The 115,343-nt window shown below is 38.5% G+C and carries 116 protein-coding genes (2 of these 116 cut by a window edge); 90 read left to right on the forward strand and 26 right to left on the reverse strand.

Annotated features, from left to right (window positions below; translation table 11 throughout):
• Window positions 1–53 carry the 5' end (the start) of a LysR family transcriptional regulator gene (locus MKY88_RS06875; RefSeq protein ID WP_328202524.1) on the reverse strand. 859 nt of this gene lie to the left of the window's left edge, so the window shows 53 of its 912 coding nt (coding positions 1–53); its start codon is at window positions 51–53; its stop codon lies beyond the left edge, outside the window.
• Between the two features lie 138 nt (window positions 54–191).
• On the opposite strand from MKY88_RS06875, the gene MKY88_RS06880 reads away from it, so the two are divergent.
• The 9 genes from MKY88_RS06880 (at window position 192) to MKY88_RS06920 (ending at window position 9,374) form a co-directional block, all read left to right on the forward strand.
• On the forward strand, window positions 192–1,151 hold the full coding sequence (locus MKY88_RS06880; protein ID WP_328202521.1) for an ABC transporter ATP-binding protein: 960 nt from the start codon (window positions 192–194) through the stop codon (window positions 1,149–1,151).
• 2 nt (window positions 1,152–1,153) lie between these two features.
• Complete coding sequence (locus tag MKY88_RS06885; protein ID WP_328202518.1) at window positions 1,154–2,179, forward strand: ABC transporter substrate-binding protein; 1,026 nt, start codon at window positions 1,154–1,156, stop codon at window positions 2,177–2,179.
• A 57-nt stretch (window positions 2,180–2,236) separates the two neighbouring features.
• Window positions 2,237–3,898 (forward strand): ABC transporter permease, encoded by a 1,662-nt coding sequence (locus tag MKY88_RS06890; protein ID WP_328202515.1) that lies wholly within the window; start codon window positions 2,237–2,239, stop codon window positions 3,896–3,898.
• Window positions 3,891–4,961 carry an MBL fold metallo-hydrolase gene (locus MKY88_RS06895; protein WP_340813237.1) on the forward strand — a complete coding sequence of 357 codons (1,071 nt, stop codon included), beginning with the start codon at window positions 3,891–3,893 and terminating at the stop codon, window positions 4,959–4,961. The genes MKY88_RS06890 and MKY88_RS06895 overlap by 8 nt, the downstream gene beginning before the upstream one ends.
• The gene (locus tag MKY88_RS06900) at window positions 4,954–5,760 is read left to right on the forward strand and encodes a hypothetical protein (RefSeq protein WP_340813238.1); all 807 of its coding nucleotides are present in this window, start codon (window positions 4,954–4,956) and stop codon (window positions 5,758–5,760) included. The genes MKY88_RS06895 and MKY88_RS06900 overlap by 8 nt, the downstream gene beginning before the upstream one ends.
• 192 nt (window positions 5,761–5,952) lie before the next feature.
• Window positions 5,953–7,251 carry a M48 family metallopeptidase gene (locus MKY88_RS06905; protein ID WP_340814804.1) on the forward strand — a complete coding sequence of 433 codons (1,299 nt, stop codon included), beginning with the start codon at window positions 5,953–5,955 and terminating at the stop codon, window positions 7,249–7,251.
• A gap of 83 nt (window positions 7,252–7,334) precedes the next feature.
• The gene (locus MKY88_RS06910; protein WP_008174345.1) at window positions 7,335–8,153 is read left to right on the forward strand and encodes a YitT family protein; all 819 of its coding nucleotides are present in this window, start codon (window positions 7,335–7,337) and stop codon (window positions 8,151–8,153) included.
• A gap of 97 nt (window positions 8,154–8,250) precedes the next feature.
• Window positions 8,251–8,607, forward strand: coding sequence for an MmcQ/YjbR family DNA-binding protein (locus MKY88_RS06915; RefSeq protein WP_340813239.1), 357 nt, complete (start codon window positions 8,251–8,253; stop codon window positions 8,605–8,607).
• 221 nt (window positions 8,608–8,828) lie between these two features.
• Window positions 8,829–9,374: a hypothetical protein gene (locus tag MKY88_RS06920; protein ID WP_328202504.1), complete on the forward strand. Its 546-nt coding sequence runs from the start codon at window positions 8,829–8,831 to the stop codon at window positions 9,372–9,374.
• A gap of 65 nt (window positions 9,375–9,439) precedes the next feature.
• Here the strand turns inward: MKY88_RS06920 and MKY88_RS06925 are convergent, their stop codons facing one another.
• The 6 genes from MKY88_RS06925 to MKY88_RS06950 all read right to left on the reverse strand — a co-directional run bounded on the left by MKY88_RS06925 (window position 9,440) and on the right by MKY88_RS06950 (window position 13,348).
• On the reverse strand, window positions 9,440–9,784 hold the full coding sequence (locus tag MKY88_RS06925) for a GIY-YIG nuclease family protein (protein ID WP_069480631.1): 345 nt from the start codon (window positions 9,782–9,784) through the stop codon (window positions 9,440–9,442).
• Window positions 9,785–9,801: 17 nt separating this feature from the next.
• Window positions 9,802–10,557: a DUF2087 domain-containing protein gene (locus MKY88_RS06930; protein ID WP_328202501.1), complete on the reverse strand. Its 756-nt coding sequence runs from the start codon at window positions 10,555–10,557 to the stop codon at window positions 9,802–9,804.
• A gap of 134 nt (window positions 10,558–10,691) precedes the next feature.
• Window positions 10,692–11,567, reverse strand: coding sequence for an ABC transporter permease (locus MKY88_RS06935; protein ID WP_069480633.1), 876 nt, complete (start codon window positions 11,565–11,567; stop codon window positions 10,692–10,694).
• Window positions 11,567–12,487, reverse strand: coding sequence for an ABC transporter ATP-binding protein (locus MKY88_RS06940; RefSeq protein WP_328202497.1), 921 nt, complete (start codon window positions 12,485–12,487; stop codon window positions 11,567–11,569). The genes MKY88_RS06935 and MKY88_RS06940 overlap by 1 nt, the downstream gene beginning before the upstream one ends.
• A gap of 5 nt (window positions 12,488–12,492) precedes the next feature.
• Window positions 12,493–12,897, reverse strand: coding sequence for a DUF3021 domain-containing protein (locus MKY88_RS06945; RefSeq protein ID WP_193831344.1), 405 nt, complete (start codon window positions 12,895–12,897; stop codon window positions 12,493–12,495).
• Between the two features lies 1 nt (window position 12,898).
• On the reverse strand, window positions 12,899–13,348 hold the full coding sequence (locus MKY88_RS06950) for a LytTR family DNA-binding domain-containing protein (RefSeq protein WP_069480636.1): 450 nt from the start codon (window positions 13,346–13,348) through the stop codon (window positions 12,899–12,901).
• Window positions 13,349–13,572: 224 nt separating this feature from the next.
• On the opposite strand from MKY88_RS06950, the gene MKY88_RS06955 reads away from it, so the two are divergent.
• Window positions 13,573–14,601, forward strand: a complete 1,029-nt coding sequence (locus MKY88_RS06955; RefSeq protein WP_328202491.1) for an AbrB family transcriptional regulator — start codon at window positions 13,573–13,575, stop codon at window positions 14,599–14,601.
• Between the two features lie 33 nt (window positions 14,602–14,634).
• Here the strand turns inward: MKY88_RS06955 and MKY88_RS06960 are convergent, their stop codons facing one another.
• Complete coding sequence (locus tag MKY88_RS06960) at window positions 14,635–16,329, reverse strand: methyl-accepting chemotaxis protein (RefSeq protein ID WP_328202488.1); 1,695 nt, start codon at window positions 16,327–16,329, stop codon at window positions 14,635–14,637.
• Window positions 16,330–16,537: 208 nt separating this feature from the next.
• Here MKY88_RS06960 and MKY88_RS06965 point away from each other — a divergent pair, with 208 nt between their 5' ends.
• The 3 genes from MKY88_RS06965 to MKY88_RS06975 all read left to right on the forward strand — a co-directional run bounded on the left by MKY88_RS06965 (window position 16,538) and on the right by MKY88_RS06975 (window position 19,372).
• Window positions 16,538–16,678, forward strand: coding sequence for an RAxF-45 family protein (locus MKY88_RS06965; protein WP_175423000.1), 141 nt, complete (start codon window positions 16,538–16,540; stop codon window positions 16,676–16,678).
• Window positions 16,679–16,782: 104 nt separating this feature from the next.
• Entirely contained in the window at window positions 16,783–18,588 is a 1,806-nt protein-coding gene (gene abc-f, locus MKY88_RS06970; protein WP_340813241.1) for a ribosomal protection-like ABC-F family protein, read from the forward strand.
• Window positions 18,581–19,372 carry a GNAT family N-acetyltransferase gene (locus MKY88_RS06975; RefSeq protein ID WP_340813242.1) on the forward strand — a complete coding sequence of 264 codons (792 nt, stop codon included), beginning with the start codon at window positions 18,581–18,583 and terminating at the stop codon, window positions 19,370–19,372. The genes abc-f and MKY88_RS06975 overlap by 8 nt, the downstream gene beginning before the upstream one ends.
• Window positions 19,373–19,428: 56 nt before the next feature.
• On the opposite strand, the gene MKY88_RS06980 is transcribed toward MKY88_RS06975, so the two are convergent.
• Window positions 19,429–20,991, reverse strand: coding sequence for a bifunctional metallophosphatase/5'-nucleotidase (locus MKY88_RS06980; protein ID WP_340813243.1), 1,563 nt, complete (start codon window positions 20,989–20,991; stop codon window positions 19,429–19,431).
• A gap of 181 nt (window positions 20,992–21,172) precedes the next feature.
• Here MKY88_RS06980 and MKY88_RS06985 point away from each other — a divergent pair, with 181 nt between their 5' ends.
• From MKY88_RS06985 to MKY88_RS07005, 5 genes are all read left to right on the forward strand, one after another.
• Complete coding sequence (locus MKY88_RS06985) at window positions 21,173–22,246, forward strand: PhnD/SsuA/transferrin family substrate-binding protein (protein WP_291757987.1); 1,074 nt, start codon at window positions 21,173–21,175, stop codon at window positions 22,244–22,246.
• 83 nt (window positions 22,247–22,329) lie between these two features.
• On the forward strand, window positions 22,330–23,133 hold the full coding sequence (gene phnC / locus MKY88_RS06990) for a phosphonate ABC transporter ATP-binding protein (protein ID WP_340813244.1): 804 nt from the start codon (window positions 22,330–22,332) through the stop codon (window positions 23,131–23,133).
• Window positions 23,090–23,905 carry a phosphonate ABC transporter, permease protein PhnE gene (phnE, locus tag MKY88_RS06995; protein WP_340813245.1) on the forward strand — a complete coding sequence of 272 codons (816 nt, stop codon included), beginning with the start codon at window positions 23,090–23,092 and terminating at the stop codon, window positions 23,903–23,905. Before phnC ends, phnE (MKY88_RS06995) begins: the two co-directional genes overlap by 44 nt.
• A 10-nt stretch (window positions 23,906–23,915) precedes the next feature.
• Window positions 23,916–24,722, forward strand: a complete 807-nt coding sequence (gene phnE, locus MKY88_RS07000; RefSeq protein ID WP_340813246.1) for a phosphonate ABC transporter, permease protein PhnE — start codon at window positions 23,916–23,918, stop codon at window positions 24,720–24,722.
• Window positions 24,723–24,897: 175 nt separating this feature from the next.
• The gene (locus tag MKY88_RS07005) at window positions 24,898–25,632 is read left to right on the forward strand and encodes a hypothetical protein (RefSeq protein ID WP_069480645.1); all 735 of its coding nucleotides are present in this window, start codon (window positions 24,898–24,900) and stop codon (window positions 25,630–25,632) included.
• A gap of 74 nt (window positions 25,633–25,706) precedes the next feature.
• Here the strand turns inward: MKY88_RS07005 and MKY88_RS07010 are convergent, their stop codons facing one another.
• Window positions 25,707–26,078, reverse strand: a complete 372-nt coding sequence (locus MKY88_RS07010) for a hypothetical protein (protein WP_008174304.1) — start codon at window positions 26,076–26,078, stop codon at window positions 25,707–25,709.
• Between the two features lie 364 nt (window positions 26,079–26,442).
• On the opposite strand from MKY88_RS07010, the gene MKY88_RS07015 reads away from it, so the two are divergent.
• Window positions 26,443–26,973: a hypothetical protein gene (locus MKY88_RS07015; protein ID WP_340813247.1), complete on the forward strand. Its 531-nt coding sequence runs from the start codon at window positions 26,443–26,445 to the stop codon at window positions 26,971–26,973.
• A 15-nt stretch (window positions 26,974–26,988) separates the two neighbouring features.
• Window positions 26,989–28,542 carry a flotillin family protein gene (locus MKY88_RS07020; RefSeq protein ID WP_193831352.1) on the forward strand — a complete coding sequence of 518 codons (1,554 nt, stop codon included), beginning with the start codon at window positions 26,989–26,991 and terminating at the stop codon, window positions 28,540–28,542.
• Window positions 28,543–28,581: 39 nt separating this feature from the next.
• On the opposite strand, the gene MKY88_RS07025 is transcribed toward MKY88_RS07020, so the two are convergent.
• Together MKY88_RS07025 and MKY88_RS07030 are read right to left on the reverse strand one after the other, a co-directional pair.
• Entirely contained in the window at window positions 28,582–29,127 is a 546-nt protein-coding gene (locus tag MKY88_RS07025; protein ID WP_193831353.1) for a GNAT family N-acetyltransferase, read from the reverse strand.
• Between the two features lie 15 nt (window positions 29,128–29,142).
• Complete coding sequence (locus MKY88_RS07030; protein WP_193831354.1) at window positions 29,143–29,967, reverse strand: methyl-accepting chemotaxis protein; 825 nt, start codon at window positions 29,965–29,967, stop codon at window positions 29,143–29,145.
• A gap of 293 nt (window positions 29,968–30,260) precedes the next feature.
• On the opposite strand from MKY88_RS07030, the gene MKY88_RS07035 reads away from it, so the two are divergent.
• Window positions 30,261–31,463 carry an MFS transporter gene (locus MKY88_RS07035; RefSeq protein ID WP_340813249.1) on the forward strand — a complete coding sequence of 401 codons (1,203 nt, stop codon included), beginning with the start codon at window positions 30,261–30,263 and terminating at the stop codon, window positions 31,461–31,463.
• A gap of 20 nt (window positions 31,464–31,483) precedes the next feature.
• Window positions 31,484–32,209, forward strand: a complete 726-nt coding sequence (locus MKY88_RS07040) for a sulfite exporter TauE/SafE family protein (RefSeq protein ID WP_340814805.1) — start codon at window positions 31,484–31,486, stop codon at window positions 32,207–32,209.
• A gap of 272 nt (window positions 32,210–32,481) precedes the next feature.
• Here MKY88_RS07040 and MKY88_RS07045 read toward each other — a convergent pair whose 3' ends face one another.
• From MKY88_RS07045 to MKY88_RS07055, 3 genes are all read right to left on the reverse strand, one after another.
• Window positions 32,482–33,264 carry an enoyl-ACP reductase FabI gene (locus MKY88_RS07045; protein WP_083244627.1) on the reverse strand — a complete coding sequence of 261 codons (783 nt, stop codon included), beginning with the start codon at window positions 33,262–33,264 and terminating at the stop codon, window positions 32,482–32,484.
• A 148-nt stretch (window positions 33,265–33,412) separates the two neighbouring features.
• Window positions 33,413–34,012 (reverse strand): hypothetical protein, encoded by a 600-nt coding sequence (locus MKY88_RS07050; RefSeq protein ID WP_340813250.1) that lies wholly within the window; start codon window positions 34,010–34,012, stop codon window positions 33,413–33,415.
• 135 nt (window positions 34,013–34,147) lie between these two features.
• Window positions 34,148–34,396, reverse strand: a complete 249-nt coding sequence (locus MKY88_RS07055) for a ferredoxin (protein ID WP_004232564.1) — start codon at window positions 34,394–34,396, stop codon at window positions 34,148–34,150.
• Between the two features lie 106 nt (window positions 34,397–34,502).
• On the opposite strand from MKY88_RS07055, the gene MKY88_RS07060 reads away from it, so the two are divergent.
• The 7 genes from MKY88_RS07060 (at window position 34,503) to MKY88_RS07090 (ending at window position 41,928) form a co-directional block, all read left to right on the forward strand.
• Window positions 34,503–35,531, forward strand: coding sequence for a helix-turn-helix domain-containing protein (locus tag MKY88_RS07060; protein ID WP_340813251.1), 1,029 nt, complete (start codon window positions 34,503–34,505; stop codon window positions 35,529–35,531).
• Window positions 35,532–36,974: a RecQ family ATP-dependent DNA helicase gene (locus MKY88_RS07065; protein ID WP_340813252.1), complete on the forward strand. Its 1,443-nt coding sequence runs from the start codon at window positions 35,532–35,534 to the stop codon at window positions 36,972–36,974.
• A gap of 86 nt (window positions 36,975–37,060) precedes the next feature.
• On the forward strand, window positions 37,061–37,783 hold the full coding sequence (locus MKY88_RS07070; RefSeq protein ID WP_340813253.1) for a LysM peptidoglycan-binding domain-containing protein: 723 nt from the start codon (window positions 37,061–37,063) through the stop codon (window positions 37,781–37,783).
• A 146-nt stretch (window positions 37,784–37,929) separates the two neighbouring features.
• On the forward strand, window positions 37,930–38,685 hold the full coding sequence (locus tag MKY88_RS07075; protein WP_193831360.1) for a metallophosphoesterase: 756 nt from the start codon (window positions 37,930–37,932) through the stop codon (window positions 38,683–38,685).
• A 113-nt stretch (window positions 38,686–38,798) separates the two neighbouring features.
• Complete coding sequence (locus tag MKY88_RS07080) at window positions 38,799–39,764, forward strand: YpdA family putative bacillithiol disulfide reductase (RefSeq protein ID WP_069480654.1); 966 nt, start codon at window positions 38,799–38,801, stop codon at window positions 39,762–39,764.
• A 57-nt stretch (window positions 39,765–39,821) separates the two neighbouring features.
• On the forward strand, window positions 39,822–40,382 hold the full coding sequence (locus MKY88_RS07085; protein ID WP_083244628.1) for a glycerol-3-phosphate acyltransferase: 561 nt from the start codon (window positions 39,822–39,824) through the stop codon (window positions 40,380–40,382).
• A 4-nt stretch (window positions 40,383–40,386) separates the two neighbouring features.
• Entirely contained in the window at window positions 40,387–41,928 is a 1,542-nt protein-coding gene (locus tag MKY88_RS07090) for an aminotransferase class V-fold PLP-dependent enzyme (protein ID WP_328202455.1), read from the forward strand.
• 28 nt (window positions 41,929–41,956) lie between these two features.
• Here MKY88_RS07090 and MKY88_RS07095 read toward each other — a convergent pair whose 3' ends face one another.
• The gene (locus MKY88_RS07095; RefSeq protein WP_069480656.1) at window positions 41,957–42,925 is read right to left on the reverse strand and encodes an asparaginase; all 969 of its coding nucleotides are present in this window, start codon (window positions 42,923–42,925) and stop codon (window positions 41,957–41,959) included.
• Window positions 42,926–43,009: 84 nt separating this feature from the next.
• Here MKY88_RS07095 and prsW point away from each other — a divergent pair, with 84 nt between their 5' ends.
• The 37 genes from prsW to MKY88_RS07280 all read left to right on the forward strand — a co-directional run bounded on the left by prsW (window position 43,010) and on the right by MKY88_RS07280 (window position 76,939).
• A complete protein-coding gene (prsW, locus tag MKY88_RS07100) occupies window positions 43,010–43,690 on the forward strand; it encodes a glutamic-type intramembrane protease PrsW (RefSeq protein WP_069480657.1) in 681 nt (226 codons plus the stop codon).
• 89 nt (window positions 43,691–43,779) lie between these two features.
• Window positions 43,780–44,616: a spore cortex-lytic enzyme gene (gene sleB / locus MKY88_RS07105; RefSeq protein WP_193831363.1), complete on the forward strand. Its 837-nt coding sequence runs from the start codon at window positions 43,780–43,782 to the stop codon at window positions 44,614–44,616.
• Window positions 44,617–44,631: 15 nt separating this feature from the next.
• The gene (locus tag MKY88_RS07110; RefSeq protein WP_069480659.1) at window positions 44,632–45,915 is read left to right on the forward strand and encodes a PepSY1/2 domain-containing protein; all 1,284 of its coding nucleotides are present in this window, start codon (window positions 44,632–44,634) and stop codon (window positions 45,913–45,915) included.
• An 86-nt stretch (window positions 45,916–46,001) separates the two neighbouring features.
• Complete coding sequence (locus MKY88_RS07115) at window positions 46,002–46,661, forward strand: flagellar brake protein (RefSeq protein WP_069480660.1); 660 nt, start codon at window positions 46,002–46,004, stop codon at window positions 46,659–46,661.
• Between the two features lie 96 nt (window positions 46,662–46,757).
• Entirely contained in the window at window positions 46,758–47,432 is a 675-nt protein-coding gene (cmk, locus tag MKY88_RS07120; protein WP_328202452.1) for a (d)CMP kinase, read from the forward strand.
• 102 nt (window positions 47,433–47,534) lie between these two features.
• Window positions 47,535–48,671, forward strand: coding sequence for a 30S ribosomal protein S1 (gene rpsA / locus MKY88_RS07125; protein ID WP_193831365.1), 1,137 nt, complete (start codon window positions 47,535–47,537; stop codon window positions 48,669–48,671).
• 370 nt (window positions 48,672–49,041) lie between these two features.
• Entirely contained in the window at window positions 49,042–50,352 is a 1,311-nt protein-coding gene (gene der / locus MKY88_RS07130) for a ribosome biogenesis GTPase Der (protein WP_025114723.1), read from the forward strand.
• Window positions 50,353–50,461: 109 nt separating this feature from the next.
• Window positions 50,462–51,478: an NAD(P)H-dependent glycerol-3-phosphate dehydrogenase gene (locus tag MKY88_RS07135; RefSeq protein ID WP_036124568.1), complete on the forward strand. Its 1,017-nt coding sequence runs from the start codon at window positions 50,462–50,464 to the stop codon at window positions 51,476–51,478.
• Between the two features lie 223 nt (window positions 51,479–51,701).
• Window positions 51,702–51,914, forward strand: coding sequence for a DUF2768 domain-containing protein (locus tag MKY88_RS07140; RefSeq protein WP_008180416.1), 213 nt, complete (start codon window positions 51,702–51,704; stop codon window positions 51,912–51,914).
• 22 nt (window positions 51,915–51,936) lie between these two features.
• Window positions 51,937–52,719 carry a hypothetical protein gene (locus tag MKY88_RS07145; RefSeq protein ID WP_069480663.1) on the forward strand — a complete coding sequence of 261 codons (783 nt, stop codon included), beginning with the start codon at window positions 51,937–51,939 and terminating at the stop codon, window positions 52,717–52,719.
• Between the two features lie 92 nt (window positions 52,720–52,811).
• Complete coding sequence (gene spoIVA / locus MKY88_RS07150) at window positions 52,812–54,290, forward strand: stage IV sporulation protein A (protein WP_193831366.1); 1,479 nt, start codon at window positions 52,812–52,814, stop codon at window positions 54,288–54,290.
• A gap of 198 nt (window positions 54,291–54,488) precedes the next feature.
• Window positions 54,489–54,761: an HU family DNA-binding protein gene (locus tag MKY88_RS07155; protein WP_004232618.1), complete on the forward strand. Its 273-nt coding sequence runs from the start codon at window positions 54,489–54,491 to the stop codon at window positions 54,759–54,761.
• Between the two features lie 220 nt (window positions 54,762–54,981).
• Window positions 54,982–55,551: a GTP cyclohydrolase I FolE gene (gene folE / locus MKY88_RS07160; protein ID WP_069480665.1), complete on the forward strand. Its 570-nt coding sequence runs from the start codon at window positions 54,982–54,984 to the stop codon at window positions 55,549–55,551.
• 62 nt (window positions 55,552–55,613) lie between these two features.
• Window positions 55,614–55,832, forward strand: coding sequence for a trp RNA-binding attenuation protein MtrB (gene mtrB / locus MKY88_RS07165; protein WP_008180408.1), 219 nt, complete (start codon window positions 55,614–55,616; stop codon window positions 55,830–55,832).
• A 253-nt stretch (window positions 55,833–56,085) separates the two neighbouring features.
• Window positions 56,086–56,853, forward strand: coding sequence for a heptaprenyl diphosphate synthase component 1 (locus MKY88_RS07170; RefSeq protein ID WP_193831367.1), 768 nt, complete (start codon window positions 56,086–56,088; stop codon window positions 56,851–56,853).
• A gap of 15 nt (window positions 56,854–56,868) precedes the next feature.
• Complete coding sequence (locus MKY88_RS07175) at window positions 56,869–57,573, forward strand: demethylmenaquinone methyltransferase (protein ID WP_069480667.1); 705 nt, start codon at window positions 56,869–56,871, stop codon at window positions 57,571–57,573.
• Between the two features lie 19 nt (window positions 57,574–57,592).
• Complete coding sequence (gene hepT, locus MKY88_RS07180; protein ID WP_069480668.1) at window positions 57,593–58,567, forward strand: heptaprenyl diphosphate synthase component II; 975 nt, start codon at window positions 57,593–57,595, stop codon at window positions 58,565–58,567.
• Window positions 58,568–58,653: 86 nt separating this feature from the next.
• Entirely contained in the window at window positions 58,654–59,070 is a 417-nt protein-coding gene (ndk, locus tag MKY88_RS07185) for a nucleoside-diphosphate kinase (protein WP_008180402.1), read from the forward strand.
• Between the two features lie 260 nt (window positions 59,071–59,330).
• On the forward strand, window positions 59,331–60,479 hold the full coding sequence (locus tag MKY88_RS07190) for a thiolase family protein (protein ID WP_340813262.1): 1,149 nt from the start codon (window positions 59,331–59,333) through the stop codon (window positions 60,477–60,479).
• A gap of 15 nt (window positions 60,480–60,494) precedes the next feature.
• Complete coding sequence (locus tag MKY88_RS07195) at window positions 60,495–61,262, forward strand: 3-hydroxyacyl-CoA dehydrogenase (protein WP_193831369.1); 768 nt, start codon at window positions 60,495–60,497, stop codon at window positions 61,260–61,262.
• A 68-nt stretch (window positions 61,263–61,330) separates the two neighbouring features.
• The gene (locus tag MKY88_RS07200; RefSeq protein WP_340813263.1) at window positions 61,331–62,956 is read left to right on the forward strand and encodes a long-chain fatty acid--CoA ligase; all 1,626 of its coding nucleotides are present in this window, start codon (window positions 61,331–61,333) and stop codon (window positions 62,954–62,956) included.
• A 125-nt stretch (window positions 62,957–63,081) separates the two neighbouring features.
• Window positions 63,082–63,312, forward strand: coding sequence for a hypothetical protein (locus MKY88_RS07205; RefSeq protein ID WP_008180398.1), 231 nt, complete (start codon window positions 63,082–63,084; stop codon window positions 63,310–63,312).
• Between the two features lie 84 nt (window positions 63,313–63,396).
• Window positions 63,397–64,170: a CheR family methyltransferase gene (locus MKY88_RS07210; RefSeq protein WP_193831370.1), complete on the forward strand. Its 774-nt coding sequence runs from the start codon at window positions 63,397–63,399 to the stop codon at window positions 64,168–64,170.
• Between the two features lie 302 nt (window positions 64,171–64,472).
• A complete protein-coding gene (aroC, locus tag MKY88_RS07215) occupies window positions 64,473–65,654 on the forward strand; it encodes a chorismate synthase (RefSeq protein WP_193831371.1) in 1,182 nt (393 codons plus the stop codon).
• 3 nt (window positions 65,655–65,657) lie between these two features.
• Window positions 65,658–66,749 carry a 3-dehydroquinate synthase gene (gene aroB, locus MKY88_RS07220; RefSeq protein WP_340813265.1) on the forward strand — a complete coding sequence of 364 codons (1,092 nt, stop codon included), beginning with the start codon at window positions 65,658–65,660 and terminating at the stop codon, window positions 66,747–66,749.
• Window positions 66,746–67,114: a chorismate mutase gene (gene aroH / locus MKY88_RS07225; RefSeq protein ID WP_193831373.1), complete on the forward strand. Its 369-nt coding sequence runs from the start codon at window positions 66,746–66,748 to the stop codon at window positions 67,112–67,114. The genes aroB and aroH overlap by 4 nt, the downstream gene beginning before the upstream one ends.
• 18 nt (window positions 67,115–67,132) lie before the next feature.
• Window positions 67,133–68,233 carry a histidinol-phosphate transaminase gene (gene hisC / locus MKY88_RS07230; protein WP_193831374.1) on the forward strand — a complete coding sequence of 367 codons (1,101 nt, stop codon included), beginning with the start codon at window positions 67,133–67,135 and terminating at the stop codon, window positions 68,231–68,233.
• Window positions 68,230–69,327, forward strand: coding sequence for a prephenate dehydrogenase (locus MKY88_RS07235; protein ID WP_328202429.1), 1,098 nt, complete (start codon window positions 68,230–68,232; stop codon window positions 69,325–69,327). Before hisC ends, MKY88_RS07235 begins: the two co-directional genes overlap by 4 nt.
• A 58-nt stretch (window positions 69,328–69,385) precedes the next feature.
• Entirely contained in the window at window positions 69,386–70,672 is a 1,287-nt protein-coding gene (aroA, locus tag MKY88_RS07240; RefSeq protein WP_193831375.1) for a 3-phosphoshikimate 1-carboxyvinyltransferase, read from the forward strand.
• 96 nt (window positions 70,673–70,768) lie between these two features.
• Window positions 70,769–72,037 (forward strand): tetratricopeptide repeat protein, encoded by a 1,269-nt coding sequence (locus tag MKY88_RS07245; protein WP_083244629.1) that lies wholly within the window; start codon window positions 70,769–70,771, stop codon window positions 72,035–72,037.
• A 14-nt stretch (window positions 72,038–72,051) separates the two neighbouring features.
• On the forward strand, window positions 72,052–72,609 hold the full coding sequence (locus MKY88_RS07250; protein ID WP_008181956.1) for a ReoY family proteolytic degradation factor: 558 nt from the start codon (window positions 72,052–72,054) through the stop codon (window positions 72,607–72,609).
• A gap of 142 nt (window positions 72,610–72,751) precedes the next feature.
• On the forward strand, window positions 72,752–73,201 hold the full coding sequence (locus MKY88_RS07255) for a DUF2487 family protein (RefSeq protein WP_031417986.1): 450 nt from the start codon (window positions 72,752–72,754) through the stop codon (window positions 73,199–73,201).
• Between the two features lie 154 nt (window positions 73,202–73,355).
• Window positions 73,356–73,862 carry a QcrA and Rieske domain-containing protein gene (locus MKY88_RS07260; protein ID WP_069480680.1) on the forward strand — a complete coding sequence of 169 codons (507 nt, stop codon included), beginning with the start codon at window positions 73,356–73,358 and terminating at the stop codon, window positions 73,860–73,862.
• A 19-nt stretch (window positions 73,863–73,881) separates the two neighbouring features.
• Entirely contained in the window at window positions 73,882–74,556 is a 675-nt protein-coding gene (gene qcrB, locus MKY88_RS07265; RefSeq protein WP_054609847.1) for a menaquinol-cytochrome c reductase cytochrome b subunit, read from the forward strand.
• Window positions 74,557–74,597: 41 nt separating this feature from the next.
• The gene (locus MKY88_RS07270; RefSeq protein WP_004232669.1) at window positions 74,598–75,365 is read left to right on the forward strand and encodes a menaquinol-cytochrome c reductase cytochrome b/c subunit; all 768 of its coding nucleotides are present in this window, start codon (window positions 74,598–74,600) and stop codon (window positions 75,363–75,365) included.
• A 242-nt stretch (window positions 75,366–75,607) separates the two neighbouring features.
• Window positions 75,608–76,204, forward strand: a complete 597-nt coding sequence (locus MKY88_RS07275) for a DUF1405 domain-containing protein (protein ID WP_340813268.1) — start codon at window positions 75,608–75,610, stop codon at window positions 76,202–76,204.
• Between the two features lie 60 nt (window positions 76,205–76,264).
• Complete coding sequence (locus MKY88_RS07280) at window positions 76,265–76,939, forward strand: zinc metallopeptidase (RefSeq protein WP_008181566.1); 675 nt, start codon at window positions 76,265–76,267, stop codon at window positions 76,937–76,939.
• A gap of 56 nt (window positions 76,940–76,995) precedes the next feature.
• Here MKY88_RS07280 and MKY88_RS07285 read toward each other — a convergent pair whose 3' ends face one another.
• On the reverse strand, window positions 76,996–77,865 hold the full coding sequence (locus MKY88_RS07285) for a YitT family protein (protein WP_008181565.1): 870 nt from the start codon (window positions 77,863–77,865) through the stop codon (window positions 76,996–76,998).
• A gap of 115 nt (window positions 77,866–77,980) precedes the next feature.
• On the opposite strand from MKY88_RS07285, the gene MKY88_RS07290 reads away from it, so the two are divergent.
• From MKY88_RS07290 to MKY88_RS07315, 6 genes are all read left to right on the forward strand, one after another.
• Entirely contained in the window at window positions 77,981–78,316 is a 336-nt protein-coding gene (locus tag MKY88_RS07290) for a nucleotide pyrophosphohydrolase (RefSeq protein WP_008181563.1), read from the forward strand.
• Entirely contained in the window at window positions 78,316–79,113 is a 798-nt protein-coding gene (dapB, locus tag MKY88_RS07295; protein WP_193831378.1) for a 4-hydroxy-tetrahydrodipicolinate reductase, read from the forward strand. The genes MKY88_RS07290 and dapB overlap by 1 nt, the downstream gene beginning before the upstream one ends.
• Before the next feature lie 19 nt (window positions 79,114–79,132).
• Window positions 79,133–79,537, forward strand: a complete 405-nt coding sequence (gene mgsA, locus MKY88_RS07300) for a methylglyoxal synthase (protein WP_008181558.1) — start codon at window positions 79,133–79,135, stop codon at window positions 79,535–79,537.
• Window positions 79,538–79,570: 33 nt separating this feature from the next.
• Window positions 79,571–80,716, forward strand: coding sequence for an N-acetyl-alpha-D-glucosaminyl L-malate synthase BshA (gene bshA / locus MKY88_RS07305; RefSeq protein ID WP_340813269.1), 1,146 nt, complete (start codon window positions 79,571–79,573; stop codon window positions 80,714–80,716).
• Complete coding sequence (locus tag MKY88_RS07310; protein WP_340813270.1) at window positions 80,703–81,881, forward strand: CCA tRNA nucleotidyltransferase; 1,179 nt, start codon at window positions 80,703–80,705, stop codon at window positions 81,879–81,881. The genes bshA and MKY88_RS07310 overlap by 14 nt, the downstream gene beginning before the upstream one ends.
• A gap of 143 nt (window positions 81,882–82,024) precedes the next feature.
• Window positions 82,025–83,008 carry a biotin--[acetyl-CoA-carboxylase] ligase gene (locus MKY88_RS07315; protein WP_069480685.1) on the forward strand — a complete coding sequence of 328 codons (984 nt, stop codon included), beginning with the start codon at window positions 82,025–82,027 and terminating at the stop codon, window positions 83,006–83,008.
• Between the two features lie 55 nt (window positions 83,009–83,063).
• Here the strand turns inward: MKY88_RS07315 and MKY88_RS07320 are convergent, their stop codons facing one another.
• From MKY88_RS07320 to MKY88_RS07330, 3 genes are read right to left on the reverse strand one after another with little or no spacing between them, the layout of a single operon-like run.
• Window positions 83,064–83,900: a DUF4097 family beta strand repeat-containing protein gene (locus tag MKY88_RS07320; protein ID WP_328202413.1), complete on the reverse strand. Its 837-nt coding sequence runs from the start codon at window positions 83,898–83,900 to the stop codon at window positions 83,064–83,066.
• Window positions 83,901–84,503: a DUF1700 domain-containing protein gene (locus MKY88_RS07325; RefSeq protein ID WP_193831381.1), complete on the reverse strand. Its 603-nt coding sequence runs from the start codon at window positions 84,501–84,503 to the stop codon at window positions 83,901–83,903.
• Window positions 84,496–84,816, reverse strand: coding sequence for a PadR family transcriptional regulator (locus tag MKY88_RS07330; protein WP_008181900.1), 321 nt, complete (start codon window positions 84,814–84,816; stop codon window positions 84,496–84,498). The genes MKY88_RS07325 and MKY88_RS07330 overlap by 8 nt, the downstream gene beginning before the upstream one ends.
• A 418-nt stretch (window positions 84,817–85,234) precedes the next feature.
• Here MKY88_RS07330 and panB point away from each other — a divergent pair, with 418 nt between their 5' ends.
• The 5 genes from panB (at window position 85,235) to dinG (ending at window position 92,729) form a co-directional block, all read left to right on the forward strand.
• Entirely contained in the window at window positions 85,235–86,074 is an 840-nt protein-coding gene (gene panB, locus MKY88_RS07335; protein WP_340813273.1) for a 3-methyl-2-oxobutanoate hydroxymethyltransferase, read from the forward strand.
• A complete protein-coding gene (gene panC, locus MKY88_RS07340) occupies window positions 86,071–86,925 on the forward strand; it encodes a pantoate--beta-alanine ligase (protein ID WP_193831382.1) in 855 nt (284 codons plus the stop codon). Before panB ends, panC begins: the two co-directional genes overlap by 4 nt.
• Before the next feature lie 2 nt (window positions 86,926–86,927).
• On the forward strand, window positions 86,928–87,311 hold the full coding sequence (gene panD, locus MKY88_RS07345; RefSeq protein WP_069480690.1) for an aspartate 1-decarboxylase: 384 nt from the start codon (window positions 86,928–86,930) through the stop codon (window positions 87,309–87,311).
• 273 nt (window positions 87,312–87,584) lie between these two features.
• Window positions 87,585–89,741: a 5'-nucleotidase C-terminal domain-containing protein gene (locus MKY88_RS07350; RefSeq protein WP_340813274.1), complete on the forward strand. Its 2,157-nt coding sequence runs from the start codon at window positions 87,585–87,587 to the stop codon at window positions 89,739–89,741.
• A 216-nt stretch (window positions 89,742–89,957) separates the two neighbouring features.
• On the forward strand, window positions 89,958–92,729 hold the full coding sequence (gene dinG / locus MKY88_RS07355) for an ATP-dependent DNA helicase DinG (RefSeq protein ID WP_340813275.1): 2,772 nt from the start codon (window positions 89,958–89,960) through the stop codon (window positions 92,727–92,729).
• A gap of 67 nt (window positions 92,730–92,796) precedes the next feature.
• Here the strand turns inward: dinG and MKY88_RS07360 are convergent, their stop codons facing one another.
• A complete protein-coding gene (locus MKY88_RS07360) occupies window positions 92,797–93,510 on the reverse strand; it encodes a TetR/AcrR family transcriptional regulator (protein ID WP_193831385.1) in 714 nt (237 codons plus the stop codon).
• Between the two features lie 255 nt (window positions 93,511–93,765).
• Between MKY88_RS07360 and MKY88_RS07365 the strand changes: the two genes are divergently transcribed.
• Window positions 93,766–95,799, forward strand: coding sequence for a CocE/NonD family hydrolase (locus MKY88_RS07365; protein ID WP_340813278.1), 2,034 nt, complete (start codon window positions 93,766–93,768; stop codon window positions 95,797–95,799).
• Window positions 95,800–95,821: 22 nt separating this feature from the next.
• Window positions 95,822–97,120: an MFS transporter gene (locus MKY88_RS07370; RefSeq protein WP_258268174.1), complete on the forward strand. Its 1,299-nt coding sequence runs from the start codon at window positions 95,822–95,824 to the stop codon at window positions 97,118–97,120.
• 92 nt (window positions 97,121–97,212) lie between these two features.
• On the opposite strand, the gene MKY88_RS07375 is transcribed toward MKY88_RS07370, so the two are convergent.
• On the reverse strand, window positions 97,213–99,036 hold the full coding sequence (locus tag MKY88_RS07375; RefSeq protein WP_340814806.1) for a sensor domain-containing diguanylate cyclase: 1,824 nt from the start codon (window positions 99,034–99,036) through the stop codon (window positions 97,213–97,215).
• Window positions 99,037–99,221: 185 nt separating this feature from the next.
• Here MKY88_RS07375 and MKY88_RS07380 point away from each other — a divergent pair, with 185 nt between their 5' ends.
• The 5 genes from MKY88_RS07380 (at window position 99,222) to MKY88_RS07400 (ending at window position 102,490) form a co-directional block, all read left to right on the forward strand.
• The gene (locus MKY88_RS07380; RefSeq protein ID WP_069480696.1) at window positions 99,222–99,989 is read left to right on the forward strand and encodes an isocitrate lyase/PEP mutase family protein; all 768 of its coding nucleotides are present in this window, start codon (window positions 99,222–99,224) and stop codon (window positions 99,987–99,989) included.
• Between the two features lie 25 nt (window positions 99,990–100,014).
• The gene (locus tag MKY88_RS07385; RefSeq protein WP_340813280.1) at window positions 100,015–100,572 is read left to right on the forward strand and encodes a bifunctional transcriptional activator/DNA repair enzyme AdaA; all 558 of its coding nucleotides are present in this window, start codon (window positions 100,015–100,017) and stop codon (window positions 100,570–100,572) included.
• Between the two features lie 13 nt (window positions 100,573–100,585).
• Complete coding sequence (locus tag MKY88_RS07390; protein WP_340813281.1) at window positions 100,586–101,500, forward strand: DNA-3-methyladenine glycosylase family protein; 915 nt, start codon at window positions 100,586–100,588, stop codon at window positions 101,498–101,500.
• Window positions 101,487–101,984 carry a methylated-DNA--[protein]-cysteine S-methyltransferase gene (locus tag MKY88_RS07395; protein WP_036226961.1) on the forward strand — a complete coding sequence of 166 codons (498 nt, stop codon included), beginning with the start codon at window positions 101,487–101,489 and terminating at the stop codon, window positions 101,982–101,984. Before MKY88_RS07390 ends, MKY88_RS07395 begins: the two co-directional genes overlap by 14 nt.
• Window positions 101,985–102,157: 173 nt before the next feature.
• A complete protein-coding gene (locus MKY88_RS07400) occupies window positions 102,158–102,490 on the forward strand; it encodes a DUF378 domain-containing protein (protein WP_036124637.1) in 333 nt (110 codons plus the stop codon).
• A 96-nt stretch (window positions 102,491–102,586) separates the two neighbouring features.
• On the opposite strand, the gene MKY88_RS07405 is transcribed toward MKY88_RS07400, so the two are convergent.
• From MKY88_RS07405 to MKY88_RS07415, 3 genes are all read right to left on the reverse strand, one after another.
• On the reverse strand, window positions 102,587–104,107 hold the full coding sequence (locus MKY88_RS07405; RefSeq protein ID WP_340813284.1) for a CoA-acylating methylmalonate-semialdehyde dehydrogenase: 1,521 nt from the start codon (window positions 104,105–104,107) through the stop codon (window positions 102,587–102,589).
• A 12-nt stretch (window positions 104,108–104,119) separates the two neighbouring features.
• A complete protein-coding gene (locus MKY88_RS07410; RefSeq protein ID WP_340813285.1) occupies window positions 104,120–105,481 on the reverse strand; it encodes an aspartate aminotransferase family protein in 1,362 nt (453 codons plus the stop codon).
• 167 nt (window positions 105,482–105,648) lie between these two features.
• Window positions 105,649–106,818, reverse strand: coding sequence for a PucR family transcriptional regulator (locus MKY88_RS07415; protein ID WP_069480702.1), 1,170 nt, complete (start codon window positions 106,816–106,818; stop codon window positions 105,649–105,651).
• Between the two features lie 140 nt (window positions 106,819–106,958).
• Between MKY88_RS07415 and MKY88_RS07420 the strand changes: the two genes are divergently transcribed.
• The 6 genes from MKY88_RS07420 (at window position 106,959) to MKY88_RS07445 (ending at window position 114,351) form a co-directional block, all read left to right on the forward strand.
• Window positions 106,959–108,203 (forward strand): Zn-dependent hydrolase, encoded by a 1,245-nt coding sequence (locus MKY88_RS07420; RefSeq protein ID WP_340813286.1) that lies wholly within the window; start codon window positions 106,959–106,961, stop codon window positions 108,201–108,203.
• 44 nt (window positions 108,204–108,247) lie between these two features.
• Window positions 108,248–109,651 (forward strand): dihydropyrimidinase, encoded by a 1,404-nt coding sequence (gene hydA, locus MKY88_RS07425; RefSeq protein WP_340813287.1) that lies wholly within the window; start codon window positions 108,248–108,250, stop codon window positions 109,649–109,651.
• A gap of 97 nt (window positions 109,652–109,748) precedes the next feature.
• A complete protein-coding gene (locus MKY88_RS07430; protein WP_340813288.1) occupies window positions 109,749–111,116 on the forward strand; it encodes an NAD(P)-dependent oxidoreductase in 1,368 nt (455 codons plus the stop codon).
• 13 nt (window positions 111,117–111,129) lie between these two features.
• On the forward strand, window positions 111,130–112,392 hold the full coding sequence (gene preA, locus MKY88_RS07435; RefSeq protein ID WP_340813289.1) for an NAD-dependent dihydropyrimidine dehydrogenase subunit PreA: 1,263 nt from the start codon (window positions 111,130–111,132) through the stop codon (window positions 112,390–112,392).
• A 183-nt stretch (window positions 112,393–112,575) separates the two neighbouring features.
• A complete protein-coding gene (locus tag MKY88_RS07440) occupies window positions 112,576–114,099 on the forward strand; it encodes an NCS1 family transporter (RefSeq protein WP_340813290.1) in 1,524 nt (507 codons plus the stop codon).
• Window positions 114,100–114,144: 45 nt separating this feature from the next.
• Window positions 114,145–114,351 carry a hypothetical protein gene (locus MKY88_RS07445; RefSeq protein WP_036147683.1) on the forward strand — a complete coding sequence of 69 codons (207 nt, stop codon included), beginning with the start codon at window positions 114,145–114,147 and terminating at the stop codon, window positions 114,349–114,351.
• Window positions 114,352–114,503: 152 nt separating this feature from the next.
• Here MKY88_RS07445 and MKY88_RS07450 read toward each other — a convergent pair whose 3' ends face one another.
• Window positions 114,504–115,343, reverse strand: partial view of an APC family permease gene (locus MKY88_RS07450; RefSeq protein WP_340814807.1) — the 3' portion only. It continues 543 nt past the right edge of the window; 840 of the gene's 1,383 nt are visible here — the last part of the coding sequence; its start codon lies beyond the right edge, outside the window — the gene reads right to left on this strand; the stop codon is at window positions 114,504–114,506.

Here is a 115,343-nt window from a genome sequence, read left to right on the forward strand (position 1 = left end):
AATTTTTTTAATTGAACGAGTAAGCAAAATGCCTGTAATTTTAAATTATTCATTTTATCCTCCTAAAGTAAATTAGAAAAAATCTTGCATTAACTTAAGTTTATTAGATTTTTTTTAACGAGTTATTAATAGTAGATTAATATTTTCTAAATATGCGGAATTTATAGTAGTTAGTAACGAGGAGGATACTTATGAAAATCTCATTATCTAATATCGAGAAAAAATATGGGCAATCTCAAGCATTATGGCCTATTAATGTGGAGTTGGATCAACAATTCATTACGATTCTCGGGCAATCAGGCTGTGGTAAAACAACTTTATTAAAATTGCTTGCAGGTCTTGAACAGCCAACGAAAGGGGAAATTCGATTTGATGAAACTGTCATTTATTCTTCGGAATCTCGTAAAAATGTCAAACCGAATAAACGCAATATCGCCATGGTTTTTCAAGATTTTGCCCTATGGCCCCATATGACCATTTTTCAAAATATTGTCTTTGGTTTAAAGGGGATTATTCCAAAGTCAGACATTCCAGCACGTGTAGAGCATGTGATGCAATTAGTAAAAATGCAAGGGTTTGAGAAACGGAAGCCAGGGGAGTTATCAGGCGGTCAGCAGCAACGCGTGGCACTGGCAAGGGCTTTAGCTACAAGCCCTCAATTGATTTTATTTGATGAGCCATTATCTGCCTTAGATGCAGTGCTTCGAGAGCAAATGCAGGATGAAATTATGCAACTTATCCATGACCTAGATTGCCAAGCCATTTTTGTTACTCACGATCAAACAGAAGCAATGACCATGTCTGATCAAATTATCATTATGGAAGCGGGAAGAATTGCACAAATCGGCTCCCCTGAAGAGATTTATCGTGCTCCAGCAACACCATATGTAGCAGATTTTATTGGTAAAGTAAATTGGTTTCATAATGGACAATCCATTGTGCGCCCTGAAGGTGTTTCTAGAATACATCGCCCAGGCACGATTGCTAAGCAAGCGAAGATTGTGAAAAGTACGTTTGTTGGAGACCGTTACTTAGTACAGGCTCAAGTAGAAGGAAAAGCATGGAGCTTTTACGAGAATCAGCCCCTAGAACATGGAAAACGACTACAAGTATTTATTGATGAAAATCAAATCTATCAAATGGAGGGTTAACATTGAAAAAGCGACGTTTTAAATTATGGGCAACTGCGGGGATTTTACTGACACTAGCATTAGCTGGTTGTGGTAATAAGCAGGTAGAGAATGGTGATCAAGCTAGTGCAAAAACACAAGAGGATAAAGTATTAACGGTGTATTCTGCTGGCCCTGATGGCTTAGCGGCAAATATCCAGCAAGCTTTTGAAGAAAAAACAGGTATTAAAGTTGAAATGTTTCAAGGAACTACAGGTAAAATTCTTTCTCGTTTAGAAGCAGAGAAAAATAATCCTGTAGCCGATATTGTTGTACTTGCCTCCGTAGCCTCTATGGATGGTCTAAAGGCAACAGAACAGCTACAAAGCTATAAAGATGCTGAAAATAAAGACAAAATCAATAGTGCTTGGTCTGATGGAGAAGGGTATTACTACGGCTACAGTGCCTCCGCATTAGGTATTGCTTATAATACAAAAAATACAACAAAGGCACCGACTGATTGGGCAGATTTAGCAAAAGCTGAGTGGCAAAACAAAATCAATATACCTGATCCGAGTTTATCAGGTTCTGCTGTCGATTTCTTATTTGGCTATACGGAGGCAGAGAAAACTGCATGGGCAACAGTGGATACGTGGAAGAAAAATGGCTTACAAGTAAATGGTGCGAATAAAGAAGCGTTAGATGCAGTCATTACGGGTGAGAAAAATGCTACGATTGCAGGCGTAGATTATATGGCTTACAAAGCAAAAGCAGACGGAGAGCCAGTGGAGATCATCTATCCGAAAAGTGGTACTGTAGTTAGTCCTCGTGCTGTCGGTATTTTGAAGGAAGCAAAACATGTAGAAGCAGCAAAAGCATATGTTGATTTTTTATTATCAGATGAAGGACAAAAGCTTGTAGCAGATGCTTACTTATTACCAGGAAATAAAGATATTGCTGTAAAAAATCGTGCGGCATTAGATGAAATTCCTCAGTTAAATGTTGAGTGGGGTGGCGCTGAAGCCAAGCAACTTGAAGTACTAACAAAATTTAACGATTTATTTCGTTAAGCAATAGGGAGGTACAAACACCTCCTTTGAGTTTTTAAATAGAAGGGTTGAAGTGTCATGATCATGGAAGGAAGACGAGCTTTTGGAGTTTTATTGACGATTGTCGTCGTATTTGCTATCGCTCCTTTGATCGCAATTTTGATTTATACCTTTACAAAAGAGGGGCAATTTGATTTTTCACAGTTTAGCCGAATGTTTGCACATGAAAGATTATGGCAGACACTTGGAAATTCAATAGGTTTAGGGATTTTCGTTATCCTAGGTACAACGATTATTGCCTTTCCTATGGCATTTATACGAACGAAAACAAGCTTATATAAACATGAATGGCTCGATATTATATTAACCATTCCATTTATGACACCCCCTTATATTGGTTCTATGGGTTGGATATTGTTTATGCAGCATAATGGTTTTCTTCAACAATTAGTTCCGGGCGCTGCTTGGTTAACGGATTCATTCTTTTCCTTATTTGGAATGGTTATGATTATGAGCTTACACCTATTTCCCTTTTTGTATTTAATGTTAAGAAATACATTGCTACGAATTAACGGATCCTTTTTGGATGCAGCATTGATTTTTGGACGAAATCCTTGGAGAAATTGGATAAAAGTCGTTTTGCCACTTATCCTTTCAAGCTATGTCTTAGGAAGTTTACTGATTTTCATCAAAACCCTTGCGGAATTTGGAACGCCAGCTACATTTGGTAGTCGGATTGGATTTCAAGTATTTACAACAGAAATTCATTCGTATTTATCAAGATGGCCAGTCGATATTAGTATGGCTACTTCTCTGTCTTTATTTCTACTATCAGTCTGTCTAGTGATCTGGTATTTCCAAAATCTAATTGGACGTAAATTTACTTATGGCGTGCTTTCAGGGAAAAGCCCTGCAAAACGTAAGGTAACAGATAAATGGTATGTAAGAGTCGCTTCATGGACTTTTGTGGGGATTGTTCTCTTGTTGTCCATTGGTATTCCTTATTTCTCCATTATCGTGACCTCTTTGCAAAAGGTGAGAGGAGATGGTTTACACGCAGGGAATTTTAGTCTTGCCTCCTATCAGGAAGTATTCACAGGTGGTAGTGCAGGATTAACAGCATTTTTAAATAGTATCGTTTTTTCCATCATTACGGCTATTATAACTGCAATTGTTGGTTTATTGATTGCCCTCTATATTAAAAAAGGAGAAACGAAGAAACAGCAAGTATTAGATTTCTTTAGTTTAATGCCTAACATTATTCCTGGTATTGTCTTTGTTGTGGGATTGATTATGTTTTGGAATGCCCCTTGGCTTCCAGCAACTATCTATAACACAAAGGCGATGGTTGTCGTCACGTATTGTGTTCTTTTCTTGCCTTATTCTGTGCAATATATCAAATCTTCGTTTTCCCAATTAGATGCTTCCATTTTTCAATCAGCGGCTATTTTTGGTCGTAGCAATTGGGATATTTATCGCCGAATTATTCTCCCGTTATTAATGCAGGGCATACTTACGGGCATGATGATGACCTTCATTATTTCAATGCGAGAGCTAGTAGCAGGTCTCTTAATTTTGCCACCTTCTGTTGAAACAGGTGCAACGTTTATTTACAGCCAATTTGAGCAAGGAAATGTAGGGGTTGGGATGGCCGTGGCGGTCATTACTGTCTTTATGACTGTGATCTTCATGTTTCTTTTAGATTGGCTGCAAAGACGGGGAGGACAAGCCAATGCTTAATATTGAAATTTTAGGTGGGGTTGGAGAGTACGGGCGCAATTGCTTTTATATCGAAAATCATGGAAAGGCGATTTTACTGGATTGTGGCGTGATGAAAAACCCACAAAAGACCCCACCGAATTTAACACCTAAACATGTTGAAAAACTAGGGGCAGTGTTTATTTCTCATTCCCACATCGACCATGTAGGCGCATTGCCATTGCTTGAAAAAATGGGCTACAAAGGACCAGTACTGATGAGTCACAGAACTGCTCAGCAGCTTCTACAACCTATTCCACATATCCGTACTTTTCATCCAGATTCAAGAGGAACGTGGATAAGGGTTAATGCTTGTCTTGCCTTTCAATGGGGATATAGCGGACATTTGATTGGAAGTGTATGGTACAAAATTCGATTTTTTGATAAGATGCTTTTTTTCTCGGGTGATTATGTCAGCGATTCTTATTTATTAAAGGCAACCTTGCCAGAAGATGATGGAACGATTTATGATGTAGCGTTTATTGATAGTGGTCATGTTGAAAAATGTATTGATAATCATGAAGTGTTACAAAAATTGTTAAATTATATAAATGAACATCCGAACAGCCCTTTTGTTTTTCCATCATCCTTTTCTGGGAAAACAGTCGACATTGTCACCTATCTTGCTCAGCAAACTTCGCGAGCAATCTGTGTAGATACTGAATTACAGTCACTGTTTAAGCAGTATGAGGAAGAACCTGAAAATATTTGGCCGCACAGATTGGTGTTACAAGTGGGTCACAAGCAATGTTCTGACAGTAACCATGCACTCTATTTTGTAAGGGAACAGGATGAAGCTCGACTTGAGGAACTAGCGAAGGAGTATCCTACAGCCATATTCATCCCAACAGGGTATTCGCGTCAGTCATTCAAACAAGATGTTTGGAATCAACCGGCTAAGGAATTTTTTTATAAAACGCATCCAGACTATCAGGATATTATTTCGCTATCGCAAAGTATTCATGCACGACAAACTATTTATTTTCACAGTCCACATACAAATTTAGAAACAACCTTTCAAAAGGAGGAAGTAAATAATGGCTAATTTGAAGAAATGGGCATTTTATATGTGCTTAATGGGTTTGACGGTAATCAGTATGATGAGTGTCAATACAACACAGGTGAAAGCAGCAATAGAACCAGGTCATGAAATTAAATTTAATATCAAATCAGAGATCTTTACGGATTCAAAAATAGCAAATGTTTTTCAAGCAACTAAAAAAGATGATGTGAAAATTTATTTCTATGATACACCTGATAAAATGTTTCTCGGTAACGATTATATCCACCGCTTACGTGTTTACAAAGGTAGTAATAAGATGGATATTACCTATAAAAAGCGTTTTTTAAATACACCGTTGAACGACGCGATTGCTGAGACAACAAGTCATGGCTTTACAGGCTCAGAATCCAATTATAAATTTGAACTAGATATAAAAGGGGACCAGCGTACATTTACCATTAGCCGTAAAGAATCTCTGAAAACAACTTCAAATGTGTCTTATGATACTGTGGATACGAGTGCTGCTAAAAAACTCATCCTTGAAAATTCACCAAAGAAAATTCTAAATTGGGATTCAGAAGCATGGTATAAAAATCTATTATCTCAATCTGTTGTATTTGGTCCTGCCAATGCTACTACCTATAAAGGAAGCTTTTTAGGGCAAGAAGCGGATATTGAGGTGTGGCAGTACAAAGGAGAAATTATGGTTGAGCTTTCTACAAAGATAGATAATGGCGCTCAAGCAGCTATTATCGAACAGCAGTGGTATGATCATTTATTATCCGAGGGCTATTTAAGTGAGGATCAACGTGGTAAAACAACATTTGTAATGGATAAATAATAAGCACTATAATAAATTCGCAACATTTTTGAAACAATGAGCAAGATATTCTTTCCTCATTGATAGAAATGTTGCGAATTTTTTATTGGTAAAAAGAGATGATAAAAAGTAGGTCCATATTTGTTCTAACTTTGATAATTTAGCTTACACTTACTATAGGACGAACTTTGGCTGATATGAGGGGGAATTGACATAGCTAAAAAAATGGGCATTGTTGCGCTACTATTTTTCGGTGTTTACGTGCTTTGTATGTACTGGTATATATTCCATAGTGGAGGGGGCAAAATACCAAGTGCCTTACAGGGTACTGTTGCTGATCCAGTAATGTTTATGTCTGGTAAGGAACTTTTTTTAAGTGGTGAATATTCAAAAATACGGAACTTTTTATTCTTTGTAGCTACTCCTTTGGAATGGCTTGTTTACTTCATGATATTACTGCTGGGGGTCTCACGTTATTTAGAGAAAGTGAGCACATCCCAAACAAAGTGGAAGCTTTTGCAAAATGCAGGCTATTTATTTTTATTGTCATTATTAGTATATGTCGTATTATTCCCAATGGACTATTATCGTTATTATCTTAGTAAAAGCTATGGCATTAGCACCCAAGCATTTGGATCTTGGATGAAGGATGGTGTCATTGATTTTTGGGTGCACTTTGGAATGACTTTAATCATAGTGACAGTGCTCTATTGGCTCATTAAAAAGAGTGAGAAAAGATGGTGGCTCTATGCATGGTTATTAACCATTCCGTTCACAATGTTTGTGATGTTTATCCAGCCAGTTGTGATCGACCCTTTGTACAATGAATTTTATCCGTTAAAAAATAAAGAGCTAGAAACCAAAATATTATCACTTGCTACCCAGGCACATATTCCGGCAGAGCATGTTTACGAGGTGAATATGGCTGAGAAGACGAATGCCCTAAATGCTTACGTGACAGGGATAGGTAGCAATTCAAGAATTGTTCTTTGGGATACCACATTAAACAGACTGACGGATAATGAAATTTTGTTTATTATGGCGCATGAAATGGGACATTATGTTGAAAAGCATATTTATTTTGGCATTGCAGGCTATCTTTTACTCTCTTTAGTTGGTTTATGGCTAACAGCTAAAATTATGCGACGATTAGTTACACGATATGGACAGGTATTCAAAATTAATAAAATTAGTAATATTAGCTCCTACCCATTATTTTTACTAATTACCTCGATATTATTATTTGCTTCCAATCCCGTATCCAATTACGTATCCAGATACCAGGAATCAAGGGCAGATCAATATGCGATTAACTTGATGAATGATCGCGAGGCGGCTGTAACGGCATTTCAAAAGTTAACGATTTCAGGCTTAAGTGAGGTCAATCCACCAATTTTGGTGAAATGGTTCCGTTACACACATCCCCCAATGCTCGAGCGTATTAATAACGTTGCTGATAAGGGCGAATACAAACAAGAGGGTCCTTTAAAGGAAGAACAGAAGAAAAAGTAAGTAAATAGGTTTTCCCAGTAAGTAAGTTGGGTAGTCTATGGAAAAGATGTATCAAAATTTGGTCGTTTATAGGGGATATCATCATGCGTAATGTGATTATTATTACACTTTCTTCCATTTTAGTGGCCTTTGCTTATAATTTTTTGTTAATTCCCCATGAAATTTTAAGTGGGGGATTAAGCGGTATTGCCATTATGCTTGGGATTATTACTCCGTTAAATACTGGGGTGTTAAACTTACTACTGAACTTGCCTTTGCTTATTTTAGGTGTGATGAAGCTCGGGAAACGTTTTATTAGCTATACGATTTTATCGGTGGCTGTTTTATCCGTGAGTTTATATATTATTCCGATTTACAAGGCGACACAAGAACCGATTCTTGCTTCCTTATTTGGTGGAGTCATCGTAGGTGTTGCAATGGGATTGATTTTCCGAGCAGCAGGCTCCTCTGGGGGCTTTGATATTATTGCCATGCTTTTAAGCCGTAAACGTGATTTTCCGCTTGGTACTTTAATTGCTGCTATGAATGGTATCGTAGTGGCAGCTTCGGGCTTTGTCTTTAGTTGGGATGCAGCGCTATTAACGCTTGTTTCCATTTATGCAACCGGAAAAGTAGTGGACACGATTCATACAAGTCATATTAAATTAACCCTTATGATTATTACGAATAAAGGCGAAGAGGTCAAACAGCAGTTATTAGAAAAGCTTCATCGTGGGGTAACGATTATCGATGCGAAAGGAGCCTATTCTGGCGAAGGCCGTCAAGTATTAATTACGGTTATTACACGTTATCAACTGGCTGATGTGAAAAGTACAATTAAAGAAACCGATCCTAAGTCGTTTGTGAATATTTTGCAAACAACCGAGGTGATGGGGATGTTTGATCGTGGTACAAGTAAATAACGCTATTCTCGACACATGTTTTCGATTATACTTACTATAATCGAACGTGTGTTTTTTATTTTAGGGGTAACAAGTTGATCTTGGAAGGGGAATGAAAATGGAAAAGGAAACGATTCATGCAAATTGTCTTCAGCTGCAAGGAACAACGTATGACTATAAGGAAGAATGGCAAGCAGATCGCTATCATATCGGTGGGAAGATGTATGCCATGATTGGAGGAAATGCAACAGGTAGGCCGGTGTTAACGTTAAAATGTGAGCCTGCGCGAGCAGAGGAATTACGAGAAGCCTATGCCAACATTATACCTGGCTACTATATGAATAAAACGCATTGGAACTCGATTTATATGGATGCTGAAGATGTCCCGATGGATTTGGTAGAGAATCTTATTAAGCATTCGTATGAACTTGTTTTCAGTAAATTAACGAAAAAAGCACAGCAGGAATATGTATAGTGATGTATTTAAAGAAAGTAAAATATAGAACCCAAGTTATGTAAAAATTTATTGGCTTTAAAATTAATATACAAAATTGTTTTATGATAAAGGTAAAGGATGTTTTCAAATTCTTTACCTTTTGTATTGAGATACATGATATTAAAGGAAATAAAGCTATAAAACATATCCAATTTAATTAAAAAAACAGTTATTTAGCTTGTTATAGGGGGGGTGAAAATATGAAAAAAATCTTGTTACTAATTATATTTATTGTAAGTGTTTTATTATTTCTATCAGGTTATCGCCTTACGGCATTAAGCGCTGCAAAAGCAAATTTTTTTATGACACCTGAGTATAAGAATGTTGAAAAGATTCAAGAAGGACACGATATTTTTTATTTGTTTAAGAGTGATAAAAAAGAAATTTATCAAACTGTTTTGGTACAAAAAAACGCATTTCTATATAAAAGGGTTTATGCTACGAGCATCTCTTCCACGAATGATTCTTTAGAGACAATAGGAGGCATGAGCTATCGTTTGAATCATGAAGGAACTTTGTTTGTTGTATTATCTCATGATGAAAATGTTTCATATATAACAATTAACTCAAAGCAAGGAATTATCAAAAAATCCATTGAACATAGTAAACTAGTTTCGTTTTATATACCTTATGCGCAGCAAATTGATTTATTAGAAGCTGTTGCTTATGATAAGAACGATCGCCCCATCTATTATTATGGCTATGATGATGCTGATAATTTAAGATGGAATCGTGTGGATGAATAAAAAATAGCTGAGGAGACAGTTAAATTTTCATTTGCTTGTTTACTCAGCTATCTATTGGATAAATACTAAGAATTATAACCGCGCTCACCATAAGGATTTAGCGTGTCGAGCCATTTTTGCTCTAGCTTTTCAAGCTCTTTTTTGGCATCAAAATAACCCTCTTCCTTCTTCTTTAAATACTCTACAATTTTCACCTCGAAAGCATCCTGACCAAATAAATTGTAGTCCGCCTGAAGCTCCTTATTCGTATGTGTATTCGTTTTGAGCATAAATTGAAAGCCATTTAATCGTTTCAAATTATTAAAGCTACCGACAAATACTTTATCTGTTTGTGTATTCGTCATTGTAAAAACGCCCGCTTCAATTTTCATGTCCTTATACATTTCTTTTAATTCTTTTTTATGATCCATTTTAATTACCTGCCTTCTTATTTTTTAACCCAGTAAGCACTACCGTCAGCTTGGCGGTCCAGAAAACCGTATTCAATTAAGTAGCGGCGTATATGAACGTAGTCTTCATACATGGGTTTGATGATTTCATTCAATTCTTTTTCTGTATATTCTTTTTCTTTGTCAAAAAGCCTGGTAATGGCACGAAGTACTACAATTTTTTGTTTTTCACGCTTAGGAAAACGAACTAGCTCCTTACCAACACCGTGTGGAAATAATTTCGCCAATAGTTGTTGTTCTTCTAAGAGAGTGACGTTATAGCGATCGTCAACCATTGTAGCTGTTTTATGAATAGACACAAATGTATCCTCCTTTCGATCTTGTTCCTTCAGTAATTCCATCATTACTAACAACGTTTTGGCTTGGCGTTCTTTTTCCTTTAACGCAAAACGGTGATGACGAATAGTCGTGGCACTGCCTATTTCTAATTCCTCTTTTATTTCCTGATCTGATTTACCTTCATAAAATAAGCGTAAAATATGACTTTGATGCTCAGTTAAGCCGGTCATTTTTTTATTGAGACTATTTAAGAAATGAAAAACAGACTGGTGTGTAATCGTAATATGGTGTTGCATCATTTTTTCGGCTTCATACAATAAGTCGTCGTATGGGTAAATAATTCCTTTTTCTATTTTTTCCCCACATAGCAGACAAGTGAAATGTGTCTCATCGTCGATATAACCCTTTTTTAGATTATCGATAGGCGCTTGCCAAAATAGTTCATTTACATCCATTAGGAATCCTCCAGATAAAACAAACGAATTTTATTTTTGTTTGCTTATTTATTATTAAAATAACAAATTGTTTATTGTAAAGCAATAAAAAACACATCGTTTTCTAAACGATGTGTAAAAACGTTGGCAATTATTTATTTATATTTTCTTTTAAAGAAAAGCAAGGAGGCAATCGCTAGGACGAGAATTGTACCAACGATAATGAGGATGCTCGTTGAGGCACTCAGGGTATTACCATGAAGCTCGTAGACAATACCATAATTAATTTTGTAGTCATTCACATAGGAGACTGGTATACCCTCAAAGACATTGGCAATGGAGCTTTCCATAAATGTGTTTCGTAAGAGTAATGTAGTATGACTAACTGGGAAATACATAATTAAATTTTGAGCAAAGCTTGGTAGTGCACCTAGTGGGACATAGACACCGCATAAAAATCCGAGTAGTGTACCGACAATAGTTCCCAATGTTGAGAAGGCATTTTGTGTCGTCACAAACAAGGAAAGAAATAGATTCAAGACACTTGCGAGTAAGACAGATAATAAGATAATGCCAAGTACTTGAACAAAATGTGCAAGGCTTAAAAGCTTACCTCCTGTTGCTACTATAAAAATTTCACAGCCAATTAATGCGATAAAGGAAAAAATACTGCCAATTATTAATGCATTGAGTACATAGCTCATTTGTATTGTGGCACGGGAAAGAGGGGCAGTTAAAAAATCGGCCATTGCCTTTGATTCCTGATCCTTTATGGCAATACCGTATGCACCAAGTGTTGTCGAAACGGCAATCATCGAAAGTAACCCAGCTACAACCCATTCGTTCACCATGGTAATCACTGCAGGTGTTGCTTCCGTTATTCGTTCAATTGCATCTACTTGCATTTTTTGGAGGAATACGGCGTAAAGCACGATGACTATAATCACCGATAGTAGAGAGAAGAACACTTGTGTTTTATCTCGCCTAAATACTTTACTATTTCGTTGTACTAAGCTCATTAAGGCTTCCACTATGCAACACCTTCCTCTGCCATTATATGAAGAAAAACATCGTCCATCGTTCCTTTAATCACTTCAAAGGAGGCAATGAGTGGCTCCGCTTTCTTTAAAAGAGAGAGAGCTTGCAGAGTAGATTCTAAACGGATTGTATAGATCTCCTGTTTCTCGGTATAGGAAATGGCGTGTTCTTCAAGCCATTTAACACCGTCTATTGGATTATTGAAAACAACGGCCATAGAGTCGTAGGCATACTTGGTTTTCAACGCATCAGGCGTACCTTGTGCGACAATTTTTCCTGCCTTTAAAACAAGGACCTGATGGGCGACTGCCGCTTCCTCCATATAATGGGTCGTTAAAAACACAGTCATATTCGTTTCGAGTTGAAGCTGCTTGATGGCCTGCCAAACTAATTGCCGTGTTTGAGGATCTAAACCAGTTGTAGGTTCATCTAGAAATAATATAGTTGGACGATGAATAAGTGCACGTGCAATGTCTGCTCGTCTTTTTTGACCGCCAGATAATGTTCCATATTTTTGTCTTTCAATATCCTCTAAATGCAAATAGGAGGAAACAAATTGATAGTTTTCAGCAAGTTGTGTTTTTGATAATTCATAAGTTCTGCCTCGGTGTAGAATGTTTTCCTGAACAGTTAAACGATCATCTAATAAACTTTGTTGGAACACAACACCGATGGATTTACGGATATCTGCGTTATAATTGCTGACATCTAGCTTAAAGTTATTGATAGTGACATTGCCGCTGGATTTTTTTAATAAAGTACAAAGGATTTCAATTGTTGTCGATTTGCCAGCACCGTTTGCTCCTAAAAAAGCAAAGAGAGTACCTCGTTCAACTGTGAATGAAATATCATTAACCGCATGATGGTCACCATACTGTTTACATAAATTCTCAACTTTTATCGCGAAGGTCATCTAAATTATTCCTTTCTCTTTCGAATTTCTCGATTTATTTTTTCAATATCATTTAATTGAAGGATATAAAGAATACACCAAACGATGATATAAATAACGGCTTCAGATAACAGCACATATTTCACACCAGAATGCGTAAACCAGCCACCAAAATAGCCAGCAATCAAAACACAGATTGTCACAGCAATTAAATGCAAGAGTAGCTGCGCCATAAAAGGAATTGATTCAATCTCAAAAATAATAGATAGAAGTCCAATGGCAATGCCAAGAATGGCTGCAATAACAATTTGCTCCAGTAATTCTGTGCCTGACACCATCGCATTATTTGAAAGGACGCTAAATGTCACTAAGACATAAGAAGAGCTTAGGGATATGAGTAGTCCGATAATCATCATGCTTACATATTTCATGCTATAGATCCCTCCCAATACCTAAGTGTCGCTTCAATTCTTTTATATATTTACGACTAACATGAATGGTTACATCATTTTCAAGCAGTAATTGTGTTGTACCGATTTTGCCCATTTGAATAGAGGCGATTTTATGGATATTGACAAGTGTAGATTTACTTACTCGAACAAAGTCCTTTGAAAGCTGTGCCTCTAGTTCATATAATTTTCGTTTAGACTCAAACTCTTGTTCATTCGTTTGTAAAAATATTTTGGCATCCTCTGCATAGATGGAATAAATATCAGAAATTTTTAGTAGATGAATTTCTTGTTGAAAGTACCCATCTAGCATAGTAGTTTGAGAAGCTTGTAATTGCTGCATGAGTCTTTCTATTTGTTCGTTGTATTCTTTCGCATGTATATGAACCTCTGTTTCTTCAAGTTCATGGTGAATAGTTAAATGAATTTTCATAGGAGGCCTCCTTTACTTTCCCCATCAAAGGAGAAAACGCTGAATCAGGTAATAATAATGTAGCATAGAAAATTTTAGTAAAGGGAAATTGTTGGGTAAGAGGTTCAATTTCGTCAATAAAAGGTTCTTTTTTAGCGATAGCATACAATACAAAAGTCGCTTCAATAGAAAAAAAGGTTAAGAAACCTCATAATATAGTAATCTAGTCAAAAGGGGTTGCTAGTATGTTTGTTTTGAGTAAGCATATGTTAATCACATTATGCATTGGCCTCATAGGTGCTGTCGTTTTTCAACTATTACATATACCTATGCCTTGGTTACTAGGCGCGATTACAGCAGTACTTATCGTGCAATTGTCAACCAACGTACAATTGAGATGGCACTCTTCCTTCCGTAATTTTGGCTTAATCGCAGCGGGCTACTCTATTGGCTTTGCCTTTACACCAGAGGCAGTACAAGGTATTAAGCATTTCTTAGGGAGTATTGTCGTTTTAAATGTGATATTTATTTTATTATTTTTTGGTGTCAGTTTTTTAATAGCCAAACGTACAGATTTGGATTTTGCAACGGCATTGACATGCTGTGTACCTGGTGGCATGGCACAGGTTATGGCCTTTGCTGAGGAGCAAGGCGATATGGATATGGTGGTCATTACGTTCTTTCAAATCCTCCGTGTTCTTTTAATCGTCGGCTTTGTCCCGCTAATGTTGACAGATGTTGGTGGAAACAGCCCTATGAACGATGGAATATATACATGGGGTCTTGTTGGTATACTAATGGTTTGTGGCTTAGCAGGGTGGCTTGCTCAGAAGATTAAAATTCCAACAGGTTATATGCTTGGCCCCGTATTTTTATTGATGGGAATTAATATGGTGGGGATAGAAGTGCCTAGAATACCCATATCCCTTCTACATATTGCTCAATTGATGATTGGAATCCATATCGGGTTATTGTTGAAAAAAGAAGATCTACATTTATCGAAGAGGCATATTTTTTATGCATTTGTATCAGCTGGCATTTATATCGGAGCAGCGTATGGTTTATCATTTTTGATGAAAAGCCTATACAGTCTCGACTTTAAGACAGGCTTTTTAAGTATTGTACCTGGGGGACTTGATCAAATGGGGATTATTGCGGCTTCTGTACATGCCAATGTGACAATTGTCACAGCTTTCCAACTCTTCCGAATCCTTGTGATCTCAATTTTCCTTGTGCCTGTGGTCAAAATGTTTGTGAAAAAAGTGAAAACATGAGGGACAATCCCTCATGTTTTTTTGCTACTTATTTTAATATTTAAATTGATGGATCAAATCTTGCAGTGTTTCGGCATTTGCTGTAAGTTGTGACGCTGCCTGATTAATATCATCCATTGATAGAAGATTTGTTTCAGCAATTTGTGTGACGATTTTTGATTGTTCGCGAGCATCCATAGCAATTTCTGCCATAATTTGTGTTGAAGCATTAGCCTGTTCAATTCTTGCATACAGCTCTTCGGCAATGCCTGATACCTCTTGAATTTTAATTGTTACAAGTGACACCTTTGTAGTAATATCTGCAAAAGCCTTGCTTGTTGTGTAGACCACTTCAGCGCTTGTAGTGGCCTCTTGTTTACTTTGCTGCATATACACACGTGCTTCCTTAGATAGTTGTTGCATGGTATGAATCGTCTCTGTAATTTCTGCTGCGGAGGTTTTGGATTGTTCAGCAAGCTTACGAACCTCTTCTGCAACAACTGCGAAGCCCTTGCCATGTTCGCCCGCACGAGCTGCTTCTATCGATGCATTGAGGGCTAATAAATTTGTTTGATCGGCAATGGCATGAATGACCTCCACGATCTCATCTATTTTAATGGCGTGTGTATCAAGTGCTGCAATGGCCTCTGCACTTTCCTGAACGGCATTGGTCATAGCATGCATTTGAAGTTGCATATTATGGGCAGCTTCCTCACCATGCTTGGCCGTATCGAAGGCATCCGAAGCATAGGAAGATACCTCGCTATTAGTTTCTGTGACTAGTTGAATTCCACCAGCAATATCTTCCATCGCTTCGGCATTCTCATGAGCACTATGCTTTTGAGTACTTGCACCACTTGCAAGCTCCTGCATATTGGCTGTTAATTGCTCCGTTGTTGTTGTGGTAGAACCTGCCGTTGCAGATAATTCCAGTGAGGATGCAGACACTTGATTGGCTGTTCCATCTACTTGTTGCATCATACTACGTAAAGTTGCCAGCATGGCATTAAACGACTCTGCCACATGGCCGATTTCATCCTTTGAATGCACTAGTAGCTGTTGCGTTAAATCACCTTTCCCAGCAGAGATCGTTTCTAGCTGAATGTTTAATTGCTTTAAAGGTCTGACAATGCCACGAATAAAGAACATACCTGCAATGACTGCAATAAGGGCTGAGATGACAGCGATAATCCCAGTCTTTAATAACATCCTTTGTGCGACTACATCAATATCAGCGGAAGGTACCCCAGCAAAGAACATGCCAATCGTTTCGCCGTTTTTATTTTTAATGGGCTCGTATTTTGTAAAATAGGGGTTGCCTAGCACTTCGGCAGTACCAGTGTACGTTTTCCCTTGCTGTAAAACAGTGTCAGCTACTTTTGGGTCGACTGTTGTTCCAATAGCACGTTGTCCATCTACGACAATATTTGTATTAATTCGTGTTTCTCCAGCGAAAATTGTAATGGCAGCCTGTGATAATTCTCCTAAAGTATCAATAAGTGCTGTTTCATTGGCTACGTTTACATTGCCTTTGTAAAGCTCGCCATTTTTTAATTGCCATTCACCAGGTAATGTTTGGTTGAGGTTAAGTATACTTAAATCTAAAATTTGATGAAGCCTTGTATTGTACTCTTCTTGTAATGTTTTTCTCATTTCGGTTGTGTTCATAATACCTATAGCAATGAGTACAAATCCAATAATAACCACAATTAATAAGCTCATTTTCTTTTGCATACTTAGCTTTTTCATGAAATGTCCCTCCACATTCTCCGTAAAAAACCCTATTACCAATCACCTAAATATTGATATAATTTGGGAAAAAATTTCTATTTTTTATTAGTATATAACTAGTGTGCCGGTTTGTATATTTATAAAATAATTGTTCATTTATCCCCTTTTCAAATAATCTGAAAAATGGTATTATATGTTTAACTATAATGAACGGAGGTGAAAAAGAATGAATAAAAACGCTACGGACACATGTGTAAAAGTGGATACAGCTATGTATTTTGCACGTGTCATTACTTTTGATTTTGCGAACAACGGGATAGGTCTGTCCATTTTTAAGCAAAATCAAATAACTAACGTAGCGAATTAACCATTCTTTTTCACACATTTTAATGAGAAAAAGACTGCTTGTTAATGAGCAGTCTTTTTTGTGTTGTCGAGATGTTTTCGCGCGTTTCATTGGAGGAAAAAACGATGCAAATGAAAGCTGAGCAAATTCAAAAAATTATGGGTGGCAATATATTATTTGAGAATTTACAACTGGAGGTAAATAGTGGGGAGCATGTTGCTATAGTTGGCGTAAATGGTAGTGGTAAAACAACTTTATTGCAGCTTCTTTCGGGTGTAGATATACCCGATCGGGGACGTATCATAAAAAGTAAAGATGCTACGATTGGCTATTTACATCAAATACCACATTATCCAGGTCATTCAGTAAAGGAAGTGTTAGAAGAGGCGTTTGCTGATATTTATGCATTAAAGGCTAGAATGACGATACTTGAGCAAGAGATGCAGTCAAACGTAACGGATAAAACTTTATGGCAATATGGGCAAGTGCAGGAGCAATTTATGCTACAGGGGGGCTATGAGGTGGAAGCCCAATTAGCGATGATTGCAAATGGGCTAGGCATTATGGAAATGTTGGCACAGCCATTTAGTAGTTTAAGTGGTGGAGAGAAGACGAAAGTAATGCTCGGGCAAATTTTATTGAGCCAGCCAGCTATTTTATTGTTAGATGAACCAACGAACCATCTTGATATGCAGGCAATCGAATGGCTTGAAAAATATGTACGCAGCTTTGAGGGAATTATCATTGTCGTATCTCATGACCGCCATTTTATGAATCAGATTGCGCATAAAGTCATTGAAATTGAAGATGGAGAGGCCTTTACGTACACAGGTAATTACGATGCATTTATAGCACAAAAAGAGGCAAAGATTGAACAGCAATTTGCTGATTATGAAGAGCAGCAGAAGAAAATTAAGAAAATGCAAGAAACGATTAAACGATTAAAACAATGGGCTAATGAAGCAAATCCACCAAACGCTTCTATGCATAGACGTGCAAAAAGTATGGAAAAAGCTTTAGCACGTATCGAACGGGTGAAGAAGCCTATATCAAAAAAGAAAATGAATCTGGCTTTAACGATGGCTGAACGCAGCGGCAAAGAGGTAGTGCAATTACAAAACATTTACCACGGTTATGATAAGCCTTTATTGATAGACAGTAACCTAGCTGTCTACTTTGGAGAAAGACTAGCGATAGTTGGGAACAACGGTAGTGGTAAATCAACATTATTAAAAATGATGTTAGGGGAAATCGTTCCTAATCGCGGTGTTTGCCATGTAGGTAGTAATGTGAAAATTGGCTATCTATCTCAGCAATTGGAACATAAAAATCCAGCTATCCGATTGATTGATGCGTTTCGTGAAAATGTAGCGGTGTCTGAGGCCGAAGCACGCCATATTCTCGCACGATTTTTGTTCTATGGCTATGATGTCTTTAAAAAAGTGAAGAATTTAAGCGGTGGAGAAAAAATGCGCCTTCGATTAGCTCAATTAATGCATGAGGATATTAATGTGCTCATTTTGGATGAACCAACGAACCATTTAGATATTGAAGCAAGAGAGGTATTGGAGGATACGCTAGAATCCTTTGAGGGAACCATTATTGGTGTATCCCATGACCGCTATTTCTTACAAAAAATATTTAGCAAAACAGCATGGCTAAAGGAACAAACTATTCATGTTTTTGAAGGAGATTATGAGTGGGCTAGACAAAAACTTGAGGAATTCTCGAAGAAAATAGTAGTTGAAAATGAACCGGCGCCTCCTAAAATACAACCTGTCAAAAAAGAGCAATCGATTGAACAACAAATTGAAAAACTAGAGGCAAAACTAGAGGAACCTTCACTTGCTAAAGAGCAACGGCAAAAGCTCGAACAGCACATAGAGGAATTATATGAAAAATGGATGGAAGAGGGAACGGAACATGCTTAATTTAGAACGTATTATGCAGCTTGATATAGAATATGTAAAGAGTTTTAGTGAAATGGAGGCATGTAAAGAAGGAGTTTTATTCTACAATAAGGCAATTCCAACCTATTATGATGCGAATCATGCACATGTTTGGCGAAAGATTGAAAAACCTGCTCAGTTTTTAGAAGATATAAAAACGTTCTATCAATCTAAGTCGCTTATCCCAAGGCTGTATTTATATAATCTTGAGGATAATCAAGCATGTATGGAGGCATTAGAGATGCATGGCTTTCAATATGAGCAGTTTGTTAATGAAATTCAGTGCTGGAATGGTGAGTTTAGTCAACGCTCACCACATCCAGCAATCCAGATTGAACGGGTAACAGATGCAAATATGAACGATGCCTTGGCAGTGGAAATGAGCATTTCGGCTTTTGGAGATCCTGAATTAATAAAAATGGCCTTTGAGCAAGCTTATTATTCGCCAAGCTTTACGTACTATTTATTAAAGCTAGATGGGGTGCCATGCTGTTCTGCTAGTATATTTGTGTCAGGAAATCAAGGAAGGATTGAGAGTGTAGCAACAATTGAAAGCTATCGAGGTCGTGGTTTAATCGGCTATATGTTGCAGCATATCCAACAACAGTCAGTGAATCAGAAGCTTGAGAAGCTTTGGATATGGCCAATTAACGATCAAGTTGCTAAAGTCTATGATAGGGCAAATTTTAAATCTGTTGGATCCATTGCATCTATTCATGCATTTACAGAAGGAAAAAGTATTCAAGATATACGACAAAATTCTTAATCTAGTTTAAATCAAAACCCGCCAAATTCTGTAATGTTTAGAATTTGGCGGGTTTTTTAGTATTGTACTTGCCAATTATGATTACATGTCGCTTGAACCATGGGCTGTTTTAACAAATAATCGGCAATTAGCTCGGTCATATCAATCTGAATCTCTTTCACAACAGGCCGATTTCTTAAAAAGTCAAAATTTCCTGCACCAGTCGCACGATAGCTACTCATTACGACATCGAATTCTTCCTCCCTATTAATAGCTACGCCATGATACATCAGTTTGGTAACACGTTCACCAATAGGCTTTGAAATATCCAAGATATACTCAATACCTTCCCACATATCATAATTATAAGGTTGCGCTTTCGGGGAAAGGAAGGAATCTGCAACATGCAATTGACCTGCTTTTACCGTAAAATAGCTAGCTGATTGTTCAAGGGCAAGTAAAATGTCCTGTCCTGTGAGTCGAAGTACTTTTAATGTATTAGCGTAAATATAGTTTGTCACAATGTCACGCATCGTAACGGCTTGCTTTAAGCCACCTGGTTCATCATGAAAAAGAGCTGTACATGAAATAGAAGCCCCCGACACAGCCATTTGAATGCGGTTGATAAATTCAATATAGGGATGTTCCTGAATGCGTGCAAGAAATGGATCTTCAATTTGTAAATCACGTTGGATCATGCCAATTGTTTCATCTAACCATGCTTCGGTTTTTTCAAAGATAGGTGAGATGATCTGACAAACAGCTGCATGAGGTTGCGTATGCTCTGAACTATAAATAAGCGATGGGGTATGAGAAATCGATTGAATTTTATGCTGATGATCCATGTCAATTTCTAGCTCTATTTTAGCGATACAAACGCCCTTCGTACCAGGTTGAACGACTGATTTTCCCATAATGGTTGTGCTAATTTCACGATGCTGGTGGCCGGAAATAATAATGTCTACTTCTTCTATTTCAGCACACATGCGGTATCCTTGATTTTCCCCATCCTCAGCTTCAAGTAGTTCTCCTGATTCGAGATCTCTCTCGAATCCACCGTGATAACATAAAACTAGAATGTCAATTTGTTCATTAGCACGAATCCATTTTGCCCAGTAGCTAGCACTTGAAAAGGCATCTTCAAAATGAAGCCCCTCGATGTGAAGAGGTTCCTCCCACTTGGTGACAAAATGTGTTGTCACACCTAAAATGGCTATTTTAATACCATCTATTTCTTTGATAATAAACGGCTTTGTAAATGGCCTCCCATCCTTGGTCACGATATTGGCTCCTAGCCAAGGGAAATTGGATTGGTGAATCACTGATTGTAGCGTCTGAAGTCCATAATTAAATTCGTGATTACCGAATACAATGGCATCATATTGAAGCTCATTGGCCACCTGAATCAAAGGGTTCTGTTCCTGCATTTGAGATTTTTGATGATAAAAGGTCATGGGACTGCCCTGAATAAAATCACCATTATCAATTAAGGTGGTTGGCATTTCAAGCCTGTTTTCTTCAATAATTGTTGCGAGCTTGGCTAACCCGAGTGCTTTATTTCGATCATTTCGAAAGGTTGTGGGCATGATATAGCCATGAATATCACTAGTTGCAAGTATTTGAATGGTTTTGATAGACATAATAGATCCTCCGATCATTAGTATACCCATAGTATATAAAGTAATTTCGTATGAAGTTAGCTTATTTACAATATCAAAATATTATTTTACCAAGTAGAAACATTAATTTACGCGCTATTAACACTAGGAAAATATTTACTGTATATACTGAAAAAGCATTTCAAAAAGGGAGGATAACATTTTGAAGAAACTACTATTTTTCACGTTAACATGCATGCTTGCTGTGTTCCTAATGGCATGTGGAAATGAAGCTTCGGACACATCAAAAGATAATAAAACGACAGATGTGGCTGCAGAGGCAAGTGGCAATGAGTCTATAGACAAATTATCGATTGGCTTTGTACCTTCTCGTAATCCAGATGAAATTATTACGGCAACGGAACCTTTAAAAGGTTTATTAAAGGACGAGCTTAAGAAATTAGGTTTTGATGTAGGTACAATTGATATTACCGTTGGAACTAATTTTGAAGCAGTAGGGGAAGCCTTGTCCGCAGGAACTACAGATATTGGCTTAATTCCTGGAGGGACTTATGTGTTATATGACGATGGCGCAGAAGTGATTTTAACTGCTACACGTGCTGGATTAAATAATGATTCTGATAACCCAGTGGAGTGGAATAACAATAAACCAACAGCACCAACAACAACACAGGCTACATCATATAGGGCCATTTTAGTGGCAGGTCCATCAGAAAAAGGCAAAGCATTAGCAGCGAAAGTGAATAATGGTGAAAAATTAACGTTTGAAGATTTAAATAATGTAACTTGGAATGTTATGTCTTCTTCTTCACCAGCAGGCTATATTTACCCTACATTATGGTTACATGAGAATTTTGATAAAACTATTCCTGATTTAGCAAAAGTTGTTCAAGCTGATTCTTATGGTAATGCTTTTGGACGTTTAGCTGCTGGACAAACAGATGTCTTGGTCACTTATGCAGATGCACGTCGTGATTATGAGGAAAGCTGGCAAGGGGATTTCGGACGCACTGCTTCCATTTGGGATGAGACGGACTTAATCGGGGTAATGCCTGCCATTTATAACGACACAATTAGTGTAAGTAAAAATTCCAAGGTCATGACTGACGACTTGAAGAAGGCAGTTCAGCAAGCCTTCATTAATATTGGTAACACAGATAAAGGTAAGGAAGTAATTGCTATCTATAGTCATGAAGGCTATCAGGAGGCAAAAGACAGTGACTATGACAACGAGCGTAAGGCACAGGAATTAGTGCAAAACCTCGGTTCGAAATAAGGGAATGAAGAATCTGCGTGGCCTGCGGTTTACTCGCAGAAAGCAGATTCTTCTTTTATCTTTTCTAGATAGGGAGCGGTTCAATGATTGAGTTTAAAGAGGTAGAAAAACGTTATCCGAATGGCTATCTTGCCTTAAATCACATTAATCTACAAATTGAGCAGGGCGAATTCGTGGCCATCATCGGTTTGTCGGGTGCTGGAAAATCAACATTATTACGCTGTATTAATAAAATGCACGACATTACTGAAGGTACATTGCGTGTCAATGAAGTCAATGTGCAGCAATTGAAAGGTAAGGGCATACGTCATTTACGCAGAAAAATTGGCATGATTTTTCAATCTTTTAATCTTGTGACACGTGTGTCGGTCTTGAAAAATGTGCTCGTATCCTTTGTACCGAATATGCCAGCTTGGCGAAAAATTTTTGGCATATTTACGCAAGAAGAAAAGAGACAAGCATTAATGGCACTCGATCAAGTCGGTATTTTGGATAAGGCTTATGTGCGTGTCGATCAATTATCTGGGGGGCAACAACAGCGTGTAGCATTAGCTCGAACACTTGCACAAAATCCACAAATTATTTTGGCGGACGAGCCAGTAGCATCACTTGACCCTGTAACAGCTAAACAAGTTATGGACGATTTTAAACGAATTAATCAAGAGTTACACATGACTATTATTATTAATATTCACCATGTTGACTTGGCATTAGCCTATGCAACACGCGTTATTGGTGTGCGGAGCGGTGAAATTGTATTTGATGGACAGGCAAGTGAAATAACGGAGGAAACGCTTGCCTTCATTTATAACACTACGAACCAAGGGAGAGGCGAAACGGAACATGCCATGGAAGATGCTATCACCGAAAAAAATAGTTTTGCCTAACGGAAAAGTAGTGTTGGAGAAACGCTCCTTCCTGCCTGTTTTGTGGCTATTAATACTTGTACTACTTTTTCTTTCAATTCGTATTACTGGCTTTAGCATAGAGGTGCTTGTCAATCGAATTCAAGAGTTTTTTGTCATCCTACAGCAGATGATTCCACCTAATTGGGACTACTTATCAAAGCTATGGCAACCGCTATTTGATACGATTAAAATGTCCTTATTTGGCTCTGTAGCTGGTGCTGTAGTTGCGTTACCTGTTGCCATGCTTGCTGCAACTAATATTACGAATAATAAAGGAATCGCCATGGTAGCTAAATTTATGTTAAGTCTACTACGGACGTTGCCGACTTTGATTGTTGCCTTAATAGCGACGTTTATTTTTGGCCTCGGAACGATGGCTGGTACAGTGGCGATTTTTTTATTTACTATAGCGTATGTAGGGAAACTATTATACGAACAATTAGAAAATGCCAATATGGGGGCATATGAGGCAATGCATTCAATGGGCCTTACAACAATTCAAGCATTTCGCTATGCGATTATGCCGCAAATTTTACCCAATTATCTCTCCACCTCGTTATTTTGCTTTGAGGGAAATGTTCGTTATGCGTCGATTTTAGGGTATGTAGGTGCAGGAGGAATTGGGTTACTTCTGAATGAAAGTTTGGGGTGGCGAAGCTATGAGAATGTGGGGATGATCCTTCTCATGCTGGTTTGTACGGTTTTTCTAATTGAAACAACTAGCGAGTATTTCCGCAAAAAATTAATGTAGAGGTGATGTAATGAATGCTATCGACAAGCAATTACAACTACAACCAAATCGACGCATGTCATACATCATGACAATGATCATACTTAGTTTATTATTTATTTGGTCTGTAACAGCCATTCATTTCGAGAATGTTTCGGCAAGTGGTACGAAAATTGCTAAAAATATCTTCGTAGGCTTGTTGAATCCTGATTGGTCATTAATAATGAATGTGACAACTGAGGGTATACCCTATTTATTAATCGAAACAATGGCCATAGCGTTTCTAGGTACAATTGTAGGGGCATTGCTAGCGATCCCTTTAGCCTTTTTATCCGCTTCAACTATTGTGCCTAAGCCTATTGCATTTATTGTTCGCTTTCTATTAATTATTATTAGAACCATACCGGCCATCGTCTATGGACTAATGTTCATTCGTGTAACAGGCCCTGGACCATTTGCAGGTGTACTGACTATGTCATTAACGTCTATCGGAATGCTGTCAAAGCTATATGTGGATGTTATTGAGGACTTAGATAAAAGTATACTAGAGTCGATGGAGGCAATTGGTTGTACGTTAATGGAAAAAATTCGTTTTGGTATATGGCCACAGCTGACGGCGTTATTTACATCTATTGTCATTTATCGCTTTGATATGAATTTGCGAGATGCAACCATACTCGGTTTAGTGGGTGCAGGAGGCATCGGTGCACCACTTATTTTCGCTATGAATTCGTACAAATGGTCAGAGGTAGGCGCCATCTTATTAGGACTTGTTGTCCTTATTTTACTAGTGGAGTATATTTCAAATCGTGCACGTACAAAACTGGTCAAAGGATAAAATTTTTTAAAAATGCCAGCTAGTAAAAATCCTGAATAGTATCGACTATTCAGGATTTTTGATTTATTCTTATAAAAGAGGAATTTTCATTGATTATAAGTTTTTTACTTGAAAAAATACCGTATTCGATTTATTGTCTTTAGAGATACTTGTTTATGGACTTGGAGGATATGGAATGCACGGAATTTATATACGCTATAATGTCTCAAAAGAAAATTCAGCAGCAAAATGGCCCAAAAAAATGGATGCATTTGCTTATGTTCAACGAGAAAAACCACAACAAGATAATGACAACTTGCTGTCACCAGAAGAGCTAAAAAACCATGCAATTCGTTATATTAAAAGCTTAAAAGACAATGCAAGTGAACATTTAGTAGAGCAACGCAACGGCGAAATAGAGCATTTTGATCGCCGCTATATGGAATCCTTAAAATTAAAGGAAAGCATCGATTCACAGCTGATTAATCTAGAAGAAATCCGTTTATTGCTGCAACTAATGAATGTTTTAAATTTATCGCATGCCTTCGGAGAAAATGCTGGAAAGCTTCTACGTCAAATTACACCATATGCAAAAGAGGTAGAGCATCCAACATTCCAAACTACTCGTGTTGAGCGCCATTTTTATTCAGAATTAATCGAACAAATAGAAGTTATTTACACACGCATTATGCGTCAGCACAACCCATCAACAACGGAAATGCAACATTCAGAAAAGCTCTGGACAACAGTCTGTGAGCAAGCAATAGAAAAGGTAGAAACCCGAATTGAACGCTTATCTTCTATCAAATTAAAACATGAAAACAATTTATTAGAGTTTAATCATTTAAAACAACAAAATATCGAGGCAAAGGAACGCCTAGATTTAGCCGTTCATGAATTGGATGAGATTTTAAATGTACTAGAATCTTAAAAAAGCATGTCTACCGATTGGAATTTCAGTCGGTAACATGCTTTTTATGTTATAGATAATAATGAGCGCACTCTTTATTTTTTCTCAGGCTGATCGCGTTTAGATTGGCGCGAAATACGTAATAAATCCAGCCCAAGCAATACAATAATGATATAAAACAGTGGGCTAGTAAATGATAAACCAATTTGTGACTGACCACCAAGTAATGTTAATACAATCCATAATCCAACTGTATATAGAGTCAAACCAACATAGGCCTTCTTAGACATCTTTTTATATTGACCTTTATCTAAGGCTAGCTGTATGATCACTAGCACGACCAATATGAGAAGAATTATCTTTTTAGTCAAGATAGATGCAATCGTTGTGTCAGGGAAGAAATCATTTACAAATAATAATGTGAAAAATACTAGAATAAAGAAATTTAAGATCGTCGAGAGCTTCATGCTATATCTCCTTAGTTGCCATAATCCTTTCTATTGTAACATGGTTCTATTAGATGGGAATGAATTTATGTTATATTAGCGGGAAAATTATAAATTGAGTAAAAATATGAAAAGATAAGCCTCAATAATTTTTTGAGTCTGCGGTGCAAGGGCAAAATAATGCTATAAGCTAAATGAACCTTACACCTCTTTATCGTGAATAGAAGCTCCCTTGGTACACTCCTCAATCTAAACTTTTATGATTACGGCACTCATTCACTATAAACATGTAAAAATAGGAAAGTATTAAAAGTTTGAAAATTTTTGAAACTTTTCCTGGGTGGCATCCGTATAGTAGGTAATATGATGAAAAGGGGTGAGCAACTTGACGCTATTTGGCTATTCACTCGAGCAAATCTTTTTGGTGGTTTTGATTTTTGCTGGTCTTGCCACAATACTAGTTATGTTTTTTGGTGATGCAGTCGAAGGTATTGGGGAAGGACTGCCCATTTTTAATCCGAGTGTCATTCTTTCTTTCATTACGTTGATGTCTGCAGCAGGATTTATTTTAGAAAAGCTAGCCTGGTTCTCTAGCGTTTGGAACATTATTGCTGCATGTATCATCGGCGCTATTTTAAGTACTTTATTTTATTTATTTATTCTCTTTCCACTACGGTCAGCGGATGTTTCATTAGCTTATACGGAAGAATCACTAGGGGGGCAATTGGGCAAAGTCATTGTACCAATTCCTGTAGATGGGTTTGGAGAAGTTGTTATCGAAACAACAAGTGGTATGATTTCGAAACGGGCAACAGGTTACGATAATGAAGCCATTGACTATGATGAAACTGTCCTTATCGTGGACGTGAAGGAAGGTACACTTTTTGTTAGAGCATATGAGAAAAAATTTGTCTAAAGGGGAGATATGTCTATGTCAATCGATATTCTAATTGTTTTAGGAATTGTAGCATTTGTATTAATTGCACTAGTAGGTTTATATGTAACAAAATATAAAACAGCAGGTCCGGATGAAGCACTGATTGTGACGGGTAGCTATCTCGGCTCTAAAAATGTACATAAAGATGAGTCGGGCAATCGCATAAAAATTATTCGCGGTGGTGGTACATTCGTATTCCCTATTTTCCAACAAGCAAAGCCATTAAGTTTACTATCTAGCAAACTAGAAGTAACAACGCCTGAAGTGTATACGGAGCAAGGTGTTCCTGTCATGGCTGATGGTACAGCCATTATTAAAATTGGTGGTTCTATTTCAGAAGTTGCGACTGCAGCAGAGCAGTTTTTAGGAAAGCAAAAGGCAGAGCGTGAAGGGGAAGCACGTGAAGTGTTAGAAGGTCATTTACGTTCAATTTTAGGCTCCATGACGGTTGAGGAAATTTATAAAAACCGTGATAAATTCTCACAGGAGGTTCAACGTGTAGCTTCTCAGGATTTAGCTAAAATGGGTCTTATCATTGTTTCCTTTACGATCAAGGATGTACGTGATAAAAATGGCTATTTAGATTCACTTGGTAAACCGAGAATTGCACAGGTAAAACGAGATGCTGATATTGCGACAGCGGATGCGGAAAAAGAAACACGTATTAAACGTGCAGAAGCATCGAAGGAAGCGCAAAAGGCAGAGCTAGAGCGTGCGACAGAAATTGCAGAAGCGGAAAAAGAAAATCAATTAAAGGTTGCTGAATTCCGCCGTGAGCAAGATATTGCCAAAGCACGTGCTGACCAAGCCTATGAGCTCGAAACAGCTCGTGCTAAACAGGAAGTGACAGAGCAAGAAATGCAAATTCGCATTATTGAGCGTCAAAAGCAAATTGAATTAGAGGAAAAAGAGATTTTACGTCGTGAGAAGCAATACGATTCTGAGGTGAAGAAAAAGGCTGACGCTGATCGTTATGCGGTGGAACAAAATGCCGCTGCCGAAAAAATGCGAGAGCTTGCACAAGCAGATGCAGAAAAATACCGTATTGAATCTTTAGCAAAAGCGGAAGCGGAAAAAATCAGATTAGATGGTCTTGCCAAAGCTGATGCAGAACGAGCACAAGGGGAGACAGAGGCAGATATTATTCGTCTTCGTGGTCTTGCGGAAGCTGAGGCTAAACGTAAAATTGCCGAAGCCTTTGAATATTATGGTCAAGCAGCTGTACTGGATATGGTTGTGCGCATGATGCCAGAATATGCAAAAGAGCTAGCGAGCCCGCTTGGTAATATCGATAAGATTACAGTCGTTGATACTGGTGGTGGAGAAGGTAGTGGCGCCAATAAAGTAACGTCTTATGCTACTAATTTAATGTCTACGCTACAAGAAACGTTAAAAGAAACTTCTGGTATTGATGTGAAGGAACTGATTGAAAGCTATGCTGGTAAGCATACATTGCGTCCGGAATTAGAGCAAATTGCTCTAGGGCTTGAAAAAAAACAAACAGCGGTTGAAGCTGAGGAAAAGAAAGAAACAGTAGAACAACCATAAGTAAATGCGACCTGATGATTCATGCATCAGGTCGCTTTGTTATTTTTGTTGCTGCCACTCACTTAGAAGCATGCCATATACAACATGATCTACATAATGATCATACAGCCATTCTGCTGCTCGCAGGGTGCCCTCTTTTATGAAGCCGAGGCGTTCTGGGATAGCGCTGCTTTTTTCATTGCCAACAGCCACTCGAATTTCTACTTTGTGAAGGTGTAATGTTTCAAAGGCATATTGTAATAGAGCTTTTACAGTTTTGGTCATAATGCCATGCCCCTGTGCACCTTCACTAAGCCAGTAGCCAATCGTGCCGATTTTATTAGTTGGATGAATAGTATTAAAGCCAGCGATGCCGACAATTTCATTTTTAAAGAGAATGACAAGAGAAAGGCTATTATTAGCTTCAAACCCCTTAATACAGCCTTCAATATAGGCTATTGTATCTGCTACTTCCTTTGTATAGTCTAACCATGGAAGCCATTCCTTTAAATACGATCTTGAAGCATTAGTTAATGCAAAAACTGCGTCTGCATCCTCTAGGGTAATTGTACGTAAAGATAAATCATCGTTAATGTAAATATCCACCTCATCACCTCCTTATTATTTTAGCGCATCATGCATGAAGCCTTTCATCTCTCGGCTAAGCACTGTCAGCTCTTCGATAATTTCGCTAAAATCTTGTACGAGCTGTGCTTGTTCATTCGTTGCATCATTGATTTGACCCATATTTTGTTTTAAATTTTCAAGATTTCTATTAATATTTCGTAAGGAAGCTTCGATATTTTCGGTTGCGCTAGATGTCTCAAAGGACAATTTCCGAACCTCCTGAGCCACAATATTAAAGCCAGCACCATGTTGCCCAGCTCTAGCCGCCTCAATGGAAGCATTTAAACCGAGTAAATTGGTTTGGCGAGAAATACTTTTAATGAGATCAGTCACGTCATTTGTTTTTTCAGAATCCTCTAATGCATGTTGTGCTTGCTTATTAATTTCCTCACTAGTAGCTGCTAATTCCTCTGAATGGGAAGCGATTGTATGTACTTTATCCTGAAGATTGTTGACGATATTGTCCATTGTACTCATATAATCTTCGAGTTTTAGTTCATTATCAATAGGTAGTCCGAAAGCCAATGCCCCTACGACTTGACCGTTTTCACGTATGGGAAAAGAAAAAGCATTGATGGCTACGCCGTATACATCCTTAGGAATGACCACATCTGCATTTTGTCCAGTAAAGGCAATGTAAACATTCTGATCATTAGCATTTACTTTTTGTCCATCATGGTAGCCTGAATCCACACGTTTACCTGCTAAATATTTGATGACTGTTTCACTTTCCTTTTCAATGACAGCAACAATAGCTTCTTGTTTTAATGCTAGATGAATATAAGGTGCTGAAAGGGCTAAAGCTTCAATAATTTTCATAAAATTTCCTCCAAGTCTAGTCAATGAAAAATGGTTGGCTCATCTGTTTTCATTATGACAATGGTGCTAGATGATTGCTTTTAATGTAGCACAATATTTGCCAAGTCAAAATAGCAAATTCTAATTTTATTTTTTGTTGAAACTAGAAACTCTCTCTTTTTTATTGTCAATGAAAATTAGTGATTTAGTGGAAAAAAATAGGGCGAGTTTGTCCAATTTTTGACGGAGAGTCGTGTTTTTTATGGAATATTGTATTAGAATAATAGATGTGTAGAAATGAAGGAGAGATTTTCATGGAATATATACAAAAGGGGACGAAGTCTTTTCATAAAGCAAATTGGGCTTTGTTTTTAGCAGGCTTTATTACCTTTGCAAATTTATATAGTACGCAACCATTATTGCCAACCTTCGCGGAAGTGTTCAAAGTATCTCCAGCGATTGCTAGTTTATCTCTTTCAGTAACTACCTTTGCTTTAGCGGTGAGTTTAGTTATTGTTGGTTCATTATCAGAGGCATGGGGAAGAAAATCGTTAATGACCATTTCTATTTTTGCTGCCTCTATCTTTACACTTGCGCTAGCATTTTCTCCTAATTTTGAAACAATAATTGTGCTACGTGTTCTGCAGGGTATTGTTTTTGCGGGACTACCTGCCATCGCTATGGCCTATTTGGGAGAGGAAATGGAGCCAGCAAGTTTAGGGGTAGCCATGGGTTTATATATTAGTGGAAATTCAGTAGGTGGTCTTAGTGGCCGAATAATTATCGGAACATTAACGGACCACTATAGTTGGCATATAGGGATGTTTATCCTAGGAGGAATCAGTTTACTTGTAAGTGTATTGTTCGTCTGGATGCTGCCTGGCTCCAAACATTTCAGCCCCCGTCCCTTACAAATAAGGGCATTATCGAAAACTCTTTTTCAACATTTGAAGGACCCTTCGATGCTTTGTCTATATGGGATTAGCTTTGTTTTAATGGGGAGCTTTGTCACTCTTTATAACTATATAGGCTTTAAATTAATGGCAGCTCCCTATAATCTAAGCGCCACAATTGTTGGCTGGATATTTGTTATATACTTAGTCGGCACGTTTAGCTCGGCGTGGTTTGGCAGTTTAGCTGACCGTTATGGGCGACAACGCATGCTATTACTAGCGATTTCCATTATGTTAACAGGTGCCATCTTAACGCTTCATAGTTTACTATCTTTAAAAATAATCGGGATCACTGTTTTTACCTTTGGCTTTTTTGCAGCTCATTCAATTGCTAGTGGCTGGGTAAGTAAACGGGCATCTCATGATAAAGCACAAGCGTCCTCGCTCTATTTATTTTTTTATTATTTCGGCTCTAGTGTTGGAGGTACTGTAGGTGGGGTATTTTGGATGAAATATGGTTGGGTAGGTGTGATAGCAATGATTGCCGTATTTTTAATGATTGCTTGTGGCCTATCATTTTTATTAAAAACTATTATTGCTAGACAAAGAATTACAACCACTTAATGATGTGAGGTGTTGTTTTGCTGGAACTTACCTTTTATTTTTTTATTATTTTAACCGCAGCCATTTTGCAAACAAGCACGGGATTCGGCTTCTCTATTATGGCTACACCATTTTTACTGTTGCTTTTTTCACCACAACAGGCGATGCAATTAAATATTATATTATCCCTTGTTATTTCATTTTCGTTGCTATGGAAGGTTAAAAAAGATATTGAGTTCGCGTTGCTTAAAAAGATTATGATTGGGAGTATTGTAGGCGCACCTGTTGGTAGTCTATTATTTGCCATCGTGGACGTCACTACATTCAAGCTGCTCATAGCAGTTCTTTTAATTGGGTTAACAATTATGCTTATAAAGAACCTCTCCATTCAACAAACAAATGGAAGAGATTATGGTGTTGGCTTTATATCAGGAATGTTTACAACAAGTATTGGGATGGCTGGACCACCACTGCTCCTCTATTTTGCAAGCACACATAAAAAGAAAGAAACTATTAGGGCAACGTCACTTGCTTATTATATTTTTATTTATTTGATTAGCTTACTATCACAATTAATAATCGAAGGTACAAGTAAAACCGTTTGGCTCAATAGTTTATATGCCTTGCCGATTGTATTGATTGGTCTGATTGTAGGACAACTATTATTTCGCAAGCTCAATCAGAAGCTATTTTTAGTATTTATTTATGTACTATTAGTAGCCTCTGGTATTATGCTATTTATACAATCCATTTGGGCGATGCTATAAACGATAAAAAGAATGGAAGATTTAGTCTTCCATCCTTTCTCACTGTAGACAAACTCTCACTGAATTTTGAGATTGCCTACAGTCTTTTTTCTTTTACAATGAAACGAAGTAAAGCCATTGATTTCCACTACGGGCGGACGCTTTCCGCAGGTGGAGTTGAGCCTTAAGAAAGTAACTCCGTTCGAAGAGTTTTTTACAAAAAGTTTCAAACATGAAAGTAGGAAGATAAATGAAAAAAAGATGGAAGAGACCTAGTCTTCCATCCTTTTTTATTAACCCATAATATTGTAGCCAGCGTCGATGTAAATAGTTTCTCCAGTGACACCACGTGATAGGTGAGAGAGCATAACAATTGTCATATCGGCTACTTCATCTTGTTGAACATTTCGTTTTAAAGGAGCTGTTTCCTCGATTTTGTGTAAAATTGTATTAAAGGAAGGTACACCTTTTGCAGCAAGTGTACGAATAGCACCAGCTGAAATAGCATTTACGCGAATATTGTCTTGACCAATATCAGCAGCAAGATAGCGCATAGAAGCTTCTAATGCAGCCTTTGCTACCCCCATCACATTATAGCCATCAAGCACTCGTTCCGCACCTAAATAACTCATTGTAACGATAGAGCCACCCTCTGTCATATACGGATGAGCTGCTTTTGCTGTTGAAATTAGTGAGTAGGCACTTGTATCTTGTGCAAATGCATAGCCTTCACGTGTTGTTTCTAAGAAGCGGTTGTGTAAATCTTCAGCATGAGCAAAAGCTACTGAGTGGACAATACCATGAATAACGCCAACCTTTGCGCCAATTTCATCAAATGCTGCTTTTGTACTTTCATCACTATTAACGTCACATTGAACAACAAGGGAATCAGTTTGACCAATATTGTCTAATTGCTTTTGTAATTTTTTCAATGAGCGTTCTTGACGATAAGTGAAAATAACATTTGCACCCACATCAAATAAACGTTTTGCAATACCCCATGCGATACTACGATCATTCGCTACACCCATGACAACAATATTTTTATCTTTTAATTGTAATAAATTATCCATCATTATAAAGAACTCCTTTGTGAGATAATATCTGTTATTAGTACCAACTACTAAAATCTTATCATACATAAAAAACTGTTGCAATAGAGTAGCCGATTATCGGGCAAAAAAAATTCATCTCTTCTATGTGAGAGACGAATTAAAAGTCATTCTAATGAGCTATATAATCTTCATACATATCAACTGCTTGATAAACAGCACTATTGATAGTGATTCTAAAGCAATTTTGGTTACGAATGGTTTGGGCAAGAATTTTGATGGCTCTTGTTTGGTCTCGATGGAAAGGCGTGTTGTCCATTTGAAACCCATCATCTAAATATGCGAGAAAATAAGGTTTGTCTTCCTGCGAATTTAATAAATCTGCCTCAGTACTTTTACCAACGGTCTTATAAACCCATAAATCAATGGCATTTCCTAATTGGAACGCAGCAAAATATTGTAAATCATCATTATTACACTGAGTTATTTTTTGAATTATTTGAATTTTTTTGAGCTCTTCCAGCAAAAATGTATTAATAGAATAGTAGATGGCTTTAGAGGGATTGAGTATCAGTTCATCGGTATGTTGAGATTTTAAAAAAACCCAATTATTTAAAACAATGGCCCATGAATCGAGTGTATTCAAACATTTCGCATAAACCTGTGGAAAAATCATTTGCCATTTTGCCGCAAGATTTTTAAATTGATCAATATGATCTTGATCGATATGAAATAAACTATGCTCTACTTGTAACTGCTCAAACATCATCATTCCTCCAATAGATTGGTCCGTATAGAAAAGAGCTATTCGATGGATTATCATGTTGCAAAGGTTAGCAAAATATTTCATCCAAAAGAAAAGGCACCCATTGAAGGATGCCTTTTGGGTATACATACAAATTAAAGACTATTCGAATTTTAATGAGTCACCATCAAAAGTTTCATCTGCTACTTTGATAGAGTCAGTTGGACAACCTTCAAAAGCGTCTTGCATATCTTCTAATAGATCTTCTGGCACTTCAGCAGTTCCCATGTTATCATCTAAAATAACGAAGGCAATACCTTCATCATCATAATCATAAATGTCTGGCGCTGCGGCTCCACATGCGCCACAAGCGATGCATGTATCTTTATCAACTATTGTGTATTTAGCCATTTTATTCTCTCCTTTAACGATGTTCCTACAAAGCTTCATACTCATTTTAAAGATGTTTATCTTACATTTCAACTTAAATACTATTAAATTGGAGGAATTTGCGTCAATGTTTCATCAAATTCTATTGCAAATCTTTCAAAAACTCAATACGGAACGGACGATTTCGGCTGCCTATCATGTCCTGAGAGGAAAGCGTTCAGGTCAGACCATTCAAGACATTGGTCTTTTTCAATTGCATCAATATTTTGGCTTATTACCTAAATTACCACGGACTACCTTTGATGAGGCTGTAACGTTATTTATGCAAAATAGTTGGTTAAAAGTGCAGGATTCTGGTCATTTTTACATGGAAAAGCTAGGTATACAGCGAGCACAACAAACCCCAACATTTTTCTTTGATGGATGGCATTATCGAGGAAACGAACATGTGTTTTTTGCACGTCTTTCATTAATTGTGCAAAGTTTGTCACATCAAACTTCAGCTGTTCGTTCTTTTTCGCCCATCAGTAGAGATCCTGTGATTCAAACTTGGGTGCGATCCTTTTTGCAGGATCATCATTACCTACAAGGTCATTTACAACAACAATTATTAAATGAATGTACCAGTGTGTTAAAGAATCTTCCAGTTCCAGATGGTAGCAAACAGCTTGTCCTTTACCGCTTAAGTGGATATCGCTTACCTGGATGGACATGGCAACAGCTTGCCGATAAACGGAAGGAAACTGTGCTTGATAGTCAATTAGCTTTTATTGAAACACTACATAAATTATTAAACGAAGTGCAACAAAACAATGATTATCCAATGCTTAAACAAGTGTCACAAGGACTAAGAGTGAAAATATTGCTAACCGATTCTGCACAGCAAACAGCACAATTATATGAACAAGGTTATTCAGTTGAACAAATAGTGAAAATAAGAAAACTGAAGCAAAGTACTATTGAGGACCATTTTGTGGAATTAGCGATGTATGAACCGAACTTTTCTATTGGTCCATTCGTCTCCTATAAGGAAGCTGAAAAAGTTTGGCAGGCATCGAAGCATTTTCAAACGAAAAAATTGAAAATCTTACATGAGGCTTTAAAGGAATTGAGTTATTTTCAATTAAGGCTTGTCCTTGCGAAGGGAGAAGTATAAATGGAACTGGAAGAACTATTGCATAAACATTTTGGTTACTTATCATTTAGACCAGGGCAAAGGGAAGTCATTGAAGCAATACTTCAAGAGAAAGATGTAATGGCCTTATTGCCAACAGGAATGGGAAAATCACTGTGCTATCAGCTCCCAGCCTACATTTTAGAAAAGCCTGTGCTAATCGTTTCTCCATTGCTTTCTTTAATGCAAGATCAGGTAGAGGAATTAAAACGTTTTGGGGAAAAGAGGGTTGTCGCCTTAAATTCCTTTTTATCCCTCACTGAAAAACGGCATGTATTACATTATTTAGAACAATACCGTTTTATTTTTACCTCACCAGAGATGCTACTTCAACAGCAGGTGCAAGAGAAATTAGCGCAAGTAAAATTAGGTTTAATCGTAGTGGACGAGGCTCATTGTATATCGCAATGGGGCTATGATTTTCGACCAGATTATTTACGGATAGGTGAGTGGCTATCGAGGCACAATCGTCCTCCACTGCTAGCACTATCCGCGACTGCAACAAGTAAGGTCATGCAAGATATTCGAGAAACATTATCGTTAAAGGAACCATTTGAATTTATGTATAATGTTGATCGACCAAATATTCATTTAGGACGCATTGTTCTAGAGGATAAGGCAGATAAATCGAGCTGGCTTATGCGGCATGTCAAAGAAACTGCTGGCCCAGGTATACTATATGTTTCCTCACGCAAACGAGCGCAACAGTATAGTGAGGCATTTTTACAAGCGGGTATTCGTACTGCAGCTTATCATGCAGGTTATGGGGCTGAGGATCGCCAATTTATTCAGCAGCAGTTTATTGATGGCGAATTGGACTGGATAGTGGCAACAAATGCTTTTGGTATGGGGATTAATAAACAAGATATTCGTCAGGTCATTCATGAATCGATGCCTGCTAATATTGCAAATTATATGCAGGAAATTGGTCGAGCAGGTCGAGATGGTGAGTCTGCTCTTGCCATTTTACTCTATAGTGATGGTGATGAAGAGCTAGCGAAGTTCGTTGTTACAGGTGATCTTCCGAGTCCACAGCATGTTGATCGCTATGAGGAACTTCTTTCCCAGCAGGTACTGCCAGCACAGATGTTAAAAAATGGGGACCTAGGTGAGACGGCATTTCGTGTGTTAGACTATTGGATGCAACAAGAAACGAAGGAGCAAGTAAAGGCTCGACTAAATCATTTAGCCCTAGAAAAATACCATGCAGTCGATGAAATGTTGAAGATTATACAGACAAAAGACTGTATTCGTGAACATCTTGTCGGGTATTTCGGGCAAAAATTGAAAAAAAAACCGGAAAACTGTTGTGAAAATTGTGGAATCCATTATGATGAAATCAAGAAAGAACGCATAACAGCCGAGAAAAAAATAGAAATGATTTCGTGGGAACGTCGATTGCAACAACTTTTACTGGGTAATTAGACTAAAACTGACGGTCATTTACTTTTTTCGTAAAATTCGTCATAATAGAATGACAGAAAGCGTAGTAAGGTTTGGGGGAAAGACGAATGAGTAAAGAAGATTATCGCGATAAAATAGAAGAACATCGTCAATCATTTGAAGATGAGCAAAATGAACAGCAAACTTTGTCGAGAGTTTCAAGAATGAATAAAAATGGAGATAAAAACAAAAAGCCTAAAAATCCGAAACGGAAGACACCGTTAATGACTATACTTTTTGTTATATTTATCCTTATCCCATTAACTATTCTTGGTTATTTTTGGAAGTTTTATGAACCAGGGAAATCAATAGAGCAAGCTGAGAAGGATTCAGCTGAACAGGTCGTTGAAATGGATTCTTCAGAGGCATCAGCTTCTGACAAAGACAAAAATAAAGACAAAGGCGATGAAGCTGATCAAAAATCAAATGAGCCATCTAAAGAAGATGCTGATAAAGTAGCGGTAGATCAAAAAGCTGCTGAAGAAGCGAAAAAAGCACAAGAGGCAAAAAAGGCTGAAGAAGCAAAAAAAGCGGAAGAAGCACGTAAAGCTGAGGAAGCAAGAATAGCTCAGCAACAGGCAGCAAAAAAGGCTGAAGAGGCTAGAAAAGCAGAAGAAGCGAAACAAAATGCTAAAGCTAGTACACACACTGTCAAAGCAAATGAGAACTTATTCCGTATTGCATTAAATCATTATGGTGATGGTAGTGAAGCGACGTTAGCTAAAATTCGTGCTGCTAATGGTATGTCTTCAAATACCGTTATGGTTGGGCAAGTAATTAAACTTCCTTAAATAAAAACCATATAATGGTCATATAGTTTAGCAAGTATAAAATAAAGGACAAACGTTCACACCAAAACGTACGTCTGATTTAGCAAAAAGACGATTCTTCATAAGAAACGAATCGTCTTTTTGCTGTCGTAAGGAGAAGTGAGAGAATGCTTTATATAGGGCTATTGCTTATCATAGTGGTCATCTTTTTGCTTTATATGTGGAAGATGGCACATGAGAACAATGTTTTACATCACCAGCTACTATTAAAGGGAGAGCCGGAAAAGGTACGTTTATTTTTTATTTCAGATGTCCATTTGCGTAAAATTAATAAAAGAATGATTGCACAGCTAACAGAACACTTTGATGCGGTCATTATTGGTGGAGATTTAGCAGATAATCGCACACCCATTTCACGTATTCATGAAAATTTACAATTATTATCTTCCATTGGACCTACTTATTTTGTATGGGGAAATAATGATAGAGAAGTGGGTGAAGATCGGCTGAAGAGTATTTTGCAGCAGTATCATATTCAAATTATTGTCAATGATGCGGTGCTGTTACCTACAAAAAACCGCTTCTGGCTTAGTGCAATTGAGGATACAACAGTGAAAGAATATAGCTTTGAAAAGGCCTTTAAAAAAGTTGGAGAGCATGATCTAGTTGTTTTTATTGCGCACAATCCAGAGGTTTTTGCGAAAGTCCGTGCCAAGTATCGTGCTAATTTAATGATGGGTGGACATTTACATGGAGGGCAGATTCGATTTGGTCCATATGGTGTCCATCCCCATGGTTCCTATCGAGAGCGAGATGGTGTCATGACTTTAGTAAGCAATGGCTATGGTACTACATTATTGCCAATGAGACTTGGTGCCAAACCACAATGTCATATCATCGACATCGATATTTCAAGTAAATAAACAAACAAAACTTGCTAGAAGGCGTATAATATAAAGGAATCGTCTATTTTCATAATGGATGTAAGCAAGGAACAGCAACTAAAGCTGTCCAAATTCGATTGGAGTGTCAAGAAATGCAGCAAGCAGATGCCATTATTGTTGGAGGAGGCCCATGTGGTTTAGCAGCAGCAATAGCTTTGCAAAATATTGGATTAAACCCCATTGTCATTGAAAAGGGTAATATCGTCAATGCGATTTATCATTATCCTACACATCAAACTTTTTTTAGTACAAGTGAACGATTAGGAATTGGCGATGTGCCATTTATTATTGAAGGACGAAAGCCCAAGCGGAATCAAGCGCTTGTTTATTATCGAGAAGTTGTTCGATTAAAAAATATTCAAGTTAACCGCTTTGAAAAAGTACAAAGTGTCGTGAAAAAAAATGGTATGTTTACTGTTACTTCAGACAAGGATCATTATGAAACACCTAATGTCATTATTGCGACAGGCTATTATGATCATCCTAATTTTCTAAATATCACTGGTGAACAATTACCTAAAGTTTTCCATTATTTTAAAGAGGGGCATGAATTTTTTGATACGGATGTTCTTGTTATAGGAGGCAAAAATTCAGCTGTAGATGCAGCGTTGGAATTAAATAAAGCAGGTGCTCGCGTAACGGTTGCCTATCGAGGAAGTGAATACTCTCCAAGTATTAAGCCATGGGTATTACCTGAATTTGAAGGGGTAGTCAAAACGGGAGAAGTTGACATGCATTTTAATACGAATGTATTAGAAATTCGTGAGCATGAAGTAGTCTTAGAAATAGATGGCCAAGAAAAGGTGTTGAAAAATGATTTTGTCTTTGCCATGACTGGCTATCATCCTGATCACTCCTTTATTAAAGCTATGGGTGTAGATATTGACGATGAAACGGGCCGCCCTTATTTTACACCAGAAACGATGGAAACGAATGTGGAAGGCTTGTTTATCGCAGGCGTAATTGCCGCAGGAAATAATGCCAACGAAATTTTTATTGAAAACGGGCGTTTCCATGGGGATTGTATCGCTCAAACTATTGCTCAAAGAAAAGGATAATGGTGAGGCTGTATAGGCATGTAGCTTATACAGCCTTTTTAGCAAGGAGGAACATGATTGATTGGTTTGTATTGGCTCTTCAGTTATTTAATTGGAAACTTCATGACAGCATTTTTCGTTGGAAAGATATATGGTGTCAATTTGCAGGAAGAACGCAGTAAAAATTTGGGTGCGCGCAATGCGGGGAGCGTCCTTGGCAAGAGGGCCTTTCTTCTGACATTTCTAGGCGATGCCTTGAAGGGTGTGCTCGTGGTAGGCTTAGGGCGTTTATGGTATTTAGAAGAATGGGTCATTGTTAGTGGTGCAGCCTGTGTCATTGTAGGTCATTTATATCCTTTCTGGCTAAAATGTAAGGGAGGAAAAGGAGTCGCAACTTTTATTGGAGTTGGTCTCGCTCTATCACCCGGCTTGTTTTTATGGATGATTGCAGGTACTGCGGCCGTACTGATATTGACAAGGAGCTTAACATTAGGCATGGTTGGTGGTTTTATCTTTTATATTGGCGCCATCATACAAACAGGCCAATTAAAGCCCTATGCACTTTTGATGATTGCAATCGTGTGTATGCTCATAAGACATATGTCTAATATTAAGGAGTCATGGAAAAGAGGGAAGTAAAGAGATGTATTGGTGTAAAATAGCTCAAACAAATGAAGAGTATGAGGCGATTGCGCGATTGAATTATGAGACATTTGTGGAAGAAATTCCACAGCATGAGCCAAATACGCAAAGACTAAAAATTGATCGATTCCATCAGGAAAATACATATATAGTGGTGTATAAAAAAACAGAATTAATAGGAATGGTCGCATTTAGAGATCAAAGACCCTTTTCAATTGATGAAAAAATTGGTAAGGTAGAGCGATTTTTACCGAAAGAGGTTTGTGACAAGGTTTGTGAAATACGTTTGCTTGCTGTGAAAAAAAATTATCGAACTGGCCGAGTCCTATTGAAGCTTACACAAGCTTTAAACACATTTGCCTATGAAAAGGGCTACACGGCAGCCGTAATTTCAGGAACAACCCGTGAAGAAAAGCTCTATAAGCAAATGGGTTTTCAACAATTTGCTCCAGCTGTTGGAACAAAGAATGCCCAGTTTTTACCTATGGTGCTTACTAGAAATGTATTTGAACATGACCTACAACGTAGGCTTGCAAAAGATGATTATACTTTTTATCCTGGACCAGTTAAGCAAGTAGAGACAATTGGTTATACCAATTTATCGCATCGTTCGCTAAGTTTTAAGGCAATCTATGAACGAGTACAGCAAAAGTTACTACATTTAGCGAATACCAAGCATGTTGGAATAATCGTTGGAACTGGAACAGTGGCCAATGAAGTGATGCTTGCTCAATTACAGGCACAGCAATTAGGAAAAGGTCTTATTCTAACAAATGGAGAATTTGGTGAACGGTTGAGAAAACAAGCAGTCCGTTGGTCATTAGATTTTGATGTCGTTGAACAAGAATGGGGAACAATATTTGATTGCGAGAAAATAGCGTTATTACTAAAAACTGGAGCATATCAGTGGATGTTGGTAGTGCATGGGGAAACCTCGACGGGGACTTGTAATGATTTAGATGGCCTTAGTCAATTGGCAAAGTGTTATAAAGTGAAGCTATGTGTAGATAGCATCAGTACGTTCGGTGCTATGCCATTTTCGCTACAGGACTGTTATTTGGCTACTGCAGTGAGTGGGAAAGCAATTGGGGCAGTAAGTGGGCTAGCATTTGTATTTTCACAATACTTAGCGCAATCCGCTCCTACATTGCCTGCATACTTGGACTTAGCAAATTACCAGCAAGGTGCTATACCTTTTACGCTTCCAGCCGTGTTGCTCGGTAATTTAGATGAGTCTTTACAAGCCTATCCTGTCCGCTATGAGCAGCTACAGCAACGTTTTGAGGCACTACTGCAGCTACCATATATGCACCTTCAATTACCAACAACTCGGTACCCAATGCTTATAACCATTCAACTGCCAAACACACTTTCAAATCTACACATCGATTTAGCCTTAAATGGACTATTGGTTCATGGTGATAGCCCATATTTGCGACAAAGAGGATTTCTTCAATTCGCTGTCATACAGCCCGATTTCGAAGAAGCTCTTGTACGTCTTAATGAAATGCTGCACTATTATGAACAAATAATCGAGGCATAAGCAAGTGCTCAATATGAATACATTGACTTTACAGGAAAAAATCCTTTAAATTTAAAGGCTTTCCAGTTGTGTTAAGTCCAATTAATAATTTTAATCGTGCCTTTTGTCCATTTATTCCAGTGGCAAATATCGCACCTAAGTCTTCCAGCATTTTACCGCCACCAATATATCCATAGACACCTTCTGCAATTCCATTAAAGCAGCGGGAAACGAGGATTACAGGTATATTTCGTTGGATCAGACTCTCAATGCCTTTAACAACAGAAGGAGGGACATTTCCTTGACCTAATCCTTCAAGTACAACACCTTCATATTTACATGCGAGCACAACATCTAGTAAATCTTCTTCCATACCAGCATAAACTTTTAACATGGCTACGCGTTTAGATAAATTATTAATTTCTACATATTGACGACGAATTGGTGCATGATGGAATAAAATACGTGATTTTGTAATAAGCCCAATTGGTCCATATTGTGGAGATTGGAAGGTATTGACTGAACTTGTGCTCGTTTTCGTTGTATTGACGGCAAGATGTACCTCATCGTTCATGACAACGAGAACGCCTTTGTCGCGTGCTTCATCATCGACTGCTACTCGGATTGCCTCCATTAAATTATAAATACCATCTGCTCCAAGCTCATTGGATGAGCGCATCGCACCTGTCAATACAATGGGGATAGCTAAATTTGTTGTCAGTTCTAAGAAATAGGCAGTTTCTTCTAATGTATCTGTACCATGTGTAATGACAACGCCATCGATTTGCTTTGCTGTGGTGTGCTCCATAATCAAGTTGCGTAATTGAAGCATCTCTTTTGGCGTGATATGCGGAGAAGGTAGATTAAAAGCTTCTATTTCAATAATGGTCGCTAATGAATTAAGTTTATTACTTTCTTTCATGAGTGGATTTTCTTTATTGGGCATAACCGCTCCTTCAGCACTCATCGCCATGGAGATTGTGCCGCCAGTATGAATTAATAAAATTGTTTTTTTCATAAAAAATAAAATCTCCTTTTAAAAAGTTTTTTTGTCATTACATGGTATAATAATAGCAGTCTATTGTTGAAAGGAGCCGGCATCATGATCATTTTATTATCTGCTGCCATTGCTCCCGGTCTAGCGCTTTTTAGTTATTTCTATTTGCGCAATCAAATGGCTACGGAGCCAAGAAGAACTTTATTACAAACATTTTTATACGGTGCATTTTTAACGTTCCCGATTCTGTTTTTACAGTATGTACTAACAGAGGAAGGGGTTTTTCGATATTTTTACCTTCAAGACGTTCTTTTTTCTAGTATTGTTGAAGAATTTTTTAAATGGTTTGTGCTATTAATTGCCATCTACAATCATGTTGAATTTGATGATCCATATGACGGTATATTGTATGGGGCAAGTATATCACTTGGTTTTGCCACAATAGAGAACGTACTTTATTTATTATCCTTTGGCTTGGATACGGCATTTATGCGCGCCTTATTGCCTGTATCGAGTCATGCATTATTTGGCGTAGTAATGGGCTATTATTATGGACGTGCTAAGTTTTCAAAGCTTGCCAAGACGAAAGAAATGATTGCTATGGCGCTTTGTGCACCAGTGGTACTTCACATTCTATACAATACAATATTATCATTTAAAGGTCACTGGATTTATTTAATGATTCCTTTTATGCTGTTTTTATGGTGGTTTGGCTTACGAAAAGTGAAACTAGCGCATTTTCATCTGGTACAACATTTGCATATGCATAAAAAATTTAAAGCGTAGAAATCGTCAAGATTTCTACGCTTTATTCTTTTTTATCATGTATAAATTGCCTCTTTTGTTTCAAGCTATAAAAAAAAGGAGTGATAAAAGTGCGTTTAGTAAGCATACTTTTTGCTTTGATATTAGGAATTAGTATAATTGCGATTCCTCAAAATGAAGTGATTGCCTTTAGTGACCAGCAAATTACTCGTGGTGCCTATGGAGATGATGTCATTGAATTGCAAGCAAGGCTACAATACTTAGGTTTTTATAAGAGTAAAATTGATGGGAAATTTGGCTATAACACATACTGGGCATTACGTAATTTCCAAGAGAAATATGGTTTACCAGTAGATGGTATCGCTGGAGCGAAGACCAAAAAAACTATAGCTGGCTATTCTGATTACGATGAAAAATGGGTGAAAGCGCAATTAAATGCCGGTAATCAATTTACCTATTATGGTGGTGTTCCTCTTGATCAGCAAGTGAATAAAGGTACTGGTACAGGTAGTGGTGCCGGTAGTAGTGGTGGAGGAAATAGTAGTGGCACTACTAATAACAATGGAACACAAACTCAAGTTCCTCCTAAATATACAGAGCGTGATTTACAGTTAATGGCAAATGCTGTGTATGGAGAAGCAAGGGGAGAGCCATATGAGGGACAAGTCGCAGTAGCAGCAGTTATTTTAAACCGTTTAGAAAGTCCCGATTTCCCAAACACAATTTCTGGTATTATATTTCAACCTTTAGCGTTTACAGCTGTAGCAGATGGGCAAATTTGGTTAGAGCCTAATGATAGAGCAAAAGAAGCTGTTATTGATGCAATGAACGGCTGGGATCCATCTGAAAATGCTTTGTATTATTTCAATCCGAAAACAGCAACAAGTAAATGGATTTGGTCACGTCCACAAATAAAACAAATTGGAGAGCATATTTTCTGTTCATAGAAAGGAGGAACATAGATGAAAACTTGGCTCGTGGTCTTAACGATAGCTGTTATCGGGTTAGGGGCATATAGTATAGATTTACATGGTGATAAAGAAGATTTACAACGTACTGTTCTAGCGCAGTATACAGATAAGTTAACAGATGCATCTGAAAAACTATCTCATCTACAGCGATCAGTATCACAATCCCTATTGTTTCAAGATGAGCAAGCCATTCACAGTGAATTAGATTCAGTTTGGCGTTTAAGCTCAGAAGTTCGTTCTTCAATTGCGAATATTCCGATAGGGCAAGAACTATCCAATGAATGGATGAATTATTTAGGGCGACTTGGCGATGAAGCGAAAAGAACTGCAAAAACAGGCGATTATGAAGCTTGGCGCGAAAAAATGCCACAGGTCTCTACGAATTTACAAGCTCTTTCTGATGATTGGTCAGCTGCAACCGTTGATTTTTATAAACATAATGGAAAAATGGATGTTTGGCTACAGCAAGTGGATAATAAAAATCCAAACACGAATTTTGATAAAGTGAAAGACACGTTAAAAGGTTATGGAGAAAAAGATTTTCCGCTGACATTATCTGAGTCAGACTGGCAGAAAAAAATTGAGCTAAAAGCATTACAGGATGCTGAAATTACAGAAAAAGAAGCGTTGGAAAAAGTGAAATATTTATTCCCAGTTATTAAAGACGCAACATTTACTGTCACAAAAAGTAGTGACACCGCACCGTATCCTTTCTATCACATACAATTCCATCAAGGGATTCGTTTAGGGTATGTGGATTTAACGGTAAAGGGAGGGCATTTACTGTCCTATTTAGTGGAACGTCCTGTCGATGAAGCGAAGCAGTCGCAAGAGGAAATCCTCAAAAAAGCCGAAGAATACGTCAAGAAACTAGGCATGAAAGATGTGGCCTATGTGGAATCACGTGAAAATCACCAGGCATGGCATGTAACGTTTGCCCGTGTACATCCCGGAGATAATGCATTAATTTATGCGGATGGTGTTCAACTTAAATTAGCTAAAGATACGGGTGAGTTATTAGGTGCAAACGCGATGGAATACATTCAAGAAGAAAATATTAAAAAGCAAACAGCGAAACCGATTGATTGGAAAACATTCTTCCAGGATGATATTCAAGTGCAAGAAGTAAAAAATATTTATACAGATAATGGTGAATTTGAACAACGTCTATGTTATGAGGTCATTGCATTGCGTGATGGTAAAACACAAGAAACATTTAGAATCGTCATTGATGCAGAAAATCATAATGTTTTAAAAGTGGAATATTTAACTTAATAATAAGAAAATACTACCAATTTTTATAGCCAAAATTTATATCTCATGAGATAATTAAACCATATTTTTTGTACGGGGAGATGCTCATGGAGATTAAAATTGGTACACAATTACAACTTGAACCGACTTATACAGAACTTGTGGAGAAATTTCGCTGTAAGGTTGTAGAGCAACAAGATCATATTCTTTATATTGATTATCCAATTAATATGGCGACAAAGAAAACAGCATTTTTGATAGATGGCTCTGAATTTAGAGCAACCTTTCGTACTGAGGACAAACAATCATTTGCCTTTAATACGGAGGTAATAGGTCGTAAAGCGGGCCATATACCAATGATTATGTTGCATTGTCCAAAACCTGAGGAATTTATTAAAATTCAACGACGAGAATATGTACGAGTTGAGACACCAGTAGATGTGGCAGTTCAGTTCAAGGACCACAAATATCAGTTAGTTGCTTCGGATATTAGTGCAGGAGGCTTGGCCCTCATCTTGAAAGGAGAAGTAGCTTTTAACGATGGGGATGAGGTGAAATTAACGGTTGCCTTGCCGTTTGCCAATGGGGATGTGAAATACGTGATAACAGAGGCAACTGTCGTGCGTATTTTTGAAAAAGATTCTAAACGAATTGCAACAATCCAGCTCACGGATTCAGATGATGTAGACCAACAACATATCGTTCGCTTTTGCTTTGAGCGTCAATTAGGCAATCGACGTAAAGAATTGAATCCCTTTAATGCTTAATATTTTGCATAGCAATTTTTTAAAAGCCCTCTCCTTGCAGAGGGCTTTTTATAGGTTATATGATACAATATGAGGTGACAGAAAGTAGGGAAGAAAATGAAGAAAAACATTCAAATTGCGATAGACGGGCCTGCTGGTGCCGGTAAAAGTACTATTGCAAAAATTGTTGCTGAGGCATTGGATTTTACTTACATCGATACAGGTGCAATGTATCGAGCAGTTACGTATAAAGCGATGCAACAAAACATACATTTAGATGATGAAGCAAAATTAGCTGAGATGTTAGCAGCAAGTACCATTGATTTAAAGCCATCTCCACAGGGGCAGCTTGTCTTTTTAGATGGTCACAATGTATCAGCTGATATTCGATCAAATGAAGTCACATCATCGGTTTCTCAAGTAGCTGCCCATGCAAAGGTTCGTGAGTTATTAGTAGCTCAACAACAAAAACTGGCAGCAAATGGTGGCGTCGTTATGGATGGCCGCGATATTGCTACACATGTATTGAAAGATGCAGAGCTAAAGATTTTTATGTCTGCAACGGTAGAGGAACGTGCAAGAAGACGATTTATAGATAATCAAAAAAGAGGAATCGACTCTTCACTTGAAAAACTTCAGGAAGAAATTGCACTACGTGATAAAAAAGATAGTGAGCGTGAAGCATCACCACTTATCCAAGCAGAAGATGCCGTATTTTTAGATACGACAGCATTGTCTATCGAAGATGCAGCACATGCTATTTTAAAATTAGCAGAAGAAAAAATGCTATAAATCCAAAAATTTCAGACATTTTTCGAATTTAAAGGATTTATTTTTGTCTTTGTCTTCAATATCGAATAAAATAGTAAGGGAAGATGCGAAGGAGGGTTACATATGTCTGAAGAAATGAACTATGCAGAACAAACGTTTAACGAGGGTGATATCGTCAAAGGTATTGCAGAGCAAGTTGATGAAAAAGCAGTATCTGTATCAATTCCAGGTGCACCATTTGATGGTATTGTCCCAATCAGTGAATTATCAAGCTTGCACATTGAGAAAGCTTCTGATGTCATCTCTGTTGGGGATGAGTTAGATTTGATGATTACAAAGGTTGAGGAAGAAAATTTTGTCCTATCAAAACGTAAAGTGGATGCTTTAAAAGCATGGGATACACTTGAGCAACAATTTGCCGCAGGAGAAATTTTCGAAGCGGAAGTGAAGGATATTGTTAAAGGTGGTCTTGTCGTAGATTTAGGTGTACGTGGCTTTGTACCAGCATCACTTGTAGAAGACTACTTTGTCGATGATTTTGAGGGCTATAAAGGCAAAACATTAAGCTTTAAAATTGTTGAGCTTGATAAAGAAAAGAATCGCCTAATTTTATCTCATCGCGCAGTAGTTGAATCAGAAAAAGCTTCACAAAAGCAAAACGTTATTAATCAAATCAAGGCTGGCGATGTTTTAGATGGTAAAGTACAGCGTTTAGCATCATTTGGAGCATTTATTGACCTTGGTGGTATCGATGGTCTTGTCCACATTTCACAAGTGTCTCATGAGCATGTGAGCGATGTGAGTGAGGTTTTATCAGAAGGACAAGGTGTAACTGTAAAAGTTCTATCTGTTGATCCAGAAAATGAACGCATTTCATTATCTATCAAAGAAACGATCCCTGGACCTTGGTCGAATATCGAAGAACGTGCAGCTAAAGGTGCTATTTTAGACGGTAAAGTGAAGCGTCTTACATCTTTCGGCGCATTTGTGGAAGTTTTCCCAGGTGTTGAAGGATTAGTGCACATTTCGCAAATCGCTCACAAACATATCAATACACCACATGAAGCATTAAAAGAAGGACAAGAAGTACAAGTAAAAGTCCTTGATGTCAATGCTGAAGACGGCCGATTAGCGCTAAGCATTAAAGAATTGCTCGAAAATCCAGAAGCAGAAGAAGTGATCGACTACGAATTACCTGAAGAAAACACAGGCTTCTCATTCAGAGACGTAATTGGCGATCAATTAAAAAACTTTAAATAAGAAGAACGCGAGGATACAAGATTGTATCCTCGCTTTTTTTGTTGGAGTGATGAGATAGGATTTGCAAAGAGATGGATAAAAGCATTGAAGTGGGAGGAAACCTACAAAGTGACGGATACAACTCTAGAAGTAGCAGTTAAACCCTCAAAGTAACGAAAAGAACCTTCCAATTAATTGAATTCAAAAGCAACTGATTTACCCTCAAAAAATCCTCCACTCACGCATTCAAAACACAGCATAAAACCGCGAAAATAAATCGTTTGGTTTGGTAAAGCCATACATAGCGTTCTACTTTATGGATATGATATGATATAATGGCATTTTTCGTGTATAATAGCGAAAGACAAGAAGTTGGAAGGATGAAGTACAGATGACGAAACCAGTAGTAGCCATCGTAGGTCGTCCGAACGTAGGTAAGTCGACGATTTTTAACCGTATCGTTGGAGAGCGTGTGTCTATTGTGGAAGATATCCCAGGCGTAACACGTGATCGTATTTATAGTTCGGCAGAGTGGTTAACACACGATTTTAATATTATTGATACAGGTGGGATTGAAATTGGGGACGAGCCGTTTTTAGAGCAAATTCGTCAACAAGCTGAAATCGCCATTGATGAAGCAGACGTTATTATTTTTATGACAAATGGTCGTGAAGGGGTAACGGCAGCCGATGAGCAAGTAGCTAAAATTTTATACAAAACTAAGAAACCTGTTGTACTAGCAGTCAATAAAATCGATAATCCTGATATGCGTGAAATGATTTATGATTTTTATGCATTGGGCTTCGGTGAGCCTTGGCCAATTTCTGGCTCTCACGGCTTAGGTTTAGGGGATTTATTAGACGAATGTGCGAAACATTTCCCGAAAGAAGATGAAGAGCAGTACGGAGATGATGTAATTAAATTCTCATTAATCGGTCGTCCGAATGTGGGGAAATCATCTTTAGTGAATGCGTTCTTAGGTCAAGATCGAGTAATTGTTAGTGATATTGCGGGTACGACACGCGATGCAATTGACACACCTTATGCGTATGAAGATCAGGAATATGTCATTATTGATACTGCGGGTATGCGTAAAAAAGGGAAAATTTATGAAACAACCGAAAAATATTCTGTTTTGCGTGCGTTACGTGCGATTGAACGTTCAGACGTTGTGTTAGTGGTACTGAATGCGGAAGAAGGTATTCAGGAGCAAGATAAGAAAATTGCTGGGTATGCACATGAAGCGGGAAAAGCTGTTGTGATTGTTGTCAATAAATGGGATGCTATCGAGAAAGACGAAAAAACTATGAATGTTTTTACGCAGCAAATTCGTGAGCATTTCCTATTTTTAGACTATGCACCGATTATTTTCGTTTCGGCTAATACGAAACAGCGTGTTCATCAGATTTTACCGATTATCCAACGTGTTAGTGAGAATCATGCGATGCGTATTCAATCTTCTATTTTAAATGAAGTCATAGAAGATTCCGTAGCACGTAATCCTGCGCCAACCGATAAAGGTCGCCGTTTACGTATTTACTACGCTACGCAGGTTGCGATTAAACCACCAACGTTTGTGGTATTTGTCAATGAACCTGAGCTTATGCACTTCTCTTATGAACGTTTCTTAGAAAATCGTATTCGTGAAACATTCGACTTTGAAGGAACACCGATTCGATTAATTACACGTGCTCGTGCTTAAAGTTATAGTCATACACATACAATACGCCAACCCGACACAATTGTTGGGTGGCGTCTTTTTACAAGAAAAGAAAATAGTGTAGACAACCCACAATAAGGGAGGATTTTTTATGGAAAAAGTTTGTGTGTTAGGGGCAGGCTCTTGGGGGTCTGCGCTGGCAATGGTACTGGCGGAAAATGGCCATGATACGCTTGTATGGACACATCGAGCTGAACAGGCAGAAGAAATCAACCGTATGCATACCAATAAAAAATATTTACCTGAAACGGTATTACCAACTAATTTACATGCTACGAGTGATATTGCAAAGGCAGCAACACATGCTGAAACAATCGTTGTGGCTGTGCCGACAAAAGCAATTCGTGAAGTTTGCGAAAAATTGACGGCTGAATTAACTAAAAAAGTTTTATTTGTACATGTTTCAAAAGGAATTGAGCCTGATTCTCTAAAGCGAATTTCTGAAATATTAGCAGAGAGCTTACCTGCTGAAAAAGTGGATGAAATTGTAGTGCTTTCAGGGCCAAGTCATGCTGAGGAAGTGGTTCTTCATCATCCTACAACGGTTACAGCTGCATGTGCGGACATAGATGCTGCTGAAAAAGTACAGGATTTATTTATGAACCAATTTTTCCGTGTTTATACAAATGACGATGTGATCGGTGTAGAAATTGGTGGGGCACTGAAAAATGTTATCGCTTTAGCTGCAGGCATTACAGATGGCTTGAATTATGGGGATAATGCGAAAGCCGCATTAATTACGCGAGGACTTGCGGAGATTACTCGTTTAGGTGTAAAAATGGGTGGTAATCCATTTACGTTCTCGGGTCTTACAGGCATGGGTGATTTGATTGTAACGTGTACAAGCGTTCACTCAAGAAACTGGCGAGCTGGTAATATGTTAGGACAGGGTATGAAGTTACAAGAGGTTCTTGATCAAATGGGGATGGTTGTAGAGGGTGTGCGTACTACAAAGGCTGCCTATCAATTAGCAGAAAAGTATGGTGTGGCAATGCCCATTTCCACAGAGCTTTATAGTGTACTCTTTAACGAAGTAGAACCGAAAGTGGCAGTTGATGCACTTATGATGCGCATGAAAAAACGTGAAATTGACGAGATGAAGCATTAATATTATTTTTATGATTAAATTTGTCATGAAACGGACATAAATAGGGTGTCTCGGTGAATCTACTGAGACACCTTATTATGTGCTATCAGTTGAATAGTTAAAGCATTTTAAAAGGTTGTCCATTTCTTGATAGTTATGGGACAACTATTTCTTTTTAACAAAGGCACATAGTATAATATACTTTGATTGTGTCTTGACATAGAAAGAAAGGTGGTTATTGGAAATGGGCCCGTTAGCTCATATGCCTGCTTTAGATGTAATGTGGGTATCGTTTTATTGTATAGGCTTTATGATAATATCAGTCGGCTTAATTTATTTAGCTCGTAACAAGATTTCAAATGTATTTTTACGAACAATCGTAAATTTATGTGCATACATACTGTTTGGACTTGGCACATTTTTAATGGTACTTATAGTTGCCACATGGCCAGCATAATAAATAACGAGGTGTTAGTAACATGAAAAAACTAAGTACTTTTCTGGTGGTAATTGCAACCGCCATATTGTTAGTCGGGTGTGCGTACCCAGAAGACGAGAAAAGGGCGAAGGTTACGCCTGATGTGGACCAACTAGCAGCTGTTCAGCGTGCTGTTAATGAATACCGTGAAGCAACTGGTGGGCTAGTGCCCATTAAAAATAGCGAATTAGATACAGATTTATATATCAAGTATTTAATTGATTTTGAAAAGCTTATGCCGAAGTATTTGTCGACGATCCCTGGAAACGCCTATGAAAAAGGCGGTATATATCAGTATATTATTTGGGATCCTGAGCATGAAGCGACCGTTAAACTAGTAGATTTAAATGCTGCAGAGCGTATTCGCGAAATAGGAATTCGGAAACTATCTACACAATATTTACCAATAACAGGCTCAACATCAGATAATGTGTACCAAATTAATTATAAGGATTTAGGCTATAAAACAGAGGTTACTGTGAAAAGTCCCTATTCAGGCGTCGAATTACCGCTCTTTATGACTGGTGACGGTGAATTACATGTAGATTATTCCATTGATTTAGGACAACTACTAAAAGAAGACAAGCCGGATGTCAAACCGGGCGATGATATTCGCCAATTACTTGTCGATAAATTTCCTGTAGTACCTGCTTACTCTGTTCCGTATACAGTGGACGAGAAGGGTGAGCCGGTTTATGATATGGACACTTATAAGGCAGATGCCAAGAAGGCTCAAGAACGACAAAAACAAGAGGCAGAAGCCGCCAAGAAAAAAGAAGAATAATCAACAAGCTCCTTACATTTGTGAGGGGCTTTTTCATATTTGTCTACAAGCTCGCATATAGTGAAAAAGCGTAGATAAAGGAGGCAGAAACCTTGAGTGAAGCAGTATTTAAAGAAATTGCAGAGCGAACAAATGGCGATGTTTATATTGGTGTTGTCGGTCCAGTACGTGTAGGTAAATCAACATTTGTAAAAAAGGTAATGGAATCCGTCGTGTTACCAAACATTGTGGATGAAACAGAAAGAATGCGAGCACAGGATGAGTTGCCACAAAGTTCTCCGGGGCCAGTCATTATGACTGCTGAGCCGAAGTTTGTGCCTGCTCAAGCAACCCGTATTGTGGTCGGTGACGATGAAATGCCATTTCAAATTCGATTAGCAGATTGTGTGGGTTACATTATCGAAGGAACAAAAGGCTATGAAGATGAAAATGGACCAAAATTTGTTCATACTCCTTGGCATACAGAGCCTATTCCGTTTCAGGAAGCAGCGAAAATAGGTACGGATAAAGTAATTCGCGATCATGCGAATATTGGAATTGTAGTGACAACTGATGGAACGGTTAATGGTATTAGTCGTCGAGCTGCAGAGAGGGCAGAAGAAGAAATTGTTGAGCAATTAAAGGATATTGGCAAGCCTTTTGTCATTTTACTTAATTGCCAAATGCCAGCTAGAGAAGAAACTGTTCAACTGCGCAATGAGTTGTTTGAACGTTATAATGTTCCCGTTATCGCCATTTCAATTGATCAAATGAGAGAAACTGATATTCAGTATATATTACAAGAGGCGTTATTTGAATTCCCAATCCGTACGATAGAGGTGGAGAAGCCAGATTGGTTAGACGTACTAGATGCCTCACATCCATTAAATGTTGCATTGATTGATTCCATGGAAGAAGTGCTTTCTTCTGTTATGAAAATTAGGGATGTGCAACAAGCATCCGATGCTTTTAAAGCTATTGATTTTATAGATCAAAGTGAAGTAGTCCATGTAGATGCCGGTATTGGCACAGCTGTAATTCGTGTGTCCTTACAGGGTGAACTATATAAATCGGTTTGTAATGAGTGGTTAGAAGAACCGATTGAAACAAAAAAGGATTGGCTACTGTTTATTAAAGAAGCAGCGGAGGCAAAAGAAGCTCAAAAACGCTTTAAAAGTGCCATTCATGATGCGGATACGACAGGCTATGGTGTTACATTACCAATGATGCAGGAATTTGAGCCAACAGCCCCAGAATTAATTAAGCAAAATAATTTCTTTGGTGTGCGAATGAAAGCGAAGGCGCCATCTTATCACATTATTCGTGTCGATATGGATTCAGAATTTGCCCCGTTAATCGGCTCTGAGTTCCATAGTCAGCAACTTTTAAAAGATTTGAACCATGCTTATTTACATGACCGTGATGCTCTATGGAATACACAACTTTTTGGAACACCATTACATGAAGTATTAAAAGAAGGTATTAGATATAAAATGGATGCAGTTCCAAATACAGCCAAAAAACGGATGCGTCAAACGATCGAACGTATGGTAAACGAAGGTGATCGAGGGTTAGTAACATTTATTTTATAGTGATAAAAAATAAAAAGAAGTGTAAAAAATAGGAAAAGGACTTTTCGTTTTTATGCGAAAAGTCCTTTTTTTTGATTTTTTGGGTGAAAAACTGATTTTTTGGTTATAATCATGAATGAATACAGTTGCGTAGCGGTTTTCTATGTGTTACTCTTTTTACAGAATTGGTTCATGACCCTTTGAGAGGAGGTGAATGGTGTGAATAAAACAGAATTAGTAAACTCTGTTGCTGAAGCTGCAGGTCTTTCTAAAAAAGACGCTTCTAAAGCAGTTGAAGCTGTATTTGATACAATTCAAGATGCTCTTGCAAAGGGTGACAAAGTACAATTAATTGGTTTTGGTAACTTCGAAGTACGTGAACGTGCGGCTCGTAAAGGTCGTAACCCACAAACTGGTAAAGAAATCGAAATCGCTGCTAGCAAGGTGCCTGCTTTCAAACCAGGTAAAGCACTTAAAGACGCTGTAAAATAATACACGTCTAGTAGTTACATAGAGCAGTCTTCATGTTAACGAACATGGAGACTGCTCTTTTTAACTTTAAGTTGACTATACATAATTATAATAAAAGCTAGATTTGCTAACTTGCAGCAAATTTTTTGTGAAACAAGTAAGTCATTTTGCGCTTACCTTTTGGATGTGCTACGATGCATAGGGAAATGTGTAATGTTTTGATACGCAGGAGGTTTATTGAATGTCGAATATAGATTTATTAAAAATAGAAGAAGCAGTAAAAATGATTTTAGAGGCGGTAGGTGAAGACGTAAATCGAGAAGGTTTATTAGATACACCAAAGCGTGTCGCAAAAATGTATGCTGAGATGTTTAGTGGCTTACATGAAGATGCCAAAGACTATTTTAGAACAGTGTTCCACGAGGATCATGAAGAATTGGTTCTTGTCAAAGATATTCCTTTTTATTCGATGTGTGAGCATCATCTAGTTCCGTTCTATGGAAAAGCGCATGTCGCTTACATACCGAATGACGGCATTGTTGCAGGACTAAGCAAATTAGGTCGTGCAGTAGAAACAATTGCTCGCCGACCACAGTTGCAAGAACGTATCACATCTTCAGTCGCTGATACCATTATGGAAATGCTAGCACCAAAAGGAGTTTATGTGGTGATTGAGGCTGAGCACATGTGTATGACTATGCGAGGACTGAAAAAACCAGGCTCTAAGACAGTAACATCTGTAGCACGTGGTGTTTATGAGCATGATGAAGTAAAGCGTAGAGAAGTTCTATCATTTATTCAAATGTCTTAAATTGCTTGTCTAATTATGTTATGATGAACTAAGAATTTGTCGGATTTAAGGAGTGTACAAGAATGTCACAAGATTATATTGTTATTCAAGCTGAAGAAGATGGTGTACATGTTATTGGTTTAACGCGTGGAACAGATACAAAGTTCCATCATTCTGAAAAATTAGATGCCGGCGAAGTTATGATTGCTCAATTTACAGAACACACTTCTGCGATGAAGATTCGAGGGAAAGCACAGATTCATACAGCACATGGTGTGATCCATAGCGAAGCAAAAAAATAATATATAGACAAGATATGGTTTCATAATAGTTTTTATCCCGTGCCATTTAGGCACATATAAAAGAGTGAGATGTGAAAAACTAATTATATGGGCAGTAGCATTCCCTTTCCATGGGAAAACTCTACTGCCTATCCTCTTGAAGAAAGCAAAATTTTTTTATTCCGCATCGTTGCGTATGCTATAATGACTCAGTAAGCAAACGTTAAGCCTTAGATAGGATTAACGTATTTGAAAGTGAAATGGAGTAAGGTCTATGAATGCAACATACATTCAAAATTCAATTGCCCAGTTAAAAACAGAGATTTTCATGGATGTTCGTCATAGAACTTTGCAAAAATACACAGGAATGCCTGTGCTAGATGAAAATCAATTGTTTTATTTGTTAGTCCCGTTTTTGAATGGTGAAGAGTGGCAACAAGAGCAACAAGAGGCTGCCATTACTGTTGGCATTGTGTATGCGGCATTGTCGGCACACGATCACATAAAAGAATTAGATGCTACTTCTAAAGAACAGCAGCTTACAGTATTAGCTGGGGATTTTTATAGTGGTCGTTATTACGAAATATTAGCGATGTCTGGAAATGTCGCATTGATACGAAATTTGTCACAGGGAATTGTGACACGATGTGAAAACCAGATAAAGGTGTATGAGACCGAACAAAGAACAATCGAGCAATGGTATGCTTCGATGTGTAATATTGAATCAGGATTAATTGCTCAATTTTTCGAGCTTTATTCCTTTAGTGAATATATACCGTTGATGGAAAAAAGTTTATTGATCTTACGTTTAGAAAAAGAAATGGCAGCTTATCAACGTGGACAAACGTCCTTAATAGGTAAGGCACTTGAAGAAAGTGTTCAACGTCAGGGTACTACTTTTAATAGCGTCATCAAAGAAAAAATAGTGCATTTAAAAATAGAGCTGTCGAAGATGGTGGAGAGTGCATCATTTTTACAAAGTGATGTGAAACGAGCTTTACATGCACATGTAGAGGCTTCTATTGCTTCTACTAACGGATAAGAGAGGTTTTTCAAAATGGCTAAAACGAAAGCAGAGCACGTTCATGAAGTATTTGAGAGTATCTCGGATAATTATGACAAAATGAACGGTGTTATTAGTTTCCAAATGCATATTGGTTGGCGTAACGATACGATGAAACACATGGCTGTCAAACCTGGATCAAAGGCATTGGATGTTTGCTGTGGTACGGCAGATTGGACGATCGCATTGGCTGAGGCAGTTGGAGAAAGTGGAGAAGTAAAAGGACTGGACTTTAGTCAAAACATGCTTAAAGTAGGCGAAAAAAAAGTACAATCATATCCGCAAATTGAACTGATTCATGGAAATGCTATGGAATTACCTTTTCCAGATGATACGTTTGATTATGTGACAATTGGCTTTGGTCTACGCAATGTACCAGATTATTTGCAAGTCTTAAAGGAAATGCACCGTGTCGTAAAACCAGGTGGAATGGTTGTTTGTTTAGAAACATCTCAATCTGAAATTCCTGGTTACCGTCAATTATTCCGTTTTTATTTTAAATATATAATGCCGATATTTGGTAAAATATTTGCGAAAAGTTACAAGGAGTATTCTTGGCTTCAAGAATCTGCGAATGATTTCCCAGGTATGAAAAAGTTAGCGGCATTGTTTGAGAAGGCAGGATTAGAAAAAGTAACGTACAAAGCATACAGTGGCGGTGCTGCGGCAATGCATATAGGCTTTAAAAAGATACGTTAATGGGGGAAGGTTTTCACACGTGGAAAAGATGAAGTTAAAACTACTCTATTCCGATTTGAAATCAGATATCGATATCATTGAACGAGAGTTAGAAAATGCGGTGGACTCATCTTCATATTTGATCAACGATGCTTCTCTCCATTTATTACAAGCTGGTGGCAAACGTATACGACCAATTTTTGTATTACTAGGTGCAAAATTTGGTGAATATGACATTGAGAAGATGAAGGATGTTGCAGTACCTTTAGAACTCATTCATATGGCATCACTTGTCCATGATGATGTTATTGATGATTCCAATATGCGAAGAGGACGCCCAACTGTCAAAGCGCAATGGAATAACCGAGTAGCAATGTACACGGGCGATTTTATTTTTGCACGTGCTCTCGAATATATTACAAAATTAGAAGATCCACTAGTTCATCAAATTTTAGCACGTACCATGGTTGAGATTTGTAACGGTGAAGTTATTCAAATTGAAGATAAATTTAGACTCGATCAAGGTTTAAAGGATTATTTTAGAAGAATTAAACGCAAAACAGCTTTACTTATTTCTTCTAGTTGTGAGTTAGGGGCTGTTGCAGCAGGCGTTGATGCTAAAACTGTACGTCATTTAAAACGCTTCGGCTACTTTGTAGGCATGAGCTTCCAAATTATCGATGATGTGTTAGATATTATGGCAACAGATAAGGAGCTAGGAAAGCCAGCAGGTAGTGATTTATTACAAGGAAATATTACCTTACCGATTCTCTTGTTAAAGGATGACCCGGAGATGCAACCATACTTGGTAAAAGTATTTGCTGGTACATTAACAGAAGCCGAACGTCAAAATATGTTGCAGTATGTGCGTAAATCTCATGCAATTGAGCAAGCTAATCGTATGAGTGATAAATATTTGAAAAAGGCTTTACAAGAAATAGATGCTTTGCCAAAACATCCCGTAAAGAAAAAGCTACGTGATGTTGCATTGTTTATGGGTAAGCGCAAATTCTAGCTTTTTGTTGTACAAAGCCTCTTTTTTTGTTAATATTTATCGGTAGGTGTAAAACCTGTTAGAAGAATTTAAGGAGTGTTTTAAACATGGCAATTGAACAAACTTTTTTAATGGTTAAGCCAGATGGCGTTGAACGTCAAGTAGTTGGAGATATCGTTGATCGTTTCGAGCGTCGCGGTTTTGTAATGAAAGGTGCTAAATTAATGGTAATTTCAAAAGATTTAGCAGAAAAGCACTATGCTGAACATGCTGAGCGTCCATTCTTTGGTGAACTAGTTGATTTCATTACTTCTGGTCCTGTATTCGCTATGGTATGGGAAGGCGAAAATGTAATTAAACTTGCTCGTACAATGATGGGTGCAACAAAACCTGAGGAATCTAACCCAGGTACAATCCGTGGTGACTACGCAACAACTGTTTCTCACAACATCATCCACGGTTCTGACTCTCTTGCTTCTGCAGAGCGCGAAATCGCTTTATTCTTCGGTGAAGATTTAGTTTAATTTGCGAATAGATTAGGCAATCTCAATATAATTGAGGTTGCTTTTTTTTGCTTAAAAAATGGAGATGGTTAGTAGGTTTGTGGTTATTTAGATGGGCCAGTCAACTTAGTGAATCATCTATTTCTAGAACCATATAGAATTGTTAAAAACTTCTTATTCATGTACAATAAATGCTATAATATTCTGATAATTAAGTTAGGAATATATTAATAGTCTTGTCAATAAACTGTGAAGGATGACGAGGAAAAGGGGCAATGGAGATGAGAGAAGTGGTGATTGTTGCGGCTGTGCGAACGGCTGTGGGGCGAAGTAAGGGTGTATTAAGTCATGTTCGAGCAGATGATATGGCTGCTGATGTGTTGCAGGAGGCTGTAAAACGTGCAGGCATAAATAAGGAACAAGTGGATGATGTCATTTTAGGCTGTGTGACGCAGACTACAGAGCAGGGGGGGAATATTGCGAGGACAGCCCTGTTAATGGCTGGATTTCCCGATTGTGTACCAGGTGTGACCATTGATCGTCAATGTGGTTCTAGCCAGCAAGCGGTGCATTTCGCTGCACAAGCTATATTAGCCGGTGATATGGATATAGTAATTGCTGGCGGTGTGGAAAGTATGTCTAGGGTGCCTATGGGGACTAACATGAAAAATGCTCATTTAGGTAATCGCTTACAGGAAAATTATAATATTATTCATCAAGGACTATCAGCAGAGAAAATAGCCGAAAAATGGTCCTTATCAAAAGAGCAGCTCAATAGTTATGCCTATGAGAGTCATCTACGAGCACTAGCAGCCCTTGAAGCAGGGACTTTCAAAGATGAAATTCTACCTATTGAAGTCATTCAAGAAGATGGCACTGTAGCAACAGTTGTTAAGGATGAGGGACCTCGTGCTGGAACTACCGTTGACATTTTAAATGGTTTAAAAACTGTTTTTCAAGAGGATGGCGTCATTACGGCTGGTAATGCTAGTCAGATGAGTGATGGGGCATCAGCAGTAGTAGTTATGGCATTGGATAAAGCGCAGGAACTTGGTATTCAGCCACTCGCTAAAATTTTGACAAGAGTTGTTGTAGGTTCTGACCCGACATTAATGTTAACGGGACCAATCGAAGCAACTCGAAAGGCGTTAGAACGATCTGGCTTGAACATAGAGGATATTGACACCTATGAGGTCAATGAAGCCTTTGCACCTGTGCCACTTGTATGGTTGCAGGAAATTGGTGGGGACCCAAAGAAGCTCAATCCAGATGGCGGAGCAATTGCACTAGGACATCCATTAGGTGCTACCGGAACAAAATTGTTAACGACTTTGCTCTATCGAATGGAACGAGAAAATTACCGATACGGCTTACTAGCTATTTGTGAAGGTATGGGGATGGCTAATGCTACGATTATTGAAAAAATGTAAAGGGGGGTATGTGCAATGAGGAAGCATGAAGTAGTTGCAGTAGTAACAGGTGGGGCATCAGGTTTAGGAGAGGCGACTGTTCGTCACATCGTCGAACAAGGTGGCAAATCCATCATCTTTGATGTGAATGATGAACGTGGACAAGCTCTAGTAGAGGAATTAGGGGGAAATGCAATCTATGTGCGAGTAGATGTTACGAAAGAGGAAGATGTAGCAACAGGTCTTGAGCAAGCCATAGCAGCATTTGACCATATTAATGTAGCGGTGAACTGTGCAGGAATTGCAGATGCGAGCAAAGTAATTTCCAAGCGTGGGATTCATGCACTTAGTTTATTTGAAAAAATAATATCGGTTAATTTAATCGGTACATTCAATGTCATCCGTCTAGTAGCTGAGAAAATGCAGCGTAATGAGCCAAACGAGGATGGACAGCGCGGCGTTATTATTAATACGGCTTCTGTAGCAGCATTTGACGGTCAAATTGGACAGGCTGCCTATAGTGCATCTAAAGGTGGCGTAGCAGCTATGACACTACCAATTGCACGCGAGCTTGCAGAGTTTGGTGTTCGTGTGATGACTATTGCACCTGGTTTAATTGAAACACCAATGTTTGCGTCTTTACCAGACCCTGCAAGGACAGCTCTTGCACAAATGACGCCATTCCCCAAACGACTTGGCAAGCCATCCGAATATGCACTTCTTGTTGAAAGCATTATCCAAAATGGTTTGTTAAATGGTGAGGTCATTCGTTTGGATGGAGCCATTCGTATGCAGCCTAAGTAAATCTTTTTATTGTAGCAGCAGTTAGCCTCGGTTGTTTCGGAAATTTGTCAGCGAAGGGGAGCGGTAAAATGCATATGATGGATACGCCTTTATTATTAACAAGTTTTTTGAATCGAGCAGAACGATTTTTTCAGTCAAAGAAAATATATTCGCGAACAAGCGCTACAACTATTCATGAATTTACGTATATAGAATATGTCAAACGAACTCGTCAATTAGCAGATGCCCTAACAAAATTAGGTATGCAGCAGGGCACAAAGGTTGGGACATTTGCTTGGAATCATCATCGTCATTTGGAAGCCTATTTTGCTGTACCATGTGCAGGAGCGGTTCTGCATATGATCAATATTCGATTAGCTCCTGAGCATATTGTCTATGTCATTAATCATGCGGAGGATGAAATATTATTAATTGACGACAATTTAGTCCCTCTTATCGCACCATTTGTTTCACAATTAAAAACGGTTAAACACATTATCATTATGGGAGATGCTGTGGCACTAGAATCTTTCCCCATTCCAAATGCTTTGTCCTATGAGGCACTAATTGCAGATGCCGATGAGCATTTCACTTTTCCAGAAGATTTAGATGAAAATACACCTGCTGGTATGTGTTATACGAGTGCAACGACTGGTATGCCAAAGGGAGTAGTTTATACACATCGCAGTATCGTCCTTCACAGTTTAACCGCTGGACTTGCAGATAGTATTGCTATTTGTGAGTCGGATGTTGTGCTACCTGTTGTACCAATGTTTCATGCCAATGCATGGGGCTTCCCTTTTGCTAGTGTAGCCTTTGGTGCCACTCAGGTATTACCGGGTCCTATGTTTACGCCTCAGCTTTTACTTGAGCTTTTTGACGTGTACAAAGTAACCTTGACGGCAGGTGTACCTACTATTTGGCTCGGTGTTTTACAGGAGCAACGTCTACACCCCCGTGACCTATCGTCAATGCGATTAATAGTTTGTGGCGGATCTGCCTCACCTATTGGTCTTGTAAAGGGCTTCGAGGAGGAGCTGAAGATTCCTTATATGACTGGGTATGGGATGACTGAGACCTCTCCGCTTGTAAGCTTATCCACGTATTTAACCCATATGCAGGACTACACGGCTGATGAAAAAATGCATGTTCGCATTACTCAAGGGATGACAATGCCCCTTCTCGAAACCCGTGTTGTTAATGAAAATGGCGAGGTGCCATGGGATGGTGAAACGATGGGTGAACTAACGATACGAGGTCCATGGATCGCAAATGAGTACTATCAAGATGAGCGTACAGAAGAAGCCTTTAAAGATGGTTGGCTTTATACAGGTGATATCGCGGTAATGACGCCGGATGGCTATATAAAAATTACCGATCGTACAAAAGATTTAATTAAGAGTGGTGGAGAATGGATTTCGTCAGTTGAGTTAGAAAATGCCTTGATGTCCCATCCAAAAGTCTTTGAAGCCGCTGTGATTGCCATCCCACATGAAAAATGGCTGGAACGTCCTCTGGCGTGTGTAGTGCCAAAGCTAGAATACAAGGATTCCATTTCTAAAGAGGAGCTCATCGAAAATTTACAAACGCAATTCCATAAAACATGGATACCAGATGATATAGTTTTCATTCAGGAGGTACCAAAAACATCTGTAGGTAAATTTTTGAAGGCGAAATTACGAGAAGATTTAAAAGATTACCGTGTACAAGTTTAGTTAATTTGCTAGGATGAGGGTAGTGAAAAACTACCTTCATTTTTAAATTGAAATAAATTCCTGAAAAGTGAAACTATTTTTTCCGCTTTGCCGTATAATTTTAGTAACGAAAGGGTGTGATCGTATTGTCAATTGCCATTGTAGCAATTATTGGTGGGGTTATTATTTCTTTAGCTGGGATTTTTACAGATTCCCGTACGAGACAGCAAAAAATTAAATTAAAGGCTATCGAAAAAGAAGTGGAATTAGAAAAACTTCGATTAGAAACTTATACGATTGAAACGGAAAAAATGCGCCTTGAATTAGAACAGTCAAAGGTGCTACTATTAGAGGAAAAACAAAACTCAAGCAAGTAGATGTGTATACATGAGAAAGACTATTTCAGGATTGTCTCTTTTCCGCTATAATGGAACTACGACGCTAGAGGGGAAGATGACCATATGTCTGATTATGAACAGTTTATAGAAGGTATCAAGCGCAAAACAGGAATAGATTTAGCGTTATATAAAGAAGCGCAAATGAAAAGACGATTAACCTCACTTTATGAAAAAAAAGGTTATCGAAATTTTGTTGACTTTCTAAAGGCACTTGAACAAGATCGTGATTTAATGAATGAGTTTTTAGATCGTATGACGATTAATGTTTCTGAATTTTATCGTAATGGAAAGCGTTGGGACGTATTGCAAAAGAAAATATTACCTAAGCTATTACAAACAAATAAGCGTTTAAAAATTTGGAGTGCTGCTTGTTCAACAGGAGAAGAGCCATATTCATTAGTAATGGTCTTATCTCAATTAGTGCCTTTATCTCAAATTCAAATTATTGCTACTGATTTAGATGAAAATGTCATTCAAAAAGCAAAATTAGGTGTCTATCCAGAACGTTCTTTAGCAGAAGTGCCAAATGACATTAAAGCTAAATGTTTTGAACAAGAGGGCTCTTTCTACCGCGTGAAGGATGAGATTAAGCGTTGTGTAACCTTTAAAAAACAAAATTTGCTTAATGATACCTATGATAGCAATTATGATTTAATAGTTTGCCGCAATGTAATGATCTATTTCACGGAAGAAGCCAAAGATCAAATTTATAACGATTTTAGTAAAGCCTTACGCAAGGATGGCATACTATTTGTAGGATCGACAGAGCAAATTTTTAATCCATCTCGTTACGAATTTGAAGTAGAGGACACATTCTTCTATCGAAAAAACAGTTAATAATATGAATGAAAAGCTTTGTACAAATGACTGGTTTCATCATGTACATATAGTAACTAAAGCATTAACATAGATAATTCGTACGCTTTTCGCTTATCCTAAGCAAAGGCGTATTTTTTATAAATTTTAGCACTTCACTTCAGTAGTGTAGTAAGGTTTTATGCAAGTCGTTCAGAATATTCGCATTTAGGTTATGTAAATAGGATGAACTTAAAAGACATTTGCAAAAGGACTGTTTTTTTAAAGAATATATGTTATAGTGAAAAATACATACTTTAGCGAGTTGAAGGGAGAAAGCGTTTATGCGTTACTTAACAGCGGGTGAGTCACACGGCCCCCAACTAACAACTATTATTGAAGGTTTACCGTCACTCTTACCCATTACAGCAGAAAAAATTAATCACGATTTAAAACGACGTCAAGGAGGTCATGGACGTGGACGACGCATGCAAATCGAAACAGATACAGTAGAAATTGTCGCAGGCGTTCGTCATGGACAAACACTTGGATCACCTGTCGCACTAGTTGTAACCAATGATGATTGGAAGCATTGGACAAAAATTATGGGTGCTGAGCCATTAGCAGAAGATGTGAATCCTGAGGATATCAAACGTCAAATTTCACGACCTCGTCCAGGCCATGCGGATTTAGTTGGTGGCATGAAATACGGACACCGTGATTTACGAAATGTATTAGAGCGTTCTTCAGCTCGTGAAACAACTGTACGTGTAGCGGTTGGCTCAGTGGCGAAGGCTTTATTAAATGAATTAGGTATTTCCATTGTCGCACATGTTACGGAGATTGTTGGAATTAAGGCTGATACATCCTTAGTGGAAGGGAAAACAGTCGATGAAATTCGTGCCATCGTAGAAGCGGATTCTTGCTATTGTGTTGATCCTGTCGCCTCTGCCAAGATGGTAGAAGCGATTGACGAAGCAAAAAAAGCTGGCGATTCTATCGGCGGTGTTGTGGAAGTCATTGTGGAAGGTATGCCAGCAGGTGTAGGGTCTTATGTACACTATGATCGTAAGCTCGATGCTAAGTTGGCTGCGGCAATGCTATCTATCAATGCATTTAAAGGTGTTGAGTTTGGGCTTGGTTTCGAGATGGCACGTCGTAAAGGCTCAGAAGTTCATGATGAAATTATTTGGACTGAAGAAGAAGGCTATACACGTGCGACTAATCGACTTGGTGGCTTAGAGGGTGGCATGTCTACTGGTATGCCAATTGTTGTACGCGGTGTAATGAAGCCAATTCCTACATTATATAAACCATTACAAAGTGTGGATATCGAAACAAAAGAGCCCTTTAAAGCGAGTGTTGAGCGTTCTGACAGCTGTGCGGTACCAGCAGCATCAGTAGTAGCTGAGCATGTTATTGCCTGGGAAATAGCGAATATTATTTTGGAGCAATTCCATAGTGATCAATTACCACAACTAAAAGCTCAAATTGATGAACATCGTCAATATACGAAGGGGTTCTGATTTATGCGTGTTCCAGTTGCGACAAAATCGCATCATTATGAGGTTGTACTTGGCTATCGATTTCTAACTGAAGCTATGCAAACATTTGCGGTTCAGCTAAAAAAAGCAGATAAACTGTTTGTCTTTACAGATGCTCATGTATGGGAGGCACAGGAAGCCTATTTCAAGGCAAATTTCCCATATGATTTTGAAGTGTTTATTTTGCCTGGTGGCGAAGCATGCAAAACCTTTGAGCAATATATTGCAGCTCAAACTTTTTTACTAGAGCAAAAATGCTCGCGTAAATCATTTATTTTTGCTTTTGGTGGCGGGGCTGTTGGAGATTTAACGGGGTTTGTTGCAGCAACCTATATGCGTGGAGTTCCATTTATTCAAATTCCAACAACTATTTTGGCGCATGATTCAGCAGTAGGTGGGAAGACCGCTATTAACCATCCATTAGGAAAGAATATGATTGGCGCATTTTATCAGCCAGAAGGTGTTATTTACGATACAGTTTTCTCTGAAACCCTACCTGTACGCGAGATCCGCTCAGGAACAGCTGAGTTAATCAAACATGCGATGATTTCTGATCCAGCATGGTTAGAGGAATTAATGGCAGCAGATTCCGTTATACATTTTAATCAGCAGGAATTAGCGAGCCAGTTAAAAAAGGGGATTGAGGTTAAAGCAAAAATTGTAGCTGAGGATGAAACAGAGCAATCTGTTCGAAAGTTTTTAAACTTGGGCCATACATATGGACATGCGATTGAAGCGGCTGCAGGCTACGGCAAAGTAGCTCATGGTGAGGCTGTCATGATTGGCCTTGTGTATTGTTTATTATTGAGTGAATGTTATGGGGAGCTAGATCGTGCATTTACCAAAGCGTTTTTACAATTTGCAGTTAAAAATGGATATCCTTTTGAGGCTGTTAATGACTATACATTCGAACAATTAACAAGCTATTTAATGAAAGATAAAAAAACGGAGTATGGCGTTTTACAATTTGTTTTATTAGAAAAAATCGGTAAACCTTTTGTGCGGGCAATTGATTTAGAAAAATGCAAAGAAGTAGATGCCGAATATAGACAGTTATTAGCGGAGGTGCTTGTATGATTCGTGGACTAAGAGGGGCAATTACAATTGAATCTGACAAGCCAGAGCTTGTATGGGATGAGACAGCAAGATTAGTGCGTGAGGTTGTGTCAGCAAATAATGTAGAAATAGATGATATTGCTTCCATTTTGATTTCTACTACGCCGGATATTACTTCAGCATTTCCTGCTCGTGCAGTACGCTTGATGGATGGTTGGCAATATGTCCCAGTAATGTGTACACATGAAATGGATGTGCCGAATGCACTACCATTATGTATTCGAGTATTAATTCATGCGAATGTAGAGGTAGCACAAAAAGATGTGAAGCACTTGTATCTCAATGATGCAGTGAAATTAAGACCAGATTTAGCACAAGCTAAATAAGTAGAGGAGATGTTTTAGATGAAGTGGAAACAACAATTGGACGGTATGCAAGCGTATAAACCAGGAAAACCAATTGAAGAAGTGCAACGTGAATATGGCTTAAAAGAAGTTATTAAATTGGCATCTAATGAAAATCCATTTGGATGCTCACCTAAGGTGACAGCATATTTACAAAATAATGCAGTGAATCATGCCCTTTATCCAGATGGCTATGCACAAAATTTACGTACAGCTGTTGCAAATCATCTAGGTGTTCAAGAGACACAGCTTCTGTTTGGTAATGGCTCTGACGATATCATTGCTATTATTACTCGTGCATTGTTGTATCCAGGGGTAAATACCGTTATGGCTGACCTATCATTCTCCCAATACTGGCATAATGCTGAAATTGAAGGTGCTGAAATACGTAAAATCCCATGTGTGGAGGGGGCACATGATCTAGATACAATGGCGGCTGCAATTGATGATCAAACAGCTGTCGTATGGGTATGTAGTCCGAATAATCCTACTGGTGTAGTAATTCCAGATACGGCTTTACGTGCCTTCCTTGCCAAAGTACCCAATGATGTACTTGTCGTACTAGATGAAGCGTACATTGAATACGTGACACATCCTGAACATAAGGATACTCTACCAATCATCGATCAATATCCAAATGTGCTTTTATTACGTACATTCTCTAAAGCATATGGTTTGGCATCCTTCCGAGTTGGCTATGCAATTGGACAGCCAACTGTCATTGAAAAGCTTGATCCGGTCAGAGGTCCATTTAATAATACGAGTTTAAGCCAAGCTGTAGCTGCTATTGCACTAAGCGATCAGGAATATATAGAAGCATGTCGTGAAGCAAATGAAAATGGTAAAAAGCAATATGTTGAATTCTGTGAAAAACATAATCTAAAATACTTCCCATCTGATACGAACTTTATTTTCTTTGATACAAAGGCTGATAGTGATGTCATTTTCCAAGAGCTTATGAAAAAGGGCTTTATTGTGCGCAGTGGTAATGCTTTAGGATTACCAGGATTTATCCGTGTCACAATCGGTACCGAAGCCCAAAATGCAGCATTGCTAGTTCAACTTGACAATGTATTAAAAGAGCAAGGGGTATTTGCATGACACGCAATGTGCTCGTTATTGGGCTAGGATTAATCGGTGGTTCCATCGCCCTTGCTTTACAAAAGGCACCTGACACAAAGATTATTGGCTATGACATGGATGCTCAAACGCGTGAGCATGCGCAAGCATTAAATATTGTACATGACACTGTGAAGGATCCACAGGCAATTGCAGCTGATGTCGATATCATTATTTTCGGTACACCAGTTAATGCAACGCTTGAATGGATGGAGCAATTAAAATCATGGCCATTAAAAAATAAAGTCATTGTAACAGATACAGGAAGTACAAAAAAATTAATTATGCAAAAAGCTGGTGAATTACGTGAACTTGGCATTACGTTTATTGGTGGACATCCAATGGCAGGTTCACACAAAAGTGGCGTATTAGCTGCAAAGGCGCATCTTTTTGAAAATGCATACTATATGCTTACACCTCTTGCTGGTGAAGAAATTGTTCATATGGCACAGCTGGAAAGTCTCTTAAAATTCACGCATGCAAAAGTGGTGAGTGTTTCTGCAAGTGAGCATGACCATATGACAGCTGTGGTGAGTCATTTCCCGCATGTCATTGCAGCTTCTCTTGTGCATCAATTAGGAGGAGAGAATGGGGAATATCCTATGACTCGCTCCCTTGCCGCTGGTGGTTTCCGTGATGTCACGCGTATAGCTTCTTCCAACCCGGTTTTATGGCGAGATATCACTTTGCAAAATCGTGATGAGCTACTAACTCAGCTAGAAGGCTGGGAAAAAGAAATGGGCCGTATTAAGGAATTGCTGACGAATGGTACTTCTCGGGATATAGAAGACTATTTTTCTATTGCCAAAGAACTGAGAGATGAATTACCAATTAGCGCAGGAGCTATGTATACAGCGTTTGATTTATACGTAGATGTTCCAGACTATCCAGGTGTTATTTCCGAGGTAACAGGTTTGCTGGCTGATGAGGCAATAAGTATTACGAATTTAAGAATTGTCGAGTCAAGGGAGGATGTTTTCGGTATTTTGGTCATTAGTTTCCAAAGCGAAAATGACCGTGAACGTGCCGCAGCATGTATTCAAAAACGTGCCAATTTTGAAACGTATATTTCATAGAAAAAGAAAGCGTCGGCTTTACGGCGCTTTCTGTCTTCATATTGGAGGGGAAAAATTAATGAGTGAAAAAGTTTTACAATACAATAAGCCATCTTTACATGGATCACTAACTGTTCCAGGCGATAAATCGGTCTCTCACCGTTCTGTGATGTTTGGTTCCATTGCTACTGGGACAACAACAGTAGAAGGTTTTTTACTTGGGGAAGATTGTTTAAGTACCATTGATTGCTTCCAGAAGCTTGGTGTGAATATTGAGGTGGAAGGAACGAATGTAACGATAGAAAGTCCAGGGATGAGTAGCTGGCAGGAGCCTACAGAGGTGTTGTATACAGGTAACTCTGGTACAACTACACGTTTAATGCTCGGAATTTTAGCAGGCTCTACAGTTCATTCAGTCATGACGGGGGATGCATCAATTGGCAAGCGACCAATGCGACGTGTCATTGATCCACTGCGTCAAATGGGAGCCCATATTACGGGACGTGCAGACGGTCAATATACACCATTAGCCATTCAAGGTACAAAACTACAGGCCATTGATTACAAAATGCCAGTAGCAAGTGCTCAAGTTAAATCTGCTATATTACTGGCAGGCTTGCGTGCTGAGGGAACAACGATTGTTAGAGAAACAGAAGTGTCAAGAGATCATACTGAACGAATGCTGCGTCAATTTGGTGCTGATGTCGAAGTGAAGGATGGAGTAGTTTCATTAGAGGGTGGACAAACATTAAGTGGGACCCATGTTTCTGTACCAGGGGACATCTCGTCAGCAGCCTTTTTCTTAGTGGCAGGGGCAATTTGTAATACTAGTCAATTAACACTTGAAAATGTTGGTGTTAATCCAACGCGTGATGGAATTATAGAGGTTCTTTCAAAAATGGGCGCATCGATGACAGTGATCCCAAATGATGACCGTCAAGCTGAACCAACAGCGACCATTCAAATTCAAACATCTACTTTATCTGGTACAACAATCGAGGGAGAGTTGATTCCTCGTTTAATAGATGAAATACCAATCCTTGCTTTACTTGCTACACAGGCACATGGACAAACCATTATTAAAGATGCCGAAGAGTTAAAAGTGAAGGAAACAGATCGTATTACTGCGGTTGTAGCTGAATTAAAAAAGCTGGGTGCTAACATTGAAGCAACAAATGACGGTATGATTATTGAAGGCCCAACACCACTAAAGGGTGCAAGTCTCAAAACATATGGCGATCATCGAATTGGAATGATGGGTGCTGTAGCTGCTTTAATTACGGAAGGATCAGTCACTTTAGATGATGCACAGTGTATTGCTGTATCGTATCCAACATTCTTTGAACATATTGAGGCAGTAAGGTAACAATTAAAGATTGACTCTCCAAGTTTTTGGGGAGTTTTTTCTTGTTTCGGTGGTAAATGTTTTGTAGCATAAAGGTATCAAAGAAAGAATAGGTGAATGACTGTGAACAATGCGATGACTGAAATGATGCAAGCACTTGAACAGGGAGACTTAGCATTAATAGATCAGCTACTTGAAACATTTTTAGTGAAGGAGCTACCCGAGGAAATTTACGCACTTGCAGAAATTTTTATGCAATATGGGTACATGAAAGAAGCTGACCGTGTGCTGGAGCATTTACAATTTTTATTCCCAGAAGAGGCACAGTTAAAAATAGATCGTGCAAATGTTTTAATGGAGCTTGGTGATGAAGATGAAGCATTAAATTTATTGCTTGAAATCGAAGAAGCATCACCAGAATATCCTCAAGCATTATTAGTTTTAGCTGATTATTATCAAATGCAGGGGTTATTTGAAGTAGCTGAAATACGTATAAATGAAGCACTAGCAATTTTACCAGACGAGCCATTACTGCATTTTGCCAAAGCTGAGCTGTTATTTGAAACAGGTCGTTTTTTAGAAGCTGCAAGATTGTATGAAGAATTATATGAACAACAAGGTGAATTTGCTGGTGTTCAACTTGTGGAGCGATTGGCGGAGGTTTATCGTGCCGGGGCTGCCTACGAAACGGCATTGGATTACTATTTAAAGGCGCTTGACGATGAGGTGAAACCAGATATTTTATTTGGTGCTGCGTATTCAGCCTTCCAATCCCAAAAATACGAGTTGGCTATTAAACAATTAGAGGAATTGAAAGAGTTAGATCCAGATTACTTCTCAGCTTACTTATTGCTAGCAGAAAGCTATGCGATGACAGAGGAAAATCAACAAGCTTATGCGGCGATCCAAGAGGGATTAAAACGCGATGAATATGATAAAACGCTCTATTTATTTGCTGGGAAAATGGCATTGAAAAATAGTTTGCCAATAGAAGCTGAGCAATATTTACGAGAAGCAATAGCGTTAGATCCTGAGTATATGGAAGCCGTATTAGCACTTATTTCTGTGTTAGGACAACAGGAACGGAATGAAGATGTTATCGAATTATTTGAGACTCTTCAGCAAAATGATTTTGAATGGAGCACATTATATCCATTTGCGGCGGAGGCATATGAAAATTTAGAATTGTACGACCGTGCATACGAATTTTACCGTTTGGCATATAATGATTTTAAGGAAGACGCAACATTTTTAGAAAAATATGTGTACTTTTTATTAGAGGAAGGAAAACGTTCAGAGGCGAAAGTGATTCTTGAACAATTAATTAACATTCAACCAGGTGAACCAGAGTGGCAAGAGAAGTTAGAAGCCTTAGAATTTGAGTAAAGGAGGGAGTGGGTATGACTGCTTCTGTATCAGTTGTTGATAAAAAAGCATTTGTTCGATGGTTTTTAAAAAATTATCAATTGAAACGTCGTGAGTGTGTTTGGATTTTAAATTACTTACTTAGCAATGATGACTTATTAAAACGAATCCGATTTGTGGAAGAAGCTCACTATTGTCCGAGAGCAATGGTGATGTCAACAGTTGATTCAACAGGTGTTCCTTTTCGTTTCTATAAAGGCAATGTAATGACGGCAGACGCCGAAAAGTCTTTCCATGATTTACGCTTACACGAGCAAGAAGATATGTATATACAATTGAATTTTCCAAATATACCACCAAGTGCACAATACTTAGCAGTTCTAGAAGAAAACCCTTATATGCCAGAGACACTGTTAGTTAGTGAAAAAGATCGTTTACTGGCAGAAGAACTGCTTTCCAATAGCTTACTCGTATTCCAAGAAGAAAAATTACTTGCACAAATTGATGAAGCCCTCGATCAGGGAGATGAAGAACGTTTTTATGAATTGTCTAATTTGTTACAAGCATTAAAGGAAACGGCTAATTTACCTTAGTTATAGGTAAAAATTGAATGTCCTTTACCCACTTCAGTATGGTAACATTACTAGTGAATGATTGTTTTCACTTTTAATTGGGTATCCTATTTGAAGAGTGGAAAAGGGCATTTTTTATTATGTGACAAAGGAGGTTTGTTGAATGTACTTTAATGCAAACGATGTGACATCGTTTTTGGGACAGAAGGATTTCATCGATACTGCGATAGTTCCGCTCATATCCATCGATTTGGCTTCTGAGAAAATGAAACAAAGTGGTGCTGAGGTAGATTTTCTAATGTCTTTAACTTCTTTCATAGAACAACAGTTTAAAGGCCGTTTACTAGTCATGCCACCTTTTTCTTATATGGCTTCTTTAAAAAACGAAGAATTACCGAAGCAATTTGAAACACAATTACATAATGCTGGCTTTAAGCATGTGTTCTTCATTACTTGTGACCACTCTTGGACAAATATTGGAGATATAGTAAATATTATTTGGTTACCAGCAATTCCGTTAGAAAGCATGGATGCAGGTGTGAAAAAATCCATTCTCGAAGATCAATTACGACAAGTGGTTCCGATGCTTTCGACCAAATGGGCACAGATTTAACAATTAGTTTCAATAAATGTTCACATTCTCCAGCTTTCCACAGAATGCTATATTGACCAAGCTATGGACTTGATATATCATATATATGTCCTAGTATTACTATTTGTAAAAGTATGTCCGTTGGACTGACCTTTAAGTTAGAGGGGGGAAAATAATGAGTAATAATCGAGTTTCACGTCGTCAATTTCTAAGTTATACTCTTACTGGTGTAGGTGGATTTATGGCGGCAGGTATGCTAATGCCAATGCTTCGCTTTGCAATTGATCCAGTGCTACAAAAGCATGAGGGTGGAGATTTTGTAGAAACAGAGCATAAAATCGCTGACTTGACTGAAGAGCCAGTAAAAGTTGACTTTTCATATGAACAAGTGGATGCATGGTACAAATCACAGGTTACAGATGTAGCTTGGGTTTATAAAAGTGGCGATCAAATCATTGCCCTTTCACCTGTTTGTAAGCATTTAGGATGTATGGTTGACTGGAATGGAGATTCTGCACACCCAGGTCAATTCTTCTGTCCATGTCACGCAGGACGTTATGAGAAAAACGGGAAAAACGTTGCAGGTACACCGCCTCTAGGTCCGTTGGATGAATTTGAAGTACAAGAAAAAGATGGCTATTTAATGATTGGTCCAGCAAAAGCAAATTCTCTAGTTAAATAAGTAAGGGGGTACGACAACAGTGCTAAATAAAATTTATGATTGGGTCGATGAACGCCTAGATATTACACCCATTTGGCGTGATATTGCCGACCACGAAGTGCCAGAGCACGTTAACCCTGCACATCATTTTTCAGCATTCGTTTACTGCTTTGGTGGATTAACATTCTTCATCACAGTAATTCAAATTCTATCTGGTATGTTCCTAACAATGTATTATGTACCAGACGTTGTGAATGCCTGGAAATCAGTTTATTATTTACAAAACGAAGTAGCGTTTGGTGAGATCGTTCGCGGTATGCACCACTGGGGGGCTTCATTAGTTATCGTAATGATGTTCTTACATACACTTCGTGTATTCTTCACAGGTTCTTATAAGAAACCTCGTGAGTTAAACTGGATGGTTGGTGTAGGTATTTTTGGTGTAATGATGGGTCTTGGCTTTACAGGATACCTATTACCATGGGATATGAAAGCATTATTCGCTACTAAAGTAGGTATCGAAATTGCAGCATCTGTACCGTTTATCGGTTCAATAATTAAAGTATTATTAGCGGGTGACACTACAATTCTTGGTGCTCAAACGTTAACTCGATTCTTTGCGATTCATGTATTCTTCTTGCCTGCAGTATTGTTTGGGTTACTCGCAGCACACTTTATCATGATTCGTCGTCAAGGAATTTCAGGGCCGTTGTAATTGTCTTGACGGTTCGATGATCTTTAAAAGGAGGGGACACTATGCATCGCGGAAAAGGAATGAAATTTGTCGGCGATTCTCGTATTAAAGCGAATCACAGAATGCCGAACGTTCCAAAGGATTATTCCGAATATCCAGGTAAGACGGAAGCTTTCTGGCCGAACTTCTTACTGAAGGAATGGATGGTAGGTGCTGTATTTTTAATTGGATACTTATTATTAACTGTCGCTCACCCGTCACCACTTGAAGGGCCGGCAGATCCAACTAGAGCATATACACCGCTACCGGACTGGTACTTCTTATTCATGTATCAACTTTTAAAATACTCATTTGCTTCTGGTCCATACAATGTAATTGGAGCAATTGTAATTCCAGGTCTTGCATTTGGAGCGCTATTATTAATGCCATTTTTAGACAAGGGTCCAGAACGTCGTCCATCTAAACGTCCATTACCGACAGCGTTTATGTTATTAACTCTAGCTGCTATGTTCTACCTAACTTGGGAGTCAGTTGTTAACCACGACTGGGAAGCTCAAAAAGCTATGGGTGCAATCGTAGAAACAGTTGAATTCGATAAAGAATCAGAAGGTTATAAACTATACGCTGGTTCAGCATGTATTACATGTCACGGTGAAGGCTTAGAAGGTGGAGCTGGTGCACCATCTCTAATGAACACTGGATTAACAGCTGATGAAATTAAGGACATTGCCCATAATGGTCGTGGTAACATGCCACCAGGATTATGGACAGGTTCAGATGAAGATCTTCAGAAACTTGCTGAATTTATCGAAAGTTTAAAAGCTGAGTAATAGTAAAAGAGTCAGGAAACTGGCTCTTTTTTTTCGACCTTGTTATAATATTGGGACTGAAAGCTAGGCGAAAAGGTTCCCTTGTCCTAAGTAATTTAGCGAAAAATGTCGAAATAAGGATAAAAGCGAATGAATTCAATCCATTAGCACATATTGAAGTTGTGGAAATAATTTCACCTAGAAATAAGAATCTTCACTGTACATAACAAAGATTTTTTAGCAAAGCGCAAGGAGTTGAATTTATGCAAATAACACGTGCAAATCTTTGGTATCTTCTTAACCATAAGTCATTTTTAATAGCGCTGCTTATTATTAATCTATTAGGCACAATTTATGGCTATTATTGGTATGGATGGCAGCTTGCAATGACTAAGCCTATTTTTTATATTTTTGTTCCTGATAGTCCGACAGCTAGCTTATTCTTTTGCTTTGTGTTAATTGCTTGGATTATGGGGAAAAGATGGCCGCTAATGGAAGTATTAGCACTTGTAACATTAGTGAAATACGGTCTGTGGGCTGATGTCATGAATATTTGGACATTAGTTGAAACAGGATCGATCGGTTGGCAAGGCTGGATGCTAGTTGCCTCACATTTTGCAATGGCCGTTCAAGCTATATTATATTTGAAGAAATATGTATTCACTTACTGGTATGTAGTTATAGCAGCTATCTGGACGCTCCATAATGATGTAATTGACTATGTGTTTGGACAAATGCCTATGTATGGGGATTTAGTCAAGTACACAAGCTATATTGGCTACTTTACATTTTGGTTATCAATTGCATGTATTCTCCTTGCGATTTTCTCAATTAGGTGGCGCAAATATTTGCCGAATTAGGGTATAAATTATAGAATTATAGTATCGAGGTAGAAAGGGGTTAGAATATTGTCAACAAGCATGTATATTGTTTATTTTATTATTATTATGCTACTGCCACTTTATGCACAAATGAAAGTAAAAGGCACGTATAATAAATTTGCGAAACAACGTACAATGAAAGGCCAAACAGGTGCAGAGGTAGCGCGTGCGATTTTAGATGCGAACGGCTTATATGATGTACGAGTTGTGCCAACACAAGGTGTGTTGTCTGATCATTACAATCCAGCAACCAAAACAGTTGCTTTATCAGAAAGTAACTTTTATGAAGCGAGTGTTGCAGGGGCTGCGGTAGCTGCCCATGAGGTAGGTCACGCCATCCAACATAAAGAAGCTTACTCTATGCTTACATTACGTAGTAAGCTAGTCCCAGTGGCAAATATTTCTTCTAATGCGTCTTGGATTTTCGTAATGATTGGTATTTTTGCAAGTAGTACGAATTTCTTGCTTTTAGGTATCATATTATTAGCAGCAGGTGTTGTTTTCCAATTAGTGACACTTCCAGTGGAGTTTGATGCTTCAAAGCGAGCATTAGTTCAAATGAATTCGCTTGGCATTATTACAAATGAAGAAGAACGACCAGCACGAAAAGTATTGAGTGCGGCAGCATTAACATATGTAGCAGCAGCAGCGGTAGCTGTACTAGAGTTATTACGTTTAATTTTAATTTTTACGAATATGCGTAGCGATGACTAAGAAAAAAACTTGTTATGGTGGAACACCACTATAACAAGTTTTTTATCTTCAAACACTTAATGAAGTGGTTGTTTTTGATCATCAAGAGTGAAGCCTTCTCCTGCTACATCGCGAACTTCTATAATAGAAACGAAAGCGTGTGGATCCACTTCATGAACAATGGATTTTAGGCGTACAACTTCGTTGCGACCGATCACACAATAAATAACTTCCTTAGGCTGTTTAGTAAAGTGGCCATGTCCTTCTAAAATAGTGATCCCGCGCTCCATTCGTAGGGCTATTGTTTCCGCAATAACACCAGACTTCTCAGATATAATGAGAGCACCACGCGCTGCATAGGCACCTTCCTGTACAAAGTCAATAACACGAGCGCCAACAAATACAGCGACTAATGTGTACATCATGGAACGAGCATCTAAGAATGTAAGCCATGAAAGGATAATGACAATAGCGTCGAAGACAAACATCGTTTTACCCATACTCCAGCCAAAATATTTATGCCCAAGTCGCGCCAAAATATCGACGCCGCCGGTAGTGCCACCAAAGCGGAAGACAATACCCAGGCCAAGTCCGACGAATATACCCGCGAAAAGAGCAACGAGTAACATGTCATCTTCTAAATGAATGGTAAACTGATATTTCTGGAAAATCTTTAGAAAAAGAGAAACAGATAAAGTGCCAACAAGCGTATAAACAAAAGATTTCTTTCCAAGTAATCGATAACCAATTATAAACATGGGAATATTTAATAATAGGTTCATTAAGGCGGGGTCCCATCCTAATGTAAAGTATAGTATGAGTGTAATTCCACTTAGTCCACCTTCACCTAGCTGATTTTGAATGTTGAAGTGAACAAAGCCGAAGCTAAAAATGGCTGCTCCGAGCATTATTGCGATAATATTACGTATTTTAATCTGTTTTAACATTTGACCTCCTGTAGTTCCAAACAAATGAAGTAGTGATATCTATTATCTGACATTTTATTGGTTTTGACAACAACGGTGTAAATTATATAGGATGGTAAATAGGAGTGTGATTTAAATGACAGATCAACTAACGATGCAAGCATTACAACAGCGTGTTGATAATTATATAGGACAATTTAAAGAAGGATATTTCCCACCATTCGAACTGCTAGCTCGTTTAACAGAGGAATTAGGAGAGCTATCTCGTGAGGTTCAGGATGTATATGGACAAAAAAAGAAAAAGAATACAGAGGAAATAAACAGTATTGAAGAAGAGCTTGGTGACTTTTTCTTTGTTTTAGTATGCTTTGCCAATGCTCAGGGTATTAAATTAGATGAAGCTTTATTAAGAGTCATACATAAATTTGAAACAAGGGATAAGGATCGTTGGACGAGAAAGGATGAAGAATGATGTCGATTCGTGTAGCTATTGCAGGAGCGAGAGGAAAAATGGGGGCTGAGGCTGTACATACGGTCATGAAACATGACAAAATGGAATTAGTAGCTGTACTAGATTATAAGGAAGTAGGAAAAACATTAGCTGATTTAGACATGTTCCCAGCGAGCTATACAGTACCTGTATTTACAGAAATGCATGATCTTGTAGAAGCAACTTCTCCAGACGTATTAGTGGATTTAACGAACCCACATGCTGTATATAATCATACTAAAGAAGCATTGAATTTAAATGTACGACCTGTAATAGGTACAACAGGATTTACTGATGCACAACTAGAAGAATTATCAACTATTGCTAAAGAAAAAGAGTTAGGCTGCATTATTGCACCAAACTTTGCGATTGGCGCTATCCTGATGATGAAATTTGCGAAAGAAGCGGCCAAATACTTACCAGATGTAGAAATTATTGAAATGCATCATGATCAAAAACTTGATGCACCATCTGGAACAGCAGTGAAAACGGCTCAATTAATTCAAGAGGTACGTACGCAAAAGACTCAGGGGCATCCAGAAGAAAAAGAAACCATTGAAGGTGCAAGAGGTGGAGATTTTGATGGCATGCGCATTCACTCTGTTCGTTTACCTGGTTTAGTGGCACACCAGCAAGTATTATTTGGTGGAGATGGGCAGCTTTTAACGATTCGCCATGATTCATTAAATCGAAATTCTTTTATGTCAGGCATTGCCTTTTGTGTAGAAGAGGTTATGAAAATGGATCAACTTGTTTATGGTTTAGAAAACATCATCTAAAGATTGGGATGGAAGCTATATGAAAATCGCATTGATTGCACATGATCGTAAAAAAGATAATTTAGTACAGTTTGCTATTGCTTACAAAGAAATTTTACTTGAACATTCACTTTATGCTACTGGTACAACAGGACAGCGTGTCATTGAAGCCACTGGTTTAGAGGTAACACGTTTTCGTTCAGGCCCACTTGGTGGCGACCAACAAATTGGCGCAATGATTGCCAACAATGATATGGATATGGTTATTTTTTTCCGAGATCCATTAACAGCACAACCACATGAGCCAGATGTTTCTGCACTTATCCGTCTTTGTGATGTTTACCAAGTGCCACTGGCGACAAATATGGGGACAGCAGAAATATTATTAAAAGGCCTACAAGAAGGCTTTGTGGATTGGAGACTGATACAAGAAAGACGTAACTAATAAAAGACGTGATTTAGAAAGGATGATCATCGAATGAAAAAGCTAAAAATCGGCATTACCTGTTATCCAACAGTTGGAGGCTCTGGTGTAATTGCAACAGAATTAGGCAAAATGCTTGCAGAAAGAGGACATGAAATTCATTTCATTACCTCAAGCGTACCATTTCGATTGAATAAAATTTATCCAACCGTCTTTTTCCATGAAGTCGAAGTTAATAATTATTCAGTGTTTCAATATTCACCATACGATATTGCATTAGCGAGTAAAATGGCAGACGTCATCAAGGATGAAGAGTTGGATGTGTTGCATGTGCATTACGCAATTCCACATGCAGTATGTGCTGTGTTAGCACGTGAAATGAGTGGGCGAGATATTGGCATCGTTACAACACTTCATGGCACAGATATATCGGTGCTTGGACAGGATTCTACGCTTTCACAGGCCATTAAGTATGGGATTGATAAATCTGATATTGTGACGACCGTGTCGCACGCATTAAAAGAACAAACTTATGAATTAATTGATACAGTTAAGCCCATTGAAACAATTTATAACTTTGTGGATGAACGTGAGTACTTCCCTCGAAATTCAGGAAATCTAAAAGAGCAATTTGGTATTCAAGAAGATGAAAAAGTCCTCATCCATGTCTCTAACTTCCGTAAAATTAAGAATCTTCCGCATATCATTGACGCCTTTATGAAAATACGTGCTAATGTGAAGGCGAAACTCTTATTAGTCGGCGATGGGCCCGAAAAGCATCGTGTAATGGACCAAGTAAAGGAAAGTCCATATATGAAGGATGTTTTATTTTTAGGGAAGCAAGAAAATTTAGCTGAACTATATGCAATTAGTGACCTAAAACTGTTACTATCTCAGCAGGAATCGTTTGGACTGGTTTTATTAGAGGCAATGGCTTGTGGAGTACCTTGTATTGGTACAAATGTAGGGGGTATCCCGGAAGTCATTGAACATGGTTTGGACGGCTTTATTGTGGAATTAGGAGATACTGAAGCAGTAGCTGAATATGCTGTTCAGTTATTGCAAGATGAAGAAAAATTACTGCGTTTCAGAGAAGCAGCCATTCATGCAGTCAGTGAAAAATTCCACTCGTCCAAAATTGTAGAACAATACGAAAATCTGTACGAGAAGGTTGCGGAAAGAAATCATGCAAAACAATAAAGAATGGCAAACAGCCTATTCAGTAATTGAACAATTAGAACAAGCAGGTTTTGAGGCAGTTATTGTAGGTGGAGCTGTTAGAGATGCTTTACTGAATCGGCCTGCACATGATGTCGATGTGGCGACAAATGCGCTGCCTGAAGAGGTAAAATTAGTTTTTCAACGGACAGTAGATATTGGGATTCAGCATGGGACGGTACTTGTTATCGTACCTGCTGGGCCAGTTGAAGTAACTACTTATCGTACAGATGGGGAATATACAGACCATCGAAGACCAGATAAAGTGCAATTCGTTCGCTCTCTACAAGACGATTTACAACGCCGTGATTTTACTATGAATGCCATTGCTATGCGCCGTGATGGCACTTTTGTTGATTTTTATGGCGGTCGTCAAGATATTGATCTTCGTATTATTCGAGCTGTTGGAGATGCACAAAAACGCTTTGTTGAGGACGCCTTGCGTATGTTACGAGCAATCCGTTTTTCAGCGCAGCTTGATTTTACAATAGCGGAAGATACATTGATTGCGATACAAAATAGAGCGGCCGATATCGCTTTTATTGCGAAAGAACGAATCAAAGCAGAGCTCGATAAGCTATGGCTCGGAACGACTGTTTTTAGAGGCCTACAAAAATTAGAGGAAAGTGGCTTGGCAGATTATTTACCAGGGAGTTTTCAGGCTGATCGCTGGTATGAATTTCAGACTGTGGACAAGCATGTAGGCTGGGCCTATTTTGCGTTACTTCAAGGAGCGAATTGGCGAGAGATTCTGCGGGATTATCGTATATCCAATAAAGAAATGGCGTTTGTTAAATCTGTATTGACAGCATATGAAGCGTTAAAAAGTGGCTGGACGAACATCCATTATTTTACCTACAAAGAACAGGAGCTAGAAGCAGCGATATATTTCGCAAAACTCCTCCAATTGGACGTTCGTTTACCTAGCGAGCCTATTTATGTATTGCAGGACAAGCTGCCAATTCGACAAAAGCAAGATATGGTAGTGAATGGGGCGGATTTACTTAAATGGTCTGGCAAAAAAGGAGGCCCTTGGGTTAAAGAAGTATTAGAGGACATACTGGAAGCGATTATTCATAATGAGCTTGCAAATGATCAGCAGCAGATAAAAAACTGGCTAGATCACAACTATTTCCATGAAACATGAATATATATACCTTACAACAAGCCGTCTCAGGAAAGCGTGGGACGGCTTGTTATATATATCACTAATGGTCATTTCAGTTAATTTACAGTATGATTAAGTATAGTTACATAAAAAGCGGAGTTTACAAAAGGATTGATGTGAACATGACAATGTCCATGAAAGATGAAATTTTAAAACGAATACTGGCTTCCAATGGAGAAGCGGTTTCAGGTCAAGAATTAGCGGATTCTCTTGGAGTTTCAAGGACGGCTGTCTGGAAACATATGCAGACGTTACAAGAAGAAGGCTACACATTTGAAACAATAAAGAAAAAAGGCTATGTATTAACGGGTGTACCAAATAGTTTAAGTCCCACACAAATTGAACTTTTTTTAAAAACAGAGCATTTTGGAAGAGAAATTCATTATTTCGATGTCGTAGATTCAACACAAACGATTGCCCATAAACTGGCACAGGAAGGCGCACCACATGGCACGGTCATTATTGGTGAAGAGCAAACAGCAGGTCGCGGGCGGATGGCTCGTGCATGGGAATCAGTCCATGGTAGTGGTATTTGGATGACCGTTATCGTTCGACCTGATGTCACACCTCAACAGGCATCCTCTTTTACGCTTGTCGTAGCAGTCGCTGTCACAATGGCCATTAAAACACTATATCAAGATATTGAGCCAGCTATTAAATGGCCCAATGATCTATTAATTAATGGTAAAAAATGTACAGGTATTTTGACGGAGATGCAGGCGGAGGCAGATCTGGTACAGGCATTACTAGTTGGCATTGGAATAAATGCTAACCAGGAGGCGGCTGATTTTTCACCAGATATTGCGGATATTGCTACTTCACTACGATTAGAGGCAGGAGAAGAAATTAATCGTGCGGCACTTGTAGCCTTGATTTTACAGTATCTAGAGCAATTTACCGAGCTATATATTGAAGAAGGATTTGCAAGTATTAAAACCCTATGGGAACAGCTGTCTTGTACAATTGGTCAACGTATTGAGGTGACGACAATACGAGAGCGCTTTGAAGGAATTGCTAGTGGAATTACAGATGATGGGGTGCTACAGCTTACGCAAGATGATGGATTGGTCCGAACGATTTATGCAGGAGACATCAAAATACTTTAAAAAAAAGCTGCAAGGTATGTGCCTGCAGCTTTTTTGATGACTTCAATTGCTATTATTATTTGAGTGAAACATTGACGTCACCATGCGATAAAGAAACGTTCAGCTGGTCATCACTTTTGTATAGCTGAGTGACTTTGCCATTTTCTTCTTTGCCATTAACCGTTATATCGCCAAAACTTGTTTTTACTTCATAACCAAGATCATTTTGTTTGTTTTGTAAGTGAAGCGTTGCATCCCCAAAGCTAGATGTAATGGTTGATGTCCCATTTAAAATTCCAGCAATATGAATATCACCATGTTCGCTTTCGATATTAACACCATTACTAGAATATTGCTTGAACGTTAAATCACCAAAGTCCTGTGTAATCTCTGTTTTCTCTCCAGTTATGTTGTTGAAGGTAATATCTCCGTAATTTTGCATCAGATTCAGCTGTTGATAATGCAACCCACGAAGTGTTGTATCCCCAAATTCACTATCTATTACAATCGTCTTTAGGTTAGTATTTGCTGGAACATAGATTTTGATAGAGGGAGAAGAAAAGCTTGAGAAGCCAAATTCAAACCCGTTTTTTTTCTTAGCTTTAGTTTCAATCTGTAAAGTTCCATTTTCAACACGATATGAGACGTCTTGTTGTTTGAGTACATTCGTTTCTAGCTTATATTGGTCTTCAGTTGCGACAATGGTGATATCCCCATAATCATTCGCTATATTTATACTAGTAAACTTATCTAAGTTATACGATTCACTAACTAGTTTATTGCTGCCTGGCACGTGAATGCCATCCTCATCTTTGATAATGAACCATCGACCGCCTGAAAAATAGCCGACCAATGCTAGTAAAATACCTAACGCAATTATGGTCATAGCAATAAGGGAATTTTTAGAAGCCATTTAGAAGCCCCCTTTCCTTGTTTTTGTTATTTTGTGGAATAATCTGCCCAATGCTTCTACAGAGAGAAGGACGGTTTTCTTAATAAAACGGGCAACGAATGGAAAGAGTAAGACACTAAACCCTGTAATGATTAAGCCAACACCCATAAATAATAAGGCGGTTGGCCAATGCTCTGTTAAAATGAAGAGGCCTGAAATCAGGGCTGCAATTCCCCCAATAAAAATACTTAAAATACCAGCTCCAATCGCAAAAATCAAACTAATAATGACAGCACCAAATGAAAATATAAGGGCGATAGCTGTTGCAAGAAGTGGTAAAGAAAGTGGTGCAGAAAGTATAGCTAGAATAATAAGCCATAAAGCTGTCATATTCTTTTTAGTCGATTTCTCCGTATTGTTTTCTAAATCCTTTAAGGCAAAATCTGCCAATATTTGCGAGGCAACATGAGAAGGGGAGCCTAGTTCTGAAATAACCTGCTGCTCATTATTTTCTCCTGCTTCCTCAAAGTATTCTTCATAATAGGCAAGAGCAGCGTCTAACTCTTGCGCAGGAAGGCGCCGTAATTTCCCTCGTAGCTTTTTCAAATAACTAGCTCTATCCATCTATATTCCCTCCTAAAAGTACACAATCAACCTTTTCTTTATAGACTCGCCATTCTTTTAAAAGCTCTAATAAGCGTATACGACCATGCTCTGTAATTTGATAATAGCGTCTATTTCTACCTTGATAGGGCTGATCGTAGGTAGTTAAGTAATCTGCTTTTTGTAAGCGACGTAATACGGGGTACAATGTAGACTCTGAAATATCCATGACTGATTGTACTTGCTGCGTTAAGGAATAGCCATAAGCATCCTCTTTGTCAACAATGGCCAATACACAAGCATCCAGTAAAGCTGAGCCAAGCTGAAATGTCATCTTTCCACCTCACATTCATTACTTATACTTCATTTTATATTATATGCCATATAGTATGTGGATAGTATATGACGTATAGCATGGATTGTCAAATTTTATAAATGAATATTTTTACTATTAGAAAATAATATTTGAAGATTACAAGTTTTATTGTTATAGTATGTGCTGAAGGGCAGTATCCATTGTGAACGGCACCTTCAAACGTAAGATCTCATACTAACAAATATCTGCCTTGATCTTTATGACAGGGACGGAAGAAAACAATGCGTTCAAAAAGTAGCTTACTTTCTAAGTGAAGCTAGTACCTCTTGCCGAGTTATGTAGGGGGTTTTTGCAAACGAACGAAACACTACCCTTCTGTCCATTTTGGAACCGAGGGGTTTTTCTGTTTTCTTCCCTTAAAAAGGAGGACTACAAAATGAGAACGACAACAGATTTTTTAAAGATGAAAGCGGCAGGCGAGAAAATTGTGATGGTGACTGCCTATGATTATCCAGCTGCTAAATTTGCAGAGTCTGCTAATGTAGACATGATTCTAGTAGGGGATTCACTTGGAATGGTTGTCCTTGGCTATGATTCTACAATGCCAGTGACTGTAGCAGATATGATCCATCATGCGAAAGCAACGCGACGTGGGGCAAAGGACACTTTTGTTGTAGTGGATATGCCATTTGGTTCCTATCATGGTGATGTCAATGAAACATTGAAAACAGCCATTTATATGATGCAAGAAACAGGTGCTGACGCTTTAAAAGTGGAAGGGGCTGGTGATGTCATTCCGGTCATTCGAAAACTAACAGCTGCAGGAATTCCAGTGGTTGCTCATTTAGGCTTGTTGCCACAATCAGCAGGAGTACTTGGTGGTTATAAGGTGCAGGGGAAAACGGCTGAACAGGCAACGCAGCTGATTGAGGATGCCAAGCAGTGTGAAGAGGCTGGTGCATGTGCGGTCGTCTTAGAATGTATCCCACATCAGCTAACAGAAATTGTGTCCTCTAATCTTATTATTCCAACTATAGGTATTGGAGCGGGTGTCGAAGCAGACGGCCAAGTGTTAGTTTATCATGACATGTTAAGCTATGGCTCACACCATGTGCCAAAGTTTGTTCAACAATTTGCGGATATGGGGAAAGAGGCAAGTGAAGGAATGGTTCACTATGTGGAAGCAGTCAAAGCAGGTACTTTCCCAGCGCAAAAGCATTTCTTCACAATGAAAGAGGATGCTCTAGACCAGCTATATGGGGGCGTCAAATCATGAAAGTTATCACAACGATACAAGCATTAACAGCTGAAATTCAGGCAGCCAAACAAGCCCATAAAACTATTGGCCTTGTTCCAACTATGGGATATTTACATGAAGGCCATTTAACATTGGCTCAAACAGCACGTGCAGAAAATGATTTAGTTGTCATGAGTATATTTGTTAACCCCACACAATTTGGGCCAAATGAAGATTTTGAAAGTTACCCACGAGATTTGCCAAGAGATATTGCGTTGGCAGAGTCTGTCGGTGTTAATCTTATCTTCGCCCCAAGTGTAGAAGAAATGTATCCACAGGATGGAGGAATTCGCATCCATGCTGGTGAACAGGCAACAATTCTTTGTGGAGCGAGTCGTCCAGGACATTTTGATGGTGTGTTACAAGTTGTAGCAAAACTATTCCACCTTACACTTCCAACAAGAGCCTATTTCGGTCAAAAAGATGCCCAGCAAGTTGCCCTTATTACAACAATGGTGCGTGATTTTAATTTTCCTTTAGAAATGCGCGTCGTGCCTATCGTACGTGAGGAAGATGGGCTAGCGAAGTCTTCTCGCAACATTTATCTAAGCGAATCGGAAAGAGAAGAGGCTCCTGCCATTCATGAAGCACTACAATTGGCTCAGAATAGCTTTTTAGCGACTGGAGATGTTGGGCACGCATTAGTAAAGGCCAAAGCCCATATTGAGGCACGAACTCATGGACGAATTGACTATATTGAATTATTAGCCTATCCAGATTTAATCCCAGTGACTGAAACGACTCAACAAGTATTGCTGGCAGCTGCTGTGTATATTGGGCAGACACGCTTAATTGATAATAGTATCTTTACTGTGAAAGAGGGACTATAAATATGTTACGAATGATGATGAATAGTAAAATCCACCGTGCCACAGTGACTCAGGCGGATTTAAATTATGTAGGCTCGATAACAATTGATGAGGATATTTTAGACGCAGTCGGTATGCTTCCAAACGAAAAGGTACATGTTGTTAATAATAATAATGGCGCTCGTTTTGAAACGTATATTATTGCAGGTGAGCGTGGTTCAGGTGTAATCTGTGTGAATGGAGCGGCAGCAAGACTCGTACAGCGTGGCGATATTGTCATCATTATTTCCTATGCATATGTGGATAATAATGAGGCAAAGGATCATAAACCGACTGTCGCTATAATGGGAGAAGGCAATACGATTAAAGAAATGATTTCCTATGAACCCGAAGCAACAGTGATGTAAGACAAGAGTATATCCCAGAAACAACAATGAGTAAAGTAGCTGGAAATCGAATCAAATAGGAGGATGGCAAGGCTCAATTATGGTAGCCGAATAGCCCATCCTCCTTTTTTATGTAATTAAATCTGCTACAAAAGTACTGGTAAAATTTTGTTTTTCTAACTATTAAACTAGTTTGTGAAATTAAAATTTTACAAATGTTCTAGTATTTTATGAGATATTTATGTAGAATTTAGTTGTTAGTACATCATTTTACTAGTGGAGGTATCATTTGTAATGGAAAATAAACGTAACAAATTTTTAACAGCTACTGCAGCAGCATTGGCTATCACGGCAGTAGCAGCAGCACCAGCATCAGCAGCTAGTTCATTTTCGGATGTAAAGGAAAATCATGCAGATTATGAGGGCATTTCTACACTTCATGCAGCAGGTATTATTAGCGGATTCCCAGATGGTACATTCAAACCTGATACAAATGTCACGCGTGGACAGGCTGCAAAAATGATTGCAGGCGCATTAAAGCTAGACACGAAAGAAGTTGTGAATCCAAACTTTAAGGATATTGATGCAGCTAATACGTATTACGGCCCAATCGCTGCATTAGTAGGATTAAAAGTTATTTCAGGCTATGGAGACAACACATTCCGTCCAAACCAAACGATTACACATGGTGATTTGGCAAAAATCTTATCATCTATTCCTAACTTACCAGAATTAGAAGGTGCTAAAAATCATGAAGCTAGTAAAAGCGTAACACGTGGACAACTAGCAACATTGATTGCAGAAGCTTTAACAACATTAAACCCAGAAACGCCAGAAACAGAAACGCCAGAAAAACCAGAAAAACCAGAAAAACCGGAAGATGCTTTTACATTATCAGTTCTACATGTGAATGATACGCATGCTCGCGCAAATGAATTACCGAAACTAGCAACAGCTGTAAAAGAGCAACGTGAAACAAAGAAAAATGTTTTAACATTACATGCTGGCGATGCATTTAGCGGTACTTTATACTTCAACGAATTCCATGGTCAAGCAGATTTAGCGCTATTAAATGAAATTGGCTTCGATGCTATGGTATTTGGTAACCATGAATTTGATTTAGGTTCATCACCTGAAGGACATCAAGCACTTGCAGACTTTGTGAAAGGTGCTAAATTCCCATTTGTGGATGCCAATACAGACTTCTCAGCGGATGATAAATTTACAGGTTTATTTACAGATTTAGTTTCAAGTGAACCTGAAAACGGTAAAATCTATTCAGGTATTGTAAAAGAAATTGATGGAGAAAAAGTCGGTATCTTCGGTTTAACAACAGAAGAAACTTTGGATATTGCTTCTCCAGGTAAAGTGAAATTTACTAACTATATTGAAGAAGCGAAAAAGGCAGTAGCTGCATTTGAGGGTATGGGCGTTAATAAAATTATCGCTTTAACACATATTGGTTACAACGATAATCCAAATGTGGATAATGATATTTTACTAGCTAAAAACGTACCAGGAATCGATATAATTGTAGGTGGACATGACCATACTAAATTAGACGAGCCATTTGTTGTAGATACGAACACTGTAGGTGAAGCAAAAGATGCAACATTAATCGTACAAGCTAATGAGTATGTAAAATATTTGGGAACACTGGATGTAACATTTGATGGCAAAGGTGTTGTCACTGAGTACGGTGGCGAATTAATCGACCTTGGTAAAGTTACTGAAGATACAGCATTAGTAAAATTACTAGCGCCATATAAAGCAAAAATTGATGAAGTCAACAACAAGGAAATCGGTGTGAAAATTACTGAGGAGTTAGCAAATCCACGTGCAACTGAAACAAACTTAGAAAGTGTACGTAGCAATGAAACAGCCCTAGGTAATATCATTACAGATGGTATGTTGGCAAAAGCACAAAAATATACGGATAAAACAGTTGTCATGGCACTACAAAACGGTGGTGGTATTCGTGCAGCGATCCCAGCTGGCAATATTACTGTTGGACAAGTGATTACAGTATTACCATTTGGTAACACATTAGCATTAATGGATGTTACAGGAGCTGAGCTTAAAGCAGCATTTGAAGTTTCCTTGAAAAATGCACCTAAAGAAAATGGTGGTTTCCTACACATTGGTGGAGCGAAATTACAATATGATTCATCAAAAGAAGCAGGCCCACGTGTTGTTTCAATCGAATATTTAGATAAAGCAACTGGCAAGTATGTTGCACTAGAAGATGGTAAAACATATACAGTGGCAACAAATGCCTTCACTGCTAAAGGTGGAGACGGCTTTGATATGTTTGCTAAAGCATATAAAGAAGGTCGTGTAACAGATTTAGGCTTATCTGATTGGGAAAATCTACAAGAGCAATTACTATCATTAAAAGAAGTGAAAACAACAGCAGAAGGTCGTATTGTTGATGTTGCTAAAAAGCAATAATACCTTCGAAAGAATAGTTTACAAACGACATTTGATTTAAATTATGTCACATCGCTATTTCCGCAACCTCAAGGATGACCCTGAGGTTGCGGTTTTTTTAATTGTACGGAGCAAAAGGGTTTGAATATTAGACGGCATACAGGGGAGAAAGGATGCCGCTGAACCAAATTTATGATAAAATTCTTCTTATCTAATGTGAACTGTGAGTTGAGATGTATGATGGAAAGTCAAAAATATGCCATTGTGGATTTGGAGACAACGGGTCATTCACCAGCAAATGGGGACCGGATGATTCAAATTGCCATTGTTATTATGAAGGATTGGGAAATTGAGCGTACTTATACGAAATTTATTAACCCGGGAAAAGCCATTCCATCTTTCATTCAAGATTTAACGCATATAACGAATGAGGATGTTAAGGATTCATACCCTTTTGAGGAACATGCGGATTACATATATGAGCTACTGGCTGATTGTGTGTTTGTAGCCCATAATGCCGATTTTGACTTATCATTTTTACAGGCGGAGTTTAAACGGGCAGGCCTTCCAAAGTGGCAAGGTAAAAAAATGGATACTGTAGAGCTGGCAAAAATTTTGTTTCCGATGTCACTTGGCTTTAAGCTAGGAGATTTGGCGGCGGATTTAAATATAGAGTTGGCCAATGCACATCGAGCGGACGACGATGCTCGTGCTACGGCAGAGCTGTTCAAATGTTGTTGGAAAGAGCTTTTAAATCTTCCTCAACTAACATTAGAACAAATGCATAAGCGTTCGTTTCGCTTAAAATCGAATATTTCTCAGCTTTTTTTCGAGGCTTTGCAAATAAAACGTCAACATAAAACAAGCTATGAGAATGTGCATTATTACCGGAATTTTGCAATTTGTAATGGTCGTAATAAACATGATCATGCATCAGAGACGATTGATTATCCGCAAACAGTGGCTGATAAAACGGCATTAATGACGAAAGCCCTCCCCAATTTTGAGGAACGTCCAGCACAATTCAAAATGATGGATACGATTTGGCAAGCACTACATGAACAAAAGGAATGTGTAATTGAAGCTTCTACGGGTATTGGCAAAACGGCTGGTTATTTACTGCCAGCCATCGTATATGCTCGTACTGTCCATAAAAAAATAGCAATCAGTACCTATACATCCTATCTGCAAGAACAGCTTGTAGAGGAGGAGTTACCAAAGATAGAAAAAATCTTGGGGACAAAGGTAAACATTTGTGTACTCAAGGGGATGCAGCATTATATTGATCTAGATCGTTTTGAACAATGTATGGCATATGCTGACGAATCCTATGATGATACTTTTTCTATTTTACAGATTCTCGTTTGGCTGACGAAAACAGAGACGGGTGTGTTAAGTGAGCTGAATGTTTCAGGTGGGGGACAACTGTTTTTAGAGAAAATCCGCAAAATACCAAATGACCAACCATCTAAAGGCTTTGATTTCTATGAACAAGCTTTAAAGAACAGTACATTTGCTGACTGTATAGTGACAAATCATGCTATGGTTTTAAGTGATTTAGTTCGTCAAACGCCGATATTTACACAAATAGATGGCTGGATAATTGATGAGGCACATCAATTTATTCAGGCTGCGATGCAACAGGATGAAATTGTCTTCTCCTATACGCAATGGAAATATATTTTTGGTCAAATTGGCACAATGGAAGACACAGCACTTTATCAACTTTTTTGTGAAGCGGCGAAGAAGAAACAACGCGTATCCATGCAAAGTTTACAGCGACTGGATGCTCAATTTATACGGTTACAGCGTGCATTTGATGAGACCATTCAACGAGCTGTTCAAAGCATGCAACACCATATGAAAGGCAAGCGAGCTAGTAGTAAGTGTACCTTATTTATAGAGGATGTAACGCTTGCCAAAGAGTCATTTTCACAAGTAAGCAAATTAACGCAGCAATGGCTTGATCTTGCGTCTGAAGCAGCTCAAGGATTTGAAAATAATATTGAGCAATTAGATAAAAATGATATGTATGTTTTATCTGAATGGCATTATTGGATTCGAGAAGTGAAAATTAAAATTGTGGAGTGGGAAGAGATTTTCCTGTCATCGCACGATGGAAGTTCGGTCTGGCTAGAATTCGATGTTCGAAGTGTTCCTGGCAGTTTACATGTTTTTAAGAAGCCAGCCAATGTAACACCGATTATTGAACAAGTGCTAGCACCTCTTCGCAAGCAAGCGAGCATTGTATGGACATCAGGTACATTAACGGTACCAGGCAATGAGCGTTTTGTTACACGACAATTAGGAGTTTCTGATAGCGTTGAAGTGATAAAACTACAGGCACCGCCAGCCTATTACGCTGGTGCAAAAGCATTTATTGTCACGGATATGCCAGACATTCAGCATGTCAGCCAAGAAGAGTACATTGAGGCAGTTGCTCATGCGATTACGAGGACTGTTAGAATGACGGAAGGTCGTTGCTTTGTGCTCTTCACAGCTCAGGATATGTTGAGGAAAACAGTCGAGCTCATTCAAGATAGTGAACTTTTAGATGATTATATGCTTTTTGCGCAAGGTGTTACAGGTGGTAGCCGTATGCGTATTCTGAAATCATTTCAAAAATTTAGCCATGCTGTTCTTTTTGGAACAAACAGTTTCTGGGAGGGTGTCGATGTTCCTGGAGATGCTCTTGCCTCTGTTATCGTTGTACGGCTGCCATTCTCTTCGCCAGAAGAGCCTGTCTTTAAGGCAAGAGCTAAGCATCTTACAGCGCAAGGACGCAATTCCTTCACAGAGTTGTCATTGCCTGAGGCTATTATGCGCTTTAAGCAAGGCTTTGGTCGCTTAATTCGTTCCTCTCAGGATAAAGGGGCATTTATCGTCCTGGACCGTCGAATAACTAGCAAATCCTATGGGAAAGAATTTATTAAAGCTCTACCGCCAATCGATGTAAAGAAATTGCAGCTACCCGAATTATTAAAAGAACTGAATCATTGGCAAAAATAGAAATTACCCCTTTTAGCATGAGCTAGAAGGGGTTTTTAAGAGGTTGCCTATACATTTATGATGATGGTCATGACTGTTTGTTGTTATGTTCCTCATCAAAAAGATTGGCGTTTCGAACAATTTTAGTAATATAGCTCATAACGATTTCCGTTGCTTGGTGGGCATCATAGCTTTTTCGATTATTTAAAAGGTTAGTAAACATACCTTGCCAAATTAAGAGTGTGATTTCATTAATGGCATCCACATTACCCTCGGTTAAATAGCCTTCTTTTAAAGCGATCTCTAACATAGAACGCCCCCGTTTTGTCAGACTGTGCTGAAACAGTATAGTCTTTAAATCTTCAGGAATATTAATTAAATCATTGGGGTAAAAGTTATAATAATTTTCCAATAGTTTTTCTGGTGTTTCCCCTAAATCCATAATAAAGACGGCATGAAAAATCTGTGGCTGTTTGAAGGAGTATTGGCAAAAACATTCCCAAGCTAGTAAATATTTATCAATTGGATCTTTGCCTCTTTCTATGTAACGAGCAACTTCGTTCGTATAGTCTTGCATACATCTCATCGAGGCAAAAAAGAGGAGATGAGAGATTTCTGAAAAATAATTGTAAATGGTTGCACTGTTATAACCAGCCTTATCGGCAACCTTTCTAATCGTGACATTTTCCACTCCTTCTTCTTCAATAATTTCCGCTGTGGCGTCTACAAAGTATTTCCACATACGACTCCTTTGTATTTCCTTTTTTTTCAAAGTAATATCCCCCCGACGTACAATGGTCATGTAAAATTATTAGTTAAATTCATATATTTACCATTTTTAAGCTAGTTTAACCTTATTATAGCATAACAATTTTTATTTCCATCTCCCATTATAGCATTAGCTTTTAGCATTTTCAGTGTTGTACATTGGATTTTCAGATGATATACTAATCACAATTATTTTATAATCATGATTACTAAATAATCAAGATTCGGAATAATTAGACGAAGTGGATGCAAGAACAAAGAGTTTAAACACAAGGGGAGGATTTATTGAATGAATAAAAAAATTGTGACACAATTTGAGTGTACATATGAAACGATTGAAAACACATGGATTGAATTAGCAGACGGCACAAAGCTTTCAAGTCGGATTTGGTTACCGACAGTGGATGCAGGACAAAAAGTACCGGCTATTCTGGAGTATATTCCTTATCGCAAAACAGATGGAACGAGAGCGAGAGATGAACCTATGCACGGGTATTTTGCGGGACATGGCTATGCTGTTGTCCGCGTAGATATGCGTGGTTCTGGTGAGTCAGATGGCTTATTAAAAGATGAGTATTTAAAGCAAGAGCAGGATGATGCGCTTGAAGTAATCGAATGGATCGCTAATCAAAGCTGGTGTGATGGCAATATCGGGATGATGGGGAAATCATGGGGCGGATTTAATTCTCTACAAGTAGCTGCTCGCAGACCCAAGGCATTAAAGGCGATTATTACAGTAGGCTTCACGGATGATCGCTATAACAATGACATTCACTATAAGGGTGGTTGTTTATTAAATGATAACTTCTGGTGGGGTGCTATTATGTTGGCGTATCAGCTCCGTCCGATTGATCCTCACATCGTTGGCGATAGCTGGCGTGAGAAATGGATGGAACGCTTAGAAAATATGCCTTTGTGGATGGCACAGTGGATGGAGCATCAAACAAGGGATGACTACTGGAAGCATGGTTCAGTTTGTGAGAATTATGATGACATCGAAATCCCTGTTTTTGCACTAGATGGTTGGGAAGATTCCTATACGAACACAGTCTTAAGTTTAATGGAAGGGCTTTCTGTTCCTAGAAAAGGCATTATTGGCCCATGGGCACATGTTTACCCACATGATGGAGTTCCTGGTCCAGCAATGGGCTTTTTACAAGAGGCCGTGAAATGGTGGGATCATTGGTTAAAAGGAATTGACAATGATGTAATGGATGGACCAATGGTGAATGTTTGGGTTGAAGAAAGCATGGAACCATCTGTTAAGAAACCAATCAGCCGTGGCTATTGGGTTGGGCTAGAATCATGGCCAACAGCGGAAGATGTACAAACAAAGGCGTATCAACTGACACATGGAAAATTGGTAGAGGACCGTAGTGATCAACAAGAACAGGTGCAATTAAAAACACCACAAAATCACGGTCTATTATCGGGAGAATGGATGGGTGCTGGAGTACTAGGCGAAAGTCCAGCAGATCAACGAGTTGATGATGGAATGGCCATGATTTTTGAAACAGACATACTAGAGAATCCACTAGAGATTGTGGGTTATCCGAAATTTGAAGTAGAATTAATGAGTGATAAACCACATGCAATGCTATTTGCGCAATTGTCAGACGTAGCACCAAATGGAGCTGTTACTCGTGTATCCTATGGCGTGATGAACTTAACACATTTGAATGGTCATGATCATGTAGAACTGTTAACTCCTGGTGAAAAAGTGAAAGCCTTTGTGCAATTAGATTGCTGCGGACATCAATTTAAAGCAGGCCACCGTTTACGCTTATCATTAGCAACGACGTTTTGGCCTATGTTTTGGCCGATGCCAGAAGATGCTACATTGACATTAAATCTTGAAACAGCTACTTTCACATTGCCAACCTTCCATGGACATCAAATAGCTGGACCAAATATGAATCCTGAAAGTGCACCATTAACACCTATAACAACGCTCCAAGAAGGAAGAGTGGATCGTTCTATTTCATACGATATTTTAACAGATACATGGACATGTATTACAGATGGAGTTGGAGGCGTTTTTGGCGAAGGGATCTATCGCTTTGATGATATTGATGTCACGGTAGAACATAATTTAAAACGAGAATTAACCTTAACGAATGCTGATCCATTGTCAGCTCAGTATACAATCTATCAAAAAATGAAAATAGGTCGTGAGGGTTGGTGGATTGATGCTGATATTACAGTTACTAAAACTTCTACTCTAGAAAACTTCCAAATAGTTGGGGAAATGGCGATCAAAGAAAATGACAAACAGGTCTTCCATAAGGAATGGGATCAAAAAATTAAACGTCATGGCTTGTAAATAACATATAAGGGGTAAACATATGGAAGCTAAGTTAAAAAAGAATACAGCTACTTTAGTTATTTTAGCTGTTTCAGGTGCATTAATTTACGCATTACCTTATTTTAGAAATTACTATTATGATGTCTTTCTCGATGCATTTCATTTGACGAATACTCAAATGGGGACACTTGGTAGTGCGTATGGTGTTTGTTGTTTAATTTCCTATATTTTTGGAGGATTTTGTGCAGATCGTTGGAAAACGAAATATTTATTAACTATTTCTCTAGTGGCCACTGGGTTATTAGGTTTTACATTATTACTGTATCCACCATATCCAGTGCTTCTCCTCATCCATGCTGCATGGGGAATTACGTCCATTATGACGTTTTGGGGAGCATTAGTAAAAGCAGTACGTTCTTTAGGTTCTGAAAATGAACAAGGAAAAGCTTTTGGATTTTTTGAAGGTGGCCGCGGCGTAACCAACATCATTCAATCTGCTGTGATTTTAGGGATATTTGCTTTTTTTGCGAAGCATATGAGTGATAAAATGGCGCTCTCAGCGGTAATTACGGTCTATTCTGTCATTTGTCTTTTGTTAGGATTCATGATTATGATGCTCTATAAAGACCCTGATCAAGGGACTGTTAGTCGTGAGGACAACGATGGTAGTAAATCATTTGATTGGGCGGTCCTTTGGAAAGTGTTAAAGATGCCCACAACTTGGCTTGCAACTATTCTTATTTTTACGTCTTATGCGATGATCATTAGCTATTATTACATCACACCTTATGCAACAGCCGCATTTGGTGCATCTACGTTGATTGCTGCTGCTTTAGGCTACTTCTCTCAGTATTGTCGACCAATCGGCAGTTTTAGTGCGGGCATTATCGGTGACCGGATAGGTGTATCTAATATGGTGTTAATCGGTTATATATTATTAGCATTAGGCTTAGTGGGACTCATCTTATTACCAGGCAAAGCTTCCTTTATCCTGATGCTTTTAATATTTATAGGGATTATTTATACATCTATGTATGCTCTGCAGGCGATGCATTTTGCTATTTTAGTAGAAGGAGATTATCCGGTTGAATCAACAGGAACAGTATCCATGCCACTAATGATTATTGGCTATAGCGGGGAAATCTTTATGCCGATTATTGCAGGCGCTTGTTTAGATTATTGGGGTGGCACAGCAGGCTATAAAGTATTCTTCGGTATTTTATTAGGTTTAGCTATTATCGGATTCGTTACAGTTGTTATTTGGCAACGTGTGACGAAAGAAAAACGTAAGGAGATTGCATTGCAAAGAAAGCTTGCGAAGGAACAGGTGCTTACTTAATTTAGCTTCAAAAAGAAATAATAGAATGTCTTCTAATGAAGTAAAAGATGACTTTGGTATGAGCCAAAGTCATCTTTATTCGTAAAGAGGTATCACAATAGGATGGACGCCTTTTTATTAGTCTCTGAATTGATATCGTTTTGTAAAAATTCCACACGGTTTCTACCATGTTCCTTTGCCTGATATAAAGCTTTATCACATCTTGATAATAAGGAATGAATGGTATCGCCGGTGACAAAGCTTGTCACACCAAAGCTACTCGTTTTTTGATGAATAACGGGAAATGAATGTTGTTCAAGCTGCTGTCGTAGATTTTCAGACAGTTGCACAGCATCCATTAAGCGAGTGTGTGGACAAATAACTAAAAACTCCTCTCCACCCCATCTACCCACGATGTCTTCTACTCGTACATGATTTTTCAAAAGGTCTGCTGCATGACGTAACACAAGATCACCCACTTGATGTCCAAATTCATCATTCACAGCTTTAAAATGATCAATATCTAACAATATAATCGATAGTGGTGTGCCATTTCCTGTAGCTTGCTCAAATTCTTTTTCTAATACGTCATCTAAGCGTACACGATTTGGTATTTGAGTGAGACGGTCTGTAGTTGCTAATGCTTCAAGCTCAAGCTTGGCTGATTCAAGCTCTTTTGTCCGTTCCTGAACTTTATATTCTAATGTTTCATTTAATGTTTCTTGCATGAGTTGATGTTCTTTTTTAATAATGTTGATTTTATCACCCAATGCTAAAGATAAAAAAATGGATTCAAAAATAGCACCAATGGCTGGTACTTCCTCAAAAATTCGTGGATGGAATGGAATTATACTTAAAAAGGCCAACGCTTGTACAATGATGGAGCTTAGCAAAACTGTCCACCCAATGATATAGTATCGAGCCATCTTTTGACCTTTTTTGAAAACGAAAATGCCAGAAAGCCATAGAAAGATAAAGACTACTACCGCAAAGGTAGTTGTGAAATTATTGATAAATGCAACGTCAGGAAGAATAAAAGATGCCATTAATGAACTGATGGTAATCCATAAAAGTAGTTTTCCGATTTTATGGAATGACGGTAGAAATTTTTTTAACTCCAAAAACTGAAGACAAAATAGAAGCATAAATAAAAGCAGTAGATTGCCACTAATTGTTAAAGATTTAATAAAAAATTCCTCCGACAGCCAATTGCCCAATAACTCTATGTCTAATGAATTTAATGTTGCTTGATAGAAAATAAAGCTTAACATATATAAAACATAGAAAAAGTAAGCTTTATCCTTCAATGAAAAAAATAAAAATAAATTATAAATTAATAAAGCTGATAAAAAACCATAGAAAATGCCAGTTAAAAATTTATATTCACTAATCTTATTTGTAAAACTTAATTCCGTATATAAATAGGAGGTAATACTTAGTGGTAATGCCCCATCTAACTTAATAAAAATTTCTTGAGTAGAAGGGTCTTGGATGTGAAATAAATTAGAACGAGATGGAAGAGATTGTTCCCCTAGATTAGCAATGCCTCTTCGTTGCACATCATAGGAGCCATCCGCTTTTACCGAGAACAACTCAATGCTATCTAATTTATCTGTCACCTCTAGCCAATAGGGTTCCTCTTTATCTAATGATATCTTGTCCATAGATAAGCGCAACCAAATGGTATCTTGAGTATGCCAAAAGAATGGATAGGGTTGATTGTTAGCCACAAAGAGATGGTCATAAGTGCCGTTCAATATATCTTCAATGGGGACCTTTTTGGATGTATCTCGAAAAATTTCATAATGTTCGCCTAATATTAGAGGGTCTACTAGCTCATCTGTTGGGTTCATTGCACTAACAGGTGGTATAAGGATGATCAAAGAGAGGGTAAAACAAATCAATAACAGCGTTTTTCTGATCATTTTGTTTTTCATCAAAAATTCATTGCTCCATTCTACCGTTAAATTGAATAGCTACAACATTTGTTTAGTTTTCTCTTTTTAGAAATTTAAGTTAATTCAACCTCCTTATTATAGACTATAACAGCAAGATTGAGGACGAAATAAATGGGAACTTCCTGATAATATGGGGTCTAGTAAAAGATAGGGAGGCTTTCAATATGTCAAACATTCAGAAATTCAATGATTTACATTTCTCGCAGGAGCTTTTATTTTTAGGGAATGCTTGGGATGTGTTATCAGCACTCATATTAGAAAAAGCAGGTTTTCAGGCGATTGGTACAACTAGTTGGGGGATTGCGAATTCACTTGGCTATGCAGATGGTGAACTGATTGATTTTCAGCGTCATTTGGCAATTATTCAAGCGATCGCAGAGCAAGTAAATATCCCAGTATCAGCGGATATTGAAGCGGGATATGGTCATGATAAACAAAGCATTATCGACAATGTGTTAAGGACGGCAGATGTTGGAGTAGCCGGAATTAATATTGAAGATTCAGTCAAACATCAAGTAGGCTTAAGAAGTCTTACTGAACACTGTCATTTACTTACAAATATGAGGTCTATGTTAGATAATCGTGGTTTTCAAAATTTTTTTATTAATGCTAGAACAGATACGTATTTTCAAGTTGAGCAGCCATATCAAGAAACGATGACTAGAGCAATGGCTTATGTCGAGAGCGGAGCGAGTGGTGTTTTTATCCCAGGCTTAACAGTTATGGATGAAATAAGAGCTATCACAAGAAATGTGGATGCACCGATTAATCTACTTTCTTTACCAGGCATAACAAATTGCCAAACATTAAAAGAATTAGGGGTAAGACGGATAAGTTTTGGTAATGCACTTTCGGATAAAATCATTGCCTATTTGACAGAGCATGCTGCACAATTAGTAAAAGATCAAGATACTTCTTCTTTATATGTGTAATCTATGAAAATGAGGTGAGCTATTCGTGGACAATGCAATCAATTTATCCTTTGAGGAGAAGTGGGAAAAGATTATAGACTGTGATCAAACCTATGATGGGCTATTTTATACGGCGGTTAAAACGACTAAAATTTATTGCCGTCCTTCCTGTAAATCAAGAAAGCCAAAAAAGATGAATGTTGATTTTTATGAATCTATTCAAGAAGTCGAGACAGCGGGCTATCGTGCTTGTAAACGATGTCAGCCTGAAATTGAATGTTCACCACATATACAATTGATTCAACAGGTAACGGCTTTTATCATTAGTGCGTATAAGCAAAAGGTAACCTTGCAGGATATGGCAGAGCATGTTGGTATTAGTCCTTTCCATCTTGAGCGACTATTTAAACAAGTGACAGCGGAGACCCCTCGATCCTATCTTGAAAAAATAAGAATTGATAAGGCGGCCCACCTATTAAAACATACAGACTATACAAATTTGGAAATTTGCTATGAAGCTGGATTTCAAAGTCCATCTAATTTTTATAAAGTGTTTCGACGATTGAAAAATTGCTCGCCCACTGAATTTCGAAATCTTTCATAGGAAGGAGAAGGCTATGAACTGGATGAATCACGCTGATTATTTAGAAATCAATACTCCAACGGAATTTAGTTTTTCAGAATGCTGGATGTTTTTAAAGCGCTCCAATCAAGAAATTCTCCATCAAATAAAAGAGAATGTTCTCTTTAAATTACTAAAAATAAAGGATCAGCTAATTTTATGTAGAATAAGTGAGCAAGCTAATAAAATGAAAGTAGAATTTCCGATAAATCAGCCATCAGTCAATGAAAGAGAAGGAATTGTCCACTATCTTACAGAATGGTTTGATTTAGAAACTGATTTGACTTGTTTTTATCAGATGGCTAACGAGGATAATATTTTACAGCCACTGATGGAAAAATATAGAGGATTACGTTTATTAGGAATACCGGACCTATTCGAGGCTCTCGTGTGGGCTATTATTGGACAGCAAATTAATTTAACGTTTGCCTATACACTTAAAAAGCGCTTCGTTGAACAATTTGGAGACAGCGTTACCTTTGAAGGGGAGAGTCACTGGTTATTTCCAACAGCTGAAAAAATAGCTACTATTCAAGTGGAGGATTTGAGGAAGCTCCAGTTTACGCAAAGAAAGGCAGAGTACATCATTGATATTGCGAAAAGTATAGCGAACGGTCAATTGACAAAGGAAATGCTGCGCCAAAAAAGGGATTACGAGGACATGAAAAAAAGTTTAATGGCTATTCGGGGCATTGGGGCATGGACGGCCGATTATGTGCTAATGAAATCTTTACAAGAGCTATCCGCGTTTCCAATAGCAGATGTGGGTCTACATAATGCTCTAAAAATGCAATTAGGTTTAGAACGAAAACCTACGATTGAGGAAATTACCCACTATTCGCAACATTGGCAAGGATGGCAGGCTTATGCCACCTTTTACTTATGGAGGTCACTATATGAAACAGTTTAAATTAGATTATCAATCACCGATTGGCATCATTGAAATCGAAGGACATGAAGAAGCAATTGCTGGCATTAATTTTGCAGAACGAGAAGAGCTCATCCATGTTCCTCAACAAGACACACCTGCAGTGCTCCTAGAATGTGCAAAGCAAATACATGAATATTTTATTGGGGAACGACATGAGTTTTCTTTTCCCTATGTTTTTAAAGGGACAGACTTCCAACAAGCCGTTTGGCATGCTTTACCTAGCGTAGGCTACGGTGAAACAGCTTCCTATAAAGATATTGCTGTGGCTATTCACAATGAGAAGGCAGTGAGAGCAGTTGGTAGTGCCAATGGTAAAAATAATATTAGTATCGTCGTTCCTTGTCATCGAATTATTGGTTCTAACGGATCTTTGACTGGATATGGTGGTGGAATGTGGCGTAAAGAATGGCTTCTTCAACATGAACAATCTCATCAATTAAAGGGCAATGCCAAAAAAGGCTAATTACACCTAGTCCATCTGGCCACCTCGACCTGTATAAAAAAGTGGTTATTGCAAAAAATAAGACCGTCAATATGGCGGTTTTAATGACTAGTCTTTATCATTTTATCGCTTCTTATGACACCTCTCTGCTAAAAAAATTAGCTAGGAGTAAAAATGATAAAGGAGGTGTACTCATGAGCGTGCTCTATAGAATCGCATTAGTGTTAGTCATTATAGGGGCAATCAACTGGGGACTCATTGGATTCTTTAGGTTTGATTTAGTGGCTTATTTATTTGGCGGGCAAACAGCGGTTTTATCGCGATGGATTTACGCACTAGTCGGAATCGCTGGTTTAATTACTTTACCAATTTTGGTGAAGCGATTTGAAGACGAGGAAGACATAGATACTTATACGCGTATCGATCGAAATCCTAGCTATGGCATGGAGGCTGGGGAAGAAGCGGATTTCACTGAAGTAAAGAAGACAACTGAAGTGAAAAAAGTGGAGAAGAAAGACAATATGTAAGCTTATGAAAAAAACTGGTGGCCATATTTGGTTCATCAGTTTTTTTCAAATAGGGGAAAACTCGCGTAGTCCATTCGATGACTACGCAAGTTATCTTTATGCTTGATTGCTTGGGAAGGCAAAGGATGATGTAGTGTCATGATCCTGTATGATCCATTTTTCTGAAATGGTCTTTGTTTTTGTAAAGAAGCGTACTTGATCTGGTCCAAACATATGTCCCTCACCAAATCTTGAGCGTTTCCAGCCACCAAAATTATGATAGCCTACTGGAATGGGGATAGGTACGTTCACGCCAACCATACCTACTTCAATTTCAGTGGTGAATTTACGAGCAGCTGCACCATCATTCGTAAAAATTGTCACGCCATTACCTAGTTCATGGGCATTGATTAAAGCAATCGCTTCATCCAATGAATCCACACGAACCATATTGCGGGCTGGCCCAAAAACCTCCTGCTCATAAATTTCCATACCTGGTTTAACATGATCGAGGAGAGTAGGACCTAGATAAAACCCTTTTGATTTCTTGGCAATTTCCGGATGTCGTCCATCACAAACAATGGTTGCGCCTTCCTGTAGGCTACGATCAATATAGCCAATAATCGTTTCCTTCGAATGCTGTGTAATAACTGGACCGAAATCAACGTCGGGGTCTGTATAAGGTCCCACTTTTAATTTGGCAATTTTATCAGCTAGGATGGAGACTAATTTATTCGCCGTATCCTCCTTTACAGGAATAATGGTAGAAATCGCCATACACCGTTGAGAAGCTGCCCCATAGGCTGCTCCTAAAAAGGCATTTGCGACATGCTCTAAATCAGCGTCTGGCATGACAACCATATTATTTTTCCCACCGCCTAGCGCAGTCACACGTTTCCCATGTTTAGAAGCCGTGGCGTAAATAGTTTCTGCAACAGGAGTGGACCCTACAAAGGAAACTGCTTCAATTAGTGGGTTGGATAATAGCTCATTGACGGCATCTTTATCACCGTTAATGACCGTCCATACTCCATCTGGTAAGCCTGCCTTTGTCCATAGCTCTGATAGATATAGCGCAGAACAAGGGACACGCTCGGACGGCTTTAAAATTACACAGTTTCCAACAGCGACAGCCATGCTTGTAATGGCTAGTGGGACCATAACAGGAAAGTTAAATGGTGAAATGGCAGCCACTACGCCTAATGGTGCTTTTGTAGAATAAGCATTAATTTGACCACCCACATTAACGGAATACTCACCTTTTAGTAAGTGTGGGGCATTGATGGCTAAATCAACCGATTCTAAACCACGTGTAATTTCGCCCTTTGCATCTTCTTTGGTTTTGCCACTTTCCTTACAGATCATATCGATGAGCTCATCCATATTGTCTGTCAGTAATTGTCGAAACTTGAGCATAATTTCTGCTCGTTTCCCAACGGATAATGCGCGCCATGCAGGGAATGCTTTTTTTGCAGCATTGATCGCTTCTTTTACCTCTTCTTGTGTTGCTAGGGGAACCCGCGCAATGACGGAACCCATGCTTGGATTGTATACATCAGAAAAATGTCCACTTTTTCCTATAACAGTTTGTCCATTAATAAAATGGCCTAATTCTTGAATATCCGTATTCGTTACCATTGAACTGTCCTCCTACAATTTTATAGCATGTAAGGCTTGCGTGAATTTTTCCACAAGGAAGTCAATCTCCTCAGAGGAGACGATTAGTGGAGGAGATAGCGTTAAAACATTATTGTAGCCTGCAACAGTTACACCGTTCTTGCCAATAATTAGCCCCTGCTCCTTACATTGCGCAATAACTTGATTAACTAGTGTGACATCTAGTGGGACTTTGCTCTTTTTGTCTTGTACAAGCTCTATACCGATCAAAAGCCCTTTCCCACGAATATCCCCAACATATGGGTGTTCCTTTAATTGCTCTCGTAAAGTTTTAAGGAGGGTATCGCCTAACGTAGCGGAATAGTTAAATAAATTTTCCTCTTCCAACATTTCAATATTTTTTAATGCCACGGCACAAGCGGCTGGCGAGCCACCAAATGTGTTAACATGGCGGAAGAAATCGTAATCGTCATTCCCTGCAAAAGCCTCATAAATTTCACGTCGAACAGCAGTAGCAGATAGTGGCATATAAGCGCTTGTTAAGCCTTTAGCCATTGTCACAATATCAGGCTGTATGCCGTAGTTTTGGAAACCAAAAGCTTTGCCCGTACGCCCAAAGCCACAAATCACTTCATCCACAATTAATAAAGCACCATGTTTTTCACAAACTGCTTTAACCCCTTGTAAGTAATTCTCATGTGGCATGATCACTCCGCCGCCAGTAATGATAGGCTCCATAATGACAGCAGCAATAGAATCAGACATTTCCCAGGTCATGACATGGTCGATCGCTTGCACAGATGGCAGTGCACATGGATCTTTACTTTTAATATGGTCTTCATTGGCACGATACGAGTCTGGTGGCGTGACATGGATAAAACCAGGTGCCAATGGCTCATATTTATATTTTCGCTGAGCTTGTCCAGTTGCCGCTAAGGCACCCATTGAGCTCCCATGATAAGAGCGATAACGAGAAATAATCTTTGTTCGATTGACATGTCCTTTTTGTTGATGATATTGTCGAGCGATTTTGAACGCAGCTTCATTTGCTTCAGAACCACTGTTCGAGAAAAAGACGACATAGTCATCTCCTAAAAGTTCACTAATCTTTTCGCTTAATTGAATGGCTGGGATATGTCCGACAGATAACGGTGTATACGTATTTTCTAGTAATTGATCATAGGCAACTTTAGCAATTGCCTCTCGACCATAGCCAACATTTACACACCATAAGCCCGCCATAGCATCTAAATAGCGTTTTCCTTCAGTGTCAGTAATCCATGCGCCCTTAGAAGATTGAACAATCATCGTTGCTTTTGGGTTGTATGGCTTCATGGAGTGCCAAACAAATTGTTCATCTTTGACTTGCCAATTTGGTCTTGTTACATTGGTCACTACATTCACTCCTTCTAAACAGGTAATGGCTGAACATGCATACGTCTTGAGTCAGATGTGGACAACAAAAATGCAAAGTCGACCCCATTTGTACTTTATATGTATGCCTTAAGAGTTTTAGAAGGAATATTTTTGATAGAAATCAGATAATTAGGTTGCAATACCTATTATTGATGTGTTAAAACATCCTCTATTAAAAAGGCAATATATAAATTTGTCTTTGTAAAGGGATTACTCAAGTCCATATCTAATAGCATTTCAATTTTTTTTATTTTATAAAGTACCGTGTTACGATGAATAAACTGACGCTCACTTATCCTACTTGTACTACCATTTTCCTCAAGGAAAATGCGTAAAAATGGTACATAGTCTGTGTTATGCACATCATCATAGTGGTAGAGATGGCCAAGAATATCTTGGCTAAATGATTTCATGAGTGATTGATTTTGCACAGCCATAATAATTTTATAGGCACCAATTTCTTTATATTTATATAAAAAACGATTGTTGTGGAGCTGAGCTAAATGAATGACCGTTAATGATTCATCATAGCTTTTACGGACATTTTCTAGCTCTTTGTGGTAGTTACCTTTTCCAATAATCATATCCAAGCAACCATTTTTTACCGTAATTTTTTCATAGATTTCTTCAACGATTTTTGAGAAGGGTATATTGGGTGTGTTGATCTGTGTTTTATCAATTAAAAAGATGAGGTAGTTTTTATGTTTTAATTTTAAGAAGCGTTGATAGCGATTTTGAAAAGCGAACTGCACCAATACCTCATATCGATCAATGGATGCTTGAGTGCCGACCGTTGTGCAAGTAATGATGGCTAATTCTCTCCCTTGGGGAAAACCGAGCTGTGCTAATTGATCCTTCATGGTGTTAGCGTTTTGTTTGTAATGGAATAATAAATTAAACAGAACCTTTTCTTCGATGGATAGCTCCTGATGGTGGTTGGCAATAAACTGAAAGGTCGTTTTTAATAGATCGGCAATTCTATAATTCCATGGCATTTGAAAAATAGGGAAATCATATTGATTGGCAAATGAAATGACGGCTTCTGGAATATCAGGAATGAATGGACCTGTATTAATAATAAAACCAGCTACTTTTTTGGCGTAGGCTTGTTTCACAAGTTGTTCTAATGAATCTACATTTGCATCTAAATTAATACCTGTTGTGACGACTAATTCATTGGGTCTACAAAACATGATTAAATCATTGCTTTCAACAACATTAATACCAGTAACTCTTCGATACGTACCACTATGTCCAGCGACTAATGTGAGCATTGGGAATTGAACTCCCTCCACAATTTTACGAATCGTCCCCATATTTCCCCCCCTTAATTATGAACATAACTTACCATATATGATGTGCAGTTGCACATATTTTTTTAGTTTTCTATCCATATCTCTCAAATTTTATCTATTTTAGAATGTTTAATAACTACTGTGAAAGAGAGGACTTGCATATGTATAAATGTAATAGTAGACGATTGCAAGAGTTAATTGAACAATTTAGTCAATTTGGGGCTACTGAAAATGGTGGCGTCACACGTTTGTCTCTTTCGGATGAGGATGTATTAGCACGAAACTATTTTTGTGAGTGTTGTGAGGCTTTAGGTATGGACATTCATGTGGATGATATGGGAAATATTTATGCGACTCTTGCTGGGAAAAAGGATGTGCCACCAATCGTTATGGGTTCCCATTTAGATTCGGTGGAAAAGGGCGGAAGATTCGATGGTGTATTAGGCGTCTTAACGGCTATCGAGGCAATTCGAACGATTAAAGAAAATGAAATAGAAGTGGATATTCCGCTCATGATTGTCAATTTTACGAATGAAGAAGGGGCTCGTTTTGACCCAGCAATGATGAGTTCGGGGGTAATCACCTCTAAATTTGCCAAAGAAAAGATGCTACAATCCACAGATAAAAATGGTGTTCGTTTCCACGAAGCATTACACGCAAGTGGGTATGAGGGAGAGCAAGCCAATCGTCTGAAGGAAGCACTTGCTTATATCGAATTGCATATTGAGCAAGGGCCAGTGTTAGAGGCAAAACAACGTGAAATTGGGGTTGTAGAGGGTGTGCTTGGCATGGTTTGCTACGAAATTACAATTACAGGGCAATCGAATCATGCTGGTACGACACCCATGTCAATGCGGAAAGATCCGATGATTGTTGCCTCAACGATCATAACAGAGTTACATGAGCAATTAGGAAAGATTGATGAGCAATTAGTGTTTACATTTGGCCGTCTGAATGTTTCGCCCAATATTCACACAGTCATCCCTAATAAGGTGACATTTACGATTGATTCTCGTCATCAAGATCCCGAGGTGATGGAACAAGTTGAGGATATTCTTAATGCGCTACCAGAAACTGCAGGAGGATGTAATATCCACCCAGTAAAGCTATGGGGTAGGGAAACCGTGTATTTTGATACAGCTATTTGTAATGAGGTAGAAAGAGCCTGTCAGAGCTTCGGTTATACTGCACATCGCATGTTTAGTGGAGCAGGACACGATGCCCAGTATATGGCGGGTATGGTTCCATCGGCAATGATTTTTGTTCCAAGTATTCAAGGGAAGAGTCATTGTGAGGAAGAGAAAACAACCTTTGAGGATTGTGCAAAGGGAGCAGATATTTTACTAGAAACGGTTCTAACGCTACAAACAAAATTTAGTATGGGCGAAACTTATACATTGCATTAAACATGAAGTATTCTCTAATTTTGTGATGAAGGGTGAGGGGCACAGTGAAAAAAATTATTAAAGGTGGAAGAGTAGCAACTGCTGCGGATGCATTTGAGGCAGATATTTTAATTGATAATGGCAAGATTGTGCGAATCGGACAAAATTTAAGTGAGGATGGCGCTGAAATCATTGATGCAACTGGTAAATATGTGTTGCCAGGGGGGATTGATCCTCATACGCATTTAGATATGCCATTCAATAATACAGTGACAGATGATGATTGGAAGTCAGGAACGATTGCGGCGGCTTTTGGTGGGACAACCACTATTTTAGATTTTTGTTTAACAGCAGGTGAAGAAAAATTGTCAGCGGCAGTAGAAAAATGGCATGACAAAGCCAAAGGAAAATCTGCTATTGATTATGGTTTCCATTTAATGATTGGTGATTTAACGCCTGAAACCGAAGCCGAATTACCTCAAATTTTAGAACAAGAGGGAATTACCTCTGTCAAAGTCTTTATGGCTTATGCTAAAGAATTCCAGGCTTCAGATCGAACACTTTTTAAGGCGTTTAAAATTGCCAAAGATCTTGGAGCATTGGTGATGGTCCATTGTGAAAATGGCTCTGTGATTGATGAACTTGTCGAGGAAGCAAGACGTGCAGGCCAAAAGGAGCCGATTTATCATGCTTTAACCCGTCCGGCCGAATTAGAGGGAGAGGCAACAAAACGTGCCATCGAATTAGCGCATATTGCTGGAGCAAAGCTATATGTAGTGCATGTAACATGTAAAGAAGCGGTGGATGAAATTATTGCTGCTCGTGAAAAGGGCTATGACGTCTATGGTGAAACATGTCCACCCTATTTAACACTTGATCAATCAGCTCTTGCCCAGCCAGGCTTTGAAGGAGCCAAGTATGTTTGGTCACCTCCTCTTCGCCCGAAATATCATCAAGAACATTTATGGAATGCCCTAAAGGCGAAACAGCTTCAGACAATTGGCTCTGACCAATGCTCCTTTAGCTTTAAGGGTAAAAAACAGTTAGGCCTAAATGATTTCTCAAAAATTCCAAATGGAGGGCCTTTCATTGAGGATCGCTTCAGTATTTTATACTCTGAAGGCGTTGCAAAAGGTAGAATTTCGATTCATGAATTTGTCGATATAATTTCAACAAGTGCTGCAAAAATATTTGGTTTATTCCCGCAAAAGGGAACAATCGCCATCGGCTCTGATGCAGATATCGTTATTTTTGATCCAGAGGCGAAACGCCAAATTTCGGCTAAAACACACCATATGAACGTTGACTATAACCCATATGAGGGATGGGAAGTGTCTGGCGAGCCTGTAAGTGTGCTAGTACGTGGCGAATATGTCATTAAAAATAAAGAATTTGTTGGTGTACTAGGTAGCGGACAATATATTAAACGTCCATTAAAAACAGTAGCTGCGGAAGCCCTGAAGATCTAGCTTCCTTCAGTTTAGGACCGATTGTTTTGGCTGGAGAACAAAACAATCGGTCTCGTAATTGGTGCACGGAAAAAAGAACACATGAGGGGGATGTGGAATGGTTCCGATTCAAGAAAATGCGATGACCTTGCAGCTTAAACGTAATTTTGTGGAATTAAAAAACAAAATGACAAAGAATGAGGCTATTGAGGAAGCCAATCGTTGTCTTTATTGTTATGACGCACCATGTATTAAAGCTTGTCCAACAAGTATTCAAATCCCAAATTTCATAAAAAAAATCGCATCTGGTAATATGAAGGGTTCTGCAACGACTATATTAGAAGCAAATCCTATTGGTGCAAGCTGTGCAAGGGTTTGTCCAACGGAAGAACTATGCGAAGGAGCGTGTGTCTTAAATTCTTCAACAAAGCCAATCAAAATTGGGGAGTTACAGCGTTATGCAACGGATTGGGCAATGGAAACGAATGCTCAGCTATTTAAACAGGGACCAAGTAATGGTCATAAGGTAGCCATTATTGGAGCAGGTCCTGCTGGTTTATCGGCGGCACGTGAACTAAGTCGTTTTGGCTATCAAGTAACCATCTATGAGGCTGAAGCGAAGGCAGGTGGCTTAGGTAGTTATGGTATTGTAGCGTTCCGATTACCTAATGACGTGGTAGATTGGGAAGTGGAGCAAATTGAACAGCTTGGAGTGGATATTCAAACTAATACGACGGTTGGTGTCGATATTACCGCGGATGAAATTTTGGCAGAATATGACCATGTTATTTTAGCTGTCGGCATGGGGGCTGTTCCAAATCTAGGCATTGAGGGAGAAGATTTAGATGGTGTCCACGATGCTATAGAGTTTGTCAGAAAAACAAAAATGGGACCGCTTACAAATGATATCGTAGGGAAACATGTAGCTGTTATTGGTGCCGGAAATACAGCGATTGACGGTGCTACAAGTGCGGTGCGTTTAGGGGCAGACAATGTCCAAATACTTTATCGAAGAACGGAAAAAGAAATGACTGCTTATAAATTTGAATATGAATTTGCGAAGCAGGATGGTGTGGAATTTAAATGGCTCACAGCACCAAAGAAGATTATTGGCAATGAGGATGGCAGGGTAACAGGTATTGAATGCGTGAAAATGAAGCTTGGTGAACCTGGTCCTGATGGTCGACAAAGACCAGAGGAAGTGCAGGGCTCTAATTTTATCATTGAAGTGGATGCTGTCATTAAAGCCATTGGGCAAACTCGTTTCGTTTCATTAATTGAAGCATTTGGTTTAGCCCATACAAATGGCGTTGTTGATATAGATGAGACGACAATGCAAACGTCCAATGACAAAGTGTTTGCATGTGGAGACGTTGTCTTTGGCAATGGACAGGGAGAAGCGATGGTGGTGACTGCTGTACAGCAAGGAAAAGACGCAGCATACAAGATTCATGAACGTTTAAGAAAACCAAGTGAGATTGCATAAAGGGGGAGCTTACATGGCAGACTTACGCATTAATTTAGCAGGCATCCAATCGCCGAATCCATTTTGGTTGGCATCCGCACCACCTACGAATTCAGGTTATCAAGTACAACGCGCATTTGAAGCTGGATGGGGTGGTGCCGTGTGGAAAACATTGGGGGATCCAATTTTAAATGTATCCTCCCGTTTTGCGGCTGTTAGTTTTAACGGTCAGCGTGTAGCAGGCTTCAATAATATTGAATTAATTACAGATCGACCGTTAGAAGTAAATTTACAAGAAATTTATGAGACAAAAAAGAAATTTCCTCATCACGCGATTATAGCCTCTTTAATGGTGGAGCCAAAGCAAGAAAAGTGGCATGAAATCGTAAAACGTGTAGAAGATGTGGGGGTTGATGGTCTTGAGCTTAACTTTGGTTGTCCACATGGGATGGCAGAGCGAGGTATGGGTTCTGCCTCTGGTCAAGTCCCTGAACTGGTGGAAAAACAAACGTACTGGGTAAAGGAAGCGGCACGTACACCTGTCATTGTGAAATTAACACCAAACATTACGGATATTACAGTTACGGCAGAAGCGGCTACTAGAGGTGGAGCAGATGCCATAAGTATGATAAACACGATAAATAGTTTAGCAGGTGTAGATTTAGATACTTGGAATACAGTTCCTCATGTGGCTGGTAAAGGAGCACATGGCGGCTATTGTGGTCCAGCTGTAAAGCCAATTGCACTTAATATGGTAGCAGAATGTGCTCGCAATCCATTAGTCAATATGCCGATTTCGGGCATTGGCGGAATTTCTAATTGGCAGGATGCCGCAGAATTTATATTAATGGGTGCAACAGGCGTTCAAGTTTGTACAGCAGCGATGCACCATGGCTTTAGTATTGTGGAGGATATGATTGATGGATTGAACAATTATTTAGATGATAAAGGTATAGCTTCCGTCATGGACTTAGTAGGTCGCTCCGTTTCAAGATATTCAAACTGGGGTGATTTAGACTTAAATTATAAAATTGTCGCAGAAATTAATAATGATGTTTGTATTAATTGTAACAAGTGTCATATTGCTTGCGAGGATACGTCACATCAATGTATTGACCTCTATACAGAAAATGGACGTCCATTACTAAAAGTTCGTGAAGAAGACTGCGTAGGTTGTAATCTATGCTCTATTGTTTGTCCAGTTGATGGTGCCATTTCTATGGTTGAACGTAAATCAACCGTTCCACCAATGACATGGAATGAACGCCAATCGCTCATTAGCAGTCTCTCAAAATAAAGACTTTTCATCTTTATTCAGTAGTAGACATTTATAGGGATGAGCTATAGCCTATCGAACACCAACTGAATGAAGATAAATGAATAAAATCGAAATTCCACCTTCCTTCATCAAGTGGGGATGGAGGAGGGAAAAACTTCAAGTAGGTTGTCACGGAAATTAGAAAAAAAGGAGAGAAACTTTATGGAACGTGAACGTGAAGGGAATTATTTAAAATCCCCAGATTTACTTCCAGTGACACATCAACAAAGAAATATTGGAACATTTGGTTTTGCGGTGATTTGGATAGGAATGGCGATTGTTTTAGCGGCTTTTGCAATTGGCGGTTCAGCCATTATGAATTTATCCTTACCAATGGTTATTTTAGCTACTTTGGTAGGCTCCTGTTTGATCGGTGTCTTTATGACGTTAATTGGTGATATAGGTATTGAGCATGGATTATCATTCCCTGTTTATATGCGTGCACCATTCGGCACATTTGGAACTCATATTCCTTCTCTTGTAAGGGGTATAACAGCCGCATGTTGGTTTGGTCTTAATACGTATTTTGGAGCATTGGCGATAAATGGGATTTTAAATTTATTGTTTGATTATGATAATTGGTTTATTTGTTTCCTTGTATTTGCGGCACTTCAGCTCTTTAATACATCACTCGGCATTAAGTCCATTGAGCGCTTCGCTGATTTAGCAGCGCCTGTCATTATTTTAATTTCTTGCTGGATGTATTACACATTAGCTGATAATGCTACGTCCCAAGGGAAAAATATCTGGACGTGGGTAGAAACGCCAACAACGGGCTTTGCTGCCTTTACAGCTTTTATGGTAGTGGTCATGGCAAACATGGGCTTTTGGTCAACACTGGCAGCTGATATGCCATCATTATCTCGCTTTTTTAAAGCACCTAAAAATGAACGCAATTGGTTCAAACGGAATAAAACACAGCTCGTGGGCTCATTAATTGTTATGCCAATAACGAACACATTTATTGTTACAATTGGTGCAGTTTGTTATATGGCAGTAGCATCTGCTGACCCTATCAATGCTTTACAACAAAGTGCGAGTGGTTTTATTTTAGGAGTCCTTTTGCTGATGATTGTGTTAGCACAATGGTCAACGAATACGTCTGCTAATGTTGTACCAGCAGCTACTATTTTCTCAAATATCGGTGGCCCCAAAGTACCTTTTTGGGTAGGGGTTGTTATTGCGGGGATTATTGGTATTCTTGCTCAACCATGGAGTTTATTTGATGTAATGGTCAATGTTCTATTGATTATAGGTGGAATATTAACTGCGATTGTAGGGATTTTATTTGCGGATTATTATCTCATTCGCAAACGCCGTGTACATGTCAAGGAACTCTATGAATTAGATGGGCAATTTAAATACTATAAAGGTTTTAATATCGCCGGGTTAGTGGCCTGGGTAATCGGTGGTGCTATCGCCAATATTTTTTCTACTTATTCTTCATTAGTAGGGTTCTTTGTAGGAGCAATTGTCTATTATGTCTTAGCGAAGTATTGGTGGTTTAAAAAATACCCTCAAGCAGAGCTAGAAGATCCAAGTGATGCGAAGTATTTAGGTATTACAGTCGGACATAATTTGGATGAATTATTTGGCCAACAAGTACATGCGCCAGTGTCAGATCAAGAGGAAGAAGAGCTAGTGGAGCAACCAGACCCTCTGCTAGAAATAAAAGGTGCCGAATAAGTGACACTACATCAAGACATTTTCAAAAGAAGGTGAGGTGATGGCATGTCTGAATTCCAACAAAGCAAAGAAGAAATACAAAAAGTGGATCATTATTTAGATAGCGGCTTTAAAATCAAATATGTCTACGAAAATTTAAGTGGGATGTTTGTAGAATTTGCTCGTCAGGAAGAAGTGACATTACTACAAATTCTAACGGCAGATGCACGAAAGTATTTCACAGCAAAATTACAGGAACAAACCTTATTATAATAACGAAGTAACCTCTATTTCATTCGCCAAGGATGGGATAGAGGTTTTTATGTTTGCCAGTTCGTTATGTAACAACAGAGCAAGCCTCTAGATTTATGGGAATTGACATCAATTAAATTAAAAAAGGTGTCCCTATGAGAGACACCTTTTTCTTATCCTTTATTCATTTCGCTATGCTTTCGACCATAAACCAAATAAACAATCAAACCGATGATGAACCAAATACTACATGCAATCCATGTAAGGACAGAAAGCTGTGATATTAAAAAGAGACATAATAGGAATGATAAAATCGGTAGGACTGGGAAAAATGGTACTTGAAAGCCCCCAGAAGGAATATTTTTATTTTTACGTAAATACACCACACCAATGGATACAATGGTAAACGCGACTAATGTACCCATATTGACTAATTCGGCAAGCTTAGAAAGTGGTACAAATCCTGCACAAAAGGCAACTAGTATTGCGAAAATCCATGTGTTTTTCACGGGAGTTTTAAATTTGGGACTGAGCTCAGCCATGCTTTTTGGTAGTAAACCATCACGGCCTAATGCGTACAGTAGTCGTGTTCCTCCGTAAGACATAACTAATATGACAGTCATCATTCCAACTACAGCACCTAGTGAGATAATTCCCGCAATCCAATCTTGGTGGACCATCTGCATCACATAGCTAACGGGGTCACTTACATTTAACGCATGATAGGGAACGATACCCGTTAAAACCATTGATACGGCAACATAGAGCACCGTACAAATAAGTAAAGAACCGATGATACCAATGGGCATATTCCGCTGAGGATTTTTAACTTCCTCAGCAGCAGAAGATACCGCATCAAAACCTAAATAAGCAAAAAATACAAGTGCCGCTCCACTGAAGACGCCGCTTATGCCAAATGGTAGAAAGGGCTCCCAGTTAGTAGGTTTTACATAAAATACCCCTACGCCAATAAATAGTAAGATGACAGCGACCTTCAAGAAAACCATCCAAGA

Source organism: Lysinibacillus sp. FSL R7-0073 (assembly GCF_038009065.1).
GTDB lineage: Bacteria > Bacillota > Bacilli > Bacillales_A > Planococcaceae > Lysinibacillus > Lysinibacillus fusiformis.

What these genes read in the sequence shown, in the direction of transcription:
- MKY88_RS07010 (WP_008174304.1), bottom strand. Translation starts at nt 26,078, where the DNA reads ATGAAGCTCTCGACGATCTTAAATTTCTTTATTCTAGTATTTTTCACA.
- MKY88_RS07045 (WP_083244627.1), bottom strand. Translation starts at nt 33,264, where the DNA reads ATGATGGATAATTTATTACAATTAAAAGATAAAAATATTGTTGTCATG.
- MKY88_RS07050 (WP_340813250.1), bottom strand. Translation starts at nt 34,012, where the DNA reads ATGATGATGTTTGAGCAGTTACAAGTAGAGCATAGTTTATTTCATATC.
- MKY88_RS07310 (WP_340813270.1), top strand. Translation starts at nt 80,703, where the DNA reads ATGCAAAACAATAAAGAATGGCAAACAGCCTATTCAGTAATTGAACAA.
- MKY88_RS06975 (WP_340813242.1), top strand. Translation starts at nt 18,581, where the DNA reads ATGCTTAATTTAGAACGTATTATGCAGCTTGATATAGAATATGTAAAG.
- MKY88_RS07140 (WP_008180416.1), top strand. Translation starts at nt 51,702, where the DNA reads ATGGGCCCGTTAGCTCATATGCCTGCTTTAGATGTAATGTGGGTATCG.
- MKY88_RS07445 (WP_036147683.1), top strand. Translation starts at nt 114,145, where the DNA reads ATGTCTGAATTCCAACAAAGCAAAGAAGAAATACAAAAAGTGGATCAT.
- cmk (WP_328202452.1), top strand. Translation starts at nt 46,758, where the DNA reads ATGAAGAAAAACATTCAAATTGCGATAGACGGGCCTGCTGGTGCCGGT.
- MKY88_RS07115 (WP_069480660.1), top strand. Translation starts at nt 46,002, where the DNA reads ATGGAGATTAAAATTGGTACACAATTACAACTTGAACCGACTTATACA.
- MKY88_RS07250 (WP_008181956.1), top strand. Translation starts at nt 72,052, where the DNA reads ATGACTGCTTCTGTATCAGTTGTTGATAAAAAAGCATTTGTTCGATGG.
- MKY88_RS07350 (WP_340813274.1), top strand. Translation starts at nt 87,585, where the DNA reads ATGGAAAATAAACGTAACAAATTTTTAACAGCTACTGCAGCAGCATTG.
- MKY88_RS07280 (WP_008181566.1), top strand. Translation starts at nt 76,265, where the DNA reads ATGTATATTGTTTATTTTATTATTATTATGCTACTGCCACTTTATGCA.
- mtrB (WP_008180408.1), top strand. Translation starts at nt 55,614, where the DNA reads ATGTCACAAGATTATATTGTTATTCAAGCTGAAGAAGATGGTGTACAT.
- MKY88_RS07255 (WP_031417986.1), top strand. Translation starts at nt 72,752, where the DNA reads ATGTACTTTAATGCAAACGATGTGACATCGTTTTTGGGACAGAAGGAT.
- MKY88_RS06925 (WP_069480631.1), bottom strand. Translation starts at nt 9,784, where the DNA reads ATGGATCATAAAAAAGAATTAAAAGAAATGTATAAGGACATGAAAATT.
- preA (WP_340813289.1), top strand. Translation starts at nt 111,130, where the DNA reads ATGGCAGACTTACGCATTAATTTAGCAGGCATCCAATCGCCGAATCCA.
- MKY88_RS07095 (WP_069480656.1), bottom strand. Translation starts at nt 42,925, where the DNA reads ATGAAAAAAACAATTTTATTAATTCATACTGGCGGCACAATCTCCATG.
- prsW (WP_069480657.1), top strand. Translation starts at nt 43,010, where the DNA reads ATGATCATTTTATTATCTGCTGCCATTGCTCCCGGTCTAGCGCTTTTT.
- rpsA (WP_193831365.1), top strand. Translation starts at nt 47,535, where the DNA reads ATGTCTGAAGAAATGAACTATGCAGAACAAACGTTTAACGAGGGTGAT.
- MKY88_RS07055 (WP_004232564.1), bottom strand. Translation starts at nt 34,396, where the DNA reads ATGGCTAAATACACAATAGTTGATAAAGATACATGCATCGCTTGTGGC.
- MKY88_RS06950 (WP_069480636.1), bottom strand. Translation starts at nt 13,348, where the DNA reads ATGAAAATTCATTTAACTATTCACCATGAACTTGAAGAAACAGAGGTT.
- MKY88_RS07285 (WP_008181565.1), bottom strand. Translation starts at nt 77,865, where the DNA reads ATGTTAAAACAGATTAAAATACGTAATATTATCGCAATAATGCTCGGA.
- MKY88_RS06890 (WP_328202515.1), top strand. Translation starts at nt 2,237, where the DNA reads ATGATCATGGAAGGAAGACGAGCTTTTGGAGTTTTATTGACGATTGTC.
- MKY88_RS06915 (WP_340813239.1), top strand. Translation starts at nt 8,251, where the DNA reads ATGGAAAAGGAAACGATTCATGCAAATTGTCTTCAGCTGCAAGGAACA.
- MKY88_RS07400 (WP_036124637.1), top strand. Translation starts at nt 102,158, where the DNA reads ATGAGCGTGCTCTATAGAATCGCATTAGTGTTAGTCATTATAGGGGCA.
- MKY88_RS07135 (WP_036124568.1), top strand. Translation starts at nt 50,462, where the DNA reads ATGGAAAAAGTTTGTGTGTTAGGGGCAGGCTCTTGGGGGTCTGCGCTG.
- MKY88_RS06910 (WP_008174345.1), top strand. Translation starts at nt 7,335, where the DNA reads ATGCGTAATGTGATTATTATTACACTTTCTTCCATTTTAGTGGCCTTT.
- MKY88_RS07190 (WP_340813262.1), top strand. Translation starts at nt 59,331, where the DNA reads ATGAGAGAAGTGGTGATTGTTGCGGCTGTGCGAACGGCTGTGGGGCGA.
- MKY88_RS07065 (WP_340813252.1), top strand. Translation starts at nt 35,532, where the DNA reads ATGGAACTGGAAGAACTATTGCATAAACATTTTGGTTACTTATCATTT.
- MKY88_RS07270 (WP_004232669.1), top strand. Translation starts at nt 74,598, where the DNA reads ATGCATCGCGGAAAAGGAATGAAATTTGTCGGCGATTCTCGTATTAAA.
- aroH (WP_193831373.1), top strand. Translation starts at nt 66,746, where the DNA reads ATGATTCGTGGACTAAGAGGGGCAATTACAATTGAATCTGACAAGCCA.
- MKY88_RS06945 (WP_193831344.1), bottom strand. Translation starts at nt 12,897, where the DNA reads ATGAAATATGTAAGCATGATGATTATCGGACTACTCATATCCCTAAGC.
- hisC (WP_193831374.1), top strand. Translation starts at nt 67,133, where the DNA reads ATGAAGTGGAAACAACAATTGGACGGTATGCAAGCGTATAAACCAGGA.
- folE (WP_069480665.1), top strand. Translation starts at nt 54,982, where the DNA reads ATGTCGAATATAGATTTATTAAAAATAGAAGAAGCAGTAAAAATGATT.
- MKY88_RS06940 (WP_328202497.1), bottom strand. Translation starts at nt 12,487, where the DNA reads ATGACCTTCGCGATAAAAGTTGAGAATTTATGTAAACAGTATGGTGAC.
- MKY88_RS07080 (WP_069480654.1), top strand. Translation starts at nt 38,799, where the DNA reads ATGCAGCAAGCAGATGCCATTATTGTTGGAGGAGGCCCATGTGGTTTA.
- MKY88_RS07395 (WP_036226961.1), top strand. Translation starts at nt 101,487, where the DNA reads ATGAAACAGTTTAAATTAGATTATCAATCACCGATTGGCATCATTGAA.
- MKY88_RS07415 (WP_069480702.1), bottom strand. Translation starts at nt 106,818, where the DNA reads ATGGGGACGATTCGTAAAATTGTGGAGGGAGTTCAATTCCCAATGCTC.
- phnE (WP_340813245.1), top strand. Translation starts at nt 23,090, where the DNA reads ATGCCATGGAAGATGCTATCACCGAAAAAAATAGTTTTGCCTAACGGA.
- MKY88_RS07035 (WP_340813249.1), top strand. Translation starts at nt 30,261, where the DNA reads ATGGAATATATACAAAAGGGGACGAAGTCTTTTCATAAAGCAAATTGG.
- aroC (WP_193831371.1), top strand. Translation starts at nt 64,473, where the DNA reads ATGCGTTACTTAACAGCGGGTGAGTCACACGGCCCCCAACTAACAACT.
- MKY88_RS06965 (WP_175423000.1), top strand. Translation starts at nt 16,538, where the DNA reads ATGAATAAAAACGCTACGGACACATGTGTAAAAGTGGATACAGCTATG.
- dinG (WP_340813275.1), top strand. Translation starts at nt 89,958, where the DNA reads ATGATGGAAAGTCAAAAATATGCCATTGTGGATTTGGAGACAACGGGT.
- panC (WP_193831382.1), top strand. Translation starts at nt 86,071, where the DNA reads ATGAAAGTTATCACAACGATACAAGCATTAACAGCTGAAATTCAGGCA.
- MKY88_RS07235 (WP_328202429.1), top strand. Translation starts at nt 68,230, where the DNA reads ATGACACGCAATGTGCTCGTTATTGGGCTAGGATTAATCGGTGGTTCC.
- MKY88_RS07375 (WP_340814806.1), bottom strand. Translation starts at nt 99,036, where the DNA reads ATGAAAAACAAAATGATCAGAAAAACGCTGTTATTGATTTGTTTTACC.
- MKY88_RS06930 (WP_328202501.1), bottom strand. Translation starts at nt 10,557, where the DNA reads ATGGATGTAAATGAACTATTTTGGCAAGCGCCTATCGATAATCTAAAA.
- MKY88_RS07090 (WP_328202455.1), top strand. Translation starts at nt 40,387, where the DNA reads ATGTATTGGTGTAAAATAGCTCAAACAAATGAAGAGTATGAGGCGATT.
- abc-f (WP_340813241.1), top strand. Translation starts at nt 16,783, where the DNA reads ATGCAAATGAAAGCTGAGCAAATTCAAAAAATTATGGGTGGCAATATA.
- MKY88_RS07325 (WP_193831381.1), bottom strand. Translation starts at nt 84,503, where the DNA reads ATGGATAGAGCTAGTTATTTGAAAAAGCTACGAGGGAAATTACGGCGC.
- MKY88_RS07430 (WP_340813288.1), top strand. Translation starts at nt 109,749, where the DNA reads ATGGTTCCGATTCAAGAAAATGCGATGACCTTGCAGCTTAAACGTAAT.
- MKY88_RS07315 (WP_069480685.1), top strand. Translation starts at nt 82,025, where the DNA reads ATGACAATGTCCATGAAAGATGAAATTTTAAAACGAATACTGGCTTCC.
- ndk (WP_008180402.1), top strand. Translation starts at nt 58,654, where the DNA reads ATGGCAATTGAACAAACTTTTTTAATGGTTAAGCCAGATGGCGTTGAA.
- MKY88_RS07195 (WP_193831369.1), top strand. Translation starts at nt 60,495, where the DNA reads ATGAGGAAGCATGAAGTAGTTGCAGTAGTAACAGGTGGGGCATCAGGT.
- MKY88_RS07245 (WP_083244629.1), top strand. Translation starts at nt 70,769, where the DNA reads ATGACTGTGAACAATGCGATGACTGAAATGATGCAAGCACTTGAACAG.
- MKY88_RS07075 (WP_193831360.1), top strand. Translation starts at nt 37,930, where the DNA reads ATGCTTTATATAGGGCTATTGCTTATCATAGTGGTCATCTTTTTGCTT.
- MKY88_RS07365 (WP_340813278.1), top strand. Translation starts at nt 93,766, where the DNA reads ATGAATAAAAAAATTGTGACACAATTTGAGTGTACATATGAAACGATT.
- MKY88_RS07200 (WP_340813263.1), top strand. Translation starts at nt 61,331, where the DNA reads ATGCATATGATGGATACGCCTTTATTATTAACAAGTTTTTTGAATCGA.
- MKY88_RS06960 (WP_328202488.1), bottom strand. Translation starts at nt 16,329, where the DNA reads ATGAAAAAGCTAAGTATGCAAAAGAAAATGAGCTTATTAATTGTGGTT.
- MKY88_RS06920 (WP_328202504.1), top strand. Translation starts at nt 8,829, where the DNA reads ATGAAAAAAATCTTGTTACTAATTATATTTATTGTAAGTGTTTTATTA.
- MKY88_RS07170 (WP_193831367.1), top strand. Translation starts at nt 56,086, where the DNA reads ATGAATGCAACATACATTCAAAATTCAATTGCCCAGTTAAAAACAGAG.
- MKY88_RS07145 (WP_069480663.1), top strand. Translation starts at nt 51,937, where the DNA reads ATGAAAAAACTAAGTACTTTTCTGGTGGTAATTGCAACCGCCATATTG.
- MKY88_RS07005 (WP_069480645.1), top strand. Translation starts at nt 24,898, where the DNA reads ATGCACGGAATTTATATACGCTATAATGTCTCAAAAGAAAATTCAGCA.
- MKY88_RS07420 (WP_340813286.1), top strand. Translation starts at nt 106,959, where the DNA reads ATGTATAAATGTAATAGTAGACGATTGCAAGAGTTAATTGAACAATTT.
- MKY88_RS07020 (WP_193831352.1), top strand. Translation starts at nt 26,989, where the DNA reads ATGTCAATCGATATTCTAATTGTTTTAGGAATTGTAGCATTTGTATTA.
- MKY88_RS07290 (WP_008181563.1), top strand. Translation starts at nt 77,981, where the DNA reads ATGACAGATCAACTAACGATGCAAGCATTACAACAGCGTGTTGATAAT.
- MKY88_RS06880 (WP_328202521.1), top strand. Translation starts at nt 192, where the DNA reads ATGAAAATCTCATTATCTAATATCGAGAAAAAATATGGGCAATCTCAA.
- MKY88_RS07110 (WP_069480659.1), top strand. Translation starts at nt 44,632, where the DNA reads ATGAAAACTTGGCTCGTGGTCTTAACGATAGCTGTTATCGGGTTAGGG.
- MKY88_RS07390 (WP_340813281.1), top strand. Translation starts at nt 100,586, where the DNA reads ATGAACTGGATGAATCACGCTGATTATTTAGAAATCAATACTCCAACG.
- MKY88_RS07380 (WP_069480696.1), top strand. Translation starts at nt 99,222, where the DNA reads ATGTCAAACATTCAGAAATTCAATGATTTACATTTCTCGCAGGAGCTT.
- MKY88_RS07440 (WP_340813290.1), top strand. Translation starts at nt 112,576, where the DNA reads ATGGAACGTGAACGTGAAGGGAATTATTTAAAATCCCCAGATTTACTT.
- MKY88_RS07210 (WP_193831370.1), top strand. Translation starts at nt 63,397, where the DNA reads ATGTCTGATTATGAACAGTTTATAGAAGGTATCAAGCGCAAAACAGGA.
- aroB (WP_340813265.1), top strand. Translation starts at nt 65,658, where the DNA reads ATGCGTGTTCCAGTTGCGACAAAATCGCATCATTATGAGGTTGTACTT.
- MKY88_RS07320 (WP_328202413.1), bottom strand. Translation starts at nt 83,900, where the DNA reads ATGGCTTCTAAAAATTCCCTTATTGCTATGACCATAATTGCGTTAGGT.
- der (WP_025114723.1), top strand. Translation starts at nt 49,042, where the DNA reads ATGACGAAACCAGTAGTAGCCATCGTAGGTCGTCCGAACGTAGGTAAG.
- phnE (WP_340813246.1), top strand. Translation starts at nt 23,916, where the DNA reads ATGAATGCTATCGACAAGCAATTACAACTACAACCAAATCGACGCATG.
- MKY88_RS07030 (WP_193831354.1), bottom strand. Translation starts at nt 29,967, where the DNA reads ATGAAAATTATTGAAGCTTTAGCCCTTTCAGCACCTTATATTCATCTA.
- dapB (WP_193831378.1), top strand. Translation starts at nt 78,316, where the DNA reads ATGTCGATTCGTGTAGCTATTGCAGGAGCGAGAGGAAAAATGGGGGCT.
- MKY88_RS07370 (WP_258268174.1), top strand. Translation starts at nt 95,822, where the DNA reads ATGGAAGCTAAGTTAAAAAAGAATACAGCTACTTTAGTTATTTTAGCT.
- MKY88_RS07060 (WP_340813251.1), top strand. Translation starts at nt 34,503, where the DNA reads ATGTTTCATCAAATTCTATTGCAAATCTTTCAAAAACTCAATACGGAA.
- MKY88_RS07330 (WP_008181900.1), bottom strand. Translation starts at nt 84,816, where the DNA reads ATGACATTTCAGCTTGGCTCAGCTTTACTGGATGCTTGTGTATTGGCC.
- MKY88_RS06955 (WP_328202491.1), top strand. Translation starts at nt 13,573, where the DNA reads ATGTTTGTTTTGAGTAAGCATATGTTAATCACATTATGCATTGGCCTC.
- MKY88_RS07260 (WP_069480680.1), top strand. Translation starts at nt 73,356, where the DNA reads ATGAGTAATAATCGAGTTTCACGTCGTCAATTTCTAAGTTATACTCTT.
- MKY88_RS07070 (WP_340813253.1), top strand. Translation starts at nt 37,061, where the DNA reads ATGAGTAAAGAAGATTATCGCGATAAAATAGAAGAACATCGTCAATCA.
- mgsA (WP_008181558.1), top strand. Translation starts at nt 79,133, where the DNA reads ATGAAAATCGCATTGATTGCACATGATCGTAAAAAAGATAATTTAGTA.
- aroA (WP_193831375.1), top strand. Translation starts at nt 69,386, where the DNA reads ATGAGTGAAAAAGTTTTACAATACAATAAGCCATCTTTACATGGATCA.
- MKY88_RS07360 (WP_193831385.1), bottom strand. Translation starts at nt 93,510, where the DNA reads ATGACCATTGTACGTCGGGGGGATATTACTTTGAAAAAAAAGGAAATA.
- MKY88_RS07405 (WP_340813284.1), bottom strand. Translation starts at nt 104,107, where the DNA reads ATGGTAACGAATACGGATATTCAAGAATTAGGCCATTTTATTAATGGA.
- MKY88_RS06900 (WP_340813238.1), top strand. Translation starts at nt 4,954, where the DNA reads ATGGCTAATTTGAAGAAATGGGCATTTTATATGTGCTTAATGGGTTTG.
- bshA (WP_340813269.1), top strand. Translation starts at nt 79,571, where the DNA reads ATGAAAAAGCTAAAAATCGGCATTACCTGTTATCCAACAGTTGGAGGC.
- panB (WP_340813273.1), top strand. Translation starts at nt 85,235, where the DNA reads ATGAGAACGACAACAGATTTTTTAAAGATGAAAGCGGCAGGCGAGAAA.
- MKY88_RS06895 (WP_340813237.1), top strand. Translation starts at nt 3,891, where the DNA reads ATGCTTAATATTGAAATTTTAGGTGGGGTTGGAGAGTACGGGCGCAAT.
- MKY88_RS07175 (WP_069480667.1), top strand. Translation starts at nt 56,869, where the DNA reads ATGGCTAAAACGAAAGCAGAGCACGTTCATGAAGTATTTGAGAGTATC.
- phnC (WP_340813244.1), top strand. Translation starts at nt 22,330, where the DNA reads ATGATTGAGTTTAAAGAGGTAGAAAAACGTTATCCGAATGGCTATCTT.
- panD (WP_069480690.1), top strand. Translation starts at nt 86,928, where the DNA reads ATGTTACGAATGATGATGAATAGTAAAATCCACCGTGCCACAGTGACT.
- MKY88_RS07275 (WP_340813268.1), top strand. Translation starts at nt 75,608, where the DNA reads ATGCAAATAACACGTGCAAATCTTTGGTATCTTCTTAACCATAAGTCA.
- MKY88_RS06980 (WP_340813243.1), bottom strand. Translation starts at nt 20,991, where the DNA reads ATGTCTATCAAAACCATTCAAATACTTGCAACTAGTGATATTCATGGC.